111 protein-coding genes, 1 tRNA gene, 1 other RNA gene and 1 pseudogene (2 of these 114 running past the window's edge) are annotated in these 113,087 nt (G+C 63.1%); 83 read left to right on the top strand and 31 right to left on the bottom strand.

Going from position 1 to position 113,087, the window contains the following annotated elements:
* On the top strand, positions 1-1,256 hold the 3' portion of the coding sequence (locus EV686_RS06870; RefSeq protein ID WP_132474806.1) for an aspartate carbamoyltransferase. 34 nt of this gene lie to the left of the window's left edge; 1,256 of the gene's 1,290 nt are visible here — the last part of the coding sequence; its start codon lies off the left edge, out of view; its stop codon occupies positions 1,254-1,256.
* A 129-nt stretch (positions 1,257-1,385) separates the two neighbouring features.
* On the opposite strand, the gene EV686_RS06865 is transcribed toward EV686_RS06870, so the two are convergent.
* From EV686_RS06865 to EV686_RS06855, 3 genes are all read right to left on the bottom strand, one after another.
* Complete coding sequence (locus EV686_RS06865) at positions 1,386-2,093, bottom strand: IclR family transcriptional regulator (protein WP_132474804.1); 708 nt, start codon at positions 2,091-2,093, stop codon at positions 1,386-1,388.
* A 167-nt stretch (positions 2,094-2,260) separates the two neighbouring features.
* Positions 2,261-3,154 carry an NAD(P)-dependent oxidoreductase gene (locus EV686_RS06860; protein ID WP_132474802.1) on the bottom strand — a complete coding sequence of 298 codons (894 nt, stop codon included), beginning with the start codon at positions 3,152-3,154 and terminating at the stop codon, positions 2,261-2,263.
* 37 nt (positions 3,155-3,191) lie between these two features.
* The gene (locus EV686_RS06855; protein ID WP_132474800.1) at positions 3,192-4,661 is read right to left on the bottom strand and encodes an aldehyde dehydrogenase; all 1,470 of its coding nucleotides are present in this window, start codon (positions 4,659-4,661) and stop codon (positions 3,192-3,194) included.
* A gap of 266 nt (positions 4,662-4,927) precedes the next feature.
* On the opposite strand from EV686_RS06855, the gene EV686_RS06850 reads away from it, so the two are divergent.
* Complete coding sequence (locus EV686_RS06850; RefSeq protein ID WP_132474798.1) at positions 4,928-5,893, top strand: Bug family tripartite tricarboxylate transporter substrate binding protein; 966 nt, start codon at positions 4,928-4,930, stop codon at positions 5,891-5,893.
* A 101-nt stretch (positions 5,894-5,994) separates the two neighbouring features.
* Here EV686_RS06850 and EV686_RS06845 read toward each other — a convergent pair whose 3' ends face one another.
* The 9 genes from EV686_RS06845 to EV686_RS06805 all read right to left on the bottom strand — a co-directional run bounded on the left by EV686_RS06845 (position 5,995) and on the right by EV686_RS06805 (position 13,822).
* Positions 5,995-6,825 (bottom strand): N-acyl homoserine lactonase family protein, encoded by an 831-nt coding sequence (locus tag EV686_RS06845; protein WP_132474796.1) that lies wholly within the window; start codon positions 6,823-6,825, stop codon positions 5,995-5,997.
* A gap of 1 nt (position 6,826) precedes the next feature.
* A complete protein-coding gene (locus EV686_RS06840; RefSeq protein ID WP_132474794.1) occupies positions 6,827-7,540 on the bottom strand; it encodes an ABC transporter ATP-binding protein in 714 nt (237 codons plus the stop codon).
* Positions 7,527-8,312, bottom strand: coding sequence for an ABC transporter ATP-binding protein (locus EV686_RS06835; protein WP_132474792.1), 786 nt, complete (start codon positions 8,310-8,312; stop codon positions 7,527-7,529). The genes EV686_RS06840 and EV686_RS06835 overlap by 14 nt, the downstream gene beginning before the upstream one ends.
* A 6-nt stretch (positions 8,313-8,318) precedes the next feature.
* Complete coding sequence (locus EV686_RS06830; RefSeq protein WP_132474790.1) at positions 8,319-9,287, bottom strand: branched-chain amino acid ABC transporter permease; 969 nt, start codon at positions 9,285-9,287, stop codon at positions 8,319-8,321.
* A 1-nt stretch (position 9,288) separates the two neighbouring features.
* Entirely contained in the window at positions 9,289-10,158 is an 870-nt protein-coding gene (locus EV686_RS06825; RefSeq protein ID WP_132474788.1) for a branched-chain amino acid ABC transporter permease, read from the bottom strand.
* 15 nt (positions 10,159-10,173) lie between these two features.
* Positions 10,174-11,349, bottom strand: coding sequence for an ABC transporter substrate-binding protein (locus EV686_RS06820; protein WP_132474786.1), 1,176 nt, complete (start codon positions 11,347-11,349; stop codon positions 10,174-10,176).
* A 71-nt stretch (positions 11,350-11,420) separates the two neighbouring features.
* Entirely contained in the window at positions 11,421-12,284 is an 864-nt protein-coding gene (locus EV686_RS06815) for an alpha/beta fold hydrolase (RefSeq protein ID WP_132474784.1), read from the bottom strand.
* Positions 12,281-12,688 carry a hypothetical protein gene (locus tag EV686_RS06810; RefSeq protein ID WP_132474782.1) on the bottom strand — a complete coding sequence of 136 codons (408 nt, stop codon included), beginning with the start codon at positions 12,686-12,688 and terminating at the stop codon, positions 12,281-12,283. The genes EV686_RS06815 and EV686_RS06810 overlap by 4 nt, the downstream gene beginning before the upstream one ends.
* A gap of 234 nt (positions 12,689-12,922) precedes the next feature.
* The gene (locus tag EV686_RS06805; protein ID WP_132474780.1) at positions 12,923-13,822 is read right to left on the bottom strand and encodes a recombination-associated protein RdgC; all 900 of its coding nucleotides are present in this window, start codon (positions 13,820-13,822) and stop codon (positions 12,923-12,925) included.
* Between the two features lie 210 nt (positions 13,823-14,032).
* Between EV686_RS06805 and EV686_RS06800 the strand changes: the two genes are divergently transcribed.
* The 13 genes from EV686_RS06800 to recX all read left to right on the top strand — a co-directional run bounded on the left by EV686_RS06800 (position 14,033) and on the right by recX (position 28,331).
* Complete coding sequence (locus tag EV686_RS06800) at positions 14,033-14,905, top strand: helix-turn-helix transcriptional regulator (protein WP_132474778.1); 873 nt, start codon at positions 14,033-14,035, stop codon at positions 14,903-14,905.
* 166 nt (positions 14,906-15,071) lie between these two features.
* Positions 15,072-16,256 carry an ABC transporter substrate-binding protein gene (locus EV686_RS06795; protein WP_243650771.1) on the top strand — a complete coding sequence of 395 codons (1,185 nt, stop codon included), beginning with the start codon at positions 15,072-15,074 and terminating at the stop codon, positions 16,254-16,256.
* A 36-nt stretch (positions 16,257-16,292) separates the two neighbouring features.
* On the top strand, positions 16,293-17,186 hold the full coding sequence (locus EV686_RS06790; RefSeq protein WP_243650770.1) for a branched-chain amino acid ABC transporter permease: 894 nt from the start codon (positions 16,293-16,295) through the stop codon (positions 17,184-17,186).
* Positions 17,179-18,168 carry a branched-chain amino acid ABC transporter permease gene (locus tag EV686_RS06785; RefSeq protein WP_243650769.1) on the top strand — a complete coding sequence of 330 codons (990 nt, stop codon included), beginning with the start codon at positions 17,179-17,181 and terminating at the stop codon, positions 18,166-18,168. Before EV686_RS06790 ends, EV686_RS06785 begins: the two co-directional genes overlap by 8 nt.
* Complete coding sequence (locus EV686_RS06780; protein ID WP_132474776.1) at positions 18,155-18,916, top strand: ABC transporter ATP-binding protein; 762 nt, start codon at positions 18,155-18,157, stop codon at positions 18,914-18,916. The genes EV686_RS06785 and EV686_RS06780 overlap by 14 nt, the downstream gene beginning before the upstream one ends.
* Positions 18,903-19,610, top strand: a complete 708-nt coding sequence (locus tag EV686_RS06775; protein WP_132474774.1) for an ABC transporter ATP-binding protein — start codon at positions 18,903-18,905, stop codon at positions 19,608-19,610. The genes EV686_RS06780 and EV686_RS06775 overlap by 14 nt, the downstream gene beginning before the upstream one ends.
* A gap of 71 nt (positions 19,611-19,681) precedes the next feature.
* Complete coding sequence (locus EV686_RS06770; protein WP_243650768.1) at positions 19,682-22,651, top strand: xanthine dehydrogenase family protein molybdopterin-binding subunit; 2,970 nt, start codon at positions 19,682-19,684, stop codon at positions 22,649-22,651.
* Between the two features lie 91 nt (positions 22,652-22,742).
* The gene (locus EV686_RS06765) at positions 22,743-23,579 is read left to right on the top strand and encodes an FAD binding domain-containing protein (protein WP_132474770.1); all 837 of its coding nucleotides are present in this window, start codon (positions 22,743-22,745) and stop codon (positions 23,577-23,579) included.
* A complete protein-coding gene (locus tag EV686_RS06760; RefSeq protein WP_132474768.1) occupies positions 23,576-24,160 on the top strand; it encodes a (2Fe-2S)-binding protein in 585 nt (194 codons plus the stop codon). Before EV686_RS06765 ends, EV686_RS06760 begins: the two co-directional genes overlap by 4 nt.
* 7 nt (positions 24,161-24,167) lie before the next feature.
* Positions 24,168-25,718: an AMP-binding protein gene (locus EV686_RS06755; RefSeq protein WP_132474766.1), complete on the top strand. Its 1,551-nt coding sequence runs from the start codon at positions 24,168-24,170 to the stop codon at positions 25,716-25,718.
* 21 nt (positions 25,719-25,739) lie between these two features.
* The gene (locus EV686_RS06750; protein ID WP_377748078.1) at positions 25,740-26,549 is read left to right on the top strand and encodes an enoyl-CoA hydratase/isomerase family protein; all 810 of its coding nucleotides are present in this window, start codon (positions 25,740-25,742) and stop codon (positions 26,547-26,549) included.
* A 143-nt stretch (positions 26,550-26,692) separates the two neighbouring features.
* Positions 26,693-27,772: a recombinase RecA gene (gene recA / locus EV686_RS06745; protein ID WP_132474764.1), complete on the top strand. Its 1,080-nt coding sequence runs from the start codon at positions 26,693-26,695 to the stop codon at positions 27,770-27,772.
* A 4-nt stretch (positions 27,773-27,776) separates the two neighbouring features.
* The gene (gene recX, locus EV686_RS06740; protein ID WP_132474762.1) at positions 27,777-28,331 is read left to right on the top strand and encodes a recombination regulator RecX; all 555 of its coding nucleotides are present in this window, start codon (positions 27,777-27,779) and stop codon (positions 28,329-28,331) included.
* Between the two features lie 44 nt (positions 28,332-28,375).
* On the opposite strand, the gene EV686_RS06735 is transcribed toward recX, so the two are convergent.
* Complete coding sequence (locus tag EV686_RS06735; RefSeq protein ID WP_132474760.1) at positions 28,376-29,308, bottom strand: LysR family transcriptional regulator; 933 nt, start codon at positions 29,306-29,308, stop codon at positions 28,376-28,378.
* A gap of 169 nt (positions 29,309-29,477) precedes the next feature.
* Here EV686_RS06735 and metE point away from each other — a divergent pair, with 169 nt between their 5' ends.
* The 23 genes from metE (at position 29,478) to EV686_RS06625 (ending at position 51,643) form a co-directional block, all read left to right on the top strand.
* A complete protein-coding gene (gene metE / locus EV686_RS06730; protein ID WP_132474758.1) occupies positions 29,478-31,784 on the top strand; it encodes a 5-methyltetrahydropteroyltriglutamate--homocysteine S-methyltransferase in 2,307 nt (768 codons plus the stop codon).
* Positions 31,785-31,952: 168 nt separating this feature from the next.
* Positions 31,953-32,525, top strand: coding sequence for a DUF2889 domain-containing protein (locus EV686_RS06725; RefSeq protein ID WP_132474756.1), 573 nt, complete (start codon positions 31,953-31,955; stop codon positions 32,523-32,525).
* Between the two features lie 29 nt (positions 32,526-32,554).
* Positions 32,555-33,715 (top strand): ADP-forming succinate--CoA ligase subunit beta, encoded by a 1,161-nt coding sequence (gene sucC / locus EV686_RS06720; protein ID WP_132474754.1) that lies wholly within the window; start codon positions 32,555-32,557, stop codon positions 33,713-33,715.
* Positions 33,716-33,736: 21 nt separating this feature from the next.
* On the top strand, positions 33,737-34,630 hold the full coding sequence (gene sucD, locus EV686_RS06715; protein ID WP_132474752.1) for a succinate--CoA ligase subunit alpha: 894 nt from the start codon (positions 33,737-33,739) through the stop codon (positions 34,628-34,630).
* Positions 34,631-34,888: 258 nt separating this feature from the next.
* Positions 34,889-35,587, top strand: a complete 699-nt coding sequence (locus EV686_RS06710; RefSeq protein WP_132474750.1) for a TerC family protein — start codon at positions 34,889-34,891, stop codon at positions 35,585-35,587.
* A 3-nt stretch (positions 35,588-35,590) separates the two neighbouring features.
* A complete protein-coding gene (locus tag EV686_RS18950) occupies positions 35,591-35,716 on the top strand; it encodes a hypothetical protein (protein WP_279389454.1) in 126 nt (41 codons plus the stop codon).
* A 3-nt stretch (positions 35,717-35,719) separates the two neighbouring features.
* On the top strand, positions 35,720-36,682 hold the full coding sequence (gene hemC / locus EV686_RS06705; protein ID WP_132474748.1) for a hydroxymethylbilane synthase: 963 nt from the start codon (positions 35,720-35,722) through the stop codon (positions 36,680-36,682).
* A gap of 22 nt (positions 36,683-36,704) precedes the next feature.
* Positions 36,705-37,496, top strand: coding sequence for a uroporphyrinogen-III synthase (locus EV686_RS06700; RefSeq protein WP_165972523.1), 792 nt, complete (start codon positions 36,705-36,707; stop codon positions 37,494-37,496).
* A gap of 27 nt (positions 37,497-37,523) precedes the next feature.
* Complete coding sequence (locus tag EV686_RS06695; RefSeq protein WP_132474744.1) at positions 37,524-38,984, top strand: uroporphyrinogen-III C-methyltransferase; 1,461 nt, start codon at positions 37,524-37,526, stop codon at positions 38,982-38,984.
* 2 nt (positions 38,985-38,986) lie between these two features.
* Positions 38,987-40,465, top strand: coding sequence for a heme biosynthesis HemY N-terminal domain-containing protein (locus tag EV686_RS06690; protein WP_132474742.1), 1,479 nt, complete (start codon positions 38,987-38,989; stop codon positions 40,463-40,465).
* Between the two features lie 31 nt (positions 40,466-40,496).
* Positions 40,497-41,030 carry an inorganic diphosphatase gene (gene ppa, locus EV686_RS06685; RefSeq protein ID WP_132474740.1) on the top strand — a complete coding sequence of 178 codons (534 nt, stop codon included), beginning with the start codon at positions 40,497-40,499 and terminating at the stop codon, positions 41,028-41,030.
* A 1-nt stretch (position 41,031) separates the two neighbouring features.
* Positions 41,032-41,733 carry a fumarylacetoacetate hydrolase family protein gene (locus tag EV686_RS06680; protein ID WP_132474738.1) on the top strand — a complete coding sequence of 234 codons (702 nt, stop codon included), beginning with the start codon at positions 41,032-41,034 and terminating at the stop codon, positions 41,731-41,733.
* A 22-nt stretch (positions 41,734-41,755) separates the two neighbouring features.
* Positions 41,756-42,070, top strand: a complete 315-nt coding sequence (locus EV686_RS06675; RefSeq protein WP_132474736.1) for a putative signal transducing protein — start codon at positions 41,756-41,758, stop codon at positions 42,068-42,070.
* Positions 42,071-42,274: 204 nt separating this feature from the next.
* Positions 42,275-42,541, top strand: a complete 267-nt coding sequence (locus EV686_RS06670; RefSeq protein WP_132474734.1) for a hypothetical protein — start codon at positions 42,275-42,277, stop codon at positions 42,539-42,541.
* Entirely contained in the window at positions 42,538-43,854 is a 1,317-nt protein-coding gene (locus tag EV686_RS06665; RefSeq protein WP_132474732.1) for a Tad domain-containing protein, read from the top strand. Before EV686_RS06670 ends, EV686_RS06665 begins: the two co-directional genes overlap by 4 nt.
* Positions 43,851-44,606: a hypothetical protein gene (locus EV686_RS06660; protein WP_132474730.1), complete on the top strand. Its 756-nt coding sequence runs from the start codon at positions 43,851-43,853 to the stop codon at positions 44,604-44,606. Before EV686_RS06665 ends, EV686_RS06660 begins: the two co-directional genes overlap by 4 nt.
* Positions 44,603-45,346 (top strand): hypothetical protein, encoded by a 744-nt coding sequence (locus tag EV686_RS06655; RefSeq protein ID WP_132474728.1) that lies wholly within the window; start codon positions 44,603-44,605, stop codon positions 45,344-45,346. Before EV686_RS06660 ends, EV686_RS06655 begins: the two co-directional genes overlap by 4 nt.
* A 1-nt stretch (position 45,347) precedes the next feature.
* Complete coding sequence (gene cpaB, locus EV686_RS06650; RefSeq protein ID WP_243650767.1) at positions 45,348-46,322, top strand: Flp pilus assembly protein CpaB; 975 nt, start codon at positions 45,348-45,350, stop codon at positions 46,320-46,322.
* Positions 46,315-47,751: a type II and III secretion system protein family protein gene (locus EV686_RS06645; RefSeq protein ID WP_132474726.1), complete on the top strand. Its 1,437-nt coding sequence runs from the start codon at positions 46,315-46,317 to the stop codon at positions 47,749-47,751. The genes cpaB and EV686_RS06645 overlap by 8 nt, the downstream gene beginning before the upstream one ends.
* Positions 47,738-49,552, top strand: coding sequence for a TadA family conjugal transfer-associated ATPase (locus EV686_RS06640; protein ID WP_132474724.1), 1,815 nt, complete (start codon positions 47,738-47,740; stop codon positions 49,550-49,552). Before EV686_RS06645 ends, EV686_RS06640 begins: the two co-directional genes overlap by 14 nt.
* Entirely contained in the window at positions 49,546-50,391 is an 846-nt protein-coding gene (locus EV686_RS06635) for a type II secretion system F family protein (protein WP_132474722.1), read from the top strand. The genes EV686_RS06640 and EV686_RS06635 overlap by 7 nt, the downstream gene beginning before the upstream one ends.
* A gap of 8 nt (positions 50,392-50,399) precedes the next feature.
* A complete protein-coding gene (locus tag EV686_RS06630; RefSeq protein ID WP_165972522.1) occupies positions 50,400-51,281 on the top strand; it encodes a type II secretion system F family protein in 882 nt (293 codons plus the stop codon).
* Positions 51,281-51,643 (top strand): DUF192 domain-containing protein, encoded by a 363-nt coding sequence (locus EV686_RS06625; RefSeq protein WP_132474718.1) that lies wholly within the window; start codon positions 51,281-51,283, stop codon positions 51,641-51,643. Before EV686_RS06630 ends, EV686_RS06625 begins: the two co-directional genes overlap by 1 nt.
* Here EV686_RS06625 and EV686_RS06620 read toward each other — a convergent pair.
* Entirely contained in the window at positions 51,594-52,379 is a 786-nt protein-coding gene (locus tag EV686_RS06620; protein ID WP_132474716.1) for a BPSS1780 family membrane protein, read from the bottom strand. The two genes, EV686_RS06625 and EV686_RS06620, sit on opposite strands and share 50 nt — an antisense overlap.
* Positions 52,380-52,457: 78 nt before the next feature.
* Positions 52,458-53,426, bottom strand: coding sequence for a homoserine kinase (locus tag EV686_RS06615; RefSeq protein WP_132474714.1), 969 nt, complete (start codon positions 53,424-53,426; stop codon positions 52,458-52,460).
* Positions 53,427-53,824: 398 nt separating this feature from the next.
* On the opposite strand from EV686_RS06615, the gene EV686_RS06610 reads away from it, so the two are divergent.
* Positions 53,825-54,865 (top strand): tetratricopeptide repeat protein, encoded by a 1,041-nt coding sequence (locus EV686_RS06610; protein WP_132474712.1) that lies wholly within the window; start codon positions 53,825-53,827, stop codon positions 54,863-54,865.
* Positions 54,866-54,912: 47 nt separating this feature from the next.
* Positions 54,913-55,277: a transfer-messenger RNA gene (gene ssrA, locus EV686_RS06605) on the top strand.
* A gap of 512 nt (positions 55,278-55,789) precedes the next feature.
* Here the strand turns inward: ssrA and EV686_RS06595 are convergent.
* Both EV686_RS06595 and EV686_RS06590 read right to left on the bottom strand, forming a co-directional pair.
* Positions 55,790-56,176 carry a pyrimidine dimer DNA glycosylase/endonuclease V gene (locus EV686_RS06595; RefSeq protein ID WP_132474710.1) on the bottom strand — a complete coding sequence of 129 codons (387 nt, stop codon included), beginning with the start codon at positions 56,174-56,176 and terminating at the stop codon, positions 55,790-55,792.
* 111 nt (positions 56,177-56,287) lie between these two features.
* Positions 56,288-56,947, bottom strand: a complete 660-nt coding sequence (locus tag EV686_RS06590; protein ID WP_132474708.1) for an SOS response-associated peptidase — start codon at positions 56,945-56,947, stop codon at positions 56,288-56,290.
* A gap of 189 nt (positions 56,948-57,136) precedes the next feature.
* On the opposite strand from EV686_RS06590, the gene EV686_RS06585 reads away from it, so the two are divergent.
* From EV686_RS06585 to EV686_RS06560, 6 genes are all read left to right on the top strand, one after another.
* Positions 57,137-57,424: a hypothetical protein gene (locus EV686_RS06585; RefSeq protein WP_132474706.1), complete on the top strand. Its 288-nt coding sequence runs from the start codon at positions 57,137-57,139 to the stop codon at positions 57,422-57,424.
* A 93-nt stretch (positions 57,425-57,517) separates the two neighbouring features.
* The gene (locus tag EV686_RS06580; RefSeq protein ID WP_132474704.1) at positions 57,518-58,426 is read left to right on the top strand and encodes a LysR family transcriptional regulator; all 909 of its coding nucleotides are present in this window, start codon (positions 57,518-57,520) and stop codon (positions 58,424-58,426) included.
* Between the two features lie 209 nt (positions 58,427-58,635).
* The gene (locus EV686_RS06575) at positions 58,636-59,616 is read left to right on the top strand and encodes a Bug family tripartite tricarboxylate transporter substrate binding protein (protein ID WP_165972521.1); all 981 of its coding nucleotides are present in this window, start codon (positions 58,636-58,638) and stop codon (positions 59,614-59,616) included.
* 80 nt (positions 59,617-59,696) lie between these two features.
* Positions 59,697-60,725 carry an amidohydrolase family protein gene (locus EV686_RS06570; protein WP_132474700.1) on the top strand — a complete coding sequence of 343 codons (1,029 nt, stop codon included), beginning with the start codon at positions 59,697-59,699 and terminating at the stop codon, positions 60,723-60,725.
* Positions 60,726-60,739: 14 nt separating this feature from the next.
* On the top strand, positions 60,740-61,447 hold the full coding sequence (locus EV686_RS06565) for an RraA family protein (RefSeq protein WP_132474698.1): 708 nt from the start codon (positions 60,740-60,742) through the stop codon (positions 61,445-61,447).
* A gap of 105 nt (positions 61,448-61,552) precedes the next feature.
* On the top strand, positions 61,553-61,873 hold the full coding sequence (locus tag EV686_RS06560) for a hypothetical protein (RefSeq protein WP_132474696.1): 321 nt from the start codon (positions 61,553-61,555) through the stop codon (positions 61,871-61,873).
* A gap of 79 nt (positions 61,874-61,952) precedes the next feature.
* Here EV686_RS06560 and EV686_RS06555 read toward each other — a convergent pair whose 3' ends face one another.
* The gene (locus EV686_RS06555) at positions 61,953-62,837 is read right to left on the bottom strand and encodes an EamA family transporter (RefSeq protein ID WP_132474694.1); all 885 of its coding nucleotides are present in this window, start codon (positions 62,835-62,837) and stop codon (positions 61,953-61,955) included.
* 234 nt (positions 62,838-63,071) lie between these two features.
* On the opposite strand from EV686_RS06555, the gene EV686_RS06550 reads away from it, so the two are divergent.
* From EV686_RS06550 to EV686_RS06525, 6 genes are all read left to right on the top strand, one after another.
* Positions 63,072-63,614, top strand: coding sequence for a Chromate resistance protein ChrB (locus EV686_RS06550; protein ID WP_132474692.1), 543 nt, complete (start codon positions 63,072-63,074; stop codon positions 63,612-63,614).
* Positions 63,598-64,821, top strand: a complete 1,224-nt coding sequence (locus tag EV686_RS06545; RefSeq protein WP_377748297.1) for an MFS transporter — start codon at positions 63,598-63,600, stop codon at positions 64,819-64,821. Before EV686_RS06550 ends, EV686_RS06545 begins: the two co-directional genes overlap by 17 nt.
* A 71-nt stretch (positions 64,822-64,892) precedes the next feature.
* Positions 64,893-65,813, top strand: coding sequence for a DNA/RNA non-specific endonuclease (locus tag EV686_RS06540; protein ID WP_132474690.1), 921 nt, complete (start codon positions 64,893-64,895; stop codon positions 65,811-65,813).
* Positions 65,814-65,907: 94 nt separating this feature from the next.
* On the top strand, positions 65,908-66,345 hold the full coding sequence (locus EV686_RS06535) for a GFA family protein (RefSeq protein ID WP_132474688.1): 438 nt from the start codon (positions 65,908-65,910) through the stop codon (positions 66,343-66,345).
* A 177-nt stretch (positions 66,346-66,522) separates the two neighbouring features.
* The gene (gene rfbB, locus EV686_RS06530; RefSeq protein ID WP_132474686.1) at positions 66,523-67,569 is read left to right on the top strand and encodes a dTDP-glucose 4,6-dehydratase; all 1,047 of its coding nucleotides are present in this window, start codon (positions 66,523-66,525) and stop codon (positions 67,567-67,569) included.
* A gap of 30 nt (positions 67,570-67,599) precedes the next feature.
* Entirely contained in the window at positions 67,600-68,061 is a 462-nt protein-coding gene (locus EV686_RS06525) for a hypothetical protein (protein ID WP_132474684.1), read from the top strand.
* 30 nt (positions 68,062-68,091) lie between these two features.
* Here the strand turns inward: EV686_RS06525 and lexA are convergent, their stop codons facing one another.
* On the bottom strand, positions 68,092-68,733 hold the full coding sequence (lexA, locus tag EV686_RS06520; protein WP_132474682.1) for a transcriptional repressor LexA: 642 nt from the start codon (positions 68,731-68,733) through the stop codon (positions 68,092-68,094).
* Positions 68,734-68,913: 180 nt separating this feature from the next.
* On the opposite strand from lexA, the gene dusA reads away from it, so the two are divergent.
* Positions 68,914-69,903: a tRNA dihydrouridine(20/20a) synthase DusA gene (gene dusA / locus EV686_RS06515; RefSeq protein WP_377748299.1), complete on the top strand. Its 990-nt coding sequence runs from the start codon at positions 68,914-68,916 to the stop codon at positions 69,901-69,903.
* A 1-nt stretch (position 69,904) separates the two neighbouring features.
* Here the strand turns inward: dusA and EV686_RS06510 are convergent, their stop codons facing one another.
* On the bottom strand, positions 69,905-70,366 hold the full coding sequence (locus EV686_RS06510; RefSeq protein WP_132474678.1) for a CBS domain-containing protein: 462 nt from the start codon (positions 70,364-70,366) through the stop codon (positions 69,905-69,907).
* 62 nt (positions 70,367-70,428) lie between these two features.
* Positions 70,429-71,793: a YihY family inner membrane protein gene (locus EV686_RS06505; RefSeq protein ID WP_424451208.1), complete on the bottom strand. Its 1,365-nt coding sequence runs from the start codon at positions 71,791-71,793 to the stop codon at positions 70,429-70,431.
* Positions 71,794-71,907: 114 nt separating this feature from the next.
* Between EV686_RS06505 and EV686_RS06500 the strand changes: the two genes are divergently transcribed.
* From EV686_RS06500 to EV686_RS06435, 14 genes are all read left to right on the top strand, one after another.
* On the top strand, positions 71,908-72,342 hold the full coding sequence (locus tag EV686_RS06500; RefSeq protein ID WP_132474676.1) for a DUF2069 domain-containing protein: 435 nt from the start codon (positions 71,908-71,910) through the stop codon (positions 72,340-72,342).
* Positions 72,339-73,892 (top strand): protein adenylyltransferase SelO, encoded by a 1,554-nt coding sequence (locus tag EV686_RS06495; protein ID WP_132474674.1) that lies wholly within the window; start codon positions 72,339-72,341, stop codon positions 73,890-73,892. Before EV686_RS06500 ends, EV686_RS06495 begins: the two co-directional genes overlap by 4 nt.
* Positions 73,893-74,189: 297 nt before the next feature.
* Complete coding sequence (gene aroC, locus EV686_RS06490) at positions 74,190-75,251, top strand: chorismate synthase (protein WP_132474672.1); 1,062 nt, start codon at positions 74,190-74,192, stop codon at positions 75,249-75,251.
* A gap of 150 nt (positions 75,252-75,401) precedes the next feature.
* On the top strand, positions 75,402-76,196 hold the full coding sequence (locus EV686_RS06485; RefSeq protein ID WP_132474670.1) for a M48 family metallopeptidase: 795 nt from the start codon (positions 75,402-75,404) through the stop codon (positions 76,194-76,196).
* A gap of 176 nt (positions 76,197-76,372) precedes the next feature.
* Positions 76,373-77,776 (top strand): 3-isopropylmalate dehydratase large subunit, encoded by a 1,404-nt coding sequence (gene leuC, locus EV686_RS06480; protein ID WP_132474668.1) that lies wholly within the window; start codon positions 76,373-76,375, stop codon positions 77,774-77,776.
* A gap of 11 nt (positions 77,777-77,787) precedes the next feature.
* Positions 77,788-78,438 carry a 3-isopropylmalate dehydratase small subunit gene (leuD, locus tag EV686_RS06475; RefSeq protein WP_132474666.1) on the top strand — a complete coding sequence of 217 codons (651 nt, stop codon included), beginning with the start codon at positions 77,788-77,790 and terminating at the stop codon, positions 78,436-78,438.
* Between the two features lie 115 nt (positions 78,439-78,553).
* The gene (gene leuB, locus EV686_RS06470; protein ID WP_132474664.1) at positions 78,554-79,630 is read left to right on the top strand and encodes a 3-isopropylmalate dehydrogenase; all 1,077 of its coding nucleotides are present in this window, start codon (positions 78,554-78,556) and stop codon (positions 79,628-79,630) included.
* A 34-nt stretch (positions 79,631-79,664) separates the two neighbouring features.
* On the top strand, positions 79,665-80,795 hold the full coding sequence (asd, locus tag EV686_RS06465) for an aspartate-semialdehyde dehydrogenase (protein ID WP_132474662.1): 1,131 nt from the start codon (positions 79,665-79,667) through the stop codon (positions 80,793-80,795).
* 27 nt (positions 80,796-80,822) lie between these two features.
* Positions 80,823-82,490 carry a type IV pilus assembly protein FimV gene (locus tag EV686_RS06460; protein WP_132474660.1) on the top strand — a complete coding sequence of 556 codons (1,668 nt, stop codon included), beginning with the start codon at positions 80,823-80,825 and terminating at the stop codon, positions 82,488-82,490.
* Between the two features lie 129 nt (positions 82,491-82,619).
* Positions 82,620-83,447 carry a tRNA pseudouridine(38-40) synthase TruA gene (gene truA / locus EV686_RS06455; protein WP_132474932.1) on the top strand — a complete coding sequence of 276 codons (828 nt, stop codon included), beginning with the start codon at positions 82,620-82,622 and terminating at the stop codon, positions 83,445-83,447.
* Positions 83,444-84,094 (top strand): phosphoribosylanthranilate isomerase, encoded by a 651-nt coding sequence (locus EV686_RS06450; protein ID WP_132474658.1) that lies wholly within the window; start codon positions 83,444-83,446, stop codon positions 84,092-84,094. Before truA ends, EV686_RS06450 begins: the two co-directional genes overlap by 4 nt.
* 82 nt (positions 84,095-84,176) lie before the next feature.
* The gene (locus tag EV686_RS06445; protein ID WP_132474656.1) at positions 84,177-85,070 is read left to right on the top strand and encodes a LysR family transcriptional regulator; all 894 of its coding nucleotides are present in this window, start codon (positions 84,177-84,179) and stop codon (positions 85,068-85,070) included.
* A gap of 118 nt (positions 85,071-85,188) precedes the next feature.
* Positions 85,189-86,058, top strand: a complete 870-nt coding sequence (gene tehB, locus EV686_RS06440) for an SAM-dependent methyltransferase TehB (protein WP_132474654.1) — start codon at positions 85,189-85,191, stop codon at positions 86,056-86,058.
* Positions 86,059-86,129: 71 nt separating this feature from the next.
* Positions 86,130-86,261: an entericidin A/B family lipoprotein gene (locus EV686_RS06435; RefSeq protein ID WP_132474652.1), complete on the top strand. Its 132-nt coding sequence runs from the start codon at positions 86,130-86,132 to the stop codon at positions 86,259-86,261.
* A gap of 118 nt (positions 86,262-86,379) precedes the next feature.
* Here EV686_RS06435 and EV686_RS06430 read toward each other — a convergent pair.
* Together EV686_RS06430 and EV686_RS06425 are read right to left on the bottom strand one after the other, a co-directional pair.
* Positions 86,380-86,456 (bottom strand) — tRNA-Val (locus EV686_RS06430).
* Positions 86,457-86,586: 130 nt separating this feature from the next.
* On the bottom strand, positions 86,587-87,222 hold the full coding sequence (locus EV686_RS06425; RefSeq protein WP_377748300.1) for an arylesterase: 636 nt from the start codon (positions 87,220-87,222) through the stop codon (positions 86,587-86,589).
* Between EV686_RS06425 and EV686_RS06420 the strand changes: the two genes are divergently transcribed.
* A complete protein-coding gene (locus EV686_RS06420; RefSeq protein ID WP_132474650.1) occupies positions 87,215-87,889 on the top strand; it encodes an ABC transporter ATP-binding protein in 675 nt (224 codons plus the stop codon). The genes EV686_RS06425 and EV686_RS06420 overlap by 8 nt on opposite strands.
* On the opposite strand, the gene EV686_RS06415 is transcribed toward EV686_RS06420, so the two are convergent.
* On the bottom strand, positions 87,877-89,379 hold the full coding sequence (locus EV686_RS06415) for an MFS transporter (protein WP_279389453.1): 1,503 nt from the start codon (positions 89,377-89,379) through the stop codon (positions 87,877-87,879). The two genes, EV686_RS06420 and EV686_RS06415, sit on opposite strands and share 13 nt — an antisense overlap.
* Positions 89,380-89,451: 72 nt before the next feature.
* Here EV686_RS06415 and EV686_RS06410 point away from each other — a divergent pair, with 72 nt between their 5' ends.
* The 4 genes from EV686_RS06410 (at position 89,452) to EV686_RS06395 (ending at position 93,822) form a co-directional block, all read left to right on the top strand.
* Entirely contained in the window at positions 89,452-90,168 is a 717-nt protein-coding gene (locus tag EV686_RS06410; RefSeq protein WP_132474648.1) for a winged helix-turn-helix domain-containing protein, read from the top strand.
* Positions 90,165-91,544: an ATP-binding protein gene (locus tag EV686_RS06405; protein WP_132474646.1), complete on the top strand. Its 1,380-nt coding sequence runs from the start codon at positions 90,165-90,167 to the stop codon at positions 91,542-91,544. The genes EV686_RS06410 and EV686_RS06405 overlap by 4 nt, the downstream gene beginning before the upstream one ends.
* A gap of 298 nt (positions 91,545-91,842) precedes the next feature.
* Entirely contained in the window at positions 91,843-92,292 is a 450-nt protein-coding gene (locus EV686_RS06400; RefSeq protein ID WP_132474645.1) for a tripartite tricarboxylate transporter TctB family protein, read from the top strand.
* 12 nt (positions 92,293-92,304) lie between these two features.
* A complete protein-coding gene (locus EV686_RS06395) occupies positions 92,305-93,822 on the top strand; it encodes a tripartite tricarboxylate transporter permease (RefSeq protein ID WP_132474643.1) in 1,518 nt (505 codons plus the stop codon).
* A gap of 233 nt (positions 93,823-94,055) precedes the next feature.
* Here EV686_RS06395 and EV686_RS06390 read toward each other — a convergent pair whose 3' ends face one another.
* Genes EV686_RS06390 through xth form a run of 4 tightly spaced genes read right to left on the bottom strand, consistent with a single transcriptional unit; the run spans position 94,056 to position 98,065 of the window.
* Entirely contained in the window at positions 94,056-96,350 is a 2,295-nt protein-coding gene (locus tag EV686_RS06390) for a RelA/SpoT family protein (RefSeq protein WP_132474641.1), read from the bottom strand.
* 18 nt (positions 96,351-96,368) lie between these two features.
* The gene (rpoZ, locus tag EV686_RS06385; protein WP_132474640.1) at positions 96,369-96,572 is read right to left on the bottom strand and encodes a DNA-directed RNA polymerase subunit omega; all 204 of its coding nucleotides are present in this window, start codon (positions 96,570-96,572) and stop codon (positions 96,369-96,371) included.
* Positions 96,573-96,601: 29 nt separating this feature from the next.
* The gene (gene gmk / locus EV686_RS06380; protein WP_132474638.1) at positions 96,602-97,240 is read right to left on the bottom strand and encodes a guanylate kinase; all 639 of its coding nucleotides are present in this window, start codon (positions 97,238-97,240) and stop codon (positions 96,602-96,604) included.
* 57 nt (positions 97,241-97,297) lie between these two features.
* Positions 97,298-98,065, bottom strand: coding sequence for an exodeoxyribonuclease III (xth, locus tag EV686_RS06375; protein WP_132474637.1), 768 nt, complete (start codon positions 98,063-98,065; stop codon positions 97,298-97,300).
* Between the two features lie 275 nt (positions 98,066-98,340).
* Here xth and EV686_RS06370 point away from each other — a divergent pair, with 275 nt between their 5' ends.
* From EV686_RS06370 to EV686_RS06325, 10 genes are all read left to right on the top strand, one after another.
* Complete coding sequence (locus tag EV686_RS06370) at positions 98,341-99,102, top strand: class I SAM-dependent methyltransferase (protein WP_243650766.1); 762 nt, start codon at positions 98,341-98,343, stop codon at positions 99,100-99,102.
* Between the two features lie 192 nt (positions 99,103-99,294).
* The gene (locus EV686_RS06365) at positions 99,295-100,254 is read left to right on the top strand and encodes an ABC transporter substrate-binding protein (RefSeq protein WP_132474635.1); all 960 of its coding nucleotides are present in this window, start codon (positions 99,295-99,297) and stop codon (positions 100,252-100,254) included.
* Between the two features lie 146 nt (positions 100,255-100,400).
* Positions 100,401-101,297 (top strand): ABC transporter permease, encoded by an 897-nt coding sequence (locus EV686_RS06360; protein ID WP_132474633.1) that lies wholly within the window; start codon positions 100,401-100,403, stop codon positions 101,295-101,297.
* A gap of 1 nt (position 101,298) precedes the next feature.
* Entirely contained in the window at positions 101,299-102,093 is a 795-nt protein-coding gene (locus EV686_RS06355; protein ID WP_132474631.1) for an ABC transporter ATP-binding protein, read from the top strand.
* Positions 102,094-102,307: 214 nt separating this feature from the next.
* Positions 102,308-103,534 (top strand): efflux RND transporter periplasmic adaptor subunit, encoded by a 1,227-nt coding sequence (locus tag EV686_RS06350; RefSeq protein ID WP_132474630.1) that lies wholly within the window; start codon positions 102,308-102,310, stop codon positions 103,532-103,534.
* A gap of 75 nt (positions 103,535-103,609) precedes the next feature.
* Positions 103,610-106,798 (top strand): efflux RND transporter permease subunit, encoded by a 3,189-nt coding sequence (locus tag EV686_RS06345; RefSeq protein WP_132474628.1) that lies wholly within the window; start codon positions 103,610-103,612, stop codon positions 106,796-106,798.
* Positions 106,795-108,273 carry an efflux transporter outer membrane subunit gene (locus EV686_RS06340; RefSeq protein WP_132474626.1) on the top strand — a complete coding sequence of 493 codons (1,479 nt, stop codon included), beginning with the start codon at positions 106,795-106,797 and terminating at the stop codon, positions 108,271-108,273. Before EV686_RS06345 ends, EV686_RS06340 begins: the two co-directional genes overlap by 4 nt.
* Positions 108,270-109,043 (top strand): pyridoxine 5'-phosphate synthase, encoded by a 774-nt coding sequence (gene pdxJ / locus EV686_RS06335; RefSeq protein WP_377748084.1) that lies wholly within the window; start codon positions 108,270-108,272, stop codon positions 109,041-109,043. Before EV686_RS06340 ends, pdxJ begins: the two co-directional genes overlap by 4 nt.
* Before the next feature lie 102 nt (positions 109,044-109,145).
* Entirely contained in the window at positions 109,146-109,727 is a 582-nt protein-coding gene (locus EV686_RS06330) for a nitroreductase family protein (RefSeq protein WP_132474625.1), read from the top strand.
* A 30-nt stretch (positions 109,728-109,757) separates the two neighbouring features.
* Entirely contained in the window at positions 109,758-110,210 is a 453-nt protein-coding gene (locus tag EV686_RS06325; RefSeq protein ID WP_132474623.1) for a flagellar protein FlhE, read from the top strand.
* 43 nt (positions 110,211-110,253) lie between these two features.
* Here the strand turns inward: EV686_RS06325 and cueR are convergent.
* Positions 110,254-110,631: pseudogene (gene cueR / locus EV686_RS06320) on the bottom strand (Cu(I)-responsive transcriptional regulator); the annotation flags it as partial.
* A 133-nt stretch (positions 110,632-110,764) separates the two neighbouring features.
* Between cueR and EV686_RS06315 the strand changes: the two are divergent.
* The gene (locus EV686_RS06315; RefSeq protein ID WP_132474619.1) at positions 110,765-110,965 is read left to right on the top strand and encodes a heavy-metal-associated domain-containing protein; all 201 of its coding nucleotides are present in this window, start codon (positions 110,765-110,767) and stop codon (positions 110,963-110,965) included.
* A gap of 42 nt (positions 110,966-111,007) precedes the next feature.
* On the opposite strand, the gene EV686_RS06310 is transcribed toward EV686_RS06315, so the two are convergent.
* Both EV686_RS06310 and EV686_RS06305 read right to left on the bottom strand, forming a co-directional pair.
* Positions 111,008-111,601, bottom strand: a complete 594-nt coding sequence (locus tag EV686_RS06310; protein ID WP_132474618.1) for an SCO family protein — start codon at positions 111,599-111,601, stop codon at positions 111,008-111,010.
* A gap of 17 nt (positions 111,602-111,618) precedes the next feature.
* Positions 111,619-113,087 carry the 3' portion of a M3 family metallopeptidase gene (locus EV686_RS06305; protein ID WP_132474616.1) on the bottom strand. The gene runs 592 nt beyond the window's last position, so the window shows 1,469 of its 2,061 coding nt (coding positions 593-2,061); its start codon lies beyond the right edge, outside the window; it ends in the stop codon at positions 111,619-111,621.

Below are 113,087 nucleotides of genomic sequence, written 5' to 3'. Positions count from 1 at the left end.
CCATGCGTCGCCTGAATCTGACCCGCGATGTGTTTTCCATGCGCATCGGTGTCAAGCGCAGGGCGCTGGATACCTGGCTGCTGCCGGAAAGCTCGCAGGAATACCGCGCGATGCCCGAAGTGGTGTCGCGCTTCGTCACGGAAATCGTGGAAAACGACGCGCTGCTGCAAAAATATGCGCAAAGCGCACAAAGCGGCCCCTTGCGCGATCGTATCGCTTATGACGGCAAGCATCAGCTGATTTCCGTCGATCAGTTCACGCGCGAATCCGCCGAAGAGTTCTTCCGCATCGCCGACCTGATGCAGCCCATCGCCCGCCGCCAGAAGGTATCGCGCGTGCTTGAGGGCGCAGTCCTGGGCAATCTGTTCTTCGAGGCCAGCACGCGCACACGCGTCAGCTTCGGCGCGGCTTTCTGCCGCCTGGGCGGCTCGGTGTGCGATACCACCGGTTTTACTTTTTCCTCCATGGCCAAAGGCGAATCCATCTATGACACCAGCCGTGTCATGAGCGGCTACGTCGACGCCATGGTCATCCGCCACCCTGAGCAGGGCTCTGTCGCGGAATTCGCGCGGGCGACGAATATTCCCGTCGTCAATGGCGGCGATGGCGCGGGCGAGCACCCCAGCCAGGCGCTATTGGATCTGTATACCATCCTGACCGAGTTCTCGCGCCTGGGCAAACTGCTGGACGGCGCGCACATCGCCATGGTGGGCGATCTGAAGTACGGGCGCACGGTGCATTCGCTCATCAAGCTGCTGGCGCTGTACAAAGGCCTGAAGTTTTCGCTGATTTCGCCCAAGGGCCTGGAAATGCCGGATTACATTCTGGACCAGATCAGCAAGCATGGACATGTCGTTGAGCCGTCCAACGAGCTGAAAGACATGGCGGGGGCGGACGTGATCTACACGACCAGGGTGCAGAAAGAGCGTTTCGCCGCTGAAGAGCTGGAGGGCTACAGTCCGCAATTCCAGGTCAGCAAGGCCGTAGTGGACCAGTTCTGCGGACCCGATGTCATCATCATGCACCCGCTGCCGCGCGATAGCCGCGAGGGCGCGCACGACCTCAGCGTGGACCTGAACGATGATCCGCGCCTGGCCATTTTCCGCCAGACGGACAACGGCATTCCCGTGCGCATGGCGATCTTCGCCGTGCTGCTGGGCGTGGAAGGGTTGGTGCAGCATTCGCTGCGCGACGTAACCTGGAGCCCGCCGTCGCACATCGGTCCGGACGATACGGTATTCCACGGACTGGACTGAAGGCGGGCCAGGGCGCGGTCCTCGCGCCCATGGCGTTTGCAGGCACGCCGGGCAACCCGGCGCGTTTTGCTTTCTGTTTTTTCAAGGGTTGCGCAGGACTGCGGCTGAGGGGAAATCCTGCGGTGCGCTTCAGCGGGCGGGCCAGCGTCCGCCCAGCAGTTCGGTGGCGTGCTGCGCCGCATCGAGAATCATTTTGGACTGGAGTTCGATGCTCTCGTCGGTGAAGCGTTCCTTGGGGCCCGACAGCGAGATGGCGCCGAGGCATTCATTGTCGGTGCCGAAGACCGCCACCGCGACTGCGGCGCAGTTGGGATCGCGCTCGCCCAGGGAGATTGCCAGCACGTTGGCCCTGGTGGGGACGGCGCCCGTGCCGTGGAAGGAAGTGATCAGCCTGCCGGCGGCGCCGCGGTTGATCGGCAGCAGGTCTCCCGCATTGATGTGGTCCAGCGTGGAGTGGTGCGAGTCTATGCGCAGCAGGCAGATGCGGTGATCCTGGTCGTGGTAGGCATGGAAGGATGCGCTCTCGGTGCCTTGCTCGACCAGTTCCGCCAGTATCGGCTTGAGGACGGAGGAAACGCGGTAGGTGGCTTCGTATGCGCGTCCCAGTTCGTGCGCATACGAGCCCAGCGCATAGCGGCCGTCTTCGCGCCGTATGACCAGCGCGGAGCGCTCTAGCGATGCCAGCAGGCGCAGCAGCGTGCTTTTGTAGTAACCCGTGGCGCGGGCGAGGTCCGCCAGCGTTATGGGAGAGGATTGCCGGGCGACGGTCCGCAGAATGGAGATGGCTCTGTCGACTGCGGCAACGCCGCCACTACTGCTGTCTTGTTCCTGGGTCATGTTCGGCTGTGCTTGAATACGGGTGCTGCCGATTATGCCATACCGGCTGCCGGAGCTGCAGGCGGATGGGGCCTGCACATGAGGGCCGGAGAGCGAAACAGCCCCCTAAGGCCGGATGGCGTTTCCGGTTTTCGGGGGCTGTTCGCGGGTGTTGTGCGCTGGCGCGATCAGGCTTTGGCTTTTTCGAACACGAGGCTGATCGCGGGCGCGTACTTGTCGCCGTGGCCGTCGGCGATGGCGGCTTCGAAGCAGGCGACGAGGTTCTTGGCGCCAGTGGCGTCCACGCCCACCGACTCGGCCAGGGCCACTGCGTATTCCAGGTCCTTCTTCGCATAGGACACAGGGAAGGCTCGCTCGGGGAATACCTGCGGGGCGATGGCTTTCATGCCGTGGTTGCGCAGGGCGAAGCTGTCGGCCGAACCCGTGGACAGGGCCGAGAACAGGCGCTCGGGATCCACGCCGGCGCGCGCGCCGATGGCCCTGGCCTCGGACAGCGCCAGCACGGTTTCGTAGAGCACCATGTTGTTGAGGATCTTCACGACCTGGCCCGCGCCGACGTCGCCGGCATGGATGATGTCGGCTGCGAAGCATGCGATGAGCGGCTGGATGCGCGGGAACAGGGCATCGGAGGCGCCGGCTGGCACGGCCAGGGTGCCGGCTTCGGCGGCCGAGCGGGTGCGCATGACGGGCGCATCGGCGAATTCGATGCCGCGCTCGGCAAGCTTGGCCGCCAGCTCGCGCGTCAGGGGAGCGGGCGATGTGCTCAGGTCGACGATGACCTGGCCCGCGCGGCACAGCGCCAGCAAGCCGTTGGCGCCGTCGCCTTCCACCACGCTCTGGACGACCTTGCCCGAGGGCAGGGACATGAAGATGATGTCGGCGCGTTGCGCGATCTCGGCGATATCGGCCTTTTGCACGCCGTGGGCGGCCAGGCGCTCCAGCGGGGCGTCGTCGCGGTCCGCGGCGAGGACGAGGCTGCCGGTCTTCGTCGCCAGGTGGCGGCACATGGGTTCGCCCATGACGCCGACGCCAATGAAACCGATGGTCTTGAATTCAGACATATGAAATCCTGTGATTGAGATGATCGAATGCCGGGCCTCAGGGCATGTTGCGCGGGTCCATGCTCCAGTAGATGCCTTTGCTTTGCTGATACAGGCGCATGCCGGTCACGCCTTTCTCGCGGCCCATGCCGCTTTCCTTGAAGCCGCCGAACGGAGTGGAGATCGACAACTGCTTGTAGGTGTTGATCCAGACCAGGCCTGTCTGCAGGGCGCGCGCCACTCGCCATGCGCGCTGGTAGGAACTGGTCCAGATGCCGGACGCAAGGCCGTAGGAACTGTCGTTGGCCTGTGCGATGAGATCGGTTTCGTCTTCGAACGGCAGCACGCACAGTACCGGGCCGAATATTTCTTCGCGCGCGCAAGTGGCGCGGTTGTCGAGGCCGGCGATGATGGTCGGCAGGAAGAATGCGCCATCGGCCAGCCCGGCGGCTTCGGGCCGCTTGCCGCCCAGCAGGATCTTGCCGCCTTCGGCTGCGGCGCTGGCCACGTATTTTTCGACGCGGTCGCGCTGGGTGAAGCTGGCCATGGGGCCCATTTCCGATGCGGGATCGTCGGGCAGGCCGACCTTGATGCGGCCGGCCCGCTCGACCAGCAGCGAAACCAGGCGGTCGTATGCGCTGCGCTGGACGAACAGGCGCGAGCCGGCGACGCAGGACTGGCCGCTGCCTTCGAAGATGCCGCCCATGATGTTCTCGACGGCGGCCTCCAGGTTGGCGTCGTCGAAGACGATATGCGGCGATTTTCCGCCCAGCTCCAGGGCCGCGGGGATCAGGCGTTGCGCGGCGGTCACGCCAATGGCCCGGCCGGTGGCTGTGCCGCCGGTGAAGGACACCATGTTGACGCCGGGATGCTCGACCAGCCATTTGCCCGTGGTGGCACCAAGGCCCGTGAGCACGTTCAGGATGCCGGGAGGCAGGCCCGCCTCCAGCGCGATTTCGCCCAGGAGCAATGCGGGAGAGGGGGTGACTTCCGAAGGTTTCAGGATGACAGCGTTGCCGGCCGCCAGCGCGGGAGCGAGCTTTTGCGCTTCCATCGTCAGGGGCGAGTTCCAGGGCGTGATGGCTGCTACTACGCCGTAGGGCTCGTAGGCCGTCATGGACAGGTAGTTGCCTCGGGAAGGCGTGATTTCGGCGCCCAGCGTTTCGCAGACTCCGGCGTAGTAGCGGAAGGTTGCCGCGGCGCTGGCGGCCTGGGCCTTGCATTCCGCCCACACCTTGCCGTTTTCCGTCATTTGCAGGCGGGCCAGGTCATCGGCGCGTTCGATGATGCCAGCGGCGATTCTGTGCAGGATTTGCGCCCTGGCATGCGGAAGCATGTCGCGCCATGCCGGATCCGCGGCGGCGGCGGCCGAGGATTGCACGGCGGCGTCGACGTGTTCTTGGCTGGCCGAAGACAGGCGATAGTTGACCTTGCCCGTGGCGGGGTTGACGGACTCGAAGGAGTCCTGGGAATTGGTGATCCACTTTCCGTTGATCAGAAAGCCCCTGGGGGTGTTTTCGGATGACATGTTGCCGAGCTCCTGTGGCATGACGGATTTCTGCTTTGAGATATCTATTACATTGTTCTGTTAGAAGGAACATATGTTCTGTTTTAATTATCGAGCAAGGAAAGTGACCTGTCAAGAATAGGCTGGACTAGGTGAAAACACTGATAATGATTTCATTGACAGCCTATTCCTGAAAAATCTAAATTAATAACAGAACATATGTTCTTTCTAATAGAACATTGTATTTTGGATCTATCACCCAAGTCGGGGACGAACGAGGAAAACACATGAAAGCAAGAAAGATATTCATCACAGGCCTGGTATCGCTGTTTGCGGGCGCGGCGGCTTGTGCGCAGTCGTACCCCGGCAAGCCCATCGAGCTGGTCGTGCCTTATGCGGCAGGCGGCGCCACGGACGTGATTGCGCGCATGGTTGCGGCCGAACTTCCCAATGAATTGGGCCAGCCTGTCGTCGTGGTCAACAAGCCGGGAGCTGGAACGACGTTGGCGGCCTCGGAACTGGCCCGATCCGCTCCGGACGGCTACAAGCTGTATATGACGACCGCCGCCCATACGATCAGCGCAAGCCTGTATCGCAAGCTGAGCTACGATCCCATCGGCGACTTTGCGCCGGTGCATCTGGTCGCGCGCATCCCCATCGTGCTGGTTACCGCTCCCAGCTTCGAAGCCAGGACGCTGGAGGCCTATGTCAAGCAGGCCAAGGAGAACAAGGACGGAATCACGGTCGGATCGCCGGGCAATGGTTCCCCGCAGCATCTGGCGCAGGCGCTGTTCCAGAAACAGACGGGCAGCAACTTCGTGCACGTGCCTTTCCGTGGCGATGCTCCCATGCTCAATGATTTGCTGGCGGGACAGGTGGAATCGGCGTTCGTTACGCTGTCGGCCGCGCTGCCGCATATCCAGGCCGGCAAGCTGAACGCGCTCGCCGTCGCCAATCCGACCCGCATCGAAGCGATCAAGGACGTGCCTACGATGGAAGAGGCTGGCGTGCCAGGCTTCAACGCGGCGACATGGTTCGGCTTTTTCACGCCCGCCGGCGTGGATGCCGCCATTCTGGAAAAATTGCACCAGGCGACGAAGAAGGTCGCTTCGGCTCCCGAATTCGTCTCGCGCATCGAAAGCATGGGCGGCGAAGTCGTCAATCTCGGTCCGGCGGACTTCCGCGAGTATGTGAAGGCCGAGGCTGCGCAGTGGGCCCAGGCTGTGGAAGCCTCCGGCGCCAGTGTGGACTGATCGGGGCGGTTGAGGAAACGATCCGGCGGCAAGGCCTTGGCGGGCCTTGCCGCCATTTTGCGATGGGGGCGCGGTAATCGCCAGGCAGGGAGCAGGGTTTTTCAAAGATCTTCCGGCACCGATGCCATAGGCGGAAGATGCAATTGCGCGATGTCCGGTTCCGAGGCGCTCAGGGGAGGATAGATCGCCAGCACGCGGGGGTCGTGTCCGGGGACGATGTGTTCCGCCGAATCCGCCGCCATCGCCAGCCGGGTGTAGCCCTGCAGCATCTCGGCCACGCTGAATACGATGGGAAAAGGCCGGCCGCGTTCCATGTTTTCGTAATAATGCGAAGCGTCCGAAGCCAGCACCACCATGCCCCGACCGGTCTGCACCTGCACCGATTGCAGGCCTTTTGTATGACCGCCGATCCGCAGCAGCCGGATGCCTGAGGCCAGTTGACTGTCGCCGTCATGGAATACGACCCGATCGTCGTAGACCTTGCGGATCAGTTCGACGACGTCATCCACGGAATAGGCGTGGCGCATGGTCTCGTGGCACATGCAGCGTCCCGTGGCATAGTCCACCTCCGAGTCCTGGATGTGGAACCGGGCGTTCGGCAGCTTGTCCAGGTTGCCCGCATGGTCGTAGTGCAGGTGCGTGAGAATGACGTCGGTGATATCGCCCGGCTGCACGCCCAGGGCCGCCAGGGCCTCGATGGGACAGCGCAGCAGGTCGCGTTGTCGCGCCCGGGCGGTTTTCGCGTTGAAGCCTGTATCCACCAGTATGCGGCGCGTGGATGAGCGCAGCAGCCATACGAAAAAATCCATGGGCATGGGCGCGTCGTGCGGATCTCCTCCCAGGAAGTTGTCGCGTCTCAGCCGGGGCATGCGCGCATAGCGCACGGCATAGATTTCGTAGATTTCCCGTTCGTCTTCTTGCGCGGCATTCATGTCAGATCCCGAGATAGGCTTTCTGGACGAATGGATCGGCCAGGAGTTCGTCGCCGCGCCCGCTGCGCACGACTTCGCCGTGCTCCAGCGCATAGGCATTGTGCGACAGGCGCAGCGCCAGCCGCGCATTCTGCTCCACGAGAATGATGGACATGCGCTTCTCCTGGTTGATGCGCTCGATGGCGTGCGCGATTTCCCCGACCACCTTCGGCGCGATCCCCAGGGACGGCTCGTCCAGCATCAGCAGGCGCGGATTCGCCATCAAGGCCCGGCCGATCGCGACCATCTGCTGCTCTCCGCCGGACAGCGAGCCGGCAAGCTGCCGCCGCCTTTCCCTGACCCGGGGGAAAAGGTCATAGATTTCTTCCAGCGTCTGCTGGCGCACGGTGCGGGACGATACGGCATAGGCGCCGGTCAGCAGGTTATCGAGCACCGTCATGCGTCCGAATAGCCTGCGGCCTTCGGGAGACAGGGCGATCCCTCCGCGTACGCGCACGGCGGAATTGAGCGTGGTGATGTCCTTGCCGTCCAGGCTGATGCTGCCGGTAGCGGCAGGGACGAGGCCCATGACGGCCCGCAGGGTCGTGCTTTTTCCGGCGCCGTTCGACCCGATCAGGGCCACGATTTCGCCCGCATCGACAGAAAAACCGACATTACGGATCGCTTCGAGCGCTCCGTACCGGACGGTGAGGTCCCGGACTTCAAGCATGGGCATAATCGGGTGCTCCCAGATAGGCTTCGATCACGGCGGGGTGCTGGCGGATTTCGTCCGGGGTTCCCTCGGCGATTTTTTCGCCCTGGACCAGCACGACGATGCGCTGGCATAGGCTCATGACGAGCGCCATGTGGTGTTCCACCAGCAACAGGGTGAGGCCATGGTCGTCGCGCAGGCGCAGCAGCAGGCGGGCCAGCTCATTGCATTCTTCGTGGTTCAGGCCGGCGGCGGGTTCGTCCAGCAGCAGCATTGTCGGCTTCGTGGCGAGGGCTACCGCGATGCCGAGTTTTTTCTGCAGGCCATAAGGCAGGCTGCCGGCCTCGTGCCGGGCCCACCGCTCGAGATCGGTTATCTTCAGGATGCGCTCGATCTCGGCCGGCACGTCGCTGGCCGCAAGGTCGCGGTGGTAGCGGCCGGTGACCGGCCCAACCAGGGATTCCCGGATCCGGGGCAGCATGCCGCGGTAGATATTGTCCGCCGTGCTCTCCTTGGGATAGGTCGATGTGGCCTGGAAAGTCCGGGCCAGGCCGGCGATGACGACGCGGCTCGGCGGCAGGCCGGAAATGCGCTGCCCGGCATAATGGACTTCGCCTGCGCTGGGCGGGATCGTGCCTGTGATGACATTGAAGGCCGTCGTCTTGCCGGCGCCGTTGGGGCCGATCAGGCCGACGATTTCGCCGCGCCTGACTTGGAAATCCAGTCCGCGCAGCGCCATCAGCCCGCCGAACTGGCGGCTGAGGCCGGATACTTTCAAAAGAGTTTCGTTATTCATGTGTCGTCACCGTTTCAGGCGGGCGCGCAGCCGCGCGGGCAGGTCGGCGAGGCCGCCGGGCATGAACCGCAGGATCAGGATGAGGACCGCGCCGTAGAAGATATGCTGGGTTTGCACCGCGCCCCGGAACAGCTCGGGCAGGGGAGTCAGGACGATGGCGCCGACGAACGGTCCCCAGCTCGACAGGCGTCCACCGATGACCAGCATGATGATCAGTCCGATCGAAATGCTCGTATTGAAGGACTCCGGCGAGATGTACCCGATGTAGCGGCTTTGCAGGACGCCGGCGATGGCGGCCAGCGAGCAGCCGGCGACGAAGGAGAATATCTGCAGGCGATGCACGCTCAGCCCGGTGGCTTCGGCCAGCGCCGGGTTGACGGCGACCGAGTCGATGGCCTGGCCCAGCGGGCGGGTGAACAGGCGGTACAGTCCCCAGGTGGACAGCAAGGCGGCCACCAGCGCGAGTCCGTAGAATGTTTCGCGGGAGTCGAAGCTGAAGCCGAACAGTGTGATTGCCGGTATGCCGGTAATGCCGTTGGCGCCGCCGGTGATACCGGAAAAATCCAGCAGGACCAGGCGGACCAGTTCGCCGAAGGCGAATGTCACCAGCACGAAGTAGACGCCGCGCAGGCGCAGGATCGCCCATCCCAGGACGAAGGTGACAATGGCGGTGGCCGCCACGCCGATCAGCAGCGAAGGGATGAAGGACAGGCCCAGCATATTGGCGGCCAGCACGGATGCGTAGGCGCCGATGGCCATGAAGGCCGCATGGCCGAGCGACAGCTGGCCCGAGCGGCCGATCAGGGCAAGCCCGTTCACGGCCAGGATGTTCAGGCAGGTCAGGATGGCCAGGTGGAGGACGAATTCGCTGGCGAACCATGGGGCGGCCGACAAGACCGCCACGATTGCCAGGATCGGCAGGAGTTTTCTTCCGTGGCCGGCGGTGTTTGTTTGGATGGAGGATATTGCATTCATATCAAACCTCGCCTTTGCCCAGGATGCCGCGGGGGCGGACGACGAGCATGACGATGACAAGGACGAAGATCAGCATGTCGGCAGTGCTGGTGCTGAAGAACAGGCTGCTGTAGCTTTCCACCAGCCCGAGCGCCAGGCCCGCGACTGCCGCGCCCGGGATGCTGCCCAGGCCGCCCAGTATCACTACGATGAATGCCTTGAGCAGGGGAGCGGCGCCCACGAACGGCGATACCGAGAACAGCGGCGCCATCAGGGAGCCGGCGGCGGCGGCAAGGCCTACCCCGAGGCCGAAGCCCAGGGGATAGTAGATGCGAGAGCGGATCCCCTGGATGGAGGCGATCTCGAAATCCTCGACGACCGCGCGCAGCGCCCTGCCGGGGCGGGAGTGCTTCAGGAAAATGTACAGAAGCACCAGCGCAACCAGGGCGAATGCCACCACGTAGAGCCTGGACGTGGGGATGACGATGTCCCCCAGGCGGGTGACGCCGCGCACGATGGCGGGCATGGAGTGGGGATCGGGACCGAAGAGCATCAGAGCCAGGTTCTGCAGGATCATGGCGATGCCGATCGTCGCAATCATGCCGTTGAGCTCATCGTTGCGGAAGGGCTTGAGAACCAGCCATTCCATGAGCGCGCCGAGCACGACGGCCCCGGCGAAAGTGATGATCAGCGTTGCGAAGAAGGGCAGCGAGGCATTAGCGGTCAGGAAGTAGGCCGCGAACGCACCCAGCATGTAGAACTCGCCATGCGCGAAGTTGACGATGCGCATCACGCCGAACACCAGCGTGAAGCCCACAGCCATCAGCAGGTAAAGCAGGCCGACGACCAGACCGTTCACGGTCGCCTGGGCAATGAGGATACTCCAGTCCACGATGGCTTCTCCGGGTTATTCGCAGCGTTCCACATCGCAGGAGGCGCGGATGACTTCCTTGCCGTCCTTGACTTCGGCCACGTAGAAGGGTGCGTTCAGCTGATGGTTGATGCCGTAGCTTTCCTGGCCCGTCCAGTTCAGCGTGCCCAGTGCGCCCTTGAAATCCTTCAGGGCCGCCATTTCCTTGGCGATGGCTTCGGTGTCGGTCACGCTGCCGGCGCGGCGCATGGCTTCGAACAGCATGTTCGTGCCGTCGTAGAAGGCAGGGCTGAAGCCGTTCATCGCGTGCTTGTAGTTGGCCGCGTAAAGATCTGAGTAGGCCTTGGTGGAGGGCAGTTCGGGATTGATGGGCGTGTGGACGAACATGCCTTCGGCCGATTCCTGGCCGGCGACGTTCACGATTTCCTGCGTGGCAGGGCCGCCGGTACGCACTATCTTGCCGGTGAAACCGATTTCGCGGGCCTGCTTGACGATGAGGCCGGCGGTGGTGGGCGAATTGCCGTCGAGCTCGATGGTATCGATGCCGCGCGCCGACATGCGGGTCAGCAGCGGAACGAAGTCGACGCGGTCGCGCTCGAAGAACTCGGTCGCGGCCAGCTCCGCGCCCGCCTTGCCATAGGCGGCCTTGAGGTCCTCGGCGATCTGCTGTCCGGTCTCGTCATTGGGAAACAGCGCGCCGACTTTCTTCACGCCTTGCGTCTTGACCAGCCAGTCGATCTGGGGTTGCGAGACCTCGGCCGTGGTGACGTTCGGGCGGAAAGTGAAGGGCTTGTCCGCCTGCAGCGCCTTGGCCGTGAAGCCCAGCGTGATGACGATGACCTTGTTCTTTTCCGTGATGGGCTGGATCGCCAGCACGGGGGCGGAGCCGACCGGGCCGATGATGTATTTCACTTTGTCCTCGAAGACCAGGCGGTTGGCCACGGTCACGGCTTCGTTGGCCTGGTACTTGTCGTCGTAGGCGACTACGCTGACCTTGTAGCGTTTTCCGCCGACCTCCAGGCCGCCGTCCTTGTTGACCTGCAGGGCGGCCAGCTCGGCCGCATTCTTCATGCCCTGGCCCCATGCGGCGCCCGCGCCCGAAAGCGTGACCAGCGCGCCGATCTTCAGGTCGCCGGTTTCCTGCGCCTGGAGCGCCAGGGGCAGGGCGCTTGTTGCACACAGCAATGCCGCGGTCAGTGTCTTCAGTTTCATCTCTTGTCTCCTGTGGGGAAAAGGCGGGCCGCCTGAGGCGGGCCGCGGATTGATGCCGGTTGTCGTTGCCGTTAGCGGTTTGCGGCTGCCGCGCCGTGGATTTCATCCAGGACGGGCAGGAGATACTTGCGGAACTGTTCGGGGTTCTCGCTCATGGGGAAGTGGCCGAGTTCCCGCATGATGGTGACTTTTGCGCCGGGGATGGCATGGGCGGTGCGCAGCGTGTCTTCGGGCGAGCAGGAAAAGTCATACTCGCCCGTCAACAGGTAAAGAGGGAGCTTTGCCGTATCGATCCGGGCCAGCTTGCCCCGGAGGTCGGCATCTTCGCGATAGAAATACAGGTCGCCCTTGAAGATGCCGGGCCCGCCCTGCATGTATTGCCACAGGGTTTCATGGCGGAACCGGGAAGGGGACTGGGGCGCGATCAGGCCCGAAACCAGCGCCGCGCAGACTTCGCCGCCATGGATGTCGCTGCGGTGCAGCCAGTCGGTGTCGTACCACGGTTGCTGGTAGTCGGCGCTTTCCACCCCGATGAGGGCGCTGAAGCGATCCGCGTGGGAATTGGCCAGTTCGAGCACGATGCGCCCGCCGATGGAGCAGCCGATGAGCGCGGGCCTGTCCAGGTCCAGCGCGCGGCAGAACGCCAGGATCGTGTCCGTGTAGCGCCTGGTGGTCAGGCGGTATTCCGTACCTTGCCAGCCTTCGGGCGGGTACGATTTGCCGTGCCAGGGCATGTCGAAGGCGATGACGCGGTAGCGGCTCGTGATCTCCGGATCGTTCAGCATATGCCTGTACTGCCGGTTGTCCGCGCCTGCGGTATGAAGGCAGACGAGTGGAATGCCTGAACCGGCTTCTTCGAAGTAGATCCGGCAGGGAGACCCGTCGATGTCGACGCTCAGGTAGCGTCCGACCATGGCTTCGAGTGCGGCGCTCATGCGTGTTCACTCCCTTCGGTGCGTGGGCTGGCAAGCAAATCCTTGACGAATTGCAGGTGAGCCATGAAGGGATGGAGATTTCCTTCGATGCGCATCCTGCCGTGGCGGGCCAGTGCGAATATGTCGTGCCAGCCGGCTGCCGGAATCGCTTCCCAGAAACGCAGCCAGGCATCGGCGTCGGCGGTGACGGAGAAATCCCATGCGGCCAGCGGCCGCAGGGAGGCAAGATTGTCGATGGATGCGACGGCGCCGTTCTCGATCTTCAGTAACAGCCGGCGGCCTCCAATGCCCACCATTGCAGTGAAGCGGGCGGCTCGAGGTTGCCGGAAATGCCCGGCCGCATGGATGAATCTGGCGGCGGATTCTTCGTCGCTGGATACGGCGGGATCAATGTTCCTGGACAAATGCTGTCTCCATATCGTTCTGTACAAAAGAATATATATTCTTCTTATAAGAACATTCTATCCAGCAGGATGAACCCAGTCAATAATGGAATGTCATGAAAAAATTAGAGAAAACCCGTGGTTGCGCGGAAAATCCGGGCCCATCCCAAGGGGGCTTTTTGTCCAGGGCGGCCCGGCGAAAAAAGGGCGGCAGATGCCGCCCCGATGCTGCAGATAGCGGATTCGCCGCTTGAGTCAGCCGGCGGCTTTTTCCCCGCCCAGCGTATCGACCATCGCGTCCAGCAGGAGCGCCAGTTCGCGCGTCATCAGCATCATGTCGGAATCGAATTGCTCCGCCTCGTCGGCGGATGCCGTGCGGCCTTCGTTCAGGATGTCCAGCGGCGCCACGCGCTTGATGTCCAGGTTGTCGGTCAGGACGAACGAGATCTTGTCGTTCCAGGTCATGGCCAGGCGCGTGCACTGCTTGCCTGCCTGGATGTGGCGACGCACTTCTTCGGCCTCCAGCGTCTGGCGCACGTAGCGTACGGCGGCCCGGCTTTCCGACGTGGAGCGCAGTTCGGCGTCCTGGTCGATGGTGAAGTTGGGGGGAGCCTCGTCGCTGGCCAGCCAGTCCGTCATGGCGGACGCGGGAGACTGCTCGACGTGCAGGGGCAGGACGGGAAAGGGCTCCAGCACCTTGGCCAGCATGCCCAGCACTTCGTCGCACTTGGCGGAAGCGGCCGCGTCTATCACCAGCCAGCGGTTGCGGGCGTCGAGCCAGACGCGGGTATCGTGGTAAAGGGCGAAGGCCTTGGGCAGCAGTTCGTCGGTGACCTGCTCCTTGATTTCCTTCATCTGCTTGCGGCCGGGCTTGTAGCCCTGCTGCTCTTCGATATCCCTGGCGCGAGCGCGCGCGACCTGGTTGATGACGGTGGAGGGCAGCAGTTTTTTCTGCACGCGAAGGGCGATCAGGAACTGGCCGTCCTGGGCGTGGACCAATCCGCCGCCTTCACGCGGCTCCACCCAGCCCATCGTGACGGTTTCCTGCTGCGAGCCTGGGTGGAACGGTTGTTTTTCGAGGGCGGACTGCAGCACTTCGGCGGTGCAGTTCCATTGGGGGGCAAGGCGGTAAAGCTTGAGATTCTTGAACCACATGAGAGATTTAGTCGCTTGAAATAATGAGTGGGCGAGGGCTGATTGTAAGCGTGATTGCGCGAGCCTGCCGCAACTCCGCCGCCAGTCGCCCGCAGGGTCCTGTCGCCGGGCGGCTGACTTGACATGACGAGCATTGCCGATGGATTATGTAAGTCGCTTGTTTGCGGCGGGCGGCGGTCGACCGTTCGCTGGAACCCAAAGGGGACATCAGTGTCTACCGCGATCAAAATACTCAACGGAGCGTTCGGTCGGGTCGCCCTTCTGGACATGAATCGTCCGCTGGTGACTCACGCTCACCACCATTGCCATGTGCTGATCAAGGCATGGGGTGGAAATACGTACTTCCACGCGCGCGGGCGCCTCAATCCGCTGACCGAGGATACGGCGGTGCTCATCAACGCGTGGGAGCCGCATTCTTATGCGCATCCTTGCGCGGATGCGCCTCAGTCCGTCATCCTGGCGCTCTACATCGAGCCGGCCTGGCTTGCCCAGCTCCAGGGATGCCTTAACGCGTCGGCGCATCCGCAGTTCTTCCTCCGCCCCTGTGTCGAGATTTCTCCGCGCACGAGGCAACTGGCCGACCGCCTGGTGCAGACCATGCTGCATACCGACGAAGTGTCCGAATCCTGGCTGGCCGACGCACTGTTCGACCTGCTGCTGACGGTCATCGAGCCGTTCTCGCGCTGGACGGACATGCGTGGAGCTTCCGTTCCGCTGTTGCCGGAAAGCTCGGATCGCCGCATCCGCAAAGCGGTGACCCTGATGCAGAGCGAGCTGGATTCCGACATCGATTCGGTGGCCAGCCGCTGCGGCCTGTCGCGGGCGCATTTCTATTCCCTGTTTCGCGATGAAGTGGGCTTGACGCCCAACGTCTATGCCAATGTGCTGAGGATGGAGTCCGCCATCCGGCATCTCACCAAATCCTCCGACGCCTTGTGCGATGTGTCCTACCAACTGGGTTTTTCGGCGCCGGGGCATTTCACCCGATTCTTCCGCCAGCACCTGGGCATCGCGCCCAGCGACTTCCGGCGCACCGTGCGCAACGTAGGCCTGCAGGAGTCTGCTTCCTCCAGCCATTCGTGATTGTGATGGCTTTCAGGATACCGATAAAAAATCAGACAAAAAGGTAAGTCTCCGGCGAACGGCCGTTGATACCATGCTTTCCTCAGGGATCGGAAATAAAGATCCCGTGCGGAGCGGCACTGTTTGCCGTGTGCGCCGCATATCAAATAAATCAACGGAGACAGTCATGGTGAACGCACGCCTGATCAAACTATGTTTTGCCCTGAGCGCAGGGCTGCTGACCCAGATGCCTGTGCAGGCGCAATCGCAGAATCCGATTCGCATCGGTGTGGTAACGCCGCTGTCAGGCACCTATGCGCCCATCGGCGCGCAGGTGAAGATGGGCCTGGATCTCGCGCAAAAGGAAATCAACGCGGCTGGCGGCATACTGGGCCGCCAGGTGGAACTGCTCTACGAGGACGAAGAGGCCAATCCCCAGGTGGCCGTGCAGAAGGCCGAGAAACTGTTCCAGCAGAACAAGGTCGACTTCCTCACTGGCACGGTGAATTCCGGCTCCACGCTTGCCGTGGGCCAGCTGGCGGAGCGTAACGACAAGCTGATCGCCACCACGGTATCGTTCTCGGATGCCATTACCGAGGACAAGTGTTCGCCCAACGTCTTCCGCGTCAATGCCAAGGCCGGACAGCAGTCGGTGGCGCTGGCGGAGTGGCTGGCGTCGGCTCACCCCAAGAGCCGGCTGTTCCTGATCGGGCCCGATTACGAGATGGGCCGCAGCACAGTGGCTGCATTCAAGAATGCTGCGTCGCAGCGTGACGTGCAAGTGGTCGGCGAGCTGTTCGCTCCTCTGGACAGCAAGGACTATTCCAGCTATTTCGGTCAGATGCGCGCGGCACGCCCCGACGTGCTGTATACGTCGACGGCGGGCAACGACACGGTCCGCCTGATCACCCAGATGGCCGAGTACGGATTGAACCGCAACATGGTCATGATCGGCGTGGCCGGAGCCGTTACCGAGCAGAACATCAAGGCGATCGGCAAGCATGCCGAGGGCTTCGTCACCGGCGTCGGCTATTCGACCGAGATCGACACTCCGCGCAACAAGGACTTCGTCAAGGACTTCGTCGCGGCCAACAATATCCAGCCGGATCTCTACGGCGCGGATTCCTACGGCGTACTGTATTTCTACAAGGCCGCGGCCGAGAAGGCCAACAGCGTGGAAACTGGCGCGGTGCGCGACGCCATGCGCGACCTGGAATGGGATACGCCGCAAGGACGCAAGCTGATGCGCGGCCAGGACCACCAGGCGGTGCAGGACATGTATGCCGTCCACATCAAGGGCGGGGTCTTCACCATCATGTCCAAGGTGGATGCCCAGAGCGCGATCGGCCCCAGCAAGTGCTCGCGCTGGTAAGCAGACCTTCATCCTCCCGATGTTTCGGAGACCCGCATGAGTGAACTCATGGATACACTCCAGTTCGTCTATGCGCCCCAGATCGTCAACGGCCTGTCCCTGGGCATGGCCGTGATCCTGATGGCGCTTGGACTGACCATCATCTTCGGCCTGCTCGACGTCATCAACATGGCGCATGGCGAGTTCTATGCGCTGGGCGCCTACCTGGGCCTGACGCTGCTGGCCATGGGGATGAACTTCTGGATCGTGCTGGCGGTGGTGCCCCTGATCATGCTGCCGGTCGGCTACCTGACCGAGCGCCTGCTGATCCAGCGCGTCTACCACAACAAGGACAGGCACATCCTGACCTTGCTGCTGACGTTCGGCCTGGCGATCATCATGGAAGATGTCTTCAAGATCATCTACGGCCCGAACGCATTGCGGCCGGAGGTGCCCATTTCGGGGGCCGCCGAACTGTTCGGCATGATGTTCCCGGCCTATCGTGTATTCCTGATGGCGCTGGGCGTGGTGATCGTGGCATGCATCTGGTGGGTGGTGTACCGCACGCGCTGGGGGGCCGTGGTGCGGGCGGCCGCGTACGACCGCGACATGGCGGCGTCGATGGGCGTGCCCGTGCTGCGGGTCTATGCGCTGACCTTCGCCTTCGGCGTGGCGCTGGCCGGCCTGGCGGGGGTCCTGCTCTCTCCGGTCTACTCGGTGTTCCCCACCATGGGCAAGGATTTCATCCTGATGGCTTTCACCGTCGTGATCGTCGGCGGACTGGGCAGCATCAAGGGGGCGATCATCGCCGGCCTGTTGCTGACGCAGGTGCAGGCTTTGTCCAGCCTGCACATCTCGCCGGTGTGGTCCGATCCGCTCGCGTTCGGCATCATGGTGCTGGTGCTTATGTTCCGTCCGCAAGGGCTGTTTGGGAAGCTGGGCCATGGCTGATCACATTGTTGCGCGAGGCGCCGGCGAGCGGCGCATGAACTGGGCTCTTGTTTTCGGCCTGCTGGCCACCGCCTGCGCGGTGGGCGGGTGGCTGAGCGGTGAGAGCTTCTATCTGCGGCTGGCCACCGAGGCCCTCATCTTCGGCTGCCTGGCCATGGCGGTGGATCTGCTGCTGGGCATCGCCGGCCTGCTGTCGCTGGGCCAGGCCCTGTTCTTCGGCTTCGGCGCCTATCTGTCGTCGCTGCTGCTGCGCGACGCGGGCATGGGGTTCTGGACCGTGCTGGCCATCGCCCTGGCGGGAGGCGCGCTGGCGGGCCTGGTCGGCGGCCTGATTGCGATCCGGTCGCGGGGCGTGTACTTCGCGCTCATTACCTTCGGCATGGCGCAGATCGTTGCCAAGGTGGTGTACAACTCGGCGCCGCTCGGGGCTTCCGACGGCTTCATCGGGGTGCCCGTGCCGCGCGTGCCGCTGGGCTTCTTCGAAGTGTCGGCCGACCAGCCGTTCGCGTTCTTCATGGTCGTTCTTGCGCTGGTGCTGGCGGTCTATGTGCTGCTGGCCTACCTGCTGGATACGCCGTTCGGACGCAATATGCAGGCATTGCGCGACAATCCCCAGCGCCTGTCCTTCCTGGGGTTCGATCCGTTCCGCTACAAGCTTGCGGTATTCATCATCGCAGCCGCGGTGTCTTCTTTCGCCGGCGCGCTGTATCCCATGCTGCGCGGCTTCGCGTCGCCGGAACTCATCTATTTCCAGACTTCCGGCAATGCCGTCATAACGGTGGTGCTGGGCGGCGTCGGCACTCTGATCGGCGCGCTGTACGGCAGCGTCATCCTGTTCGGACTTAAGTCTGTGCTCGGGTCCTATACCGAGCACCATCTCATCATCGTGGGCGTGCTGTTCATCCTGGCCGTGGTGTTCTTCCCGGCCGGGCTGATGGGAGCGCTCAGGAAGAAGGGCGGGAAGCGATATGGAAAGCACTGATACCATTCTTCAGGTACAGGGCCTGTCGGTCAGCTTCGGCGCCCTGCGCGCCGTGGACAGCGTCGACATGGCCGTGCGCCGTAGCGGGGTGACATCCCTGATCGGCCCCAACGGCGCGGGCAAGAGCACGCTGTTCAACCTGATCAGCGGCGCCATCCGGCCATCGGCGGGCAAGGTCCTCTTCAATGGCGTCAACGTCACCGGCTGGTCCCCCCACAAATTGCTGCGGGCGGGCATGGCGCGTTCGTTCCAGATCACCAATCTGTTCTTCGACATGAGCGTGCGGGAGAACCTGCGGCTGGCGTCGCAGATTCTGGAGCCCGCCGGCAAGGCATGGTGGCCGCTGTCGCGCTCGCACCGCGCGGCCGAGCGGGTGGAAGAGCAACTGGAGCGCTTCAGCCTGCAGGGCCGGGCCGATGCCTTGGCTGGCGAGCTGTCGCACGGCGAGCAGCGCCGTCTGGAAATCGCGGTGGCGCTGGCCAGCGGGCCGCAACTGCTGATGCTGGACGAGCCCACGCAGGGCATGTCTCACGGCGATACCCAGGAAGCGGCGCAACTGATCAAAACACTGTCCAGCGAAGTTGGCATTCTGCTGGTCGAACACGATGTGAACCTTGTCATGGACGTGTCCGACCATATCGTCGTGCTGTCGCAGGGCAAGAAGCTGGCGGAAGGCCGTCCCGCGGATGTGCGCGCAAATCCGCAGGTGCAGGCCGCGTATTTTGGAGGTGCCCATGCTGCGGCTTGACGATGTGCATGTGTATTACGGCCTGGGCCATGTCCTGCAGGGCGTCAGCATGGAGGTACGGCCGGGCGAGGTGGTCGGGCTGTTCGGGCGCAATGGCGTGGGCAAGACTACGACCATCAAGACCATCGCCGGCTGGGTCGCGCCCCGGCAGGGAAGCATCGAACTGGATGGCGCCGCCATCGGCGGGCTGACGCCGGACCAGGTCAGCCGGCATGGCGTGGCGCTGGTGCCCGAGGACCGGCGCATCTTCCCGGCGCTGTCGACGGAAGAAAACCTGGAGATGGGCTGGTCGCTGTGCCGGGGCATGACCAAGGCGCAGCGCAAGGCCAAGCTGGAAGAAGTCTATGAGCGCTTTCCGCGCCTTGCGCAGCGCAGGCGCCAGCCGGGCACCACTTTGTCGGGAGGAGAGCAGCAGATGCTGGCGATCGCCCGCGTGCTGCTCAGCGATCCGGATCTGCTGCTGATCGACGAGCCCACCGAAGGCCTGGCGCCGATCATCGTCGACGATCTTTTCCGGTTGATGGGCGAGATCAAGCAGCGCGGGCAATCCATCCTGCTGGTGGAGCAGAACGTACCGCGCGCGCTGAAGCTGTGCGACCGCTTCTATGCCATGGAGCGGGGCCAGGTGGTGCTGGAAGGCCGCGCCGGCGATGCCGGCGACGAAGAGCGTTTGATGGAGGCTATCACGATGTGACCGGCCGTCCGGGCCGCCGGATGACGGCGTGCGGAATGGAGCGATGGCCGGGAGCTCAGGAGTCAGGTTGTATGAGCGCAGAGGAAGAAGTCGCGGTATCCACGTATGTGGGCCGCCGCGTGGCGCGTATCGAGGACGACGCGCTGCTGCGCGGTCGGGGCCAGTATGGCGATGATGCCGGCGTCAAGCCGGGCACGCTGTACGCGGCGGTAGTGCGCTCGGCGTACGCTCACGCCCGCCTGCTGGGAGTGGACGCGAGCCGGGCACTGGAGATTCCGGGTGTGCGGGCGGTGCTGACCGGAGAGGATGTGGCGGCCTGGAGCCGTCCGTTCGTGGTGGGCGTCAAGCAGCCGATGCGGCACTATTGCCTGGCGGTGGATCGCGTGCGCTACGTGGGCGAGCCCGTGGCGGTGGTGGTGGCCGAAGACCGTTATCTGGCCGAGGACGGCGCCGACCGCGTGACGGTGAATTACGATCCGCTGCCGGCGGCAGTGGAAATCGATGCGGCCTTGGCCGAGGATGCGCCGGTGCTGCACGAAGAAGTCGGCAGCAACGTGGTCAGCGAGCGCCTGTACTGCTACGGTGATCCCGATACGGCCTTCGCCCAGGCCGACCATCGCATCGGGATCGAGGCGGAGTACCCGCGCAATTCATGCACCCCTATCGAGACGGCGGTAGTGGTAGCGCAGTATCTGTCGGCCACTGAAGGCTACGATGCGCAGTCCAATTTCATGGGGCCGTATTCGCTGCACACTGTGATGGCGCTGGCGCTGCAGGTATCCGGCCCGCAGTTGCGCCATCGGTGCTTCCGGGATTCGGGCGGCAGCTTCGGCGTCAAGCAGGCGGTGTTTCCCTACGTGGTGCTGATGTGCCTGGCTTCGCGCAAGGCTGGCGGCGCGCCCGTCAAGTGGGTTGAGGACAGGCTGGAGCATCTGCTGGCCGCCACCTCGGCCACGGGCCGCCAGACGAAGCTGGCCGCCGCTGTGAGCGCGGACGGCCGCATTCTCGCGCTGGACTACGATCAGGTGGATGATTGCGGGGGATATCTGCGGGCTCCCGAGCCCGCGTCGTTCTATCGCATGCACGGCTGTCTGACAGGGCCGTATGATGTGCAGAACCTGCGGGTGCGCAACCGCATTGCGCTCACCAACAAGATGCCGACCGGCCTGGTGCGCGGTTTCGGCGGTCCGCAGGTCTACTTCGCGCTGGAACGCCTGGTGCAGCGCATTGCGAACACATTGGGGCTGGACCCCCTGGACGTGTACCGGCGCAATCTCGTCGGCCGGAACGCCTTTCCCTATCGCGCGGCCGCGGGAGCGTTGCTGGATTCGGGCGATTATCACGGCACACTGGCGCATGCGCTGGCCCGTGGCGGCTTGGATGAATTGCGCGCGCGGCGCGAGGCGGCGCGCGCGCAGGGGCGCTTGTACGGCATCGGTTTTGCAGCCATCGTCGAGCCGTCGATCTCCAATATGGGATACATCAGCGTGGTGCTCACGCACGAGCAGCGCGAGCGCGCGGGTCCCAAGAACGGCGCCATCGCCTCGGCCACCGTGTCCATCGATCCGCTGGGCGGGGTGACGGTTGTGGTGGCCAGCGCTCCGGCGGGCCAGGGCCACCGCACCGTTTGCGCGCAGGTGGCGGCAGATGTGTTTGGACTGACGCCGCAGCAGGTCACCGTCAATGTGGATTTCGATACGCAGAAGGATGCATGGTCGGTGGCCGCGGGCAACTATTCCAGCCGTTTTTCCGGAGCGGTGGCCGGAGTGGTGCACCTGGCGGCCACGCGGCTGCGCGACAAGGTGGCGCGCATCGCGGCCGCACAGTGGAAGTGCTGTCCCGAGGACATCGTATTTGCCGGCGGGCAGGTAAGAGCCGGCGCAGATGGCCCGTCGCAGCCGTTCGGCAGGCTGGCCGCCGGCCCGCATTGGGCGCCGGGGCTGCTGCCGCCGGACGAAGAGCCGGGACTGCGGGAGACGGCCTTCTGGACGCCGCCGCAGCTGGAGGCGCCCGATGCGGGAGACCGCGTAAACACTTCGGCCGCCTATGGCTTTGTCTTCGACATCTGCGCCGTGGAAGTGGATCCGGATACGGGCGGGGTGCGCATCGATCGATACGCGACGACGCACGATGCCGGTCGGCTGCTGAATCCCATGCTGGCCGACGGCCAGATCCGGGGCGCGTTTGCGCAAGGCCTGGGCGCTGCGCTGATGGAAGGGTTCCAGTACGGCTCCGACGGCAGCTTTCTGTCGGGCACATTTGCCGACTACCTGGTGCCGACGGCATGCGAGGTGCCTGACCCGGTGATCTCGCACCAGGAGACATTGTCTCCGTTCACGCCGCTCGGAGCCAAGGGGCTTGGCGAAGGCAACAACATGAGCACGCCGGTGTGCGTGGCCAATGCGGTGGCCGATGCGCTGGGAGTGAAGGATGTGAGCCTGCCGCTGACGCCGTCGCGAGTCATGGCGCTGCTGGCTCCGGAGGATCCTCCTCCGTCCAGGCCTGTGGCGTCGACGGGGCCTTCCGTCCCGGGCAAGGCGGGCAAAAACCTGAGCGCATCGGGCGAAGTCAAGCTGGTCGCGCCGCCCGAGGCCGTCTTTGCCGTGCTGCTGGATCCGGAGGCGTTGGCGCGCGTGATTCCAGGCTGCCACAAGCTGCAGGAGATCGGCCCGCATCGCTACCGGGCGGATGTGACGGTGGGGGTGGGCATGGTCAAGGCGCGCTACAGCGCGGAGGTGACGCTGTCGGAACTGGATCCGCCCAACAGTCTGCGGCTGTCCGGCAAAGGGCTGTCCAGCATGGGAGCGGCCAGCGGCAGCGGCATGGTGAAACTGGATGCCGAGGACGGAGGTACGAGGCTGCGGTATGACTACGAAGCCGAAGTGTCGGGCAAGGTGGCCGCGGTGGGCGGGCGCATGCTGGAGGGTGCGGCGCGCATCGTGCTGGCTCAGCTGTTTGAGCAATTGGGCAGGCAGGCCGGCGGCGAGCCTGCGGACGGTTCGTGGTGGCGCAGGCTGCTGGCGCGGCTGGGGCTGAAGTGATGAGAAGAGCGATGAACACGATTGCGGGAACGGTCATGAGGCGTGGAAAGCAGGCCATGGCTGGGGTGCAGGCGTGCGGGGAGGAGGGCCGATGAAACCGCACCGATTTGAGTACGTGCGCGCGCGCAGCGGCGATCAGGCCGTGGCGCTTCTGGCCGAACTGGGACCCGAGGCGCGTATTCTGGCCGGCGGCCAGTCGCTGATGGCCGTCATGAACATGCGTCTTGCGCAGCCCAGCGCGCTGATCGACATCACGCGCGCGGAAGATCTGGCGTACATGCGGATCGAGGATGGCCATCTGGTGATAGGAGCGGCGGTCACGCAGGCTCAAGTGCAGGAGCGGCCGACGCTGGAAAGCGAAGTGCCGCTGCTCGCGCAGGTGTTTCCGCATATTTCGCATTTCCAGATCCGCAACCGGGGCACGGTGTGCGGATCGCTGGCGCATGCCGATCCGAGCGCGGAGCTGCCGCTGGCGCTGGCGGCGCTGGGAGGCAGCGTGGTGCTGCGCAGCCGCCGCCGGCGGCGCGTGCTCCCGGCGGCGGAGTTCTTCCAGGGCATGCTGATGACGGCGCGCCAGCCCGACGAACTGGTGGAGGCTGTCCGCTATCCGCTGGCCCGTCCCGGCGAGCGTTTCGCCTTCCGGGAATTTGCGCAGCGCCATGGGGATTTTGCGATGGCCTCGGTGGCCGTTGCGGTCTCGCCCGACAACTGGACGGTTGCCGTGGGCGGCGTGGCCGATCGGCCGGTGGCGTTGCGGCTGAAGCCTATGCCGGAAGAGACGTTGGCCAAGGCGATCAACGATTTCGCCTGGGACTTGCAGGCGCAGGACGATCACCATGCGAGCGCGGCATACCGGCGCCATCTGGTGCGCAGGCTGGCGGCGCAGGCACTGGAAGAGGCGGGCGTGAATGAAAGGGAGCGGACATGAAGGTGTTCTCGTTGTTCAGGCGCCGTACCGGGCAGGATGGAGGTAGATCGGGGCCTGTGCGTATAGGCGCTGCCGAGCAGTCCCTGGTGCGGGTCACGCTCAACGGCCAGGTGCGCGAGGCGCACTGCGAGCCGCGTATGCTGCTGTCGGATTTCCTGCGCCATGCGCTGGGCGCGACAGGCACGCACGTGGGCTGCGAGCATGGCGTGTGTGGCGCTTGCACTGTGCAGGTCGATGGGGTGGCGATGCGCTCCTGCCTGATGCTGGCGGTGCAGGCCGATGGCCGGAGCGTGGACACAGTGGAAGGATTGGCCCAGGGCGAGTCGTTGAGCGATCTCCAGGCGGCCTTCCATCGCCACCATTCGCTTCAGTGCGGCTTTTGCACGGCCGGCATCCTGATGTCCTGTGACGATTACTTGCGGCGCTATCCGCAGCCGGACGAGCAGGCGCTGCGCGAAATGCTGTCGGGGCATCTGTGCCGGTGCACGGGATATTCGCCCATCGTGGCGGCGGTGCTGGAGGTTGCGGCCGCGCGAGCGGCAGCGGATGGGGACAACAAGGCTGGGCGAAACGAGGAGTAGAACGGACATGCTGGATCTTGGTAGGACGTTTTTACAGAGTGTGGAGCGCAGTCCCGATGCTCTGGCGTTGGTCGATGGCGCGCGCCGTCTGGACTACGCCGGATGGCATGGCTGGATCGCCCAGGTGGCGCACGGCTTGCGCGGATTAGGCGCAGGCCGGGGCGAGCGCGTATTGGCCGTGCTGCAGAATCGCTCGGAAATGGCCACGGTGCACTGGGCATGCCAGTTTCTTGGCGCGGTGATGGTGCCGCTGAACTGGAGGGCCAAGCCGGAGGAGGTCGGCTATGTGCTGGGCGATGCGCAGCCTGTGGTGGCGCTGTTCGAAGAGGTCAGCGCCGATGCGGTGCGCCGGGCTCCGGGCATCGGAGCGGTGAGTCGCATCGCGGTGGGCTGCGCGGCGCAGGGCGATGAGCTGGCCTTCGAGGAGCTGGGCGCGGGCGGCGATGTTCCGGCGCTGCGGCCGGAGGCCGGAGCCGAGGATCATTCGCTGCTGCTGTATACCTCGGGCACGACGGGCAATCCCAAGGGCGTGCCGCGCCGCCATCGGCACGAGCGCGCGGCCGCGCTGGGCCACGTGGCGCAGAACCTGTATCGGCAAGGCGAGCGCACGCTGGGAGTAATGCCGCTGTATCACACGATGGGCGTGCGTTCGCTGCTGTCGATGGCGATAGTCGACGGGCTGTTCGTGTGCATGCCGCGCTTCGATGCGCGCCAGGCGCTGCAGGTGATCGAAGCCGAGGACATCAGCTGCCTGTATCTTGTGCCGACCCTATATCACGACATGCTCGCCGCTCTCGAGCGGGAGGCGACGGATCTCTCAACGGTGTGCAAGCTGGGCTTTGCCGGCGCGCCGATGCCTCAGGCGCTGCTGCAGCGGCTGCAGCAGGTCTTCCAGCCGGACCTGTTCGTCAATCACTACGGCTCGTCGGAGGTGTACACCGTATCGATCGAGCAGAACGCGGCGGCGCGTCCTGGCAGCGCGGGCCGCGCGGGGGTGAACACGCGGCTGCGAGTGATCAGGCTCGACGCCGCCGGCCCCGAGGACGAGGCCGCGCCTGGCGAAGAAGGGCAGATCATCGCGGATCTGTCCGGCGACGAAGCCTTCGAGGGCTACTGGCGCAGGCCCGATGCTGATGCCAAGGCGCTGCGCGACGGCTGGTACCTGACGGGCGACACGGGCTACCGTGATGTGCGCGGCGATCTCTACGTGACGGGCCGGGTCGATGACATGATCATCAGCGGAGGTGAGAACATCTCGCCGGTGGAGATCGAATCCGTGCTGTCGCTGCATGCGGCGGTCGACGAAGTGGCTGTGGTCGGCCTGCCCGACGAGCGCTGGGGCCAGCAGGTGGCCGCCTTCGTGACATGCCGTGCGCCGGTCGACGCCGAAGAACTCGATGCGCATTGCCGCGCATCGGATCTGTTGAATTTCAAGCGGCCGCGCCGGTATGTCTTCGTGCGCGCCATTCCCAAATCGCCAGTGGGCAAGATCCTCAGGAGGAAACTGCTTGCCGGCGAATACGAACTGGCGTCCGGCGCTCCAACCGACAAGCCATGATCTTTGCAAGGAGTTTTTATCGTGACCACTGAACTTCACCATCCGGCCCAGACGCTGCTGGACAAGCTGGATGGCTTTTTCGTCGAAATCGACGCGGCCCGCCAGCGCGCCGACATCGTGCTGACCCGGCCGCCATTCAATATCATTTCCATGCCCCAGCGCGACCAGCTGAGGCTGGTGTTCGAGGCGCTGGACGCCGACGAGCGCGTGCGTGTGATCGTGCTGCGCGCCGAGGGCGAGCACTTTTCCAGCGGCGGAGACATCAAGGGCTTCCTGGAAGCCAGCCCCGAGCATGTCTCGAAGCTGGCCTGGAACATAGCCGCTCCGGCGCGCTGTGCCAAGCCGGTGATCGCGGCTAACCAGGGCTACTGCTTCGGCGTGGGCTTCGAGATTTCGCTGGCCTGCGACTTCCGCATCGCCACGGACACCACGCAATATGCGCTGCCCGAGCAGAAGCTCGGGCAGATTCCCGGCTCCGGCGGCTCGGCGCGGCTGCAGAAAATGGTCGGCATCACGCGTACCAAGGACATCGTAATGCGTTCGCGCCGCATCTCCGGCCAGCAGGCGCTGGACTGGGGCGTGGCGACCATGATGGTGCCCGTGGAGGAACTGGGACGGGCCGTGGATGGCCTGGTGGAGGAACTGGTGCAGTTTTCCCCGCTGGCGCAGCGCACCGCCAAGAAGCTGCTGAACGACACCGAGGATGCGTCGCTGTCGGCCTCCATCGAGCTGGAAGGGCATTGCTATAGCCGGCTGCGTAGTTCCGACGACTTCCGCGAGGGCGTCGAGGCGTTCCACGGCAAGCGCGCTCCGACGTTCAGGGGCAGTTGAGGGCACAGTCCGGACGGCAGGCTTCGGCGGTTCCCGGAGGTGGATGGAAAAATCCATGGGGTACTTGTATCTGTATATATGTACAGTATAATTTGATGCAATAATTTCCGTTTACCATCCGAATTCTTTAACGAAGGACCTCCATGGACGACAAAACCACCAAGGCCGCCGCAGCCGAGCGCGCCAAGGCGCTCAGCGCCGCGCTCTCCCAGATCGAAAAGCAGTTCGGCAAAGGGTCCGTCATGCGCTATGGCGACAACCAGGTCGAACACGACATCCAGGTGGTGTCCACCGGATCGCTGGGGCTGGATATCGCGCTGGGCGTCGGCGGCCTCCCGCGCGGGCGCGTGGTGGAAGTCTACGGCCCCGAATCCTCGGGCAAGACCACGCTGACGCTGCAGGTCATCGCCGAAATGCAGAAGATCGGCGGCACCTGCGCCTTCATCGACGCGGAGCACGCCCTGGACGTCCAATATGCGGCCAAGCTGGGAGTCAATCTCTCCGACCTGCTGATCTCGCAGCCCGACACAGGCGAGCAAGCCCTTGAAATCACCGATGCCTTGGTGCGCTCCGGTTCGGTCGACCTCATCGTCATCGACTCGGTCGCGGCGCTCGTGCCCAAGGCCGAAATCGAAGGCGACATGGGCGATTCGCTGCCCGGCCTGCAGGCCCGCCTCATGAGCCAGGCGCTGCGCAAGCTGACGGCGACGATCAAGCGCACCAACTGCATGGTCATCTTCATCAACCAGATCCGCATGAAGATCGGCGTCATGTTCGGCAACCCAGAAACCACGACGGGCGGCAATGCGCTCAAGTTCTATTCCTCCGTACGCCTGGACATCCGCCGCATCGGTTCCATCAAGAAGGGCGACGAGGTCGTCGGCAACGAAACCCGCGTCAAGGTCGTCAAGAACAAGGTCGCTCCTCCATTCAAGCAGGCCGAGTTCGACATCATGTATGGCGGCGGCATTTCGCGCGAAGGCGAGATCATCGACCTGGGCGTGCAGGCCAATATCGTCGACAAGGCGGGCGCCTGGTTCAGCTACCAGGGCACGCGCATCGGCCAGGGCAAGGACAACGTCCGCGAATACCTGAAAGAGCACTCCGACATGGCCTTCGAGATCGAAAACCGCGTACGCGAGCACTTCGGTGTAACGGCCCGCGCCGCGGGCGTGGTCCGTCAGGCGCCGCAGGCCGACGAAGGCGCGCCGGACGCCGAATAAGCCCATGCGCGGAACCGGCTCCTTCCGCAAGCCGCCATCGGCCGACGACGACTTCGCGCCGGACGATGCCGACTTCCGCGAGCCGGGCAGTGCCGCCGGCAAGCGCCAGGGCCCCAGCCTGAAGGCAAGGGCCGTGGCGTTGCTGTCCCGCCGCGAGCATTCTCGGCAGGAACTGTTCCGCAAACTGGCGCCGCATGCGGAAAGCCAGGAAGCGCTCGAACAGGTGCTGGACGAGCTTGCCCGCGAAAACTGGCAGTCCGACAAACGCTTCGCGCAAAGCCTTGTGCATCGCCAGGCCGCCAGGCAGGGGGCCACCCGCATACTGAGCACCTTGCGCCAGCACGGCCTGGATGCCGAGAGCCTGTCCGAACTTGGCGACAGCCTGCGCGAAACGGAACTCGATCGCGCCAGGGAAGTTTGGCAGAAAAAATTCGGCAAGGCGCCCGGCGATGCCAGGGAGCATGCCCGCCAGATCCGCTTTCTTGCCTCTCGCGGCTTTTCCCCCGAGCTGCTGCGGACCATTCTTCGCGAAGCGGACAGCGATGGGCGGGGCGATTGATCACACGTCCATGCGCAATCTTGGCATGCGCCAAGGCGCAAATATCACGTCGTAGCGCAATCCCCGGCGGCCCGTATGCCCTGCAGCGTGCCGAAGCAGGTTTCCCGGGCCTGCCTGACGAAGGCCTGCAGATAGTCCGACTGCGCGTCCTCGGCGCGCATGGCGGCATACAGCGTGCACCAGACGCCGCCTTCTCCCAGATGGCAGATGTGCAGCCATCCCTGCTCCAGGTATTCCGTCAGCGCCCAGTTGGGCAGCGCCGCCACGCCGCGCTGGCTGGCGACGAGCTGCACCATCATCGGCGTCAGCTCCACCTTGCGCAGTGAGGCAGGCTCGACACCCGCCGGATCCAGGAAGGACGTGAAGATGTCGAGCCGCTGGCGGTCGACCGGATAGGTGATCAGGACGTGCTCGGCCATCTGCTCCGGCGCGATGTGCGTGTATTTTGCCAGGAGATTCGCCGAGGCCACCGCAAGCACCAGCTCATAGCAGAAGAGCGGCATATAGACCACGCCATCGATGTCCTGCGGGTCCGATGTGATGACCACGTCGAGGTCGCCCCTGACCAGCGCGGGCAGGGGAGCGAACGAAAAGGCGGCGGACAGATCCAGCGCGACGTCGGGCCACTGCTGGCGGAATGTATCCAGCGCGGGCATGAGCCACTGGAAACAGGAGTGGCACTCGATGGCCACGTGCAGCCTGCCGGTCTTGCCGGCGGCCAGCCGCGCCAGTTCGCGCTCGGTGGCGCGCACCCTGGGCAACACCTCGTCGGCCAGAGCCAGAATGCGCAGGGCCGCGGTCGTCAGGCGGGCGGGGCGTGTACGGCGGTTGAGCAGCGGCGTCTTCAGCCGGACTTCCAGGTCGCGCAACTGATGGGACAGGGCGGACTGCGTGACGTGCAGGTATTCCGCCGCTTCCTGCAGGCTGCCGTGCTCCCGGATGGCGGTCAGGGTTTCCAGATGGCGTATTTCCAGCATGTCAGCGCTCCCGCTGTGAGGAAACGGTAATCGGAGATATATACATATTGAGTTCAGTAAAAATGAAATTTCTTCATTTAAAGAATGTGCTATTTGATTTTTTTATTCTTGGACTTCCCTTCACAATACTTGGGTAGATTCAATATTACTCATTTTCCGAGATATAAGCATGACTATTATTCATAATCTGGGCTTCCCCCGCATCGGCGTGCAGCGCGAACTCAAGCGGGCGCAGGAGGCCTACTGGAACGGCAAGGCCAGTGCGGAAGAGCTGCTGGCGACGGGCAAGGCGCTGCGGGAGCGCCACTGGGAGGTCCAGGCAAAGGCCGGCGTGGACCTCGTGCCGGTGGGGGACTTCGCCTGGTACGACCAGATCCTGGAGTGGACGACGCTGCTTGGCGCAGTACCAGCGCGCTTCGCCCAGCCTTCGGACCAGCCGGTCAGCCTGGATACCCTGTTCCGCATGGCGCGCGGACGCGCTCCCAGCGGCAAGCCTGCCGCCGCCTGCGAAATGACCAAGTGGTTCGATACCAACTATCACTATATCGTGCCGGAACTGGCGCCGGGCCAGACCTACCGCATCGCCCGTGAGTATCTGTTCGAGCAGGTGCAGGAGGCCCAGGCGCTGGGGCATCGCGTCAAGCCCGTCATCCCGGGCCCGCTGACCTGGCTGTGGCTGGGCAAGGGCGACGCCTTCACGCAAGGCGCGGACGATACCGCAAAGCTGCAACTGCTCGATGCCTTGCTGCCCGTCTATGCCGAAGTGCTCGCCCGCCTGAAGGCGCTGGGCGTCGAATGGGTGCAGGTCGACGAACCGATTCTCGCGCTGGATCTGAAGCCCGAATGGCGCGACGCCTATGCCCGGGCTTATGCCCGCCTGGCCGAAAGCGGAGTTTCCATCCTGCTGGCCACTTACTTCGAAGGCCTGAAAGACAACGCATCCGTGCTCAAGGGCCTGCCCGTCCAGGGCGTGCATATCGATCTGGTCCGCGCGCCCGGACAACTGCAGGATGTCGTGTCCCTGCTGGGACAGGACCAGGTGCTGTCGGCGGGGATCGTCAATGGCCGCAATATCTGGCGCACCGATCTTGATGCGGCGCATGAAGCATTGGCTTCCGTGCGCGCCGCGCTGGGCGAGCGCCTGTGGATCGCTCCTTCCTGCTCGTTGCTGCATGTGCCGGTCGACCTGGCGGCAGAGACCGAGCTCGATGCCGAACTGCGCGGCTGGCTGTCGTTTGCAACGCAAAAGCTCGATGAGCTGCGCTGGCTGGCGAAACTGCTGGACGGCAGGCTGGACTCCGAGGCGGAGCAGGGCCTGGCCGCGCAGCGCGCGGCGCTGCAGGCGCGCCGCACTTCGACGCGCATCCATAATGCAGCAGTGAAGCAGCGCCTGGAGGCCGCGCGCGATGTCTCGCTCGAGCGCCGTCCGTTCGCGCAGCGCATTTCCGTGCAGCAAAAGGCGCTCGGCCTGCCCGCCTATCCTACGACCACCATCGGTTCCTTCCCGCAGACCCTGGAAATCCGGGCCTTGCGCCGCGACTGGAAGGCGGGCGGCATCAGCGACGCCGACTACGAGAAGGGCATCCGCAAGGAGATCGAGGATGTCATCCGCTTCCAGGAGAAGATCGGCCTGGACGTGCTCGTGCACGGCGAGCCGGAACGCAATGACATGGTCGAGTATTTCGGAGAGTTGCTGGGCGGTTTCGCCTTCACGCGCAATGGCTGGGTACAGAGCTATGGCTCGCGCTGCGTCAAGCCGCCCATCATTTTCGGCGATGTGGTCAGGCCCGCGCCCATGACCGTGGCATGGTCCTCCTATGCCCAATCGCTGACGGACAAGCCGGTCAAGGGCATGCTGACGGGCCCCGTCACCATCCTGCAGTGGTCCTTCGTGCGCGATGACCAGCCGAGAGAAGCGACGTGCCGCCAGTTGGCGCTGGCGCTGCGCGACGAGGTCAACGACCTGGAAGCGGCGGGCATTACCGTCATTCAGATCGACGAACCGGCCATCCGCGAGGGCCTGCCTCTGCGCCGCGCCGACTGGAGCGCCTATCTGGCATGGGCCGTGGATTCTTTCCGCCTGTCCACCAGCGGCGTGCAGGACGATACGCAGATCCACACCCATATGTGCTATTCGGAATTCAACGACATCATTGAATCCATCGCCGCCATGGATGCGGACGTGATCACGATAGAGACGTCGCGCTCCAACATGGAGCTGCTGGACGCTTTCGAGGCCTTCCAGTATCCGAACGACATCGGCCCGGGCGTCTACGACATCCACTCCCCGAACGTGCCGGAGGTGGAATGGATGGTCGATCTGATCCGCAAGGCGGCGTCGCGCCTGCCGGGCGAGCGCCTGTGGGTGAATCCGGATTGCGGCCTTAAGACGCGCGCATGGCCCGAGACCGAGGCCGCATTGAAACTGATGGTGGATGCCGCGCGCGTATTGCGCCAGGAGACCGCCGGCGCCTGATGCATGCATCAGGCCTCCGTGAGCGGGCCGGGTCCCGGCAGGGGGAAGGGCCTGCTCACGGAACATAGTCCCCGGCCGGGCTCCCGGCCGGATCGCGGGCGTCCTGCCATTGCGTATCTCCTGCGCTATACTTAGCAGGTTTTTCTGCTCTCAGGCGTTTCATCCCCCATGCCGTTGCCCCTGCCACAGACCGGACGCACACCGCTGCATACGCGAACGATCCGCGCGCAGTCGTACGCGCGCGACGATGGGCAGTGGGATATCGATGTGCAACTGGTGGATGTGAAGGCATATGACTTCACGAGAACCAACGGGACGGAACACAAGGCCGGCGAACCCGTGCACGACATGCTCCTGCGCATCACGTTCAACGACGAATTCATCATTACCGATGCGGTTGCCGCCTACGATGCGGCGCCTTATGGCGCCGATTGCACGGCAATCGCCACGGATTATGGCGCTCTGGTCGGCATGAACCTGCTGCGCGGTTTCAGGCAGGCCGTGAAGGCGCGTTTCGGCCGCACGGCGGGCTGTACGCACATGAGCGAGCTTTCGGGCGTGCTGCCTACGGTCGCAGTCCAGACCATGGCAAAAGAGCGGCGCAGGAAAGTGGTTTCCGCTCCCCAGGAGCGCCCGTTCCAGCTCGAAGGCTGTCATGCGCTTCGGCTGGATGGCCCCGTTGTGCGGGAGTATTATCCCAAATGGTATGCCGGTCCCGGGCAGGCGGCCGAGCACAAGTAATCTTTTTTCCCCATCCATACAGGTAGACAATGAAAATTCACGAATATCAAGGCAAAGAATTGCTGAAGAAGTTCGGCGTTACGGTGCCTCGCGGCATCCCTGCGTTCTCGGTTGACGAGGCCGTTGCCGCAGCGGAAAAGCTGGGCGGCCCGGTCTGGGTCGTCAAGGCGCAGATCCATGCCGGCGGCCGCGGCAAAGGCGGCGGCGTGAAGCTTGCCCGTTCACTGGATGAGGTCCGCAAGTTGTCTTCCGAGATCCTGGGCATGCAGCTGGTCACGCACCAGACCGGCCCCGAAGGCCAGAAAGTCCGCCGCCTGTACATCGAAGATGGCGCCGACATCCAGAAGGAATACTACGTTTCCGTCGTGACCGACCGCGCCACGCAGAAAGTGGCCTTCATCGCCTCCAGCGAAGGCGGCATGGACATCGAGGAAGTCGCGCATTCCTCGCCGGAAAAGATCATCACCGAATACATCGACCCGCTGACCGGCCTTAGCGCCGAGCAGGCCACCAAGATCGCCAATGCCATCGGCATGCCGGCCGATTCCACCGCCCAGGCCGTGGACATCTTCCAGAAGCTGTACCAGTGCTACATGGAAACCGACGCCTCGCTGGTCGAGATCAACCCGCTGAACCGCGACAGCAAGGGCAACGTCATCGCCCTGGACGCCAAGTTCAACTTCGACTCCAACGCGCTGTTCCGTCATCCTGAAATCGTGGAATACCGCGACATGGACGAAGAGGATCCCGCCGAAATCGAAGCCAGCAAGTTCGACCTGGCCTACATCCAGCTGGACGGCAACATCGGCTGCCTGGTGAATGGCGCCGGCCTGGCCATGGCCACCATGGACACCATCAAGCTGTTCGGCGGTGAGCCCGCCAACTTCCTGGACGTAGGCGGTGGCGCCACGGCAGAGAAGGTCACGGAAGCCTTCAAGATCATGCTCAAGAACGACGATGTCAAGGCCATCCTGGTCAACATCTTCGGCGGCATCATGCGTTGCGACGTGATCGCCGAAGGCGTGATTGCGGCATGCAAGGCGGTCAACCTGAACGTACCGCTGGTCGTACGCATGAAGGGCACCAACGAAGAACTCGGCAAGCAGCTGCTGGCCCAGTCCGGCCTGCCCATCATCAGCGCCGATACCATGGCCGAGGCCGCTACCAAGGCTGTTGAAGCTGCCAAGTAATCTTGCCAAGGATATTTTCAAATGTCGATTCTGATCAATAAAGATACCAAAGTCATCACCCAGGGGATCACTGGCAAGACCGGCCAGTTCCATACCCGCATGTGCCGTGAATACGCCAATGGCAAGGAAGCCTTTGTCGCCGGCGTGAACCCCAAGCGCGCAGGCGAGGATTTCGAAGGCGTGCCCATCTACGGTTCGGTCAAGGACGCCAAGGCTGAAACCGGCGCCACGGTTTCCGTGATCTACGTTCCGCCCGCGGGCGCCGCGGCCGCCATCTGGGAAGCCGTCGAGGCCGACCTGGACCTGGCCATCTGCATCACCGAAGGCATCCCCGTGCGCGACATGCTGGAAGTGCGCAACAAAATGAAGGCCAAGGAAGCCGCAGGCGGCAAGAAGACGCTGCTGCTGGGCCCCAACTGCCCCGGCCTGATCACGCCCGACGAAATCAAGATCGGCATCATGCCCGGCCACATCCACCGCAAGGGCCGCATCGGCATCGTCAGCCGCTCCGGCACTCTGACCTACGAAGCCGTGGCGCAAGTCACCGAGCTCGGCCTGGGCCAGTCCAGCGCGGTCGGCATCGGCGGCGACCCCATCAACGGCCTGAAGCACATCGACGTCATGAAGCTGTTCAATGACGATCCCGATACCGACGCCGTCATCATGATCGGCGAAATCGGCGGTCCCGACGAAGTCGAAGCCGCGCGCTGGGTCAAGGACAACATGAAGAAGCCCGTGGTCGGCTTCATCGCCGGCGTTACGGCGCCCCCCGGAAAGCGCATGGGCCACGCCGGCGCGCTGATCTCGGGCGGTGCCGATACGGCCGACGCCAAGCTCGAAGTGATGGAAGCCTGCGGCATTCTCACGACGCGCAATCCTTCCGAAATGGGCAAGCTGCTGAAATCGGTACTGTAATCGCCTGATTTCGTCCTGGAGGGATGAGCGTCTCGTCCCTCCAGGTTGTTTTGCGGCTTGCCGCAAGCACAGACGGTATTTTCTACCACCGGGCCGCCTCGGAAATAAACGCGCTCCCATGCGGAGCGACGGGCCGATGCACGGCGTGAGGGTATTCTTCTACTGCCTGTTTTTGCGACAAGCCGGACTGCAATGTGGCTACGCGGGGGCGTAGCCATTTCCTATAACAAGCCGCTTTAAGCGGCAAGGGAGTCTGACATGCTTGAGTTTTTCCAAAATCTGCACTGGGCAGCCGTATTCCAGATCATTCTCATCGACATCCTGCTGGGGGGCGATAACGCGGTTGTCATCGCGCTGGCCTGCCGGAACCTGGACAAGGCCAATCGCCTCAAGGGCATCCTGTGGGGGACGGCCGGCGCCATCATCCTGCGCGTCATCCTGATCGCTTTCGCGCTGACGCTGCTTTCCATCCCATTCCTCAAGCTGGCCGGCGCCTTGCTGCTGCTGTGGATCGGCATCAAGCTGCTGGTTCCCGAGGACGAGCACCATGAAATCGAGGGTGGAAAATCCATCTGGTCGGCGGTGAAGACTATCATCATTGCCGACTTCGTCATGAGCTTGGACAATGTCATCGCCATCGCCGGGGCCGCGCAGAATACCGCGGAGCATCATCAGCTCGGCTATGTCATTTTCGGCCTGCTGGTCAGCGTGCCCATCATCATCTGGGGCAGCACACTGGTGCTCAAGCTGATCGATCGCTTCCCCTTGGTGGTCACGTTCGGTGCGGGTTTGCTTGGCTGGATCGCAGGCGGTATGCTGGTGACTGATATCTTCATAGTCGACAAGTTCGGTCCGCTGGATCCCAGCGTCAAGATCGCTGCGGAAGTCACCTGCGCAATCTTGGTCATCGCCGTGGGCAAGCTGATCACCAGCCGCCGGACTGCCAAGAAAGGATAGGCAATGGCGCTCTTCAAGTCTTCGAAACGCACCAAGTCGGAATCCGGCCTGTCTCTGCTGCAAGGGCTGGCCATTCTGGCGGTAATCGGTATCGTCCTCAAGGTGGTCATAGACCTCTTCGCAAGGTAGTCAATGAAACAGGAATCCACACCGGGCAAGCTCGTCATAGCAACACGGGCCAGCAGGCTGGCGCTCTGGCAGGCGGAGCGCGTCAAGGCGCGGCTGCAGGCGCTGTATCCGTCATGTGAAGTCTCGCTGCTCGAGATGACCACCCGGGGCGACCAGATACTGGATCGCTCGCTGTCGAAAATCGGCGGCAAGGGGCTGTTCATCAAGGAACTGGAAACCGCGTTGCTGGACGGTTCGGCGGACCTGGCGGTTCATTCATTGAAGGATGTGCCGGTCGATATGGACGATATGTTCCGGCTGTCCGTCATCCTGGATCGCGACGATGTGCGCGATGCCTTCGTTTCGAATGATTACGACTCTCTCGAAGCGCTGCCGCAAGGCGCTGTCGTGGGCACGTCCAGCCTGCGCCGCGAGGCGCAGATCCGGGCCAATTATCCCCATCTGCGGGTGCAGCCGCTGCGTGGCAACCTGGATACCCGGTTGGGAAAGCTGGATCGAGGCGAGTATGCGGCCATCATCCTGGCTGCGGCTGGCCTGCGCCGCCTGGGATTGCCGGATCGCATCCGCAACAGCATCTCCATCGACGTCAGCCTGCCCGCGGCGGGCCAGGGCGCGCTGGGCATCGAGATCCTGGCCTCGCGCCCGGAAATGCATCGGTGGCTGCAGCCGCTGGCATGCCGGCAAGCCAGTGTCTGTTGTGAAGCCGAGCGCGCGGTCTCCCGCGTGCTGGGCGGATCGTGCCAGGTGCCTTTGGCGGCGCATGCAGTGCTCGAGGATGAAACGCTGCGTGTTCGCGGCCTCGTGGCTACGCCTGACGGCGCCAGGATCGTGCGGGCGGAAAAAACCGGCCCAGCATCGGAAGCCGTTGCGCTGGGCGAGTCCGTGGCGCGCGAGCTGATCCGGGACGGGGCGGGCGAGATTCTGGCGGCGCTGCTCCCGGGCGATACCGGACAGGCGTCTGGCTGAGCCGGGCCGGCCAGGGATGAAGATGACGCCATTCGTCTTGCTGACACGCCCTGATGGCAAGAATACCGAGCTGAACACCCGCTTGGAGCAGGCAGGGCTGGATGTGCTGGCCTTGCCAGTGCTGGAGCTCGAGGCAAGCGCGCCTTCGCAGGCGCCGGACCCCGCCGCCTATGACCTGATCGTATTCGTCAGCGGCTTTGCCGTCGGCTGCTATTTCCGCGCGCTGGAAAACATGGGCCTGCGGAGCTGGCCGCGGGGTGTATACGCGGCGGCGGTGGGCGCGGCAAGCGCCAATGCGCTGCTGCGTACAGGCATGGCGCCCGCCGATCGGATCGTGGCGCCGGACGCCGATTCCCGGCAGGATTCCGAAGCCTTGTGGGAAGAGCTGCAGCGCCGGGGGATCCATCCACGCCGCGTGCTGATCGTCTGCGGCGACAGCGGCCGCGCCTGGCTGGCCGAGCGCTTGAAACGGGAGGGCGCCGATGTACAGCGCCACCGCGCTTATATACGCAAGCCGGCGCAATGGCGGCCATGTCAGCTGGCGGCGCTGGCCGGGCTCGTCCGGTCGCAGCGCAGGGCCGTCGTCCTGCTGACCAGCAGCCAGGGCGTGGATGCGTGGCTGTCCTGCATGAAGGAGGCGGATATGATGGCGCTCGTGACGCGTACAGACTTCGTCGTGGTGCATGAGCGCATAGCCCGGCACTTGCGCCAGAGCGTCGCCCATTTGTATCCGGACGCGAAAGCAACAATAATCGTAAGCAAACCGGATGACAAAATCATGTTTCGGTCTATTATGACGCTTGCCTTAGCTTAGGCAGGTTCCAAGGATTACAATTCCGCTATGACAGAAATCAATACCGAACCCCAAGTTTCCGGCATGCAAGAGCAGACCGAGGCATCGCCAGTCAAGAACAAGCCCGGCAAAGGCGCGGGCAGAAGCATTCTGCTGGCCGTATTGCTGCTGGTTATCGTGCTGCTGGGAGCCGCCTTCTGGTATCAGCAGCAACAGTTCCAGCAGGTCATGCAGCAGATGACGCGGCAACTGGAACAGGGCGCGGCAGTGGCGCGTCAGGCCGACGAAAGGGCGCAGCAGGCCCTGGCCGCCATGAAGCGGCAGGAGTCCCGCGTAAGCGAGTTGAAAAATACCGTCGATGCGGCGGACTCGCACCTGCAAAGCCTGGAGCAGGCGCTGCAGATCGCGACCGATAGCGGCTCCGACCTGATGCTGCTCAACGATATAGACAGGCTGCTCGTCATCGCGCAGCAGCAACTGCAGCTGAGCAGCAACGTGGGCAACGCCATCATTGCACTGGAAAGCGCGCAGTCACAGCTGGCCAGGGCGAACCGGCCCTCGTTCGCCTCCGTCCAGCAAGCGCTCAACGGCGACCTGGACCGCCTGCGAGGCGTCGCCAATGTCGATTTCGCCCTGCGGACTTCGCAGCTGGATAACCTGTACGGCCTGATCAGCGACGCTCCCATGTTGGTGGACAGCCCGCAGGCATCAGGCGGCGCCGAAGAGATTGCGCAGGCCGCCCAGCCCAGGAATACGCCGGAAGCCCCCACGGAGTCTGCCGCGCCGGTGGACGAGTCCTGGTGGAAAACGTCGCTGGACGTCGCGCAGCGCTGGTCGATGGAAGCATGGCAATCGGTCAAGCATGACCTGAACTCCCTGATCGAAGTACGCCGTGTGGACGATCACGCGGCCTTGCTGATGTCCCTGGACCAGTCGGAACGCCTACGCGACAGCATGCGCTTGCGCGTAGTGACCGCGCGCCTGGCGTTGCTGATGCGCCAGCCGGACGTCTGGAAATCCGAGCTGGCCATGCTGGAGAAAATGCTGAGCACCCGTTTCGACGGCAACTCGGCACAGGTCCGCCAGGCGATTTCCCTGGTGAATGCGCTGGCGGAGACGCCGGTGGCAGCCGACCTGCCGACACTGGAGAACAGCGTACGCGCCATCGAGGCGCAGCGCGAGGTCGTGGCGACGTCTTCGTCCAACGGAACAACCCCTCCGGTCGCGAATGCGGCCAAGGATGAGGAAGACAAGAAGGATATCGAGTTCCCCAACCTGGTTGGGCATACGCCCGACGAGAATGGCGGCGATCGTCCGGGCGCCGACGAGGCACGGGGCGCAGGCAGCAACGGTGGCTCCGCGGAAACTCCTGCCGGGCAGCCGCAGGCCGCCCCTGCGGCGCAGGGCACGCCGCCCGCGAACAACGCGGGGCAGACCGTTTCCCATCGTGAGGCTTCGGGCATGGTCGTTGCTGATCGGCTGCGCGCATCCGCTTCGGCAAGGAGCTGATCATGCGTACCTGGCTCTGGACCATTCTGCTGCTGGCGCTGGCTGTGGCGCTGGCGCTTCTCCTCAGGACACACGGCGGCAATGTGCTGATCGTGGCGCCGCCATGGCGCGTCGAAATGTCGCTGACGCTGGCTGTGCTGCTGCTGCTGGCGATATTTTTCATCGCCCATGTGACACTGCGCATCATCTACTGGTTCTCCGGAAGTCCCGAGCGTTTCCGCCTCTGGCGCGGCCGCCGCGCCGAAAAGCGCGACGCCGAGCTGCTCGAATCCGGCTGGATCGGCATGATGGAAGGCCGCTACGATCAGGCGCAGAAAGAATTCCAGCGCCTGCTGGATCGCACGAAAGCCTCGCAGCGCAAAGTGCTGGCGGCCTTGGCGCTGGCGCGTGCCGCGCACGACGATGCGGCCTACGAACGGCGCGATGAAGCGCTCGAGCGCGCGCGCCAGGCGGCCAACGATCCGCGGCTGCGCGAGGCGACGGCTATCGCGGCAGCGGAAATGCTGCTCGACGAAGGACGAGCCCAGGAGGCGCTCGGCTTGCTGCAGCCCATCCAGGACGCCACATCCCTGCATGTGAATGCCACGCGCCTGTTGCTGCGCGCGCATCGGCAACTGGGCAATTTCGACCAGGTCTATGAGTTGACCCGCCTGCTGTCGCGCCGAGGCGGCCTGGTGAAGTCGGAAGCCCAGGCATTGATCGAAACCTCGGCTGCGGCACGGCTGCGCGCCGCCGGCGATGACGGCTACAAGGCCGTCTGGAGCGACCTGAAGTCCGAGGAGCGGGTGCTGCCTGGCGTCGCGTTCGAGGCGGCAGCCATCCAGACAGCCAAGGGCAATCACGAAGATGCCGCAAAAATCCTCCAGGCGTCGCTCGATGTATCTCTGGATCCGCAACTGCTGGCTGTCTACGCCCAGTGTCCGCCGGAGCATGTGGCAAAGCGCCTGAACAAGGCGGAAGGCTGGCTGAAATCCAATCCCGAAAACCCCGACCTGCTGGCGGCCCTGGGCAATCTGTGCCTGACCGGGCAGCTGTGGGGGCAGGGCGAGCGCTATCTCCAGCGCAGCATGCGGATCCGCAGCGATGCCAGGGTGCATGCGCTGCTGGGCAGTCTCTACGACAGGCTGGGTCGCTCCGAAGATGCGGCGCGCCACTGGCGGCTGGCATCCGGCGTTGCCGGCGCGCTGCCTGTATTGGCGGCGGACAGTCTGTTGCCGGCGGCCGATACCCGGCAGGATCCCGCCCGCCTCGAAGCAGAAATCGAAGACGAACTGACGGACGAACAAGCTGCTGTCGCTGGCGCCCATACGGCGTTCGTCGAGGGCCTGCCCGAGGAAATGGACACCGCGGCCAAGCCGGTGCCGGTAGAGCAGAGGCCCGAAGACGACAGCGTCGACGATTACTTCGACAGCGCCCCCATTCCCGGCGTCGATGTCGAGCAGACATCCGACAGGCCGTCGTCCGGTTCGCACAAGTACTGATTTTTTCCCAAATCTCAAGGTTGTCATTCAAATGAGTCTCGATAGAGTATCCGCAGGCGAGAAAGCGCCGGAAGAATTCAACGTCATCATCGAAATCCCGATGAATTCGGATCCCGTCAAATACGAAGTCGACAAGGAAAGCGGTGCGGTATTCGTCGATCGCTTCATGCTGGCCGCCATGCATTACCCTTGCAACTACGGCTACATTCCCCAGACGATCGCCGACGATGGCGATCCCCTGGACGTCTTGGTGATCACGCCTTTCCCGGTGCAGGTCGGCTCCGTCATCCGCTGCCGCACCATCGGCGTGCTGGAAATGGACGACGAGGCCGGCGGCGATGCCAAGCTGCTCGCGCTGCCCGCCGACAAGCTTTATCCCCCGTATCGTGGCATCCAGTCCGTGGAAGACCTGCCCGAAGAAGAGATGGCCCGCATTAAGCACTTCTTCGAGCACTACAAGGACCTGGACAAGGGCAAGTGGGTCAAGGTCAAGGGCTGGGCCGACCGCGAGGCGGCGCACAAGGAAATCCGTGAATCCATCGCACGCTACGCAGGGAAGGCCTGATATGTCCGAATTCGTCATCCAACCACATGAACGTCCGGCGCTGGAAGTCGCGGGAAGCAGCGGCCGTTTTCCTGTCCGCCGCATTTATTGCGTAGGCCGCAACTATGCCGAGCACGCCCGCGAAATGGGCGATTCCGGCCGCGAAGCGCCGTTCTTTTTCAGCAAACCCGCCGATGCGCTCCTGACGATCAAGGATGGCGAGACAGGCAATATGGCCTATCCGTCGCAGACGTCGGACCTGCACCATGAGGTCGAGCTGGTCGCGGCGCTGGGTAGCGGCGGGGTCAACCTGACGCCCGCGCAGGCCCAGCAGGCCATCTGGGGCTATGCCGTCGGCCTAGACATGACGCGCCGCGACCTGCAGGGCGCGGCAAAGGCCAAGGGACGCCCCTGGGAGCCCGGCAAGGCATTCGAGCAATCGGCCCCGATTGGACCGCTGCATCCCGCCGCCGCCACCGGCGATCTGCAGAAAGGCGCCATCACGCTGTCCGTCAACGGCCAGGAACGCCAGAAAGGCGACCTGTCCGACATGATCTGGAGCGTGGCCGAGTCCATCGCCCATCTGTCCACTCTGTTCGAGCTGAAAGCGGGCGACCTGATCTTTACGGGTACCCCGGCAGGTGTCGGCGCGGTCGTGGCGGGCGACGAACTGGTCGCTTCCATAGAGGGGCTGGGCGAGCTCAAGGTAAGGATCGCGGCCTGATCATCGATTGCGGCAGGGGTTTATGTTCCGATTGGCTCGCGCCCCTGATCTGATGCTTGCCCAGCATTGGATCAACCTGTTGCAGCAAGCAGGCATCGCTTGTCATTTGACTGGCCAGCATCTGCAAGGCGTCGCGGGCGAAATTCCGGTGGATCAATGCGGTCCCGACTTGTGGCTGGAGCACGAGCGTGATCGGGACCTGGCAATGCGCCTCATAGAGGGGGACGCCGGCGACCAGTCTGGATCGAGATCGCACTGGTGCTGCGACTCCTGCGGAGAGTGGCTGGAGCCGCAGTTCACGGTATGCTGGCGATGCGGCGCGGAGCGCCCCGCCTAGGCCAGTGTTTTTGAATGTTCCCCACCGAATCCCGCTGACACGCGGGTCGGGAGACGGGCAATATCGCAGGTTCAGTCCGGCGATATTGCCCGTTTTTCATGCTCTATGCGTGGACACTTCCGTCCAGCTCGGCTTTTGCGAATTGTTGTGGCGTGTGGGCTGAGCCAAACTTCCGCTATCGCTTGATGTTGTTCAGGGGGAAGCATGAAACGCAGGCAATGGAACAGGCAGTCCGGGCAGGGCATGACCGAGTATGTGATTGTCGTGGCGCTGGTGGCAGTGGCGGCCATAGCCGTCTATCAGTCCTTCGGACAGGTCATACGCGGCCAGACAGCCGCCATGGCGAAGGAACTGGCCGGAGAAGATGGTTCCGAGTATTCGCGCATGGCCCAGGGGGCCGCGGAAAGCGCCGCCGCCCAGGCGGCGGCGAAGTCTCTTAAATCCTTCACCGGCAATGCAGAGGGGCAATGATGTGCCTCTCGCGTCCGATGGCGCGCCAGCAAGGCCAGGCGCTGGTGCTGGTCCTTATCCTGATGGGCGTACTCGCGCTGGCCTTCCTGCGGTATTTCCAGGCCGGGCAGATGGTCGCCGCCAAGAGCAGGCAGTTGCATGCGCTGGATGCCGCCAGCTACAGCGCCGCGCTGGTGCAAGCCAAGGTCATGAACCTCCTGTCTTATCTCAACCGGGCGCAGGCGGGACACCAGGTGGCGATGGCGCACCTGACTGCGCTGGGCGCCTGGGCCATGTTCGGCCAGACCCAGGCTGGGCAACTGCTGCAGGGAAACCCACCGGTCCATCTGATCGGCATGCAGTTCGGCATCAAGTACGGCCAGGCCTATGCCTCCAGCAGGGCCCTGGCGGGCCAGGGCCGCATGCTGTACGACGCATTGATGCAGGCCCACCAGGCGCATGATCGCAAGGTGCGCCAGGTGCTCCAGGCCTTGCAGACGCAGCTCGTCGTGGCTCTGCCGGCTGCGCGCATGCAGGCTCTGAGACAGGTGCTGGAACGTAATTACGGAGTCGCTGCTCTTCCCGAAGGCACGCGCCTGGAAATCAGGAATGACGGATGGCCGGGATATCTTGCAAGGCAGTCCGGCACGCGATTGCTGCCTTTCCTGGACGAGCTGGCAGGCCTGTATGCCTTTCTGTCGCCGCGCAACGAAACCCGGAAGAATCCCTGGCCGGTCAGCAGCCGTTGCCCGTGGCGCAGGCATGAGCTTAGGCGCAGGGGAGATACCCGGCTGGATGCGTCCGGTCACTGGCAGTCCCAGGATACCTTGTCCTTCCACGCCTTGCGCTCCAATCGCTGGATCGGCTGCTATTTTCGCGAGTATCCGATGGCATGGGCCTGGATACCGGAATCGGGCGGAGCGGCGGACGGCATCGAGCATGTAGAGGATCCGCCGGAAGACTTTTCCGAGCAGGATTTCTGGCGCTGGGTACAGGAGAGAACCGACTGGAACATTTTTTCCGGCAGCAACAATCCACTGGCGAACTCGCGCGCCGTTGCCGCGCGCACTGTCTGGTCGGGCATGGGGCTGGGCTTCCATTACGACGTCAGTGCCGCGCATCGCCGGCGGGAGCTGACGTTCGATACCTATCTGGGCATGCCGGGGCGGGGCGGACAGATCGTTCATGCCGCCAGCGCGGCAAGGACTTTCTTTTCCCTGCCTCCCGCCGCTCGTTCGCTCGATACGGCGCAGGCGCTGCCGCACCATCATTTGTTCCATCCTTATTGGCAGGCGGCATTGGCTTCGCCTTCAGATGGTGGAGGGATGCCATGATGAGGGCGGGCCAATGCGGGCAAGCACTGGCGGAGGGGCTGGTCGCCATGCTAGCCCTGATCGTCATGGCGGGCGCCGTCGCCTGGCTGTATCGATGGCAGGATATCGCTTTGCAGGCGACTCATGCCAGCCGGGCCCTGGCATTCGAGCACGTGCGTAATCCACAGGCGAGCCAGATGTCGGAGGCGGCCGAACGTGTTTTCCATGGCGGGCAGCATTGGAACGACAGGCGGGGCAAGGCCTTGCTGCCTCGCGGGTCGGTGCGCTGGGGTATTTCCGTCGATGATTCGATGGCGGGTGCGAAGATCCGGTCCAGCGGCCTGCCTCCTCTTGCGGACTCGGCGTGGCGCGAGCTGGGGTTCGAGGAGGATGTCATTGCGACCGCATCCATCGTCGTCGTGGAGGATGGCGACGTCATGCGAATGGCTGACGTGTCACTGCAGAAAAAAGCGCCGGGAGCCGGCGGTTCCGTCCATCTGCAGGGAATGCGGCTGGCGCGGCAGACATCCATTCTGTCCGGCGCGGCCGGCCATGCGGAAAGCCACGGGCAGGCGCAGCAGCGTATCGCCGGTTCCTTGGTCTTGTGGCGTTCGGAGGCGGATGCCTCCATGGCGCTGGGCAGGCGGACGGAAACGCTCATGCGTCCGGTGGATGCTCCCTGGAAGCGGCCCTTGCCCGATTTCGACTGGCTGTCGCCGTGGGCGGGACGCCTGCCGGCCTATATTCAGAAACCGTATGGGAATCTGCCATGAAAAAGCGTATTGCATGCAGTGGTGCAACCCTCAGCGAGACAGCAGCGCGTCTGCTGTTTGCCGCCTGCGTATTGTCTGCCGTTGCTCCGCCGGCCAATGCGCTGGCAAGCGCACGCCTGCTCGATGGCGGGTTCGGGCGTATGGAAAAGACGGAAGGCTTCCGCTGGTCAGCTACCGAGACACAGCGGATCTCTCACATGCGCCTGCACACCCGGCGCTTCCTGTCCGATCGAGCGCTGCCGGATAGCGCAAGGCGGCTCAGCCAGAGCGGCACATTTACCAGGATGCTGCTGGCGCCGGCCATGATCCAGCTTTCGGGCATCGACGCCAACTGGCATTGGGTGGCTCACCTGGAAACGGCTGAAAGCGGAACCGCAGGCTATGTTTCCGCGCTCGAGATCTCGCCCTCCGCGATACCCCGGAAGGTGGACAGGCGGGATGCTTCCGGATTCTCGCTGACGGATGCGAATGCTCTGCTCGACCATGTTTCCTGGCCGGGAGGCATTGGCATTGCCCAGCAAGTCCTGCATGTCGGCGCGAGTCATGCGCACATGCTTGCCTACCTGCAGCGCAGACTGCGCGGGGAAGGTTGGGGCACTGATGCCTTGCTCTCATCGGCTGCGGATGGCTATTCGTCCTGGCAGAGACATGGGGAAAGGCTGGTCCTGTTGCCCGATGCACTGGGTGAAGGCAGCCTGCTCTATCACAGCCGCTTGGCGGTTGCATCGGAGGGAGAGTGAGATGCGCCGCATCCGTATCTCCATGCCGGGGCCCACGCTCGCCGTCCTGCTGCTATCCATTGCCGCGGGCCTGGCCGCGATCTGGGGCGCCCAGGGCTACCTGAAAGGCAAAGTCATGCAGATCGAGCGGCAGCACCAGCAGCCGCAGGTGGAGCGCATTGTCGCGGCTTATGACCTGTCTGCGGGCACCAGGCTGGAAACGGATTTGCTGGCTGTGCGCAAGTTTCCAGCGGATTTCGTGCCCTCGGGGAGCATGGCGCCGGTCCAGGTCAATGAGCTGGCGGGCAAGATATTGCTTTCCGACCTGCGCGCCGGAGACATGCTGGTACGGGCGCATGCGCGATCGGCCGGGACCGGGACATTCTCGCAGCAGCTTTCCATGGGCAGGCGGGCGCTGACCATGCCGGTGGATGCGATCAATTCGGCATCCGGCTTGCTATCGCCGGGAGACATGATCGATCTGTATGTGTCGTTCGATCATCAGCGCAGGCGCATTACCGCCCCCCTGCTGCAAGGAGTACGGGTACTTGCCACAGGCACGGAAACGGGCCAGGCATCGGTCAGTGCCATGGCCGCGGGCTACGCCACTATCACGCTGGATACTACGCCCGAAGATGCGGTCAAGCTGGTGGCCGCAAGGCAGTCCGGCACGATTACGGCGATGCTGAGATCTCCGCTGGATGACGGCGCCAGCCAGAAAGCCATGCGCGGCGATCTTGCCAGCCTGCTGGGCCTGGGCGCCGCGCCTGTCGTAAAGAAGAAAGAGCGGGCGGAGGTCATCTACGGAAATCGCACTGCCAGGCCTGTGCAGTCGTTGCAGGCCGCCCCCGCGGCGGCGGCTCCCGCGCAGGGCGTATTCGATCTGCCGGTCCCTGCCGTTCTGGCAAGCAGGCTTGCGGCCTTGCCTGAGATGGGAGCGCTGCCTTACATGGCGGCAGCAGGCGAAGACATGGCAGAGGAGGCGCCGGATGAATAACCATGCAAGGCACATCGCTGGAGCTGCCCTTCTGCTGCTCAACTGGCTTTGCGCAGGCATCATTTCAGCCTCGGCAGGCGAAACGATAGAGATGGAGGTTGGCGAGGTGAAGGTTCTGTCGTCGCCTGGCGTGGCGAGAGTGGCGGTCGGCGATGGACATGTGCTCAATGCAGTCGCCACGGACGAGAAGGAAGTCATTGTTTTCGCCAGGAACGAAGGCGCCACCTCGCTGCACGTATGGTCTGAGGATGGCAGGCGCAGGAAATATCATGTGGACGTCGCCGCGACAGGGGCAAGACAACTGCAGGAGGAGCTGCGCGAGGCGCTTTCCACCATACCCGGCGTCAGTGTCCGGCAGGTGGGAGACCGCCTGGTGGTGGAAGGAGACTCCCTGGGAGACGCCGATCGGACCAGGGTCGCGTCCCTGGCCGAGCGCTATCCGCAGTTACTGGATTTCACCAGCCATGTGGGATGGGAAGATATGGTGCTGCTGGATGTCCAGGTGGTCGAAATACCGCGCAGCCGGCTGCAGGACCTGGGCGTGCGCTGGAACCCTGCGACAGAGGGCGGCCTGAATGCCGGCCTGGCATGGGAAGCGCATGGACATCCCTTGCCGGATCGACCCGGACTGGCGCCGGTTCCGGCGGTCTTTCCGGCAAGTGCGTCGGCGGCCTATTTCGGAGTCAATGCCTTGCTGTCCTCGCGCATCCAGGCCATGGCGCAGACAGGCGAGGCAGTCATGCTTGCGCAGCCGCAATTGTTGGCGCGCAGTGGCGCCACAGCGGAGTTCCTGGCCGGCGGCGAAGTGCCTTACTCCTCGACGGATAGCAATGGCAATGCCAGCACAGAGTTCAAGTCCTATGGAGTCTCGCTGCGAATTACGCCGCAGGTGGAGCGCAATTCGGCCATCCGGTCGCGCATCGAAGTCGAAGTCAGCTCGATAGACCCGTCCTTGTCGGTGCCGAACGGGCCATCCCTGAAGACGCGACGGGCCGTTACCGAGTTCAACGTGAAGTCCGGGCAAACGCTGGTGATCGCAGGCTTCATTTCGCGGGAGGATTCTCGCAATGTCGACAAGGTGCCCGCCCTGGGAGACGTGCCGTTCCTGGGAGGGCTGTTTCGCGCCACGCGCAAGCAGCGCCAGGAAACGGAGCTCGCAGTGTTCGTCACTCCCGTCGTGGTGTCTCCGGGCCATCCCGACATGGCAAGGCGGGTCGCCAATGCGCAAGGGATACTGGATGAAGCCTTTCCCGATCCACCGCGCCTGAACACGTCGATCGATACTTTGGCTGTTCCAGCCGCAGCGAGCCAGGCGGGATGGTGGGCGGGGGCCGGAGGACAGTGGACGGACAATGCGGGCCAGGCCGTGCTGGCGGGCAATCGAAGGAACCTGGTGGATTACGAGGAGGACGCCTATGTTGCGCCTTGAGCTCTGCTTCGAGGACGGTCGCGTCGAGCCCGGCGAGGTGAGGCTGCCTTGCGAGGTCGGGCGCGCAGCCGCTTGCCAGTTGCGTCTGAGCGGATGGCGCGTCGCGCGCCGACATATGGAATTTACCTTGAGGGAAAGCGGTGTATTCCTGGAGGATTACGGTTCTCTTTCGGGGACGCTCCTCAACGGCAAGCGGGTGTTTCGCCATGGCCCTCTACAGGTGGGGGACGAGATCGTGGTTGGAAATTGCCTGTTGCGGATCAAGGAAATACATATCCCTGGCCAGCGGGATGCGGCTGTATCCGCGCCGATGGAAATGAGAGAGGCTTCGTATCGCGAGCCAGGCAGGAATTCCCCTGAAGTGGGCTCCGGAACTTCCGATGTCGATAAGGCGGCTCGGGTTTCTCCGGGCAACGATACCGGCAAGGACATGCCCTCCATGTCGCCACAGGCGCATGCCGAACCTGCCGTCGCGGTACCGGGAGCCTTCGCCAAGGCGTCGGCGCCCGGCGATTTCTCCGGACATGGCAAGCGCTTGCATGCCGCGCTGCTGCATGCGCTCGACTTGCGGCGGCACGATATCGCCGACATGGATGATTCTGCCTTGCGCGTCGAGGCCATACGGCTGCTGAAGGATCTGATGGCGGTCGATCGCCAACTGCCTGAGGACATGGACAGGCAGGCCTTGTGTCGCCATATCGTGGATGAGGCTGTGGGGCTGGGGCCGCTGGAGCATCTGCTGGCGGATCCTGCGATCAGTGAAATCATGGTGAACCGCTATGACGAGATCTATGTCGAGAGCAGGGGCCGCCTTCATCGCCATGCCGCGGTTTTCAGCAGCGAATCGGCCGTGCTGGGGGTGATCGATCGGATCGTGGCTCCCATAGGGAGGCGCGTGGATGAAAGCTCTCCCATGGTCGATGCCAGGCTGAAGGACGGTTCGCGCGTCAATGCGGTGATTCCTCCCGTGGCCCTGCGGGGCGCGAGCCTGACCATACGCAAGTTCTTTGCCCATCGCCTGGCCATGCGGGACCTGATGCGGATGGGATCACTGGATGAAGCCATGTCCCGCTTCCTGCTGGGTTGCGTGCGCTTGCGCAAGAACATACTGGTTTCCGGAGGAACCGGATCCGGCAAGACGACGCTGCTCAACGTGCTCTCCGACGGCATTCCGGAAGCCGAGCGCATCGTCACCATCGAGGATGCGGCGGAACTGCGATTGAGCCATGCGCACCTGGTCAGCCTGGAGGCCAGGCCTGCCAATCTTGAAGGGAGGGGGCGGATCAGCATACGCGACCTGGTGCGCAACGCGTTGCGCATGCGCCCGGACCGTATCGTCGTCGGCGAGTGCAGAGGGGCGGAAGCCTTCGATATGCTGGCCGCCATGAACACAGGCCATGAGGGCTCGTTGACCACGCTGCATGCCAACAGCCCCAGGGATGCCTTGAGCCGGCTGGAGACCATGATATTGATGGCGGGCATGGATCTGCCGCTGGTGGCGGTGCGCGAGCATATCGCCTCGAGCGTCGACATCATCGTGCAGCAGGCGCGCATGAAAGACGGCAGCCGGCGGCTGGTATCGATCAGCGAGGTGACCGGCATGGAAAGCGGCTGCATCCAGCTGCAGGAACTGTTCCGGCTGGAGCCGGCCCCGGAACCTGGCTTCCGGGGATGTGGTGTCGTTCCCGATTGGCTGGCGGATGGGATCGGCGATATTCCGGGGATGGGCAGCGCGGCTTTTTCCGGATTCAGCCCATTGCCGGTCGAGCATCCGGCGGCATCGGGAGAGCACGCATGTTGATCATGACCGTAATCCTTTCCGGCACTCTTGCCGCGGTGGCATGCTGGTATCTTGGCCTGTCCGGCATGCGCATTTATCGGTATTGCCGGCATGTGTTCCAGGAACGCATGCGAGACCAGATGCAGCAGTTTTTCCTGTTCCTCGATCCGGGAACCTTGTGGGGGGCGACCTTGCTGCTGTCGGCGGCCTGCACGCTGCTGGTCCACCTGCTCCTGCAGTTCTGGCTGCTGTCGTCGGGGACGCTGGCGGCGTGCTTGCTGCTGCCGCGCTTTCTGCTGTCCCGCTGGCGCCGCAGGCGTCTGGAGCGCTTCGATGCCCAATTGCCGGATTTTCTGCTTGCCCTCGGCGGAGCGCTGCGCGCAGGCGCGGGCGTGCAGGCAGCCCTGCGCCAGCTGGTGGCGGACATGCCTGCACCGTTGGGGCAGGAGTTTGCATTGCTTTTGCGCGAGCAGCGCATGGGCGTCGGTTTTGAGACGGCGCTCGACAGCCTGAATCGCAGGACGGGGACCGAGGGTGCGGCGCTCATGGTGTCCGCGCTGCAGGTGGCGGGCAGCAGCGGCGGCAATCTGGCCGGAACCCTGGAGGGCATTGCGCAGACTTTGCGCGACAGGCAGCACATGGCCGGACGCATTCGCGCCCTGACGGCCCAGGGGCGCTTGCAGGCCTGGATCATGGCATGTCTTCCCGTCGGCCTGATACTGGTCCTTTCCTGGTTGCAGCCTCAGGCCATGCAGCCCTTGTGGGACACGACGCAGGGATGGGTCGTTGTGGGACTGATCCTGGCGCTCGAGACTGCAGGCATCGTGATGGTGCGCCGTATCGTCGACATCGACATCTGAGGGGAGAAATGACGTTCTGGCTGATCTGTCTCGCTGCGGGCATATCGATCACTGCCGGCATGCTGTTCCTGCTGCGTCCCGTGACTGTCTGCGACAGACTGGAGCAGGATCTGCGGGATGCCGGCACGGAAGAGGCGCTGCTGCGCTGGTGCCGCCCCTGGGTGAGGGCCCTGACACCTATGTGCCGGCGTCTGATGTCCAGGCAACTGCACTGGCGCCTGTCGCGACGGCTGGAGATGGCGGGCTGGCAGGACCGGTATGATCCTGAGGAGTTTCTGGCCATGCAGTGCCTGGCCGGCATGCTGGGCGCAGGTGCGACCGTGGCGACCATGTCCGCAAGCTTGCCTTTATCCCTGGTCTGGCTGCTGGCGCTTCCCGCTGCCGGTGCCGCTGCTTTCCTGCCGTTCAGGCATTTGCAGGTGCTGGCGCAAGGTCGGCAAGCGCGCATGTTGAAAGAGTTTCCTTTCATCCTGGATATCACGACGCTCTGCGTCGAGGCCGGCGCCAATTTCCATGGAGCCCTGGTACAAGTAGCCGCCTATTGCCCGGATGGCGCATTGAAGCAGGAGCTGGCGCGCACGCTTGCACAGATCCGTGCAGGCATGCCCAGGCACCAGGCGCTGGATGACATGGCATCGAGAACGGGATTGCCGGCCGTCAAGCATTGGGTCATTGCGGTGCGCCAAGCGGAACAGATGGGTATGAGTCTTGCTCCTTTGCTGCGCGCACAGGCGGCGCGCCAGCGCTCCGAACGTTTCCTCAGGGCGGAGACCAAGGCCATGCAGGCGCCTGTGAAAATGCTGTTCCCGCTGGTGTCGTGCATCTTCCCGTGCACGTTCCTGGTCATCGCTTTTCCCGTGGCCGTGCAGTTACTAGAGGATTTGCGCTGATGCGATTGCGGCTGCTGTCTTCCTTCCGGCAACGCTTGCTGGGCCTGCATGCCTGCTCCGAGCCGGCGGAGCATGAAGGAGTATGGCTGGTGCCGTGCGCGGCTATCCATACCTTTCTGCTGCCATATGCTGTCGACGTGCTGTTTCTGGATTCAGCGTATCGCGTAATGGGCCGTCGCCATGAGCTGCCGCCGAATCGCATGGCATGGCACTGGGGAGCGGCCTCCGTGGTCGAGCTGCCGGGCGGCTATTGCCGCCGTCATCCGGATCATGCGTTCCGGGTACGCGAGGCAGCCATGGCCATGCGGCCTATCACTGATCGGCGCTATCGTCCTGGCGATAGTTGGCGCCGAAGACGCTGATGTAGGTCGGGTAGAAGCTGCAGTACAGCAGCGTGGCGATCATGATGTTCAGCGGCGTCAGCAGCAGTTGCGCGGTAGCCGGCGACATGCCCGACGACAGCAGGGCGCCCGCAAACATCTGGGCGGCATAGAAGATCGCGCCCCAGCTCAGGCCGTACAGCAGGAACGGCCACTTGTTGCGCCAGCATGCCACCATCGAGAAGAACAGCGCCTGCGAAAGTTTCATGCCATGCCATCCCGTCAGGGCGGGAGCGTGCCAGAACAGGGCGGAAATCACGACGTAGAACAGCAGGAAGGTCAGCAGCGGGCCGCGAATCGCCTGGGCCAATGCGTGCGGGTCCACCTCGCCCTGGGTGTTGACGATCTCGGTCAATTCGGAAACGAAAGGCATGACGGCCAGGAAGCCGGCGGCCAGGCAGCAGACCATGTAGGCCAGGCCGAGCTTGATCAACCGGCTCCTGATATTGGCATTCTTCAGCGGCTCCAGCCACATGGAGAAGTGCATGATCTTGCCGGCGGCAATATTGCGGCAGGCGCACAAGGTAAGGAACGTCAGGATGGGCGTGACGGCGATGAGCGCCATCTGCCCGAACAGCGGGATGAGATAGCTGAGCGTGATCAGCAGGCCCGTGGCCATGCCCCAGAAGAACATGGGCATGGGCTGGCGCTTGAACAGGCGGTAGCCTTCCTGTATCCAGAACCAGCCGGCGCTAATGGGAAGAATGGCTGCTTGCATAGGGCGAAATCGAAAAAACCAGGTGAGAAAGTTGCGGCGCGGAAAGCGGCTGCCCCGGCGAGCCGGGACTGTATGCATTCAGGGCAGCACGGGAGCGGGGCTTGTCCTGCGGGCCGTCAGCACGCGCTCGAAGTGCGTGGGATCGTGCGGCTTCAGCGTCTGCGCCGGGCGCGGGAGGTGATAATCATACAGGCGCGATATCCAGAAGCGCAGGGCGGCGGCCTGCAGGATGCGCGGCCAGACTTCGCGTTCTTCGGACGTGAACGGCCGGACGGCGGCATAGGCGGACAGCCACGCATCGACCAGCTCCGGCTTGAATACGCCGCTGGCGCGCTCGATGCACCAGTCGTTGATGGCCACGGCCACGTCGAACAGCCATGTATCGCAGCCAGCGAAATAGAAATCGATGATCCCGCCGATCCTGGGCATTTCGAAAGTACCGTCGAACAATACGTTGTCGCGGAACAGGTCGCAGTGCGCCGGGCCGCGGGGCAGCGCCTGGTAGGCTTCGGATTGCGCCAGCGCGATCTGCTCGTCCAGCACGCTGGTCAGCAGTTCAGACTGTTCCGGCGCCAGAAAAGGCAGGATCGCCGGCGTCGTCTTCCTCCACCAGTCCAGCCCGCGCAGATTGGGCTGCTGGATAGGGAAGTCGACTGCGGCCATGTGCGCGCGCGCCAGCGTGGCGGCAATCTGCCGGCAGTGCTCGGCGCTGGGAGAGGCCTCGTAGCCGCCTGACAGGCGGGTCACGATGGCGCAGGGCTTGTCCTTGAAGCGCGTCAGCCGCTCGCCCGTCTTTAGCGCCTGGGGGTGAGGCACCGGGACTCCCTTGCTGGCCAGGTGATGCATGAGTTCGATATAGAACGGCAACTGCTCCTGGGTCAGCACCTCGAACAGGGTCAGTACATACGAGCCCTGTGTGGTTTCCAGAAAGAAATTCGTGTTCTCGATGCCTGCGGTAATGCCGCGCAGAGACACGAACTCGCCGATCGAGTAGCGTGTCAGCAGTTCGCGGGCATCGGCCTCGCTGACCGGAGTGAATACAGCCATAGTGAAATGTGTCCGTCGCGGGTGATGTGGATTCGAGGGAGTGCGGTGGATTTTAGTCCACTCGGCGGGATTGTGCGTTGCGGTGCGATACTTGTGAGGTCCGGGGGGAGCCTCCTCGTCACTATACAGGGGCGCCTGCGGCGCCGTATGAGTACTGCCCCGCTAGCCTCGTCGTAAACGACGAGGCTAGCGCTTGGGCGCGTGGCCAAAGCAGGGGATTATGACAAAGTTTCACCTTTGTTCGGCCGGGGACCCGGGTGCCATCATGCTAGATTTATCGCTATGATGATAACAAGATCTAGTATGTGGAAGGCCGCCCGGGAATCCCTGTCGCGCTGAAGCGATGCGGCCTGTTCCGCGACAGACATGGAGGCTTTCGATGATGGAATACGCACGTCATGACTAATCGCACAGAAATCCCGGATGGAGCGGGTTTCGTGTTCGAACGGATTACGCAGGACAGCGGGCGCTTTCGCCTGGCTGGAGACGACGCCGCGGCAGTGGCCTCGGAATTCGACGGCCTGCTGGAGCGCCGCGACGCGGGCAGGCTGAGCGAATCCCGGTTCCTGTCTTCCGTGCAGGACCTTCTGGCCGGCAAGCCATGGTTCGCGCCCGCCGGCGCGCATCTGGCATTCATGTACTTCGAGCAGGGGCGCGCCGACAAGGCGCTGGATGTCGCCCTGCAGGCACTGGACCGGCTCAATGCGCTCGTGCCGCGGGACTTCGATGGAATGATCGGCTGGGAAGGCGAAGAAAACCAGATATTCCTGCGGCTGCAGCATATCGTGGCGTTGTGCCATATACGCCTGCGCAAGCATTGCGATGCGGTGGAAGTCCTGCAGCGGCTGCTGCGCCACTGTCCGGAGGACAGTCTGGGCGTCCGGCTGCTGCTGGGGCCCGAACATCTGCGCTGCGGCAGCGTGGCCGAGGCGCGCGGCTCCCTTCAGCCATACCAGGAACTGCACCCTTCCTATAGCTACGAACTGGGGCTCAGTTTTCTGATGGAGCAGGACTGGGTGCGTGCAGCCACGGCCTTGCGCAAGGGCTTTGCCGCCAATCCCTACGTGGCGGAAATCCTGTGCGGCAACCCGGATCCCCAGGCGCTGGCTGTCTGGCATGCCAATCTCTACGAACAGCCGGAAGCGGCCAAGGATTACCTGGACGCCTATGCCGATCTCTGGCACGACACCGAAAACAGCCAGCGTTTCCTGCATTGGCTGTTCCACCATCCCGCCGTGCTCGAGGAAAGGGCGGGCATCCTGGCCTGCAAGGAAGCATTGCGCTGGGAGAGGGACGGCAAGGCTCGAGCCCAGTGGCTGCAAAAGCTGGAGCAGCGTCTGGAGGCCATAGATGACGGTCTGTCGGAGCGTGTCGTCGTCCAGCACACCGACATGGACGGCCGCCGCGGCTATCCCTGGGAACTGCGTTTGCGGTTCTGATGAAAATACTGTGAATTTAGACAGATGTCTGGTATGATGTGTTTTCTGGGGTCGATCCGGATTCGACGTGGGTCGCGAAGCAGAACAGGGCATGTCGAGCACCAGTAAGCTCGTAAATCCACTGGAACACTACAAACGCCAACGACGAGCGTTTCGCTCTGGCCGCTTAAGCGGTGAGCCGCTGCACTGATTTGTCCTTGGGTCAGGTGGGGTAAAACCCACAGCAGCGTCATCTACAAGGAATCGGGTCTGGCCAGGTCACTGGGCTATGCCTTAAATCAGTGTGAATCGCCAAGGAAGGGCCTGCTGGTTGGCACGCTCCAAGGTTAAAACTCAAAATTAACCGGATAAACATGTAGAACTGTCTGTAGAGGGCTTGCGGACGGGGGTTCAATTCCCCCCGACTCCACCAAAATTCCTTTATTAATCAAGCCACTAGCGATAGTGGCTTGATCTTTTTTGGCTCTACCCCATTATTGAGCTGAGGCTCTTCTCGGCGGCTCTACTCCATTATCAATGGAATGGGTGCCCCTACCTGAAGAGCCAGGGTCCCTGAAGTGAGGGGGCAGCGCATTCACCAAATTCGGCTGGTTATAAGCCAGCATGGGCAACGCTAAGGGTGCAGATGATGTCTTTCCGGGTTTTAAGCCGCTGCGGTGTGTCGTTGTTATTTCTGGCGTTTCTTGCTGGATGCTCGACTGGCGTCGAACGGATGAAGTGCAAGCTGAGCCCCAGCAGTTGCATGTATGAGGGCTCATACGAAGAAGGCGAAGAGGAATTTGCCGAGCAAGAGGCGAAAGACCTCAACAAGGCGCAATCCAGAAAAGTACGCCGCCAATCAAAGTCACTGTGATTGTTATCAAGTGAGCAAAGCAGAATCGAAAAGCAGACTGCGCGTCGAGAGATCGGCGGGTTTGGCGCAGATTATTTGAGGGCTTGGGCGGCTAAAGGGCTGCGTTCTTTGATTCTCTGGCGATTGATGCGCAGCGCCTCTTCGGTTGGTTCCCAGGAGCCCCAGAACGAGTCAGGTATTGACGGGAAGTCTTTGCGCCTGATACCGCCAAACGATGGTTTGTAGCCGCGTCGCTTCATTTCCTCTACCAAGGCTGCATGACGTTCGGCTAGAAAGCCCAAACGAGTGTAGAAAAAGAGCAGGTGGCCCTTTCCTAACGTGTAGTTCGAGGGCTGCGAAAGCGCGCCGCGTGTTGCTGCCTTTTCCGCCAAGGCGAATACCCGGGGCAATTCACGGTACTCGGCAACCAAATGGGGGCCGCTTAGCTCTTCGACTGGGACGCAGTTAATTCGGGTCATGTTCTCGTCTGGCTGGCAAAACTAATTTATACCAGTTGTCTCCTCCACAGCCGCCGCTGCGTTTCGCTTCCCGTTGAGCCGAAAGGTTGCCGGACTTTGAGGCTTGGCCGATCATATCGGCGCCGTCGCATCAGGGCTCTGGTAGTTGCGGTTGCTTATCTTATACGAGACCTTCCACCAGCCGAATTCCGACTCGGGCCGGGGAGTGGACAGCAACAGCAAAGCGTCGTCCACCGACAGGCCAGAATCCACCCAGGCATTCGCATCGTCGGGAGCCAGCGCAATTGGCCTGCGGTCGTGAATGTCCACCATTCCGCCGGCTCCGTCGTCCGTGATGATGGTCATGCCGTGATTGGGATGATCGTCGGAGCCAGGCTCCCAGCCGGTCATTCCGGCCAGCAGTGCAGGACGATCGTCCTTAGGATGAATGAACCACGGCTGTTTGACGCCTTGTTCGCCAGTCCATTCGAACCAACCGTCGACCGGAACGACGATGCGGCGGGACAGTACCGGCTTCCAGAATGGTGACTGGCGCAGGACAGTATCCAGACGGGCATTGATGGCCGGAGATTTCTCGTGCCATCGCGGGCTGTAGCCCCAGAATATCCGGCTGACGGCCGGCTCTCCGGATAGCCGATGCAGGACCATTGGCATGGTTCCAGGAGACACGTTATATTTCGGGCCGCTGCCGGGATCGCCGACATACTGCCCCCAGCCCATCTGGTTTGCGTAAACCGCCCCCGCCTCGCGCTGACTGAATCTGCTGCACATGTCCGCACCTCCCGTCAGTGGTGGTATGAGTACGGTATGCGCTCCGCCGCCATACGTCAATCATCTGGTTCCTGCTCCATCGTGCAGGCAGGAACGATTACCGTCGGCGCATGAGGGGACGAAAAGGGGTGTTAGCATATTCATGAAGATTCCATCGTTGCGTACCATGACAGAATAGAAGGGAAGTCCATGAAACATGCATTTATCGCGATTGCCGTCCTTGCAGTCTCAGGCTGCGCGAGCGTGAATGAATCCTACGCGCCCGATGGACGGAAAGCCTACGAGCTCAATTGCAGCGGCACGACGCGCAACTGGGACAAATGCCTTTCCAAGGCCGAAAGCCTGTGCAAGCCCGCGGGATACGACGTCCTGAGAAAAACCGGGGAGGGGCGTGCGCCCGCCGGCGGAGGGGCTGGCGGCCTCTACGGCTCCCAGACCTATGAGCGGGGGATGCTCATTGCATGCAAGCCTCGATGATGAGGTAGTCCGGTGTGCCGGGCTGCAGTGACGCCCGGCCATCACCAAGTCGTTTTCGGCCAGTTCGTTCCATAATTCCAAAAAGGGTGACGAATGGATTTACGGCAGCTCGAGTGTTTTATCTACGTCGCCGAACTGGGCAGCTTCACGCAGGCCGCCATGGTGCTCGACGTGGGCCAGCCTGCGCTGAGCCGGCAGGTGCGCCGCCTGGAAGTGGAACTCAGGCAGACGCTGTTCTATCGCAATGGCCGTGGCGTCAGCCTCACTGAAGCCGGCAAGCGCCTGCTGGCGCACGGGCGCACGATCCAGATGCAGTTCGAGCATGCCCGCCACGATGTCGAGGATTCGCGTGGAAGCCCCTTGGGACGCGTCACCATAGGCTTTCCTTATGCGGTAGGGCGCGCGCTGACCGCTCCGTTCGTCAAAGCATTTCGGGCCCGCTATCCAAAGGCGAGCCTGTGCATCACCGAAGGCCTGACCATTCATCTTTACGAATGGCTGCTTTCGGGCCGCATCGATATTGCGCTGCTGCATGATCCGGTGCCGTCGCCCAGCCTGGATATTCAGCCCATACGCGAGGATGATTTGCTGTTGCTGGGCTACAGGAAGCCCAGACAGGCAGCGGTCGGGTCTCCGATACCCTTGCGCAAAGTCGCCGAACTGCCTCTCATCATGCCTTGCCGCCCGCACTCATTGCGCATGATGATCGAAACGCGCCTGGCCAATATGGGATTGAAGCCGACGATCGTGCTGGACGTCGATTCGGTAGCTTCCATTGTGAAACTTGTATCGGAAGGCGAAGGCTACGCGATTGCGACGCAGCATGCCATTGCCGCGAGCGATGACCAGGATCATCTGCAGAGCCGTCGTATCATCGCGCCGCGCATGAGCAGCGTCCTGGCAATGGCTACTTCCGCCGAGCGCCCGTTGACGACTCTGGTCCAGCGGACCTGCGAACTGTTTCATGAAGTCCTGCCGGTTTCCGCCGGGAAAGACAACTGATCCGACCGCGCCCGCAAGCTGTGTTTCCGATGGCGTTCGCACGCCAAAAAGACGAGTCCTGCAGCTATGCTTTTCAGGAATATCAGCTAGGCAGAATGTCTCTTCCAATGCTTTCTTGCTGCGACTAGTATGAATCCGTCGTCTTCAGCGACATCATGCTGCAAGCCTGCCTTGTCACTACCCATAAGAAAGTGAAGGAGACATTTCAAATGAAGACAAATTTCAATCGCATGCTGGGGGTGGCCGTCATAGGGACCGTCGCCTCCCTGGGTATTGCCGCTCCAGCCAGTGCGGCATTTCCTGAAAAACCCATCACGTTGGTCGTTCCCTTTCCTCCGGGGGGAGCGGTTGATACCTTGGGACGCATTTTTGCCGAGAGCATCAATTCCCAGACGGGGCAGCCCGTCGTCGTCGAGAATCGCGCCGGCGCCAATGGCAATATCGGCACCGAGGCGGTCGTCAGGGCTGCGCCGGACGGTTACACCCTGCTGATCGGCGCCAATGGCCTGACGACCAATCCTTCGGTCTATCCCAAGCGTTCGTTCAACGAAGTCAGCGATCTGGATCCGGTGGCCTATGTAGGTTATGCACCCCTGATTCTCGTAGTGGCGCATGACTCGCCCTTCAAGACCTTCGACGATATGATCAAGGCCGCCAAGGCCAAACCGAATGCAGTATCCTTTGCCACATCCGGAAGCGGAAGCGCTCCTCATCTGGCTTCGGAACTGCTCAAGCTCAAGACTGGAACCGAGATGCTGCATGTGCCGTACAAAGGCGGCGCTCCGGCCAAGCTCGACCTGGTCACGGGCCGGGTCTCATTCATGTTCTTGAATCCGCTGGAGGCCGTGCCGCAAGTGGAAGCCAAGAAGCTGCGGGCGCTCATGGTCGACAGCCCTGAGCGTATCCCTCAGTTGCCTGATGTTCCCACGGCAAGCGAACTGGGCTATTCCGATCTCGAGGCTCATGTGTGGTGGGGTTTCGCCGTGCCGAAAGGCACGCCTGCGGAAACCATCGAGGCGCTCAACCGCTATATCAACAAGGCGTTGCAGGACAAGAAGGTCCAGGAAAAGCTCGAGCAGATGGCGATTACCATCGGCGGCGGCTCCGTGGCTGATTTCAACAAGTACTTTCACGAGCAGGTGCAGAAGTGGGCAGATGTCGTGAAGAAGGTCGGCCTTGCCATCGATTGATGCGCCACGTAGCCTAGACCTGGATAAAGGGCCGGTCTTCGGACCGGCATTCGATCATCGTTTCGGAAATATGGACAGGCATGATTATCGATTGTCACGGACACTATACGACGGCTCCCAGGGCGCTGGGAGAGTTTCGCGCCTGGCAGCAGGAGATGCTGAAGGATCCTGAAGGCGCAGGGAAGGATCCGGGCGTTGTTGTCAGTGACGACGAGATCCGCGAGTCGCTGGAGGGAAATCAGCTGCGCATTCAGCAGGAGCGCGGAGTCGATCTGACGCTTTTTTCGCCGCGCGCAGGCGGCATGGCCCATCATGTCGGGGACGCCTCTACCAGCGAGGCCTGGACCCGCCATTGCAACGATCTCATCCATCGTGCGGTCGAGCTGTATCCAGACAGGCTCGCCGGCGTATGCCAGTTGCCCCAGTCTCCCGGCGTGAGTCCGGCAAACTGCATACCGGAACTGGTGCGCTGCGTGGAAGAGATGGGCTTTGTCGGATGCAACATCAATCCCGATCCCACGGATGGATACTGGACCGATCCGCCCTTGACGCACCGTCATTGGTATCCGCTGTTCGAAAAAATGGTCGAGCTGGACGTGCCTGCGATGGTGCATACCAGCTGCTCCTGCAATCCCAACTTCCATTTCACCGGCGCCCACTATCTGAACGGCGACACGACAGCTTTCATGCAGTTTATCGAGTCCGATCTGTTTCGCGACTTCCCATCGCTCAAGTTCATTATTCCGCACGGAGGCGGAGCGGTGCCTTATCACTGGGGACGCTATCGGGGACTGGCCCAGAACATGGGGCGGCCACCCCTGGAAACGCTGATGCGGAATGTGTTTTTCGATACCTGCGTGTATCACCAGCCTGGTATCGAGCTGCTTCTCAATGTGGTGCCTCCGGAGAATATTCTGTTCGCTTCCGAGATCATTGGGGCGGTCAAGGGCGTGGATCCCCAGACGGGGTTCCACTACGATGACACCAAGCGTTATATCGATGCGGTAGATTGGCTGTCGCCCGATGTGCGGGAGCAAGTGATGGGAGGCAATGCCTTGCGTGTCTTCAGCCGTCTTCGGGCAAGACTGGAGTCCCAGGGCCGCATCTGACCAAGGAGGAACGAATGATCAACAGCCGTTATGAGCGCGTCGATGAATCGACGCTGGCCGCCTGCGCCGATCTGCCCGCATCGATACTGGCGGATGTGTGCGGGCGGCGCGGCGCGCTCGACAGCCGGATCCGGGCCATGCGGCCGGGGCTGCGTTTATGCGGCACGGCATTTACCGTGGACGTGCGGCCGGGCGATAACCTGATGATCCATGCCGCGTTGATGCTGGCCCGGCCCGGAGACGTGCTGGTCGTCGACGGCAAGGGAGACACGACGAGCGCGCTCATGGGCGAGCTGATGTGCGCGCATGCTGTCAAAGCCGGACTTGCCGGAGTCGTGGTGGACGGCGCCATACGCGATGTGGAAACGTTGCGCGAAGGCAGCTTGCCTGTATATGCGTGCGGTTCCAATCCCAACGGTCCGACACGCACCCAGGGCGGCCGCATCGGCTACCCGGTATCCGTCGGCGGTGTCGTTGTAGAGCCTGGCGACTTGGTCGTTGGGGATGACGATGGCGTGGTGGTCGTGTCCAGGCGCGAAGCATCCGCTATGCTCGACGCTGCGCGCCGCAAGGTCGAGGCCGAAGCGCAGCGCATGCGCGACATTGAAAACGGCCAATTGCTTTACGGCTGGCTGGAAGGCGCGCTGCATGCTTCGGGCGCGTTGCCGCAAGGCCAGTCTCTGGATGCCATGATCCAGGCCTTCAGGAAGAGCGGGGCATGATGCCGTCGAGCGTGGATTTTTTCGGCTGACTCATGGTTTTCCTTTAGGGATTTTGATGCGGGATGTCCTTAGAATGGATCCATTCCTTCGAACCCTGGAGCTGCCATGAAGATCAAGAAAACCGAAAAAGTCGATGAAGGAAAAGTCAGCGCTTTGCGCGCAAAGCTCCCCGGGCAGCCGGAAGTCCAGATCGATGAGAAGGGGAAGCTGGCGGTCCAGCTGACTGTGTGGGCCCAGAACGAAGCCGGTGTTTCGGAGCAATATCAGGTGACCCTGACGGACGGGGATGTCGAACGGCTGCTGGCCAGCCTGGCAAGCCCGAAGACCCCGGAGCATACGCAGGTGGTCGGCAACTTCATGCAGCAGAATTTGCGCAGCATTCTCCGCCTGAGCGCCCTTGGATCGGGTGTTGCACTGGCGGATTAGGCTCCCGTCCTTGTCCGGAGGCGGTTGCAACTACACAAGAATCAAGAAGAAGGCGGCCAATCCAGGCCGCCTTCTTTTTCTATTTGCCGTCCCGTGCTGTACGGCCCAGCGCTCCCAGGGTGCTGCCCGCGGCCGCCGACATGATGAGCACGATTGCCAGCCACTGGATTGCAGTAAGGCGTTCATCCAGGATGAAGAATCCCGCGATGGCGGCGATGGCGGGAGCTGTGCTGACGACGATGCTGAAGAGCGGAGCGGCCATTCTTTGCAAGGCCGTCATCTCCAGGGAATAGGGGATGGCGCTCGACAGGGCGGCCACGGCAAGCCCGATCAGAAGGATGTCCGGCGATAAGAGCATGGCGCCGGCGCCGGCAACGCCGAATGGAAGAGTGACGATGGCCGCCACCACCATGCCCCAGGCGACGGCATCGACACCAGGCTCCGATGCCAGCCGTTTGCCGGAAAGAATATAAAGCGCCCAGGAAACCGCCGCGCCGATGGCGCATGCGACGCCGATGGGATCCAGGGCGGAGGCGCCGCCGGTCAAGGGAAGCAGGAGCACGAGTCCGCAGACGGCTGTCGCGAGCCAGACGAAATCCCTTTTCTTCCTGGCGCCAAGAAGCACGACTGCCAGCGGGCCGAGAATCTCGATGGCGACGGCCACTCCGATGGGAATGCGGGCAAAGGCCTGGTAGATGACCAGGTTCATTACTCCCAAGGTCGTTCCGTACAGCAACAGACTTCTATAGATGTCCTGCCGGGGCGTTGCCTTCCATGCGCGTCGAATCAGCACGAGCAGGCATGCGGCAAGGCCGATGCGAAGAAAAGCCATCCCGGCGGGGCCGACCAAGGGAAACAGGGTTTTTGCGAACGCGGCGCCGATATTCTGGCTGACAAGCGAGGAGACAACGGCGAGTGCGCCTATGAGAGGCTGGCTTTTGCTGGCGGGAGAGGCTGCGTTCATCGCGCAATTATACGTATGCGGAAGTGGACATTTTCTGACCATCGAAACGCAATTGCACGGCTGTATTGCGTTTCGATGACATACCCTATGGATACCCCCAGGGTTATGCACAGACAGTGGGGATAACACGGCGATTTGTATCTGCCGGAGCAATGAAGAAAAGCGTGGGCGGGGATGACTGCTTCAGGCTCGTTATGCTATAAATGCAACGGTCGCTACATCTGATTGATTGCAATGGATACACAGGGCTGGTTGTTGCTGACCTACAAGGTCCCTCCGGAACCCAATAGCCGCAGGGTCGCGCTATGGCGGCGCCTGAAGGGGTTGGGCGCGGTGTATCTGCAGAACGGCGTATGCCTGCTGCCGAAGACCAGCGATCATGTCAGATGGCTGAAGATGCTGGAGAACGATATCTCGGGAATGGGCGGAGACTGCGTGCTGCTGGAAACAGTGGCGTTGGATCGCGCACAGGAAGAAAAGGTCGTCGCGCGCTTCAAGGCGGATCGCGATGAGCAGTACGGCGAGTTCATCCGCCGCTGCGCCGACTTCGAGGCCGAGATCGCAAAAGAGATCGCCATCAAGAAGTTCACCTATGCCGAGCTGGAAGAAGAAGAGACCGATCTGCGCAAGCTGCAGGGCTGGCTCGAAAAAATCCGCAAGCTCGATTTCTACGGCGGATCCCTGGCGGAACAGGCTGCTTCGCGCCTGAAGGATTGCGAATTCGTGCTGGACAGCTACGCGCAACAAGTCTTCGATGCCCATGATGAAAACCGCTGAAACACTCACGGCTTCGCCGCCGGAAAAGCGCGCCATCCCCCGCAGTATCTGGGCGCTCGGTTTCGTGTCCATGCTGATGGATATCTCCTCTGAGATGATCCATGCGCTGCTGCCCATCTACATGGTCGCGGTGCTGGGCACTTCCGTGCTGGCGGTGGGGCTCATCGAGGGCATCGCCGAGGCGACGGCGTCCATCGTCAAGGTGTACTCGGGGGCGCTCAGCGACAAGTTGGGGAAACGCAAGCTTCTGGCCATACTGGGCTATGGCCTGGGAGCCTTGAGCAAGCCGGTATTTCCGCTGGCCGGCACGTTGGGCTGGCTGGTGGGAGCCCGCTTCATCGATCGCGTGGGCAAGGGGATCCGCGGCGCGCCCAGGGACGCGCTGGTGGCGGACATCACGCCGCCCGAGCTCCGGGGCGCTGCCTATGGCCTGCGCCAGACGCTGGATACGATAGGCGCCTTCCTGGGGCCTTTGCTGGCGATCGGCCTGATGTGGCTCACCGCCAATCATTTCCAGACCGTGTTCTGGATCGCAGTCCTGCCGGCATTCCTGGCCGTATGGGTGCTGGCGGTCTTCGTGAAGGAGCCGGAGCAGCCGCCAGTCGGGAAACAGCGCAGGGCCTTGCTGAGCAAAGAGGCGCTGAAGCGGCTGGGAGCGAACTACTGGTGGATCGTGGGTGTCGGCGTGGTGTTCACCCTGGCCCGTTTCAGCGAAGCATTCCTGATCCTGCGCGCTTCCGAAGCCGGGCTGGAGCCGATGTGGGCGCCGATGGTGATGGTGGTGATGGGCGTGGCATTCTCCCTGTCCGCCTATCCGGCTGGCGCCTTGTCGGACCGTGTCGGGCGCCTGTCGATGCTGGCTGTGGGCATGCTGCTGCTGGTGGCGGCCGACCTGGTGCTGGCATTCGCGCCTGGCATGGGCGGGCTCGTGCTTGGAGTCGCTCTGTGGGGCTTTCACATGGGGTTTTCGCAAGGGTTGTTCGGCGCCCTGATCGCGGACAGCGCGCCCGCCGAGTTGCGCGGCACGGCATTCGGCTTCTTCCATTTGCTGACGGGCGTGGCGCTGTTGCTGGCAAGTGTTCTCGCAGGCCTGCTGTGGGATATGACGGGTTACCGCGGCACATTCGTATTCGGCGCGGTATTCGCTGCATTGACGTTGATGGGCCTATGGCTCATGCAGCGGCGTAAAATCCTCGGCATTCGATAGACAGCACAGGGTTCCTCTTGCCTGGCGCGTAACGGCAAAGCCGCTCCTGCGCCAGGCATTTCATTTTTCGCATGGCAAGACACAAACAATCGGCTGTACGCAGGAAAACTTCGAAAAGAACCAGGCAGGCCAAGCCCGGGAAAGCGAGCTTCAGGCGTTTCCTGACAGCATTTTGTACCGCTGCGGCGCTGTCTTTCGGCGTTTCCAGCGCCTGGCTCAACCCGCAATGGGAGATCGCGCAGCGGCTGGACGATGCGCTTGTCAGGCTGGGTTGGCAGCATGAGCCGTTCCCGCCGCTGCTGTCGTCCGGCGCGCCCCTGGCGCAGACCAGCTTTGCCGCCTGCAGAGATCTGTTTCCCGCAGGGGCCGCGCCGCTTGTTCCGTCCGGCCCCGCATTGCGGGAACTGTGCTTCGATGCGTTTGCCGTGCTGCATAGCGGGCAGACGCGCACGCCGGTCTTCGTTGCGCAGCGTCTCAATCGGCAAATGCTGGCCGATGCGCGGCAAATACAGAGAACCGACAGGTTCTATGCGGAGGGGCGCCTGCCGCAGTCGGAGCGGGCGATGCTGGACGACTATCGAGGGTCGGGATACTCTCGCGGACACATGGCGCCGGCGGGCGATATGCATACCTCGGAAGCCATGGCGCAAAGCTTTTCGCTGGCCAATATGGCGCCGCAGGACCAGGCGCACAACGCGGGCGCATGGAACAAGATAGAGCAGGACACCCGCAACTACATCATGCGCGCCGCCGGAGACGTCCATGTGTTCACGGGGCCGGTGTATGTGGCGCAGCAGCGCCGCATTGGCTCGGGGGTTGCTGTGCCGGACTATTTCTACAAGCTCGTGTACGACGCGCGGAGCGGGCGCTCGTGGGTGCACTGGCAGGCCAACCGCGCCGACGCCAGGGCCGGACGGCCCATCGATTATGAGGAGTTCGTACGGCGCACGGGGCTGCATCTGCTGCCGGAGGCGAGGCTGGGTTATCCTTGATGCAGGCGGTAAATGCGAATAGAGCCTCGCTCGCCCTTGCCATGGACTGCAGGGCTCGCGTTTGGCTCGAGCGGTTATACACGAGGAGACCATCATGGATAAAGACGCATCAGCCCAACGCTTCCAGGGACGCTGCCTGTGCGGCGCGGTTACGCTGACGATCCGTGCGGAGCAGCCGTCTATGGACGTTTGCCACTGCAATATCTGCCGCCGCTGGGGCGGCGGCCCGCTGATGAGCATAGAGCAGCACGATGCCCCGGATATCCGGGGCTCGGAGCATGTCGGCATTTATGCCTCGTCGGACTGGGCGGAGCGCGGGTTTTGCAAGCAGTGCGGCACCCATCTGTTCTATCGCCTGAAGCAGGGCAGCTTCCACGCAATTCCCGTAGGGCTGTTCGATGAAGGCGACTCCTGGAAATTCAAGCAGCAGATATTCATCGATCAGAAGCCGCGGAATTACCAGTTCGCCGACCAGACTACCGTCATGACGGGACAGGAAGTTTTCGATCAATGGAGCGCCAGTCAGGGATGATCCTGTGTCCGCGACCGGAATATCAATGGACATGACCACGGGTCAAAGCGCAAGCCTCGTCGTTCACGACGAGGTCAAGCGAGGCGGTGGTCATATGGCGCCGCAGGCGCCCCCGTATTGTGGCGAGGAAGCTCCCGACTTCAGGCGGGAGTGACTCACATCAGGAATGGAGAGGGCATGATTCTCGTGACCGGCGGCGCCGGATTCATCGGCGCCAATTTCGTGCGCGACTGGCTGGCGCAGGAGGACGAGCCTGTCGTCAACCTGGACAAGCTGGCCTATGCGGGCAGCCTGGCGTCGCTGGAAGGCTTGCTGCACGACCCCAGGCATGTGTTCGTCAAGGGGGATGTGGCGGATTCGGCGCTGCTCGCGCGCTTGCTGGAGTCGCACAGGCCTCGGGCAGTCGTGCACTTTGCCGCGCAGAGCCACGTGGACCGCTCCATCCTGCACCCCGAGGATTTCATCCAGACGAATGTGGTGGGCACGTTCCGCCTGCTGGAGGCCGTGCGCGCGTATTGGCTGGCGCAGGATGCGGGTGCGCGCGAGCATTTCCGCTTCCTGCAGATATCCACCGACGAGGTCTATGGCTCGCTGCCGCCGGAAGCAGCGCCCGTGGACGAGTCCGGGGCCTATGCGCCGCGCAATCCCTATTCGGCCAGCAAGGCGGCGGGGGACCACCTCGTGCGCTCGTATCACTGCACTTACGGCCTGCCGGTATTGACCACGAATTGCTCCAACAACTATGGGCCTTTCCAGTTCCCGGAAAAACTGATTCCCAGGATTCTGCTGCAGGCGCTGGAAGGCAAGCCTCTGCCCATCTATGGCGACGGACTGCAGGTGAGGGACTGGATCCACGTATCGGACCACTGCAGGGCCGTCCGCGCGGTGCTGGAGAAGGGTCTTCCGGGCAGGGCCTACAATATCGGCGGCAATTGCGAGCGCACCAATCTGTCAGTCGTCCACGAAGTCTGCCGCCTGCTCGACAGGCTGAGTCCCAGGGGCGACGGCGCACCCTACGCAAGGCAGATCACGCACGTCGAGGACAGAATGGGACATGACCGGCGCTATGCGCTGGATGCGGGCAGGCTGCGCGAGGAATTGGGCTGGCAGCCGCTGGAATCCTTCGAAGCGGGCCTGGAGAAAACGGTGCGATGGTATCTGGCGCATCCTGGTTGGGTGGCGGAGTTGCTTGGTAAATCAGCAGCAACAAATGTAATAAACTGACGCATTGGCCGCAACGATCCGGGTTGCGGCATGATCACCATGCAAAGCTGGAGTGTTGTGCGTTACCTGTCCTTGATGCCGTGTCTGCTGTTTGCCGTAACGGTGTCCGCCGCAAGTGCCGAAGAAATCCTTTCCTGCGAGATTGCGGGCGATACGGGCGCTTACTTCCGGCTGACGGAAAACCAGGGACAAGTGTCATACGTATTCGGCAAGGAGGGCGACGCCAGTCCCTCGACGGCAGTCAGCATGCCGATCGGCAAGGTCGTGTACCGGTCCTGGGACAATTACGGGCAGTATCTCAGCTATCTCGTCGTGCTGCACAAGGATGATCACGTCTATAGCGTGTACGCGTCATATGACAATTGGAGCGGCGTGGATGCGACCGGGGTGACGGTCGAGCACAAGGAAGTCTTCCTGGCGGATCACAGATGCCGCCACATGACGGTGAAAGGCGACCTTGTCGCCTATGTCAGGAAGAAAATGCCGAAATAGCCGGCGTAGGCCGGCCGTACCGTGGCAGGGTCAGAGCGGGGTGGAGCGGATCAGGCCTACGGCGATGCCTTCCAGGGAAAAGTCGTCGTCGGGCTGCACGACGATGGGCTGGAAGTCGGGGTTTTCGGGCAGCAGCTCGATATGCCGCGCTGAACGGGAAAAGCGCTTGACCGTGACCTCGTCGCCGATGCGGGCGATGACGATCTGGCCGTTGCGGGCTTCCGGGCTGCGTTTGACGGCGAGCAGGTCGCCATCGAGGATGCCCGCGTCGCGCATGCTGTAGCCCTTGACCCGGAGAAGGTAGTCGGGCTGCTGGGTGAACAGGGACGGCTCGACGGCGATTTCGCGCTCGACGTGTTCCGCAGCAAGAATGGGGTTTCCGGCCGCGACCCGGCCTACGAGAGGCAGGGTCCAGATGGAGGAGGGTTCTTCCCGGGCCGGCGAGTGCGCGGGTGCGTCTTCGGCCAGGCGTATGCCGCGCGATGCTCCCGCCGTCAGGATGATGGCGCCCTTGCGCGCCAGCGCCTTCAGGTGGTCTTCGGCGGCGTTTGCCGAACGGAAACCCAGGTTTTGCGCGATTTCGGCGCGGGTCGGCGGGAAGCCGGTGCGCAGTATGGTGCCGCGTATGAGGTCCAGAACCTGTTGCTGCCGCTGGGTGAGCTTGATTGCCATGGCTGGATAGACTGTATATTTGTACAGCAGATATTGTGTGCCACTGCGCCAAAAAGATCAAGCCATTGTGCGCAATGATTTCCGTATCCGGCGGAGAAATGGCGCCGATGGGCGATAAGGCAATAAAATCCGGGCCTGAATCTGTGTTTTCCGGGAAGTCTTTGAATGTCCAGCCAGCCGCTGCAGCCCGCTTCATGGCGGGTATGCGTCGCTCCGATGATCGACGTGACCGATCGTCATTGCCGCTATTTCCATCGCCTGCTGCATCCCAGGGCCAGGCTTTATACCGAGATGCTGTCCACGGGCGCGGTCCTGCACGGCAATGCGGCAAGGCATCTGGCGTTCGACGAGGCCGAGCACCCGGTTGCCTTGCAGCTGGGCGGCAGCGAGCCCGGGGATCTGGTGCGCGCGGCCAGGATCGGGGCCGAGGCCGGCTACGATGAAATCAACCTCAATTGCGGGTGCCCGTCGGACAGGGTCCAGCGCGGCGCGTTCGGCGCCTGCCTGATGGCAAGCCCGTCGCTGGTTGCGGACTGCGTGCGGGCGATGCAGGACGCCGTAAGCGTCCCGGTCACGGTCAAGCATCGGCTGGGGCTGGACTACGAGGATTCCTACGCGTTCGTCCGCGACTTTGTCGGCACGCTGCACGAGGCAGGCTGCAGGGTTTTCATCGTGCACGCCAGGAACGCGGTGCTGAAAGGCTTGTCGCCCAAGGACAACCGGGAGATCCCGCCGCTGCGCTACGACCGCGCGGCGCAATTGAAGCGGGATTTTCCCGACAGCGTTTTCGTGCTGAACGGCGGCATTGCAACGGTGGAGCAATCGCGCTGTTACCTGGAGACGTTCGATGGCGTGATGCTGGGAAGGGCGGCATGGCATGATCCCGCCGTCCTGACCCGGTTGTGGCTGGCGCTGGAGCCTGATGCCCGGGAGATCGACGGGGATGCCGTCGTGACGGCCATGGCGGCCTATGCGGCGCGGCGGGTGGCGGAGGGAACGCCGATGCGCCTGGTGCTGCGCTCGATGCTGGACTGGTCCCTGGGACGCCCGGGGGCGCGGCGCTGGCGCCAGCGCCTGTCGGATGCGCAATCGCTGGCGGCGAACGATCCCGGACTGCTGCTTGCGGCCTGGGAAGAGCTCAAGGCGGCTTCCCGGGCGCAAGAGCAGTAGCTCAGTTGCTTGACGCTTCTTCGTCGCCCACCGGCCAGTCGCGGATATAGGCCTTGAGCATGTTGTTCTCGAACTCCTGGGCGGACACGACGGCCTGGGCCACGTCATAGAACGAGATCACGCCGAGCAGCATGGGGCCTTCCATGACGGGGACATAGCGCGCGTGCTTTTCCAGCATCAGGCGACGCAGCTTGTCGGCATCGGTGTCCGGCGACACGATGACCGGAGCGCTGTCCATGATGCTGCTGATCGTGGCGCTTCCGACGGCACAGTCGTTCGCGCTGAGGTGCTTGATGATTTCGCGGAAGGAGAGCATGCCGGTAAGCCGCCCATGGTCCATGATGACGAGCGAGCCGATATCGTACTGGTTCATGGTCTGGATAGCTTCGGCGACAGGCGTATCCGGTGTCGCCGTATACAGCGTATCTCCCTTGACTTGCAGGATTTCACTGACTTTCAGCATGATGATTCCCCATTTGTTGTTTTATATGGCGCTTTGATTTCTGACACGGTGCTTAACGCTTGTTATTTTGCATCAATTGCGCGGGATCGGACAGGCCTATCGGCTTTATATGTATCCACTTGTGAGAGGAGGCCGGCCGTGGCGGGGCCCGTAAACCATTCCGCCAGCGTGTATTCGGGCTCTCCATGCGGCGACAGCTCGTGCGCCAGCAGTTCGTTCAGCGGCACCGCGGGCAGCATGCCGCGCGCTCGGCGGCTGTCCAGCAGCAGTGTGTCGATGATGGGAGTGACGCCGATTTGAGCGGGGTCGCAGGACAGGAACCAGCGGTCGTCGTTCTTTTCTGGCGAATCCATGACGTAGCCAAGCCGCTTCAGGGTATCGAGGATGCCGCCAAGCACATTGGTGTCGCACTGCAGTTCGTCGGCCAGGGACTGCAGGCCCCGGCCAGGCTGTTGCCGCTGCTGCGCCTGCCACAGCAGCGAAAGCACGGCGATGGCATCGAGAAAGCCGTCTCCGGGCCTTGCCGCCGAAAGCCAGTGGCGCTGGCGCAGGGATGGCAGGGTGGCGGTAATGGTTGCGCCGGCAAGCACGGCCAGCCACGACAGGTAGATCCACATCAGGAAGATGGGTAGCGTGGCGAAGGCGCCGTAAATGACGGTATAGGAAGGAAAGCGGGTCAGGTAATAGGCGAATCCCGCCTTCATGATCTCCAGCACGATAGATGTGAACATGCCGCCGACCAGGGCGTCGCGCCATTTCACATGGCGGTTGGGCACCGACACGAACAGCGCCGCCAGGGCGAGCCCCGCCACGACGACAGGGACGAAGGACAGCGCAAAGCTGACGATGGCTGGCAGATCGCCGATGCGCCCCAGCGATTCCCGCGCCAGGAGCGCGGTAGCCCACAGGCTGGCTCCCACGAGAAGCGGGCCGAGCGACAGGATGGCCCAATAGACGAGCATGCGCTGGCGCAGCGGCCGCTGCTGGCGCACCTGCCATATATTGTTGAAGGCCTGATCGATCGTCATGATCAGCGAGATCGACGTCACGAACAGAAACAGGCTGCCGATTGCGGTCAGGCGGGATGCCTGCGCGGCGAACAGGTTTAGGTACCGCATGACGTTCTCGGAAACGGCGGGCGGCATCAGTCCGTCGGCCAGGAAGGCCTCCAGCGCGCTCCTGAATTCGCTGAACAGGGGAAAGGCGGTAAAGAGCGACAGAACGACCGCAAGCATCGGTACCGTGGCCAGCACTGTGGTGAAGGTCAGGCTGGAAGCCACCTGGGTCAGTTTTTTCTCGGCGGCGCGTGCGCCGAGGTAGCGCAGCATGCCGGACAGGTTGCCGGTATCTATCCTGGCGAGTTTTTTCTTTTCGGCTGCGGGCTGTGTCCCGTCTTCGGGGCGAAGGTCGGTCGTGTCTTCCGTCATGGCAGGTGATTCGACTCCGGTTGATGCAATTTGTAGCGCGCCGGGCCCGGGTCGCATGATGAATGGCAATGCGGCGGCGTGCACGGCTGCTCCTGTTCGAGTGATAATACCAGTATGAACTCCGAACCTGTCCTGAATCCACTCCTGTACCGTATCGCGTCGGCGAGCCTGGTGTTGTTGATCGTCTGGTGTCTTGCCTGGGAAATGGCAGTGGCGCCGTTGCGGCCCGGCGGGTCCTATCTTGCGCTCAAGGTGCTGCCGCTGATGCTGCCGCTGGGCGGCGTGCTGAAGGGACGCGTCTACACCATGCAGTGGGCCTGCATGCTGATCCTGCTGTACCTCATGGAAGGCGTCGTGCGCGCCTATTCGGACCCCAATCCGACGTCCGCCCTGATGGCCTGGGGGGAGATCGTGCTGTCCTTCACGTTCTACGTATGCGCGCTGTGCTATCTGCGTCCTGCCAAGCTGGCGGCGAAGGCGCGCAAGAAAGAGCAGGAACGGAAAGAACGGGAACGGCGGCGGGCCGAGGCCCTGGAGCAGGGCTCATGAACAGCCAGGCCCTGCGGGAAGGCGCTTTGGCGCCGCAGGCGGATGGATGCGGCGGGCGTCCGGCCTTTGCATTGAAGGGCTCGATCCTGCAATTGCAGGCGGAAAACAGCTATGCCGGCCTGCCTCCCGAGTTCTACACTCGGCAGCAGGCGCGCCCCCTGAACGATCCGCGCCTGCTGCATGCCAACGCCGAAGTGGCGGCCATGATAGGCCTGTCGGAGCAGGCTTTGCGGCAGCCGGACTTCCTGGAGGTCTGCTCCGGGCAGCGCCCCCTGAACGGCGGCAAGACGCTGGCCGCGGTCTACAGCGGCCATCAGTTCGGCATCTGGGCGGGGCAGCTGGGTGACGGCAGGGCTCATCTGCTCGGCGAAGTGCCAGCCCGGGACGGCGGAATGCTGGAGCTCCAGCTCAAGGGGGCGGGCAGGACGCCTTATTCGCGCATGGGAGACGGCAGGGCGGTATTGCGCTCCTCGGTGCGCGAATACCTGGCCAGCGAAGCCATGGCCGGGCTGGGTATTGCAACGACACGGGCGCTGGCCCTGGTGGTTTCCGATGATCCCGTCTACCGGGAAACCGTGGAAACGGCCGCCATCGTCACGCGTGTATCGCCTACCTTCGTCCGCTTCGGGACGTTCGAACACTGGTCGGGGCAGCCGGAGCCGCTGCAGGCCCTGTTCGATTATGTCGTGGACAGGTTCTATCCGGAATGCCGGGGTGCGCCGTCCGGCGATGTCCCGGGGCAGGAAGGCGTTGTGCTGCGTTTCCTGGACGAGGTCGTCCGCCGCACGGCCGTCATGGTGGCGGACTGGCAGACGGCGGGGTTTTGCCATGGCGTCATGAATACCGACAATATGTCGATCCTGGGGCTGACGATCGATTATGGGCCTTACGGCTTCATGGATGCCTTCCATGCCGGGCATGTGTGCAATCACAGCGATACCCAGGGACGCTATGCCTGGAACCGGCAGCCCAGCGTCGCGCTGTGGAATCTGTACCGGCTGGCGGGCGGCCTGATTGCGCTGGGCGCGAAGCCCGATGCGCTGAAGGACCGGCTGCAGCGGTTCGAGCCCCTGTTCCTGCAGGCCTATCGCGACAATATGCGCAGGAAATTCGGTCTGCTGCGGTGGGAGGAGGGCGACGCGCAACTGCTGGACGACTGGTGGAGCCTGCTGCACAACGGCAGGATGGATTTTACGCTCTCCTTCCGCAGGCTGGCCGAGGCGCCGGAGCGCCCGGACGAATGGCTGGAGCTGTCGCCCGAGCCGGAGGAGGCGCGGCAGTGGCTGGCGCAGTATCGGGAGCGCCTGGCCCGCGAAGCCAGGCCCGCGCAGGAACGCATCGAGGCCATGCGGCGCGCCAATCCACTGTATGTGCTGCGCAACCACCTGGCCGAGCAGGCGATACGGGTCGCGCAGCAGGGCGACGCGTCGGAAATCGAAACCCTGATGCGCTTGCTGCGCGATCCTTATACGGAAGTGCCGGGCCGCGAATCGTATGCGGCGCTGCCGCCGGACTGGGCGGCGGATTTGTCGGTCAGTTGCTCCTCCTGACCACGCGCCCAAGCGCAAGCCTCGTCGTTCACGACGAGCTCAAGCGAGGCAGTGTTCATACGGCGCCGCAGGCGCCCCCGTATTGTGGCGAGGAAGCTCCCGACTTCAGTCGGGAGCGACTCATGGAAGGCGGCGCGCAACGCAGGCTGATGGCGTTTTCGCGATCGCCTTCCCGAAGCGCTATGGACGGGCGCTGTCGTCTATAATCGTTTCCTGATTTTTCCTTGTGTTCATATGGTTCCGCGCTGCGGCGGAATCACTTTTCGGCGCGGCTTGCCGCCGCCTGGGTCGATCTTCATGTCAGGTAACAGCTTGGGTCAGTTCTTTCGCGTCACCAACTTCGGCGAATCCCACGGCCCCGCCATCGGCGCCGTGGTCGACGGCTGTCCGCCGGGACTGGCCCTGACGCGGGAAGACATCCAGAAAGAGCTGGATCGCCGCCGCCCCGGCACGTCGCGCCACGTGACGCAGCGCCAGGAAACGGACCAGGTGGAGATACTGTCCGGCATCTACGAAGGCGTGACCACGGGCACGCCCATCGGGCTGCTTATCCGCAACATGGATGCGCGCAGCAAGGACTACGGCAACATCCTGGACACTTTCCGTCCGGGGCATGCCGACTATACCTATTGGCGCAAGTTCGGCGTGCGCGATCCGCGCGGCGGCGGGCGTTCATCCGCGCGCCTGACCGCGCCCACCGTCGCCGCAGGCGCCATCGCCAAGGCCTGGCTGCAGCAGCACGCCGGCGTGCGCATCCGCGGCTACATGAGCCAGCTCGGCCCAACCGCCATCCCGTTCAAGAGCTGGGACGAGGTTGGCGAAAACCCGTTCTATGCGCCCAACGCCGAAATCGTCCCCGAGCTGGAAGCCTATATGGACAGCCTGCGCAAGGACGGCGACTCCATCGGCGCCCGCATCGAAGTCGTGGCGGAGTCCGTGCCCGCCGGCTGGGGCGAGCCCATCTATGACCGCCTGGATGCCGATATCGCGCATGCAATGATGGGGCTCAATGCCGTCAAGGGCGTATCCATCGGCGCCGGCTTCGATTGCGTGACGCAGCGCGGTTCCGAGCATGGCGACGAGCTGACGCCGGAAGGTTTTCTCAGCAATCACGCCGGGGGCGTGCTGGGCGGCATCTCCTCGGGGCAGGACATTACCGTTTCGCTGGCCATCAAGCCGACGTCCAGCATCCGCATCGAGCGCCGTTCCATCAATCGCGCGGGAGAGCCCGTGCAGGTGCAGACGCTGGGCCGCCATGATCCGTGCGTCGGCATCCGCGCCACGCCGATCGCCGAGGCGTTGCTGGCCATTGTGCTGATGGACCACGCCTTGCGTCATCGGGCGCAGACGGGCAACTGACCACGCGCCCAGGCGCAAGCCTCGCCGTTCGCGACGAGGCCAAGCGAGGCCGTGTTCATACGGCGCCGCGGCCCAGGAAGGTATTTTTGATGAAGGAGATGCATCGTGCAGCTTTCAGTCAAACGGTGTTGCGGTGCCGGAATCCGCGTAATGGTGTTGGCGGCCGCCGTGCTGGCTTCGGGCTGCTCCGTTGTGCAGACGACGGCGGGCGGCGATATTGGCATTGACCGCAAGCAATACATGGCCAGCGGCGTTTCCGAGGCCGCCTTGCAGCAAGAGGCCAGCGCCCAGTACGCCCAGATGCTGTCCCAGGCCAAGGCGCAGAAGGCGCTGAATGTCGATGCCGGGCAGACGCAGCGTGTGCGCAACATCGCGCAGCGCCTCATCAGGCAGGTGGGCGTGTTCCGCCCGGATGCGCAGTCCTGGCAATGGGAAATCAATGTACTGCATTCCGACGAGGTCAACGCCTGGTGCATGCCGGGCGGGAAAATGGCCGTCTATACCGGGCTGATCCAGAAGATCAAGCCGACCGATGCCGAGCTGGCGGCCATTATCGGGCACGAAATGGCGCATGCCCTGCGCGAGCATGCGCGCGAACGCGTCTCGCAGCAGATGGCGGCCGGCCTGGGACTGGCGGTGCTGTCGGCGGTTACCGGCAGCGGGGCGGCCATGGACCTGGGCCAGAACCTGAGCGAGGTAATGTTCACGCTGCCCGGCAGCCGCACGCATGAAACCGAAGCGGACCGCATGGGTGTCGAGCTGGCCGCCCGGGCCGGCTACGATCCTCATGCCGCCGTGAGCCTGTGGCGCAAGATGGCGCAGCTGGGAGGCGGCTCGCAGCCTGAAATACTGTCGACGCACCCGTCTTCCGCGACCCGCATCGCCGATCTGGAACAGGCGGCGGCCAGGGTTGAACCCCTGTACCGCCAGGCGGCCAAACCCTGAGGGCAAGGCCCGGCGATTCGCCCTGGCCCGTCCAGATACGCGATCCTCGCCCGGCCGCGGCGGCCGATTGCTTCTCTGTAGGCTGGCAGTGGTAATACTAGGATAACAAGTGGTCTTGTACCCTGTTATTCCGCTGGCATAATACGTGTTTTCCATCCTTGATTGCGAGCATAGTCATGGCCCGAACCTTATACGACAAGCTCTGGGACGCCCATGTGGTGCACCAGGAGTCCGACGGCACCTGTATCTTGTACATCGACCGCCATCTTCTTCACGAAGTGACCAGCCCCCAGGCATTCGAAGGGCTGGCGCTGGCTGGCCGCAAGCCGTGGCGCATTTCCGCCAACCTGGCGGTTGCCGACCACAACGTGCCGACGACGGCCCGCAATGAAGGCATCGAGGACCCCATATCGCGTCTGCAGGTCGATACGCTGGACGACAATTGCGACAAGTACGGCATTACCGAATTCCGCATGAACGACATGCGCCAGGGCATCGTGCACGTCATCGGGCCGGAGCAGGGCGCTACGCTGCCCGGCATGACTGTCGTCTGCGGCGATTCCCACACCAGCACGCACGGCGCCATGGGCGCCCTGGCATTCGGCATCGGCACGTCCGAGGTCGAGCACGTGCTGGCCACGCAGACCCTGCTGATGAAGAAAAGCAAGAGCATGCTGGTCCGCGTGGACGGCGAGCTCCCGGCCGGTTGTACCGCCAAGGACCTGGCGCTGCACATCATCGGCAAGATCGGCACGGCCGGCGGCACGGGCCATGCGATCGAGTTCGCGGGCGCAGCCGTGCGCGGCCTGTCCGTGGAAGGGCGCATGACGCTCTGCAATATGGCGATCGAGGCGGGCGCCCGCTCCGGCATGGTGGCCGTGGACCAGAAGACCATCGATTACTTCAGGGGCCGTCCGTATTCGCCCACGGGCGCGCTGTGGGACCAGGCCGTCGAATACTGGCGCACCCTGCATACGGACGAAGGCGCGACGTTCGATGCGATCGTCGTCATCGACGCCCGCGAGGTCGAGCCCCAGGTCACCTGGGGCACGTCGCCTGAAATGGTGTTGCCGGTCGGCGCGCGCGTGCCGGATCCCGACAAGGAAAAGGACGACGTCCGCCGCAGCGGCATGGAGCGCGCGCTGCAGTACATGGGCCTGAAGCCGAACACGCCCTTGACGGACATCCGCATCGACAAGGTGTTCATCGGCTCCTGCACGAATTCGCGCATCGAGGACTTGCGCGCCGCCGCCGCCGTGGCTCGCGGCAAGCGCGTCGCTTCCAACGTGAAGCAGGCGATGGTGGTGCCGGGCTCTGGCCTGGTCAAGGCGCAGGCCGAAAAAGAAGGGCTGGACCGCATCTTCATCGAGGCGGGCTTCGAATGGCGCGAACCGGGCTGTTCCATGTGCCTGGCCATGAACGCCGACAGGCTCGAGCCCGGCGAGCGCTGCGCCTCCACATCGAACCGCAACTTCGAAGGACGCCAGGGCCAGGGCGGCCGCACGCACCTGGTCAGCCCCGCGATGGCCGCCGCCGCCGCCATTGCCGGCCATTTCGTCGACATCCGCAACTTTCGATAGGACAACGCATCATGGAAGCATTTACTACCCATCACGGCCTGGTGGCTCCGCTTGACCGCGAAAACGTGGACACCGACCTCATCATCCCGAAGCAGTTCCTGAAATCCATCAAGCGCACCGGCTTCGGCCCGAACCTGTTCGACGAGCTGCGCTACCTGGATCACGGCGAGCCGGGCATGGACAACAGCAAACGCCCGCTGAATCCGGATTTCGTGCTGAACCAGCCGCGCTACCAGGGCGCCTCCATCCTGCTGGCGCGCAAGAACTTCGGCTGCGGCTCCAGCCGCGAGCACGCGCCCTGGGCGCTGACGCAGTACGGCTTCCGTGCCGTCATCGCGCCGTCGTTCGCCGATATCTTCTTCAACAACAGCTTCAAGAACGGGCTGCTGCCCATCGTGCTGTCCGAGCTGGAAGTCGCGCGACTGTTCGACGAGGTGAAATCGTTCAACGGCTACAAGCTGCGCATCGATCTGCCTCGCCAGGTGGTGATCACCGAAGAGGGGCGAGAACTCGGCTTCGATATCGAGCCGTTCCGCAAGCATTGCATGGTCAACGGCCTGGACGATATCGGCCTGACGCTGCAGAATGCCGACAAGATCAAGGCGTTCGAAGCCGAGCGCCTGGCGCGCCATCCTTGGCTGGCGGCGCGTCCGCTGGCCTGAACGCCTGCGGGAGACAGGAGCATGCCCTTGCGCCGGCTCCCGCCTTGAAACTATGCGAGGATGTCACGGTTTTGGCCGGGCGTCCTCTTTTCGCTATTTTTAACGGAATATCAGCATGACACACAAAATCGCAGTTCTGCCCGGAGACGGCATCGGCCCCGAAATCGTGGAGCAGGCTTCGCGCGTAATGACGGCGCTGGGGCTGGACCTGGCGCTGGAAACGGCCCAGGTGGGCGGCCGCGCCTATGACCTGCACGGCCATCCCTTGCCGCCGGAGACGCTGGAACTGGCCAAGGCCTCCGACGCCATCCTGTTCGGCGCGGTCGGCGACTGGAAATACGACGCGCTGCCGCGCGAACTGCGTCCGGAGCAGGCGCTGCTGGGCCTGCGCAAGTCGCTGGGACTGTTCGCCAATCTGCGTCCGGCCATTCTGTACCCGCAATTGGCGGATGCTTCCACGCTCAAGCCCGAGATTGTCTCCGGCCTGGACATCCTGATCGTGCGCGAGCTGACCGGCGACATCTATTTCGGCCAGCCGCGCGGCGTGCGCGAAGTGACCGAAGGGCCGTTCAAGGGCGAGCGCCAGGGCTTTGACACCATGCACTACGCCGAAAGCGAAGTGCGCCGCATCGCGCATGTGGCCTTCGAGGCCGCGCAGAAACGCCAGAAGCGGCTTTGCAGCGTGGACAAGGCCAATGTGCTGGAGACCTCGCAGTTCTGGCGCGACATCGTCATCGAGGTGGCGAAGGAGTACCCGGACGTCGAGCTGTCCCATATGTACGTCGACAATGCCGCCATGCAGCTGGTGCGCGCTCCCAAGGCATTCGATGTGATCGTCACCGGCAATATGTTCGGCGATATCCTGTCCGACGCCGCCGCCATGCTGACCGGCTCCATCGGCATGCTGCCCTCGGCCTCGCTGAACGAGCGCAACCAGGGCATGTACGAGCCCAGCCACGGTTCGGCGCCGGACATCGCGGGCCAGAATATCGCCAACCCCTTGGCGACCATCCTGTCGGCCGCAATGCTGCTGCGTTATTCGCTGAACCGCGCCGATGCGGCGGATCGCGTCGAGGCGGCCGTCCAGGCCGTCCTGGAGCAGGGCCTGCGCACACCGGACATTCTTTCGGAAGGCACGACGCAGGTTTCCACGAGCGAAATGGGCGATGCGGTGCTGAAAGCATTAAAATAAATCCTTTATCTCTCTTTTTATAAGTGAAAGCACTATGAGCCAGGCAGTGGGGTTGGTCGGGTGGCGTGGCATGGTGGGCTCTGTCCTCATGCAGCGCATGCGCGATGAAAATGACTTTTCTCTCTTCGAACCCGTGTTCTTTTCCACCAGCAACGCTGGCGGAAAAGCGCCGGCATGGGCCGATGGCGCGGGCCCGCTGCGCGACGCCCACGATATCGATGCCCTGAAAAGCCTCCCCATCATCCTGACGGCGCAAGGCGGCGACTACACCTCCGAGGTGTATCCCAAGCTGCGCGCGGCAGGCTGGGACGGCATCTGGATCGATGCCGCCAGCACGCTGCGCATGAAGGATGACGCCATCATCGTGCTCGATCCGGTCAATCGCCCGGTCATCGACGCCGCGCTGCAACGCGGCGTGCGCAATTTCGTCGGCGGCAACTGCACGGTCAGCTGCATGCTGATGGGCCTGGCGGGCCTGTTCCGCCAGGATCTCATCGAGTGGATGACCAGCATGACGTACCAGGCCGCTTCCGGCGGCGGCGCCCAGCACATGCGCGAACTGCTGACGCAGTTCGGACTGCTGAATGCTTCGGTGCGCAACCTGCTGGACGATCCGGCTTCCGCCATCCTGGAAATCGATCGCGGCGTCCTGCAGGCGCAAAAGGATCCCTCGCTGCCGCAGACGCATTTCGGCGTTCCGCTGGCCGGCAACCTGATTCCCTGGATCGACAAGGATCTGGGCAACGGCGTATCGCGCGAAGAGTGGAAGGCAGAGGCCGAGACCAACAAGATCCTCGGCCGTGGCGAATCCTTCGGCAGCACGCCCGTACCCATCGATGGCCTGTGCGTGCGCATCGGCGCCATGCGGTGCCATAGCCAGGCGCTCACGATCAAGCTGCGCCGCGATATTCCGCTGGACGAGATCAGCGACATCATCGCCAAGGGCTCGGCATGGGCCAAGGTCGTTCCCAACGAACGCGATGCCACCATGCGCGACCTGACCCCGGTGGCCGTCACCGGCACGCTGGATATCCCGGTCGGTCGGCTGCGCAAGCTGTCGATGGGGCCCGAATACCTCAGCGCCTTCACTGTGGGCGACCAATTGCTGTGGGGCGCGGCCGAACCGCTGCGCCGCATGCTGCGCATTGCGCTGGGTGAGCTGTAAGTTGTCATTTCAGTTGGGGAACATCACATGATGGCTAGAATCGCCGGTATGGCTGCGGCATCGCGCAGTATTGCTTTGAAGCCGCTCGCGGCGCTCATTTCCGCGGGTTTCCTGCTTTCGGTTCCGGCGCATGCTGTCGATTTCGGGCACTCCCGCCTGCTGTCGGCCTCTGGCCAGCCGTTGCGTGTCGATGTTCCCATCAGAAACCTGAGCGCAGACGATCTGCGCCAGTTGCAGGTCAGTCCAGCCCCGGAAGAGGCCTGGAAACGGACGGGCCTGACGCCGCCGGTTCCGCTGTTGTCCCTGCAGGTCGAGCTATTGCCGGGTACGGATGATTCCACCAGGGTGGCAAGGCTGCAGTCCAGCCAGCCCTTCAACGGACAGATCGCCGACATTCTGATCGATGTGGTGACGGCTGCGGGCAGGCTGCAGCACCAGGTCAGCCTGCTGGCGCAGCCGCACGGTACGCCGCTGCAGCCGCCAGCCGCAGGCGCCTCCGCCCAGTCCGGCGGCGCTTCGGCCTCGCCGGCCGGTGCGACAGTGCCTGGCGCAAGCAGCATCCATGTGCGCAAGGGCGATACGCTGTTTTCCCTGGCGCGCCGACATGCGGTGCCCGGCGTCAGCGTCTGGCAGATGATGGCTGCGCTATACAACGCCAATCCACAGGCCTTCATCAAGGGCAATATGAATCTGGTCAAGGCGGGCGCCACGCTTGCCGTACCGGACGCCTCCGCCTTGACGGCCCTCAGCAACGCCGAGGCGCGCGCCTTGTTCCGCGAACATGATCAGGCGTTTCGCAGCGGCAAGCGCATAGAGGCCTCGTCGGCCGAGGCTTCCGCAGTCGCTGCCGACGACGCTTCGGCAAAATCCGGCACCGTCGGACGCGATGCGCCGGCGGCGACGGAAGCCGCGTCCGGCGAACCACGAGACCAGTTGAAGCTTTCCGCGGCGTCGAATGGCGTCAATGGAGCGGTCGGAGCGGCATCCGGCGCTGCGGGCCGCACGGACGACGACAGGCTGGCCACGCGCCGGAATGTCGAGGAATCCGGCGAACGCATCGCCCAGCTGGAAGACAATGTCCGCAATTTGAACCAGGCATTGCAGGCGCAAGGCCATGCAGCGCAGGATGCCGTCGCCGAGGGCGTGAAAGCCGTCGGCCAGACTCTGTCCGAAGTCGTCGATGCCGTCGCTGGCTCCGGCGAAGCTGAAGGTTCGGCGGCCTCGTCGGGCAACGGCGGCGGCAATGTTGCAGCCGCCGCGGGTACGGCTGCCGGGAATGGCTCTGCTGCGGCCAATGGAGCGGCTTCAGCCGATGGGGCGGCCTCCGGCAATGGCTCGGCGTCCGGCAATGGCGCTTCCGCAGGCAGCGGTACCGCCATCGTCCCGGGTTCGGCGGCGCAGGCACTGGAGCAGGCGCAAACACAAGCGCAGGCGGGGGCCGGCGATGCGCGTGGCGCGAACGGAGCCGAGACGGGCTCATGGTTCGGCAGGCATCTATTGGGCATCCTGACTGGCCTGCTGGCATTGCTGGTGCTGATCGTCGCCTGGCTGCTGCGCCGCGCCAACGCCAAGGCCGATGAGCGCGAGGCGGCGGGGTCGGGCCAGATCACTGAAAGCATGATCCAGGAAAAACTGGAAAACATCGATCTGGATCTCCAGGATTCCGGCAAGCCGGAATCCGACAGGCAGGCATAGGATCATGCCCGCCCTCAAGGCATGGCGCCGGCAAGTGTGATGTCCGGCAACGATCTTCCGGGAGAGGATGGCAGCGTTGCCCGGGAAACGGGCGGCGCGCCTGTTTCCGGGCAAGGCGGGCCGGTGCGCATGGCGCTGTCGCTGAGCTACGACGGCAATGGCTGGCAGGGCTGGCAGACGCAGCCTGGCGGAAACACGTTGCAGGATGCCCTGGAGTCCGCCGCGTCGCAGTTCCTGGCCCATCCCGTATCGACCATTTGCGCGGGACGCACGGATACGGGAGTGCATGCCTTGTCGCAAATCGTGCACCTGGATACTACGGCTCGCCGCAACGAGGAGTCCTGGGTGCGCGGGCTCAATGCCTTGCTGCCGCCGAGGCTTGCCGTGCAATGGGCGGTGCAGGTGCCGCAAAATTTCCATGCGCGCTTCTCGGCTGTTGCGCGCACCTACGTCTATGTGGTCAGGAACAGCCGTGTGCGCTCGCCCTTGCTGCATGGCAGGGTGGGCTGGGTTTATCACGCGCTGGATCTCGAGCGCATGCAGGAGGCCGGGCGGCAACTGCTGGGCGAGCATGATTTCAGCAGCTTTCGCTCTTCCGAGTGCCAGGCGGCCAGTCCTGTGCGTACCATGCAGGCGGTGGAAATCGCCCGCCAAGGCGAATTCCTGCTATTCCGCTTCACGGCGAATGCCTTCCTGCATCACATGATCCGCAACCTGATGGGCGCGTTGCTCTACATCGGCATGGGAAGGCAGCCAGTCGACTGGATTGCGCATTTGCTGGCGCAGAAAGACCGCCGCTTTTCCGCGCCGACATTCGCCGCGGAAGGGCTTTACCTGGCGCATGTGGATTATGGCGACAGCGCGGCATTGCCGCAGGTCGACTGGCGCGATGCCCTGTTTTCCCATACCGGCATCGTTTTCCCGGAGCGCGTTTCCACGCAGGAGATCGAATCGTGAGTACGCAACGGATACGCGTAAAAATCTGCGGTCTGACGCGCGAGGAGGACGTGCGTGTCGCCGTCGTGGCCGGCGCGGATGCCATCGGCATGGTGTTCTACGAGGGCAGCAAGCGCTGCGTCTCCCTGGAGCAGGCCCGGCGGCTGCGCGACTGCGTTCCCGCCTTTGTCGATGTCGTGGCGTTGTTCGTCAATGCCCAGGCATCGTTCGTGCGGGAGGTGATCGATGTCGTCAAGCCGGATCTGCTGCAGTTCCATGGGGATGAATCTCCCGAAGAATGCCGCGCGTTTTCCCGCCGCTATCTGCGGGCGTTCCGCGTCGGCGCTCCGGGGCTGGATACCCCGGACGCAGTGGTGAAGGAAACTTCGCGCTATGCGGACGCGGCCGGCTGGCTGTTCGACAGCTACAGCGCGGGATATGGCGGCAGCGGCCTTGCGCTCGATCCGGCGTTGCTGGCCGGGTTGCCCGGGCAAGCTGTTGCGAAAATCCTGGCCGGCGGGCTGCGTCCGGATACGGTGCAGGCCCATGTGAGCCAATTACCGTTTCGCCCTTATGCGCTCGACGTCAGCAGCGGCGTTGAAGTGTCGCCTGGCATCAAGTCGCCAGAGCGAATACAGGCATTCATGCAGACCGTGGCAAGGGTTTGATCATGCGCCAAAGCGCAATCCTCGGACTGCAGATTGTTTATCTGTAGAATAGGAATATCAGGTCGATTAATAAAGAAAGAATATGAATCTTTCCTCTCGGCAATTGCGCGCTTTCGTTGCGCTGGCTGAAGAGCGCCACTTCACGCGCGCGGCGCAGCGCAGCCATATGACGCAGCCGGCCTTCAGCGCACTGATACGCATGGTGGAAGCCGAGGTCGGACTGCGCTTGTTCGACCGCAGTACGCGCCACGTGTCGTTGACGACGGAAGGGGAGATTTTCCTGTCGGGCGCCTTGCGCCTGCTGGGGGATTTCGAGGCCATGCAAGAAGGAATGAGCGATTACGCATCCCAGCGCCAGGGCAGGGTGTCGCTGGCGGCATTGCCTTCGCTTGCCGCAGGGTGGCTGCCTGGCATCCTGGCTGATTATCACGAAAGGCATCCGGGCGTACGCCTGGAGCTGAGGGACGCCCTGCTGGATCCTTGCCTCGATATGGTGCGCAACGGCCAGGTGGATTTTGCCGTTGCCGCCAGGCGTGCGGACATGTCGGAGCTGACATCGGATTTTCTGTATGCCGATGATTTTTTCATTGTCTGCCGGATGGATCATCCTTTGGCGAAGTGCGAAGGCATGCGCCTGTCGGCTTTGGCAAAATGGCCGCGCATTCAACTGGCGAGAGGCAGCAGCGTACGCCAGGCGCTGGATGGGGCAAACGACAAGCCGACGCTGCTGCTGGAGGTCGAGCATCTGGCAACCGTGGCCGGCCTGGTTCTCGCAGGGCTTGGTATCAGCGTGGTGCCGGGCATGACGCTGTTCCACTTTCGCCATCCGAGCCTGGTGATCAGGCCTTTGGCGGACAAGCGCCTGAGACGCTCGCTGTATCTGGTGCGCAGGAAGGGAAAATCCCTGTCGGTTGCGGCGGCGGCCCTGTACGAGCAATTGCTGGAATCCCGCGAGCAGATCCGGGTTCAGGCCTGATGGCGCCAGGCATGCTTGCGCCGCATCATTGTCATGGCGCGGCCGGGACTTGAATCCTCCCGGGTTTGTCCGTACGCTTGCATGGGCAATCAAGCCGCCAAGTCTTTCGGAGCCTCATGTGGATCATCTTCTTTGCTACAAAACACTGCCCGTCTGGAATGCGCAGACACTGCCGGAAGCCTTCCGCCGCAAGCACAACACCAGCGAAGGCACCTGGGCACGCTTGACGATAAACAAGGGCGGCCTGGATCTGGCGCTGACCGACCAGGACGGCAATGTGCTGGAGACGCATCACTGCAGCGCTTCCCGGCAGCCGCCATGGCTGGCTCCGCAGCAATGGCATCGCATCGCCGATGCGAGTGACGACCTGGAATGCCAGTTGTCGTTCCATTGCGATGCGGCGGATTATTTCTCCAGGAAGCACGGGCTGACGCCCACGCATTCGGAAGTGCTGGAGGCCGTGGCCGGGATGCCGTCGACCCAGGGCAGGGCGCTGGACCTGGGATGCGGCAGGGGTCGCAATTCACTGTATCTGCGCCTGCGCGGATTCACCGTTGATGCCTGGGACCGGAACGAGGACGGACTGGCAGTACTGCGCGGCCTGGCCGAAGCGGAAGGCCTGGACAACATCGACGTGCAGTACAGAGACCTGAATCATGCGCGTATCGATGGCCAATACGACTTCATCCTGTCGACTGTCGTTTTCATGTTCCTCCAGCCGCAGGCGGTGCCGGGGTTGATCGCGCAGATGCAGGCCGCAACCTTGCCCGGGGGATGCAACCTGATCGTGGCCGCCATGAGCACGCAGGATTGCCCATGTCCGGAGGCTTTTCCTTTCACGTTCGCCGAGGGCGAGCTCAGTTCGTATTACCAGGGCTGGGATCTGCTGAAATACAACGAGGATTTCGGTGCGCTGCACAAGACGGACGCACAGGGCAACCGGGTAAGAATGCGATTCGCGACCTTGCTGGCGCGCAAGCCCGAATAGTGAAAGAGAGGCGCAAAAAGCGCTCAAGCTGTCGTAGAATAAAAGAACCGTGATACTTGAAAGGAGCGGCAATGAAAAACAAGATTCTTGCGATGTTTGCCCTGTTGGGCTGCCTGGTCATGGCAGGTTGCGCCAATACCATCGATGGTGCCGGGCAAGATATCAGCAAAGCGGGGGATGCGATCTCCAGATCGACGAAATAGCCGGGTCTGATGAATGCCCATACTCCGAAATGAGGAAGAGCCGAACCCAACAAAAAAAGCCGCAACTCATTGAGTTTGCGGCTTTTTTGGCTGGGCTTGGAAGCCCTTGCATGTATTCTGGTAGGCAGTACTGGATTCGAACCAGCGACCTCTACGATGTCAACGTAGCGCTCTAACCAACTGAGCTAACCGCCTGAAAGAACGTAATAATACATCGATTTTTAAACGTGTGTCAATGGCTTTGCGGCTTTTTTTGCTGCTGATGCAGAAAAAGAAGGGCGTCTTGACGCACGGATCCGGGAGTTTCGCACTGTGTCCGACAAGCTTATTGCAGTCGTTCCAGCGCAGACTGCAATACAGGCCAGACATTGTCGGCGATGAGGGGTTGCGCCGCCTCGTTCGGATGAATGCCGTCGGCCTGGAACAGGCTGCTGTCCGAGGCCATGCCTTCGAGAAGGAAGGGAACCAGGTCGACGCCATGCTCCTGGGCCAGCTCGGGGAACAGTTCGCGGAACTGCCGGGAGTAGCGGGTGCCGTAGTTGGGCGGGATCTGCATGCCGACCAGGATGACCGAGGCGCCGCTTTCCCTGGAAAGGGTTATCATCCGGGCAAGGTTTTCCCGCGTGGCCTGCAGCGACAGGCCGCGCAGCGCATCGTTGGCGCCGAGCTCGATCAGCACGACGGCGGGATCATGCTGCAGGAGGGCGTCGGGCAGGCGCGTCAGGCCGCCGCTGGTCGTATCGCCGCTGATACTGGCGTTTTTTATCTGGACGCCGGGGAACGTATCGCGGATGCGTGGCTCCAATAGCGACACCCAGCCCGATCCGCGTTCAATGCCGTATTCGGCAGACAGGCTGTCGCCGAGCACAAGCATCGTGCCGCCGCGGGTTTCGGCGGCGGCGCCGGCGGCCATGAGAAACGAGGCGAACAGCGTCATTAACCATCGGAACAGCATGAGCATCATCCATTCAGTTGTCGTTGAGCAGTTGTGCAAGCAGGTCGAGGATTCGAGCGGCGTGCTGCAAATACTGGAAAATATCAGTTTTACGGTCGAAGCGGGTGAGGCCGTCGCAATCACCGGAAGTTCCGGATCGGGAAAATCCACGCTGCTGGGGTTGCTGGCCGGACTGGATGTCCCCAGTTCGGGGGCAGTCAGCCTGATGGGGGCCGATCTGTTCCGCCTCAGCGAAGAAGAGCGCGCGGCCATCAGGGCGCGGCACGTGGGGTTCGTGTTCCAGTCGTTCCAGTTGCTGCCCAACCTGACGGCGCTGGAAAACGTTATGTTGCCGCTGGAGCTGGCCGGCAGGCCCGCTGCGGATGCGGCGCGGCAGATGCTGGCGAGGGTGGGTCTGGAAAACCGCCTGGACCATTATCCCCGCACGCTGTCAGGCGGAGAGCAGCAGCGTGTGTCGCTGGCGCGCGCCTTCGTGATGCGGCCTGACATCCTGTTTGCTGACGAACCGACCGGAAGCCTGGATTCCGCCACGGGCGAGCGGGTCATCGAGCTGATGTTCAGCCTGCACGAAGAGCAGGGGAGCACGCTGGTGCTGGTGACGCATGACGCGCAACTGGCCTCCAGGTGTCAGCGCACCCTGGTGCTGGGGGCGGGGAGGCTTCAGGCGGATTGAGCGGCGGGTACTCGGCCTGTTCTGTTGCTCCAGGCGATGAGGGCCGCGGCCAGTCCCAGCAGCAGCGCCGCCGCCAGCATGACGCCAGAAAATGCCTGGTCGAATGCCAGGCGCGCCAGCTCCGCCAGTTGCGCAGCGGCTTCCCGGGGAAGCGTTTCGGCGAGCATCAGGGCTTCGTCCAGGCTGTCGTAGGCCGTCATGGGCACCTGAAGGTGTTCGGGCAACGTCAACGATGCCGTATAGATGGCGCTCATCAAGCTGCCCAGCAGCGTAACGCCCAGCGATCCTCCAAGCTCGTAGGAAACCTCCTCTATCGAGGCCGCCATGCCGGCGCGTTCGGGCGGCGCATTCTGCATGATGGCGCTGGAGGCGGCGGTCATCGCGGCTCCGAGGCCAAAGCCCATCATGGACATGGCTGCTATTTGCAAGGCTGGTCCGGACTGGTAGGCCTGCAGATAGACGACGGCGCCGGCTCCCGTCAGCAGCAGCATCGCCCACATGACGCGCGCGGTGCCGATACGGGTCAGGAAAAGACCCGCCAACGGCCCTGCGATGAATGAGGCGAGCGGCAGAGGCAGAATGAACAGGCCGGCCTGCAGCGGCGTCATTTCCTGCACCAGTTGCAGGCGTTGCGTCAGCACGAGCTCGATGCCGATGAGGGCGACGGCCGCGATGACGGCAGCCAGCACCCCGGAGGAAAAGTGCCGGTTGCGGAACAGGGAGAAATCGATCAGCGGCGTGGCGGCGTATCGCTGCCTGCGCGCGAACAGCGCCAGGAACAGCAGCCCGGCGGCGGCTGCCAGCATGGCAATGCCGACGGAGGGAGAGCGCTTGCTCAACTCCTTGATGGCATAGGTGAGGCCGATCAGCCCCAGCATGATCTGCAGCGAACCGGTCAAGTCCCAGGGCTGCGCCGCTCCGGGCCTGCTGCGCGCGATGAAGCGCAGCGCCAGCGGAATGGTGAGCAGCACGATGGGGACATTGATGAGAAAGACCGAGCCCCACCAGAAATACTCGAGCAGCGCTCCGCCGATGACCGGGCCGATGGCGGCGCCGCCGGAGGCGATCGCGGCCCAGATGCCGATGGCGAAGGCACGCTCGCGTTCGTCGGCGAAGGTGTTGCGGATGATGGACAGCGTGGCGGGCATCATCATCGCGGCGCCGACGGCGAGCAGGCCGCGAGCCACGATCAGGATGGCGGCCGTGGGCGAGTAGGCGGCCAGCAGCGAGGCCGCGCCGAAGACGCACAGGCCCCAGACGAACAATGTGCGCGCTCCAAGCCTGTCGCCCAATGTGCCGGCCCCCGGGAGCAGGCCGGCGACGACCAGGGGGTAGGCATTGATGATCCAGAGTTTTTCGGAAACGGTCGCGGCAAGATCGTGCGTGAGCCGGGGAAGCGCCGTATAGAGCACTGTCATGTCGACGACGATCAGGAACAGCGCAGTGGATACGATGGCCAGCACAAGCCAGCGGTTATCGGTTTGCATCATGGATGTATTGTAATGTCGGCCGATGCCGGAACAGCCTAGAATGAAAGGTTGGCAAACTTGCGGAGGTGCGCGATGTGGCGCTGTCTCATCATCGAGGACGATCCTGTCAATGCCCGTTATCTTGCGGAGGGTCTGCGCGAACTTGGGCATGTGCCGGTCGTTTGCGAAAACGGGCCCGAAGGCCTGACGCGTGCGCTCGAGGACAATTATGACATCCTTATCCTGGACAGGCTGCTGCCCAACGATGTGGATGGGCTCTCCATTCTGAAGACTTTGAGAGGGCTGGGCAAGATGACGCCCGTGCTCGTCCTCAGCGCCCTGACGGGACTGGACGAGCGCGTGCGCGGCCTGAAGGCGGGCGGAGACGACTATCTGACCAAGCCGTTCGCCTTTCCCGAATTGCTGGCGCGGATGGAGGCATTGATCCGGCGTTCGGCATCGGGTCCCGACGTCAATATCCTGCAGGTGGCCGACCTGCGCGTGGATCTGGTGGCCCGCAAGGTGGAGCGCGGAGGCCGCCATATTCCATTGCAGCCGCGCGAATTCCAGCTGCTGGCGTATCTGATGAAAAACACCGATCAGATCGTGACGCGCACCATGATGCTTGCCGCTGTCTGGAATTACCACTTCGATCCGCAGACCAACGTGATCGATGTGCAGATAAGCCGCTTGCGGCAGAAAGTGGACGGCGGCTTCACTCGCTCGCTGATCCACACCATACGCGGATCCGGCTACATGCTGTCCGAGCGCCTGAATGCGCAGGAACGGACGGATGGCGAGCGCGTATGAATTGGCGCAACCTCTGGCACCTGACCAGCGACTCGGTCGCCCTCAGGCTGACCTTGTACGCTGGCATGCTGGCGGTGGTGACCTCGATGCTGCTGCTGTCCATCTTTTACGTTCAGACGGCCTCCGTGCTGGAAGCGCAGTTCTCCAGGCAGGTGACCGCCACGGCGCAGCGTCTGATGGCGCATTTCGAGCAGGGAGGGCGGGATGCCCTGATCAGGGAAATTGCGCTGGAGCTGACGGACCAGGTCAACGCGGAAACGGAAGTCCTGATGCTGATGGACGAGAAGGGCGAGAAGCTCGCCGGGAACGCGCTAGGCTGGCCGTTTCCGGATCCGCTCGGCGATACGGGCGAAATCCACCATGTGGAGCTGAATGGCCATCCTGTGGACGCTTATTCCGTTGCGCGCAGGCTGCCGGACGGCTCCCGCCTGATCGTGGGACAGGACATCAGGGACCTGCATCAGATGACGCAGCGCCTCAATCGCCTGCTATTGCTGGCGGGGGCCTTCGTCCTGCTGGTGACGGCGCTGGGTGCTTTCCTGTTTCGGCGCGCTTTGCAGCAGCGCGTGGAGGTCATACGCAGAACGGCGGCGCAGGTCAGCGACGGCCTGTTGAATGAGCGCGTGCCGGTATCGCGCTCGCAGGACGAGTTCGCCCTGCTGACGCACGATATCAACCACATGCTGGACCGGATAGAGCGCCTGATGACCGGAGTCAGGCATGTGTCGGACTCCGTCGCGCATAATCTGCGGACGCCCGTCGCCCGCATTCTGCTGACGCTGCGGCCCGCGCTGAGGCCGGACAGTACGCAGGCGGAGCTACGCCAGGCGGCGGAATTCGCGGCATCCCAGCTGGAGGAGCTGGGCAAGATAATGGAAAAGCTGCTGCAGATAGCGGAACTCGAATCCGGCATGCGGCGCACCGTGTTTTCCTATGTGGATTTCGGCGCGGTTGTACGCGATGTAGTGGAGCTGTATTCCGCCTTCGCCGAGGACTCCGGCACCAAGGTGGTGCTCGAAGAGCCGGGAGGCATCATCGTCGAAGGCGACAGGGATCTGCTGGCCAGCGCGGTGGCGAACTTGATCGACAATGCCCTGAAGTACGCAGGCGAGACGGCGGTGGTGAATGTGACACTGACCAGCAGGTCGGGGCGGGCGATATTGACCGTGGCGGACAATGGGCCCGGCATTCCGGAGGACAAGCGCGGCAAAATCGGGCAGCGTTTCTACCGTGCGGGACGTACCGGCGAGGGCTATGGCCTGGGACTTGCCAGCGTCGTGGCCATCGTCAGGCTGCATTCCGCCGAGTTCCGGATTCTGCCTTCGGCGAAAGGTGCGGTCATCGAACTGGATTTTCCCCGTTCCTGCCTGAGCTGAGAGGCGGGTGTCGTAGATCCCGGCAGCCATGGGCTGCCGGGGGTCTCCTATGTTGCGGCTGATTTTTCTGCGGATGTGAACCAGCATATTGGTTGCCATCGAGGCATCGGGGCGATTCATTGCCGAGCGGTAATGATCCACTCATCTTTTCCGGAGCCGCTTTTTCTTACCATACTCGATCGGCGTCGGAGTGCGCCGATGCGGAAGGCGTTTGCCTGCCCTTCGGGCAGGCAAACGCCTTGGAAACCATTGATAGGTTTCAAACTCAATATTCGACAACCACTAAGGAGACAACTGCATGCGTAGAGTTGACTACCGAGACTTGATCGGTGGCGGCCTGACCACGCTTGCCGGGGCTGCGGCGATGTACCACTCATTGACTGCATTCAACGTCGGCACGGCCGCCCGGATGGGACCAGGCTATTTCCCCGCCCTTGTAGGCGGCCTGTTGGTGCTGTGCGGGGTCATGATACTGATCCCTGCGCTGCTGCGTGCGGGGCCAAGACCATTCTTCGAATTCAGGCCGCTGTTCTGGATCAGTCTGTCGGTGCTCGCATTCGCGCTGCTGGTGCTTCCGTTTGGTCTGGTGCCCGCGATCATCGTGCAGAGCGTCCTCGCCGGCATGTCGGATTGCAAACTGTCCTGGAGAGGTTCGCTGATTCTCGCCGGGAGTCTCTCCGTCGGAGCGACCCTGGTCTTCAAAACAGGTCTGGGAGTCATTCTTCCGGCCTTTGCCTGGCCCTGGTAGGAGAAGATAAAGATGGAACTGTTTGACAATGTCATGCTGGGGCTGACGACAGCGTTCGCCTGGAACAATCTTCTCTGGTGCATCATCGGCGTATCGCTTGGCACGCTGATCGGCGTGATCCCGGGCGTAGGGACCCTGGCGACAATGTCGCTGCTGTTTCCGATCACCTACGTCCTGGAACCTACTGCCGCGCTGATCATGCTGGCCGGCATCTGGTATGGCAGTACCTACGGTGGATCGACAGCCTCGATCCTGTTGAATCTTCCGGGAACGCCAGCCAACGCCGTGACGTGCCTGGATGGGTTTCCGATGGCCAAACAGGGACGGGCTGGTGTCGCTCTGCTGATGACGACCGTTGCCTCCTTCTACGGGGCCACTGTCGGTATTCTCATGATGATGCTGTTTTCTCCACTCGTCGCTGAGGTCGCGTTCAAATTCGGTCCTGCCGAGTATTTTTCGATAATGGTGCTGGGCCTGGTGGCGGCCTCTGTAGTGTCGTCCGGTTCCGCGATCAAGGGCATCACCATGGTCGTGGGCGGTGTCCTGCTCGGGCTGGTAGGTACTGACGTCAATTCCGGTGTGGCTCGCTTCGATTTCGGATTTCCCGAACTTCAGGACGGCGTGCAGATCGTCGCACTTGCCATGGGTCTGTTTGGCCTTACCGAAATCATCGCCAGCATCAATCATGTGAAGTCGGCCGACCGCAAGATCGACGTATCGATGAAGGCCATGCTGCCAACGCGTGATGAGATAAAGCGTTCCTGGGGACCCATGGCCCGTGGATCGGGTCTGGGATCGTTCTTCGGCGTGCTGCCCGGCGTGGGACCTACCGTGGCCGCCTTCATGGCCTATGCGCTCGAGAAGCGGACCTCGAAGACGCCCGAGCGCTTCGGCCGTGGAGCGATCGAGGGCATCATGGCTCCGGAGTCGGCCAACAACGCGTCGGACCAGGCGTCCTTCATCCCGACGATGACGCTTGGCATTCCCGGCAGTGTGACGATGGCGTTGATCATCGGTGCGTTGATGGTCCACGGTATCCAGCCCGGACCACAAATGCTGACAGAGCACCCCGACATGTTCTGGGGCCTGGTGATGAGTTTCTGGATCGGCAACATCGTCCTGGTGATCCTGAACGTGCCGATGATCGGCCTGTGGGTTCGTGTGCTGACGATTCCATATCACATCCTCTACCCGGCGATCGTGATGTTCATCTGTATCGGCACGTATGCGGTCAACAACAACGTCTTCGATGTCTATGCGGTTCTGGTGTTCGGCATTGCCGGCTACGTACTGCGGGTGCTCGACTTCGAACCCGCTCCACTGCTGCTCGGCTATGTATTGGGCCCGATGCTGGAGGAAAACTTCCGGCGTGCCATGCTGCTCTCGCGAGGCAGCTTCCAGGTCTTCATCGAACGCCCGATCAGCATGTGGGTGCTGCTCCTGACGGCAGTCTTGCTGGTGTGGGGCGTGTGGAGCAGCCTGCGTCAGCGGTCGAGCGCGACTATGCCCCAGGCATTGGAGTCGAATTGATCCACACCAGCGTGATGCTGATCGCTATTTTGATGCTGTCCTCATGGCGTCAACGGCGACTGGCGCAGGACTGCTGAAATGAAAACGAAACCAGCGGCCGGTAAATGCCGGCCGCTGGAACTGCGGTTTTCCAGTTGGTGCTTTTCCCCGCAATGCCGTCTGGCCTCTTGCGGGATTTTTTTTGTCTAGCGCACCAGATGCAGGAAGGATTGATGGCGATGCGGGGAGAAGAGTCAACCCTTGACCCGGACGATTTTCTGTACCTGCGGCACATGCCGGATGGCGCGGATCACCTGCGCCAGGTGCTTGCGGCTGTCCACCTGGACCGTCAGGTGCAGCACGCCGCTGGACATGGCGTCGTCCTGCATCGTCAGGTGGATGATGTTCGAATCGGCGCGGGTGACCTCGGCGGCAAGCCTGCCCAGCACGCCGCGCTCGTTGAGCAGTGTGACATCCAGGCGGGTCGTCAGGTGGCGCGCCGTGTTCTGGTCCCATACGACGGGGATCCAGCGTTCCGGCTCTTTCTGGCGCTGGCGCTGGGCGACCGGGCAGTCGTCCATGTGGACGACCAGCCCATGCCCGAGCCGGATGCCGCCGATGATGGCGTCGCCGGGCAAGGGGCCGCAACAGGGAGCCAGTTGCACCGCCTGGCCTTCGTTGCCGTGGATGACTATGGGCGCGCTGGTAGCGGAAGTCAGCTCGTCGACCTCGGCCGCGGTCGTGGCGAGCAGTGTGTTTTCAGGCGAGAAGCGGCGCGCGACCACGGCTGCCAGGCGCTTGCCCAGGCCGATGTCGGCCAGGATTTCCTCGCGCGATACGGCGCCGGATCCCTTGGCCAGCTTTTCCCATTCGGGATCGTCGGGCGCCGGGTGGGGCAGGTGCAACTGGTCGAATGCCTGGTTCAGCAGGCGCTCGCCGAAGGCGACGGATTCTGCATACTTGACTGTGCGCAGATAGTGGCGGATTTCCGAGCGCGCGCGTCCGGTGCGCACATAGTTAAGCCATTGCGCGCTGGGGCGCGAAGCCGCCGATGTGATGATTTCGACCATGTCACCGCTCTTCAGCTCGGTACGCAGCGGGGCAAATTCGCCGTTGACCTTGGAGGCGACGGCCTTGTTGCCGATGTCGGTGTGAATGGCGTACGCGAAATCGACGGGCGTAGCGCCGCGCGGCAGCGACAGGATTTTCCCCTGGGGCGTGAAGACATAGACCGAGTCGGGGAACAGGTCGACCTTGACGTGCTCCAGGAATTCACCGGAATCGCCCGTCTGGCTTTGAATGTCGAGCAGCGATTGCAGCCACTGGTGCGTGCGCTTTTGCATGTCGCTGAGCGTGGTGCTGGAATCCTTGTAGAGCCAGTGCGATGCGACGCCTTCTTCGGCGACGTGATCCATGTCGTGCGTGCGGAACTGGAATTCGACGGGCGTGCCGTACGGGCCGACCAGCGTGGTATGCAGCGACTGGTAGCCATTGAGCTTGGGGATGGCGATGTAGTCCTTGAACTTGCCGGGAACGGGACGATAGAGTTGATGCAGCGTGCCCAGCGCCAGATAGCATTCAGGCAAGGTATGGACGATGACACGGAAGCCGTAGATGTCGAGCACTTCGGAAAACGTCTTTTTCTGTTCGACCATCTTGGTGTAGATGCCGTAGAGCGATTTTTCGCGGGCGCTGAGCTCGGCTTCGATGCCGGCGGCCGGCAGCGCCGAGCGCACGGTCTCGGCGATCTTGCTCAGTACTTCGCGGCGGTTGCCGCGCGCGGCGAGCAGCGCCTTGTGGAGTACGGCGTAGCGATTGGGGTAGATGGCCGCGAAGCAGAGATCCTGCAGTTCGCGGAACAGCGCATTCAGGCCCAGGCGATGCGCGATGGGCGTGTAGATTTCCATGGTTTCGCTGGCGATGCGGCGGCGCTTTTCTGCGCCGACCGCGCCGAGCGTGCGCATATTGTGCAGGCGGTCCGCCAGCTTGATGAGAATGACGCGCACATCGCGCGACATGGCCAGCAGCATTTTGCGGAAGCTTTCCGCCTGCTGTTGCGCCTTGGTGGCGAACTCCAGGCGCTCCAGCTTGGAGACGCCGTCGACGATCTCGGCGACATCGGTGCTGAAGCGTTCCGCCAGTTCCTGCTTGGTGACATCCTGGTCTTCGATGACGTCGTGCAGGAGCGCGGCCATCAGCGAATCGACGTCCAGCTTCCAGCCGGCACAGATTTCAGCGACCGCGATGGGATGAGAAATGTACGGCTGGCCGCTGGCGCGAAATTGTCCGAGGTGCGCCTGATCGGCAAATCGGTAGGCTTCCTTGACGCGCTCTACATCCTTGGGGTCGAGGTACTGGCTGATGATGCCGGTCAGCGTGGCGAGGGACGCGATGGCGGAGGCTGGATGCTGCGAGCCGGCTTCTCCCGGCTGGGCCTGGGAGGCTCCGGGAGAGGCGTTTTTTGCGGATTTGCGTCGGCGCAGGCGCGAGCCTTTCTTCAGGACGGCCAGAAGGCCGGAAGATGCTCCGCGTAATGTAGTGAATGCCATGCACCGACCCCGCTTTGATCAGGTGGGAACTTTACGCAGCATTTCCTGGCCGGTGGCGCCGGCTGCGATTTCGCGCAGCGCCGTGACTGTGGGCTTGTTGCGCGACTCGATACGCGGCTCGTGGCCTTGCGCCAATTCACGGGCGCGGTAGGCGGCGGTCAGCGCCAGGTTGAAGCGATTTGGGATTTTTTCCAGACAATCTTCGACGGTGATGCGTGCCATATTGATATTCCTGTGGATGTGTATGTAATTCAAACGGGGGCCGAGCGAACGCCCAGTTGCGAAAACAGTTCGGCGTGCCTGGCGGCCTGCTTCCCGTAACGCAGGCGCGTGGCGGAAACAATCTGGGAAAGCTCTTGGAGTGCTACGCTAAATTCTTGATTAATAATAACATATTGAAACTCTGGCGCGTGCGACATTTCACTGCCGGCGGCCAGCAGACGGCGGGAAATGACGTGTTCCGCATCCTGGCCCCGGTTTCTCAGGCGGGCCTCCAGCGCTTCGATGGAAGGCGGCAGGATGAAGATGCCCACGGCCTCGGGAAAATGGCGGCGCACCTGCTGCGCGCCCTGCCAGTCGATTTCCAGGATGACGTCCTTGCCCTGGGCGAGGGACTCATCGATGCGATCGCGCGGCGTTCCATAGAAATTGCCATGGACTTCAGCCCACTCGAGCAGGGCGTTGTCGTTGCGCAGTGCGTTGAATGCGTCGACGCTGACGAAGCGGTAATGGCGATTGTTCTCTTCGCCGGGGCGAGGCGGGCGCGTGGTGCAGGAAATCGACAACACGAACTGTGCGGGATCCTGGGCGATCAGTGCATTGACCAGGCTGGACTTGCCGGCCCCGCTGGGGGCCGCGACCATGAAAATGGAACCGGACGATTCAGACATTCGGAGATTTGCGAAGGCAAAGATGACAAGGATAGCAAATTGTAAGGGAGCATGGGCTCAGACGGCCAGGGTGGCGATGACCGGCGTATGGTCCGAGGGCTGCTCGTTGCCGCGCGGCGCTTTGTCGATTTCGCAGGCGACGCAGGCCTGGGCCAGCGGGGCGGACAGCAGGATGTGGTCGATGCGCAGGCCCGCGTTGCGGCGAAAGGCGAATCGGCGGTAATCCCACCAGGAGAAGCTTTTCTCGGGCTGGGGGAACAGGCGGAAGGCGTCGCTCAGTCCGAGGGACAGCAGTGCCTGGAAGGCTTGGCGCTCGGGTGGCGAGACCAGCACATCGCCTTCCCACTTGGCAGGGTCGTGCACGTCCTCGTCGGCGGGAGCAATGTTGTAGTCGCCCAGGATCGCCAGCCTGGGATAGCGCTTCAGCTCTTCCTGCAGCCAGCGGTTCAGCGCCTCGTACCACTGCAGCTTGTATATATATTTGTCGCTTTCCAGCGACTGGCCATTGGGGCAATAGGCGCAGACGACCCTGATGTCGCCCAGCGTGGCGGCGATGACGCGCTGTTGCGGATCCTCGAAGCCGGGAATGTTCTTCTGGATATCGGTTCCCGGGGCCGGGGTGACGATAGCCACGCCGTTATAGGTCTTCTGGCCGGCCCAATGCGCCGTGTAGCCGATTTCCTGGAAAGCGTCGATGGGAAAGAATTCATCGCTGAGCTTCAGTTCCTGCAGACACAATGCATCGACGGGATTGGCGCGCAGCCAGTCGAGCACCTGCGGCAGGCGTACTTTCAGCGAATTGATGTTCCAGGTGGCAAGCTTCATTTGATTTAAATTCTATTTATATCAGTTGGTTGGGTTGGATCATTCAACTGATTTATAAGGATTGGCGAGTGCCTGGCTCCCCAGCTGCGGCGCATTGGGGATGCGGCCCTCATGTTGCGTGGATGCCACTATAGCATCCGCGCGTCCCGGCGTGACGGGGCGCGGCCGGGCATATCCGGCTTGGGGCATAATGCGACATTGATCAATACGCAATGAACGCGCGTGATGTCGACGCCGTCCGCATCGTGCGCGCCAGTATCCGGAGCCCTCAGATTTTGGACAAACTTGAATTCGAACCGCCGACGCTTTCGGAAAGCGGCGGCATACGCTATTTGCATTTCGGCACGGAATGGATCCAGGGCGCCATGCGTTCTTCCAGGCCGTCCGAGCTGGTGCTGGACTATACCCAGCAAATGATGGCGTGGCTGTTGTTTCTGGAGCCGAAGCGCTCCGATACACTGGGGATTCTCGGGCTTGGGGCTGGGTCGCTGTTGCGCTTTTCCCTGCGCCACATGCCTTGCTCTGCGGAGACGGTAGAGTGGAATCCGCAGGTGACGGCCGCCTGCCGGGCTTGGTTCCGCCTGCCGGGATCCGATCGCTCGACCATCACGCATGCGGATGCGGGTGAATGGGTGCTGGACGCGGACAATCACGGACGCTTCATTGCGCTGATGGTAGACCTCTACGACGCCTCGGCCCAGGGGCCGGTGCGCGATTCCGAGGATTTCTACCAGGGCTGCTACCACGCACTGGCCGATGCAGGCGTGATGACGGTCAATCTGTTCGGCTACCATGATAGCTATGCTCGCAATCTGGCCAACATAAAGGCGGCTTTCCAGGGAAGGGTGCTGGAACTGCCGGAGGACGAGGCGGGCAATCGCATCGTCCTGGGGTTGAAAGGGCCGTTGCTGAGAATCCCGGTCGCGCAATTCATCGACAGGGCGGAGCAGGTGGAAAGGAAATACGGCCTGCCTGCGGTGCGCTGGGCGCGCGCCTTGCTGCAGGGGCGCGGCGGCGCGCGCAGCGCGACTTTTTGACCACAGGCCCAAGCGCAAGCCTCTTTGCCGGAAAACGCACGGAGCATGCAATAATTCCGCGACGGGCGGTACGCCGCCTGGCAGGGATATCCCCTGAAGAACTTTGCGCGCAGGCACGATAGACTTGACCGGATGACCCCGGCTGGCGCTGCGCCCGTCTCATATGCATCCACTTGAGGAAGGAGTTTTTGCATGAAGTCCGTCAAATTGGCATTGGGCGTTGCAGCCCTGGCAGGCGTTGTGGCGCATACCGCCGTGCAGGCGCAGTCCGTCGCCGTCACATCCATCGTCGAGCATCCCGCTCTCGATTCGGTCAGGGACGGCGTGAAGAAAGCGCTCGAGGACGCCGGCTACACCGAAGCCAAGGGCCTCAAATGGCAGTTCCAGACGGCGCAGGGCAATACCGCCATCGCGGCGCAGATCGCCCGCAAGTTCGTGGGAGACAAGCCGGACGCCATCGTCGCCATCGCTACGCCTTCGGCTCAGGCGGTCGTTGCCGCCACCAAGACGATTCCCGTGGTCTATTCCGCCGTAACCGACCCCGTGGCCGCGCAACTGGTTCCGTCGCTGGAGCCTTCGGGCACCAATGTGACCGGGGTATCCGATGCGCTGGCGCTGGAGAGGCAGGTCGAGCTGATCCGCTCCGTCGTGCCCGACGCCAAGCGGGTGGGCATGGTGTACAACCCCGGCGAAGCCAACTCTGTCGTCGTGGTGGAAAGGCTGCGCGAGCTTCTGCCCAAGTCTGGCATGACACTGGTCGAGGCGACGGCGGCGCGTACGGTCGATGTCGGCGCCGCAGCCCGCAGCCTGGTCGGCAAGGTCGATGTCATCTATACCAATACCGACAATAACGTCGTGTCCGCATATGAAGCCCTGGTCAAGGTCGGCAACGACGCCGACGTGCCCCTGGTTGCGTCGGATACCGACAGCGTCAAGCGCGGCGCCATCGCCGCGCTGGGCATCGATTACTACGATATCGGCCTGCAGACGGGCAAGCAGGTCGTGCGCATCCTGAAGGGCGAAGCGCCTGGCGCGATTGCTTCGCAGACCAGCGACAATCTGCAACTGTTCGTCAATCCGGGGGCTGCGAAACAGCAGGGCGTCACTCTGTCGGAAGATTTCATCAAGTCCGCCAGCCAGGTTGTAGAATAATCGGCTTTGCCGCAGCCAGGCCGTCCGGAGCATCGCGCCCACCAGAGACGAAACCGGGCAGGCGGCATCCGCCTATCATCAAAAATGAAACCTCCGCGCGGGCGGACGCCGAACCGGTTGTCCGCCCGCCTGACTGACTTCGCATTATGTCGATCTACTCACTTTGGGGCGCCCTCGAAATCGGGCTTATCTTCGGCCTGGTCGCACTGGGCGTGCTCATTTCGTTCCGCATACTGCGCTTTCCCGACCTGACCGTGGATGGCAGCTTCCCGCTGGGCGGGGCCGTGGCCGCCACGCTGATCAGCATGGGCAGCGATCCCTTCCTGGCGACGCTGGTCGCCACCTGTGCGGGAGCGCTTGCGGGCATGGTGACGGGCTGGCTGAACGTCAAGCTGAAGATCATGGACCTGCTCGCCAGCATCCTGATGATGATCGCGCTGTATTCCATCAATCTGCGCATCATGGGCAGGCCCAATGTGCCGCTGATCACAGAGTCCACGGTATTCACCGTGCTGCAGCCCGAGGCGGTGCCTGATTATGTGGCGCGGCCGCTGATCCTTCTCGCCCTGGTCATCGTCGTCAAGCTGCTGCTCGACTGGTATTTCGCCACGAGGAACGGCCTCTCCATGCGGGCGACGGGCTCCAATCCCAGGATGGCGCGCGCGCAGGGCGTGGCGACAGGCAGCATGATCCTGGTCGGCATGGCGCTGTCGAATGCCTTGTGCGCTATGGCGGGAGCGCTGTTCGCCCAGTCCCAGGGCGGCTCCGATATTTCAATGGGGATCGGGACCATCGTGATCGGCCTGGCCGCAGTCATCGTCGGCGAAAGCATCATGCCGTCGCGCAGATTGGTCGTCGTTACGCTGGCGGTCATCGTGGGCGCGGTGCTCTATCGCTTCTTCATTGCCCTGGCGCTGAATGCCGATTTCATCGGCCTGAAGGCGCAGGACCTGAACCTGGTGACTGCCGTCCTGGTCACCGTTGCGCTGGTGATCCCCCTGATGCGCCAGCGCATGCGTAGTAACAATAAGAAGAGGGCCTGACATGCTGCGCGTCGACAATATCCACATTACTTTCAATGCGGGCACGCCGATCGAGACCAGGGCCCTGCGCGGCCTGTCGCTGCATATCCCCGAAGGCCAGTTCGTTGCGGTCATCGGTTCCAATGGCGCTGGTAAATCCACGCTGTTAAATGCTGTTTCGGGCGATATCGGCATCGACAGCGGCGCCATCCATATCGATGGCACGGATGTTACGCGCCAGTCCGTATGGGCCCGGGCGGGCTCCGTGGCGCGGGTGTTCCAGGATCCCATGGCGGGCACTTGCGAGGACCTGACCATCGAAGAGAACATGGCGCTGGCCAGCGCCCGCGGCGAGCGCCGGGGATTGGGGGCCGCGGTCAAGTCCTCGATGCGCGAGCTGTTTCGCGAGCGTCTCGCCACGCTTGGCCTGGGCCTGGAAAACCGACTTACGGACAGGATAGGCTTGTTGTCGGGAGGGCAGCGCCAGGCGGTCAGTCTGCTGATGGCCGCGCTGCAGCCGTCTCGGATTCTCCTGCTGGACGAGCACACGGCGGCGCTGGACCCGCGCACCGCGGACTTCGTCCTGCAGTTGACGCGGCGCATCGTAGAGGACAGCGGCCTGACGACCATGATGGTGACGCACAGTATGCGCCAGGCGCTGGATATCGGCGATCGCACCATCATGTTGCACCAGGGGAACATCGTGCTGGATGTTTCCGGCGAAGAGCGCAAGAGCCTCGATGTCCCCGACCTGTTGGCCATGTTCGCCAGGGTGCGCGGCGAGCAACTGGACGACGATAAGCTGCTGCTGGGATAGGAATGGCGGCGCTTGCCTCGCCATTCAGGAAAGCAACAACAGAAGCCTGTTGCGTGATGAAAACTGTTCCTGTCAAAAATGAATCTTTTTTGATTCATTTTTTAGGGGCATCCGTATTTTCCCTTGCTTTTCGCTTTATACTCTCGCTTTGCTCATACCCAAGAATGCACACCATTCGTACGCCTCAGGGTGTATCGTCGCGCGGGAGTCCTCCATGTTTCATCAATATCTGCCGTCCAGGCGGAAAGTTGGCCGTATTATTCTTCCTTTGGCTGCGGTATTCGTCCTGGCGTCATGCTCGGACAAGCCAGCGGACGGAGGCGCTCCCGGCGGCATGAAGGTGCCGGTCAGCGTCATTACCGTGGAGCCTTCGCGCGCCGAGATGTTCGCCGACCTGCCTGGCCGGGTGGAAGCCATCCGTGATGCGCAGATCCGCGCCCGCGTCACGGGCATCGTGACCGGCATCCATTTCGAGCAGGGCAGCGACGTCAAGGAAGGGCAGTTGCTCTTCACCATCGATCCCGCGCCCTACAAGGCTGCCCGCGACCAGGCGGCCGCCATGCTCAAGCAGGCGCAGGCGGATGCGGGCGCCGCGCGCACGCTGTCCAAGCGCTACGAAACCCTGATCAAGGCGAACGCCGTCAGCCGCCAGGACTACGACAACGCCGTCGCCCGGACGGCGCAGGCCGATGCCGCAATCGCTTCCGCGAAAGCGGCGCTGCAGGCGGCGGACATCGACCTGGGCTACACGAAAATCACCTCACCGATCGATGGCCGCATCGGCAAATCGCTGGTGACGGAAGGCGCGCTGGTCAGCGCGTCGTCGGCCACACAGCTTGCCACCGTGCAGCAGCTGGATCGCGTCTATGTCGATTCCATGCGTTCGACGGCGGAGCTCGCGCAATTGCGCAAGGCTATCGCCGACGGCACGCTGAAGCAGGCCGGCGATGGCGCCGCGCAAGCCCAGGCATTGATGGACGGCGGCGAGCTCTACGCGGAACCTGGCAGGCTGCTGTTCTCGGGCGTGTCGGTGGATCCCACGACAGGCCAGGTCGTGCTGCGTTCCGAATTCCCCAACCCGGACAAGATCCTGCTGCCGGGCATGTATGTGCGCGTCAGGCTGCAGCAAGGCATCGATGAAAAAGCGTTGATGGTGCCGCAGCAGGCCCTGCAGCGCACGGCCGACGGACGCAGCAGCCTGATGCTCGTCAAGGACGGCAAGGTTGCGGTTTCTCCCGTGCTCACGGGCCCTTCCATGAATGGCAAGGTGGTCGTCACCAGCGGCCTGCAGGCCGGCGATGCGGTGATCGTCGAGGGCTTCCAGAAGATCAGGCCGGGCGCGCCCGTCCAGCCCATGCCGTGGAAAGCGGACGGCGCGCAACAGCAGCCGAAGCCGGACCAGCCCCAGGGCGGAGAGCAGCCGGCGGGGCAGGCGGGTTGATCCGCGTCATCGAGGTATCGCGGAGCGGCGAAGCGGCCGCTCCAACTCCAGACAATGCTATCCAGGTGAGCACACATGCCACAGTTTTTTATTGAGCGTCCTATCTTTGCGTGGGTTGTGGCGCTGGCCATCGCTCTTGCGGGGTTGATGTCGCTGCCCAGCATGCCGGTGTCCCAGTACCCGGCCGTCGCTCCTCCCGCCATCGAAATCAGCGCGACCTATCCCGGCGCTTCGGCCGAGGATGTCTCGCAATCGGTCGCCAGCATCATCGAGAACGAGCTCAACGGCGCCAAGGGGCTGCTGTACTATGAGTCCGTCAGCGACTCGTACGGCAGCGCCCAGATCACGGCGACTTTTGCGCCCGGCACGGATCCCGACATGGCGCAGGTCGACGTGCAGAACCGCATTTCCAACGTGACTGCGCAACTGCCGGCCGCGGTGATGCAACAGGGCCTGAAGGTGTCCCAGACCAGTACCGGCTTCCTGATGGTGGTCACCTTGTCGTCGAGCGATGGTTCCGTCAGTGCGATGGAACTGGCCGACTACATCACACGCAACATCCAGAACCCGATCTCGCGGGTTCCGGGCGTGGGCAAGTTCCAGCTGTTTGCGGCGCCTCGCGCGATGCGAGTCTGGGTCGATCCTGACAAGCTGGTCGGATACGGCCTGAGCATCACTGACGTCAACAATGCCATCGCCGCGCAGAACCTGGCGGTGTCGGCGGGTATTGTCGGCTCGCCTCCCAATCCGATCGAACTGCGTGTGTCCGCGCCGGTCGTGGTCAACGGCGAGCTGGAATCCGTGGCCGAATTCGAGAAGATCGTCCTGCGCTCCAATACGGACGGTTCCATCGTGCGCATGTCCGACGTGGCTCGCGTCGAGGTCGGCGCTGACAGCTACCAGTTCGGCGCGCGCCTCAATGGGCAGCCCACGGCCGCGTTCGCGCTGTCGCTGTCGCCGACGGCAAATGCGCTGGCGACCGCCGATGCCGTCAAGGCCGAGATGGAGGAACTCTCGAGATTCTTCCCCGGCAATATCGAATACACCATTCCCTACGACACCGCGCCGTATGTGGGCGTCTCCATCGAGCAGGTCGTCCACACGCTGCTCGAAGCCATGGTGCTGGTGTTCCTGGTGATGTTCCTGTTCCTGCAGAATGTCCGCTATACGCTGATTCCGGCGCTGGTGGTGCCGGTCGCCATGCTGGGCGCTTTCGCCGTGATGTATGCGCTGGGCTTTTCCATCAACGTGCTGACCATGTTCGCCATGGTGCTGGCGATCGGGATTCTGGTCGACGACGCCATCGTGGTGGTGGAAAACGTCGAGCGTATCATGGTCGAGGACGGGCTTCCGCCCAGGGAGGCCACCAAGAAGGCCATGCCGCAGATCAGCGGGGCCATCGTGGGCATTACACTGGTCCTGAGCGCCGTGTTCCTGCCGCTGGCCTTCATGAGCGGCTCCGTGGGCGTGATCTACCGGCAGTTCTCCGTCGCCATGGCCGTGTCCATCATGTTCTCAGGCTTCCTGGCGCTGACCTTCACGCCGGCGCTTTGCGCCAGCTTCCTCAAGCCCATTCCCAAGGGACACCACGAAGAAAAGAAAGGCTTCTTCGGCTGGTTCAACAGGGTGTTCGGCCGTTCGACCAACGCCTACGAGGGCTGGGTGACGCGCAGCCTCAAGCGCGGCGGGCGCATGATGTTCATCTACCTGGCCCTGGCCGTGGTCATGGGCTTCCTCTACCTGCGCTTGCCCAGCGCCTTCCTGCCCCAGGAAGACCAGGGCTATGTCATTGCCAATATCGAGCTGCCTTCGGGTTCCACGGCCAATCGCACGATCGATCTGATCGAGCAGGTCGAGGGCTATTTCATGAACCAGCCCGAGGTGGAAAACATCATCGCCGTACAGGGCTTCAGCTTCAACGGCAGCGGGTTGAACGCCGCCATCGCCTTCGTGACCCTGAAGGATTTCGCGGAACGCAAGGGCGCCGAGCATTCGGCCGAAACCGTCGCCAACAAGGCGATCGGCAGCCTGCTGTTCGGCCTGCCCGATTCCATGACCTTTACCATCGTGCCGCCGGCCATTTCCGAACTGGGCAATGCATCGGGCTTCGACGTGCGCCTGCAGGATCGCGCCTCGTCGGGGCATAATGAATTGATGGCCGCGGCGCAGCAATTGCTGGCGCTGGCCGCCGAAAGCCCCGTACTGGCCGACGTGCGCATCACGGGACTGGGCTCCGGTCCTCAGGTGCGACTGACCGTCGACCGTGAAAAGGCGGCCGCGCTGGGCGTCAATTTCGCCGAGGTTGCGCAGTTGATTTCCACATCGGTGGGCTCCAGCTACATCAACAAATATCCCAATATGGGACGTTTGCAGAACGTCTGGGTACAGGCCGAAGGCTCTCATCGCGCCACGCCGGAGTCCATCCTGAAGCTCAATGCCAGGAATGCGGCGGGCGAAATGGTGCCTCTGTCCTCGTTCGTCACCCTGGACATGGAAACGGGTCCGGTGCAGATCGTACGCTACAACAGCTATGAATCGATCCGGATCGGAGGAGGCGCCGCGCCCGGATACTCCTCGGGCGACGCCATGCAGGAAATCGAGAATCTGATGGCCAAGCTTCCCGACGGTTTCGGCTATGAGTGGACCGGGCTGTCCTACCAGGAACGCCAGGCGGGCGCGCAGAATGCCATTCTGCTGACGCTGTCGATGCTGGTGGTGTTCATGGTCCTGGCCGCCCTGTACGAAAGCTGGGCCATTCCGCTGTCTGTCCTCATGGCCGTTCCTCTCGGTATGCTGGGCTCCGTCGGCCTGGTCTCCGCGCTCGGCATGCCGAATGACGTCTACTTCCAGGTGGGGCTGGTGACCGTGATCGGGCTGGCGGCGAAGAACGCCATTCTGATCGTGGAATTCGCCAAGGATATCTACGCGGAGGAGGGCGATCTCCTGAAGGCGACGATCCATGCGGCGCGCCTGCGTTTCAGGCCCATCCTCATGACTTCGTTCGCCTTCATCCTGGGCGTGGTGCCGCTGATGCTGGCCACGGGCGCGGGCGCCGCCAGCCAGAATGCGGTGGGCTTCGGCGTGTTCGGCGGCATGCTGGCGGCGACGCCGCTGGCGGTGCTGTTCGTGCCGACATTCTTCGTCGTGATCCTCAGGCTCTTCAAGACCAAGCCCAAGGTATTCAGCGATCACGGGTTCAGCCATCATGAGGCATCCGAGGGAGCAGTCGCTTCGCAGGCCGGAAAGCAGGGAGACCAGGCATGAGCCAACGTATGTTTGTCCGTTCATCGACAGCCGTCGCCGTCATGCTGGTGATGGCGGGTTGCTCGCTGGCTCCGCGCTATGAGCAGCCGGAAAGCCCCGTACCGGGCGCTTTCCCGTCCTATGGCCAGCAGCAGGAATCCGGGGCGGCCCAGGCCGCGGCGGATCTCGGCTGGCGTGAAATGTTCCGCGATCCCCGCCTGGCGGAACTGATCGGGATCGCGCTGGAAAACAACCGCGACATGCGCATCGCCGTCCAGCGCGTCGAGGAAGCGCGGGCGCAGTACGGCATTGCGCAAAGCGACCGTTTCCCGACGCTCGGCATCGGCGGAACAGGGCAGATCACGCGCTATCCGCCGGACCTGCGCGCCGCCGGCCCCGACTCGCCCAGCGTCAGCCGCGTCTACCAGGCGGGCGCCGCCATGACCTCGTTCGAGATCGATTTCTTCGGGCGTGTCAGGAATCTTTCCGAGGCGGCCTACCAGCAGTACCTGGCTACAGGGGAGGCGCAGCGCACGGTCCAGATCAATCTGATCGCGCAGGTGGCGGAAGCTTATTTCCGCCAGCGCATGGCGGAGCAGTTGTCGGACTTGATCCAGAAAACGCTGCGTGCGCGCCAGGCCACGCACGACCTGGTGCGCGCCCGATTCGACGCGGGCGTTGCATCCGAGCTGGATGTGCACCAGTCGCAAAGCCAGCTGGATACGGCCAGGGCGGATCATGCCTCGACCCTGAGGGCCCGCGAGCAGGCGAGCAATGCCCTGAGCCTGCTGCTGGGTACGACTCCGCCGGCCGACCTGCCCGAGGCGGCCGAATTCGGCAGGGATCAACTGGTGGCGAGCCTGCCCGCGGGCCTGCCGTCGGAACTGCTGCAGCGCAGGCCGGACATCTTGGCGGCGGAGCATGCCTTGCGTGGTGCGAACGCCAATATCGGCGCCGCGCGCGCAGCGTTCTTCCCCAACATTTCCATCACAGGTCTGCTGGGCTTTGCCAGTCCGCAACTGGGCGGACTGATGGGCAGCGGCAACCGTTTCTGGCAGTTCTCGCCGCAGGTGCAGATGCCTATCTTCTCAGGCGGCGTGGCGGGCAACCTCGCGCTGGCCGAGGCTCGCAAGCATATTGCCGTGTCCGAATACGAGAAGTCCATACAGACGGCCTTCCGCGAAGTGGCCGATGCGCTGGCGGGCGAAGCCACCTATGCCCGGCAGGTCGAGGCGCTCAAGTCGCTGGAGAAATCCGCACACGACGCCCTGAAGCTGGCGCAACTGCGCTATGAGACGGGCATCGACAGCTTCCTGCAGGTGCAGACGGCCGAAGTGACGTTCTACGAAGCGCAGCAGGCGCTGCTGCAGACCGGCATGGATGCGCTGCTCAATCGGGTAACGCTGTACAAGGCCCTGGGCGGCGGATGGACGGAAAACACCGTCCTGGCTTCGCAGGGCATGGTCAACGCTCAGGAAAATCAGGAACGGCAATGACGTTTTTTTCGGGTATGGCAGGCGCCGATATCGAGCTTGGCGTCAATATCGATCATGTCGCCACTTTGCGCCAGCAGCGGCTGACGGCCTATCCGGATCCCGTGCGGGCCGCTCTGGTGGCGGAGGACGCGGGCGCCGATCTCATTACGCTGCATTTGCGCGAAGACCGTCGTCATATCCAGGACACGGATGTGGCGCAGATGCGCGCGCAGATCCGCACGCGCATGAATCTGGAGTGCGCCATTACCGCGGAAATGCTGGATCTGGCCTGCAGGACCAAGCCGGACGATGTCTGCCTGGTTCCCGAAAAACGAGAAGAGCTGACGACGGAAGGCGGGCTGGACGTGCTGGGCCATTTCGACCAGGTCGGCGATGCGGTGAAGCAGTTGCAGGACGCCGGCATCCGCGTGTCGCTGTTCATCGATCCCGAAACGGCCCAGATCGAAGCGGCGCATCGCAGCGGCGCCACGGTCATCGAGCTGCATACCGGCGCGTATGCGGATGCCGCTGATGCGGCAGTTCAGGCGGCGGAGCTGCAGCGCGTGCGCGAGGCCGTCGTCGCGGGCCTGTCGCTAGGCCTTCGCGTCAATGCCGGACACGGACTGCACTACGAAAACGTATCCGCGGTCGCGGCCTTGCCGGGAATATCGGAGTTGAATATCGGCCACGCCATCATCGCCCGCGCCGTGTTCGATGGCCTGGACAAGGCCGTGCGCGACATGAAGGCGCTGATGCGCAGCGCCTGTCGGCAATCCGGATCCGGCCTGTAAACTGTCGCCATGATACTGCTTTGCGCTGGCTGGCAAAGCAGCGGTTTCGATACGCGGGTCCTGGGTTCGCCGGATATCGTCATTGTTTCATAAGGGTTTGCCATGTCATCGACCAGTTCTCCCATCGATTTCCTGCTGTCGCGCAGGTCCGTCAAGTTCGTGCAGGCTCCGGCGCCTTCGCAGGAAGAGCTGGAGCAGATCCTCCAGGCGGCCATGTCCGCGCCGGACCACGGCAAGCTGCGGCCGTGGCGCTTCAAGCTGATACAGGGCGAGGCCGTCGGCAAGCTGGCCGATACCGCCTTCCGCGCGCAAGCCGAGGCCGGCTCGCCGGTGCCGGAGCAGAAGCAGCAGTCCGTACGCGGCTGGCTGGCCGAGGTGCCTTTGATGCTGGCAATAGCCTGCAAGCTGGACCACAGCAATACCAAGATCCCGGAAGACGAGCGCCTGCTGGCTACCGGCGCCGCCGTCATGAACATCCTGAATGCAGCGCATGCACTGGGCTATGGTGCTTTCTGGAGCACCGGCCTCGGGACCTATACGGATGCGGTGCCTGAGACGCTGGGCTTCGACAGCCTGGAATACCGCTTCATGGGCTTCCTGGCGATCGGGACGCCCATCGACGAGCAGTTCCCGATGACACGGCCCGACCATCGACAGTTCGTGTCCGAATGGACGGGGGAGTGACGGCGGCACTCAGTGCCTGCCGATAGCGTCATGCCTACTGCGGACTCATTGGAGCCGGGCCTGCGGGCTTTGCTGCGGATGGCAGCCCTCGCGGCCGCCATGCTGCTCCCGCTGCCGGCATTGCCGGCGGAGGCGGATGCGCTATGGAATGCGTCCGGCACCAGCGGCGCGTTGACGGCTCCGGGGCGAGAGGTTTCCCAGCATTTTTCTCCGGAAGCGGATGCGTCCATTCCGGCGGGCGCCAAAGTGACGCGGGTCAATGCAACCCGCCGATATGAATCCAATGCCTGGCTGAAGACGGAGCTGTGCGCGGCATCCACGGGCCAGTGCATCGAAATGCATGGTTCTTCCGTGACGACGGGTGCTTTCCAGGGCCAGCCCGCGGCGCAGGCCTTTTTCCTGCGACATCAGGTGCGGCAGTGGGCGGGCAGCAGCCCGCCCCTGTTCATCCGCAGCAGCGTGACTGTGTGGTACCGGCCGTAGACGGCGCTTTTTCATCAGCGGCCAGCAACAGCGTGCCTTCCATCAGGCGTTCCAGGATAGGACAGTCGGGGCGATGATCGGCGCGGCATCCCTTGACCAGATGGCGCAGGGAATCCGCCATCTGCTGCAGGCCAGCCGCCTTGGCTTCCAGTTCCTGGATGTGCTCCTGGGCCAGCCGCTGGACGTCGGCGCTGGCGCGGTTCTTGTCCCGCCACAGAGCCAGCAGCGACATGGTCTGCTTCAGCGAAAAACCGAGTTCGCGGGAGCGGCGGATGAAGCGCATTTCGTTGATGTCCGTTTCATCGTAGATGCGGTAGCCGGCGCTGCTGCGTTTGCTGTCCCGCAGCAGTCCCGTGCTTTCGTAGTAGCGGATCATTTTCGCGGAAAGTCCGGATGTGCTTGCCGCCTGCCCGATATTCATGCTGTCGCGCCTGTGTCGTGAAACGAAGACAAGTCTAAACCTTACCATGAAGTGAAGGAAGAGCTTGCCCTTGCCATCGTGGCAAGGTTTAGACTTGACGGGTTTCTTAATCATTCATTATCAGGAGAACTCCATGACACTGAAGTTCGAGGTTCAGGACATGACTTGCGGCCATTGCGTGCGCACCATCACCGAAGCCGTCACCGCAGCTGTTCCTGGCGCCGTCGTCAGCGCGGATACCGCTACGCATATCGTCATCGTGGAAACCGATGCGGCATCCGACGTGGTCGAGAAGGTCATTCGCGAAGCGGGCTACACGCCTCAGGCGCGATAAACCCGGCTGCGCGGCGTATAGCCGCGCAAGTCCCGAAGGTGCTCAGCGCGCGGTTTCCGTGATGAGTTGCCTGGCCGTTTCCGTCAGGGTGTCGATGGACTCTCCGTCTGATGCCAGAAAGCGCGCCTTGCCCCTGCTGTCGAAGAAATAGATGCCGCGGCTGTGCGTGACTTCGTAGTTCCGGCCTTCGGGGCCGGAGGGTCTTGCCATCTGGTAGGAAACACGGTAGCGCTTGGCCACGGCGGCGATCTGGCGCTCGGTGCCTGTGAGTCCAACGGCATCGCTGCCGAAAGCTTCAACGTAGGCCTGCAGCATGTCCGGCGTGTCGCGATGCGGATCCACGCTGATGAATACGATGCGGACTTTGTCCGCGTCGTCGCCCAGGCTCTGCCGGACCTGGGCGAGCTGGGCCATCGTAATGGGGCAGATGTCGGGACAACTGGCGTATCCGAAGAACAGCATGACGACTTTGTTCTTGAAGTCGGCTTCGGTAACCGCGGGGTTGCCGGCGCTGCTCAGCGTGAAGCGCAGGTCGGGCAGGAAACCGCCCACCTTGTAGACGGCCGAGGCTTGCGCGGCCCCAAGCCCGCCCAGTTGCAGCATGGCTGTCAGCAGAAGGGCAAGCAGGGATCGCATCGGGCAGTTCCTTTGGTTCAGGCCGCTTCCGCCATGCCGCTATGGCGCAGCAGCGCATCGATGGAGGCGGGGCGTCCGCGGAAGGCTTCGAAGGACTCCTTCGCGGGACGGGAGCCTCCGACCGCCAGGATTTCGTCGCGGAAGCGCGCGCCGGCAGCGCTATCGAGAACGCTGCCGTTGCCGGCCCGGGCCTGTTCCTCGAACAGGGCGAAGGCGTCCGACGACAGGACTTCCGCCCATTTGTAGCTATAGTAGCCCGCGCCGTAGCCGCCTGCGAACAGGTGGGAGAAATTGTGCGGGAAGCGATGCCATTCCGGCGGAAACAGGACGGCGACGTCCTTGCGGGTTTCCTGCAGCACATCCATGACTTCCTGGATGGAAAGGCCTTCGGGCCGGGTATGGATGCGCATGTCGAACAGCGAGAACTCCACCTGGCGCAGCAGCTGCATGCCGCTCTGGAAGTTGCGCGCGGCCAGCATGCGGTCGTAGAGTTCGCGCGGCAGGGGTTCGCCAGTTTCCACGTGGGCGGATAACTGGCCGATCACGGACCATTCCCAGCAGAAGTTTTCCATGAACTGCGAGGGCAGTTCGATGGCGTCCCATTCGACGCTGGCAAATGGTGACGCACCGGGTTCGTCCACCTGGGAAAGCAGCGCATGCAGCGCGTGGCCGCTTTCATGGAAGAGCGTGATGACATCGTCGTGTGTCAGCAGCGCGGGGCGGCCGTCCTGGGGCGGCGTGAAGTTGCAGGTAAGATAGACGATGGGGGTTTCCAGCCGGTTTGCCGTGCGCTTGCGCGAACGTTCACTGTCGACCCAGGCGCCGCCCTGTTTGCCGGGGCGCGCATAGAGGTCCAGGTACAGGATGCCTTGCGTGTCGCCCTGGCCGTCCAGCACGCGCCAGGCGCTGGCGTCCTTGTGCCATACCGGAGCCTGCAATGGTTCGAAACGCACGCCGAACAGCGTGCCGGCGACGTCGAACAGCCCTTGCAGGACGCGCGGCTCGGTGAAGTACTGGCGGACTTCTTCTTCGGAATAGTTGTAGCGCTGCTGGCGCAGGCGCTCCGCCGCGAAGCCGTTGTCCCAGGGCTGCAGGTCTTCCAGTCCGAGATGCTCGCGGGCGAACTCGCGCAGTTCGGCCAGGTCGCGTTCGGCGTAGGGTCGGGCTTTTCTGGCGAGATCGTTGAGGAAATCCTGCACCTGCTTTGCGCTGTCGGCCATGCGGGTTTCGAGGCGCAGCGCGGAAAAATCGCCATAACCCAGCAGCCGCGCCTCTTCGGCGCGCAACGCAAGCAGCTGTTCGATCAGCGAAGAGTTGTCCAGCTCGGGATTGCCTTGCTCGGATGCGATGGTGCCGTAGGCGCGATACAGGGTTTCGCGCAGCTTGCGGTTCTCGGCGTACTGCATGACGGGCAGGTAGCAGGGCATTTTCAGCGTCAGCTTCCAGCCGTCCTTGCCGTCGTCGGCCGCCGCCTTGCGGGCCGCTG

This window comes from Paracandidimonas soli (assembly GCF_004342005.1).
Lineage (GTDB): Bacteria > Pseudomonadota > Gammaproteobacteria > Burkholderiales > Burkholderiaceae_B > Paracandidimonas > Paracandidimonas soli.
This window is presented reverse-complemented; position numbering and strand designations above follow the sequence as displayed.

Coding starts and splice junctions, on each gene's coding strand:
- EV686_RS06865 (WP_132474804.1), bottom strand. CDS start 2,093: ATGACCCAGGAACAAGACAGCAGTAGTGGCGGCGTTGCCGCAGTCGAC.
- EV686_RS06860 (WP_132474802.1), bottom strand. CDS start 3,154: ATGTCTGAATTCAAGACCATCGGTTTCATTGGCGTCGGCGTCATGGGC.
- EV686_RS06855 (WP_132474800.1), bottom strand. CDS start 4,661: ATGTCATCCGAAAACACCCCCAGGGGCTTTCTGATCAACGGAAAGTGG.
- EV686_RS06850 (WP_132474798.1), top strand. CDS start 4,928: ATGAAAGCAAGAAAGATATTCATCACAGGCCTGGTATCGCTGTTTGCG.
- EV686_RS06845 (WP_132474796.1), bottom strand. CDS start 6,825: ATGAATGCCGCGCAAGAAGACGAACGGGAAATCTACGAAATCTATGCC.
- EV686_RS06840 (WP_132474794.1), bottom strand. CDS start 7,540: ATGCCCATGCTTGAAGTCCGGGACCTCACCGTCCGGTACGGAGCGCTC.
- EV686_RS06835 (WP_132474792.1), bottom strand. CDS start 8,312: ATGAATAACGAAACTCTTTTGAAAGTATCCGGCCTCAGCCGCCAGTTC.
- EV686_RS06830 (WP_132474790.1), bottom strand. CDS start 9,287: ATGAATGCAATATCCTCCATCCAAACAAACACCGCCGGCCACGGAAGA.
- EV686_RS06820 (WP_132474786.1), bottom strand. CDS start 11,349: ATGAAACTGAAGACACTGACCGCGGCATTGCTGTGTGCAACAAGCGCC.
- EV686_RS06815 (WP_132474784.1), bottom strand. CDS start 12,284: ATGAGCGCCGCACTCGAAGCCATGGTCGGACGCTACCTGAGCGTCGAC.
- EV686_RS06805 (WP_132474780.1), bottom strand. CDS start 13,822: ATGTGGTTCAAGAATCTCAAGCTTTACCGCCTTGCCCCCCAATGGAAC.
- EV686_RS06795 (WP_243650771.1), top strand. CDS start 15,072: ATGGTGAACGCACGCCTGATCAAACTATGTTTTGCCCTGAGCGCAGGG.
- EV686_RS06790 (WP_243650770.1), top strand. CDS start 16,293: ATGAGTGAACTCATGGATACACTCCAGTTCGTCTATGCGCCCCAGATC.
- EV686_RS06785 (WP_243650769.1), top strand. CDS start 17,179: ATGGCTGATCACATTGTTGCGCGAGGCGCCGGCGAGCGGCGCATGAAC.
- EV686_RS06780 (WP_132474776.1), top strand. CDS start 18,155: ATGGAAAGCACTGATACCATTCTTCAGGTACAGGGCCTGTCGGTCAGC.
- EV686_RS06775 (WP_132474774.1), top strand. CDS start 18,903: ATGCTGCGGCTTGACGATGTGCATGTGTATTACGGCCTGGGCCATGTC.
- EV686_RS06770 (WP_243650768.1), top strand. CDS start 19,682: ATGAGCGCAGAGGAAGAAGTCGCGGTATCCACGTATGTGGGCCGCCGC.
- EV686_RS06765 (WP_132474770.1), top strand. CDS start 22,743: ATGAAACCGCACCGATTTGAGTACGTGCGCGCGCGCAGCGGCGATCAG.
- EV686_RS06760 (WP_132474768.1), top strand. CDS start 23,576: ATGAAGGTGTTCTCGTTGTTCAGGCGCCGTACCGGGCAGGATGGAGGT.
- EV686_RS06755 (WP_132474766.1), top strand. CDS start 24,168: ATGCTGGATCTTGGTAGGACGTTTTTACAGAGTGTGGAGCGCAGTCCC.
- recA (WP_132474764.1), top strand. CDS start 26,693: ATGGACGACAAAACCACCAAGGCCGCCGCAGCCGAGCGCGCCAAGGCG.
- recX (WP_132474762.1), top strand. CDS start 27,777: ATGCGCGGAACCGGCTCCTTCCGCAAGCCGCCATCGGCCGACGACGAC.
- EV686_RS06735 (WP_132474760.1), bottom strand. CDS start 29,308: ATGCTGGAAATACGCCATCTGGAAACCCTGACCGCCATCCGGGAGCAC.
- metE (WP_132474758.1), top strand. CDS start 29,478: ATGACTATTATTCATAATCTGGGCTTCCCCCGCATCGGCGTGCAGCGC.
- EV686_RS06725 (WP_132474756.1), top strand. CDS start 31,953: ATGCCGTTGCCCCTGCCACAGACCGGACGCACACCGCTGCATACGCGA.
- sucC (WP_132474754.1), top strand. CDS start 32,555: ATGAAAATTCACGAATATCAAGGCAAAGAATTGCTGAAGAAGTTCGGC.
- sucD (WP_132474752.1), top strand. CDS start 33,737: ATGTCGATTCTGATCAATAAAGATACCAAAGTCATCACCCAGGGGATC.
- EV686_RS06710 (WP_132474750.1), top strand. CDS start 34,889: ATGCTTGAGTTTTTCCAAAATCTGCACTGGGCAGCCGTATTCCAGATC.
- EV686_RS18950 (WP_279389454.1), top strand. CDS start 35,591: ATGGCGCTCTTCAAGTCTTCGAAACGCACCAAGTCGGAATCCGGCCTG.
- hemC (WP_132474748.1), top strand. CDS start 35,720: ATGAAACAGGAATCCACACCGGGCAAGCTCGTCATAGCAACACGGGCC.
- EV686_RS06700 (WP_165972523.1), top strand. CDS start 36,705: ATGACGCCATTCGTCTTGCTGACACGCCCTGATGGCAAGAATACCGAG.
- EV686_RS06695 (WP_132474744.1), top strand. CDS start 37,524: ATGACAGAAATCAATACCGAACCCCAAGTTTCCGGCATGCAAGAGCAG.
- EV686_RS06690 (WP_132474742.1), top strand. CDS start 38,987: ATGCGTACCTGGCTCTGGACCATTCTGCTGCTGGCGCTGGCTGTGGCG.
- ppa (WP_132474740.1), top strand. CDS start 40,497: ATGAGTCTCGATAGAGTATCCGCAGGCGAGAAAGCGCCGGAAGAATTC.
- EV686_RS06680 (WP_132474738.1), top strand. CDS start 41,032: ATGTCCGAATTCGTCATCCAACCACATGAACGTCCGGCGCTGGAAGTC.
- EV686_RS06675 (WP_132474736.1), top strand. CDS start 41,756: ATGTTCCGATTGGCTCGCGCCCCTGATCTGATGCTTGCCCAGCATTGG.
- EV686_RS06670 (WP_132474734.1), top strand. CDS start 42,275: ATGAAACGCAGGCAATGGAACAGGCAGTCCGGGCAGGGCATGACCGAG.
- EV686_RS06665 (WP_132474732.1), top strand. CDS start 42,538: ATGATGTGCCTCTCGCGTCCGATGGCGCGCCAGCAAGGCCAGGCGCTG.
- EV686_RS06660 (WP_132474730.1), top strand. CDS start 43,851: ATGATGAGGGCGGGCCAATGCGGGCAAGCACTGGCGGAGGGGCTGGTC.
- EV686_RS06655 (WP_132474728.1), top strand. CDS start 44,603: ATGAAAAAGCGTATTGCATGCAGTGGTGCAACCCTCAGCGAGACAGCA.
- cpaB (WP_243650767.1), top strand. CDS start 45,348: ATGCGCCGCATCCGTATCTCCATGCCGGGGCCCACGCTCGCCGTCCTG.
- EV686_RS06645 (WP_132474726.1), top strand. CDS start 46,315: ATGAATAACCATGCAAGGCACATCGCTGGAGCTGCCCTTCTGCTGCTC.
- EV686_RS06640 (WP_132474724.1), top strand. CDS start 47,738: ATGTTGCGCCTTGAGCTCTGCTTCGAGGACGGTCGCGTCGAGCCCGGC.
- EV686_RS06635 (WP_132474722.1), top strand. CDS start 49,546: ATGTTGATCATGACCGTAATCCTTTCCGGCACTCTTGCCGCGGTGGCA.
- EV686_RS06630 (WP_165972522.1), top strand. CDS start 50,400: ATGACGTTCTGGCTGATCTGTCTCGCTGCGGGCATATCGATCACTGCC.
- EV686_RS06625 (WP_132474718.1), top strand. CDS start 51,281: ATGCGATTGCGGCTGCTGTCTTCCTTCCGGCAACGCTTGCTGGGCCTG.
- EV686_RS06620 (WP_132474716.1), bottom strand. CDS start 52,379: ATGCAAGCAGCCATTCTTCCCATTAGCGCCGGCTGGTTCTGGATACAG.
- EV686_RS06615 (WP_132474714.1), bottom strand. CDS start 53,426: ATGGCTGTATTCACTCCGGTCAGCGAGGCCGATGCCCGCGAACTGCTG.
- EV686_RS06610 (WP_132474712.1), top strand. CDS start 53,825: ATGACTAATCGCACAGAAATCCCGGATGGAGCGGGTTTCGTGTTCGAA.
- EV686_RS06595 (WP_132474710.1), bottom strand. CDS start 56,176: ATGACCCGAATTAACTGCGTCCCAGTCGAAGAGCTAAGCGGCCCCCAT.
- EV686_RS06590 (WP_132474708.1), bottom strand. CDS start 56,947: ATGTGCAGCAGATTCAGTCAGCGCGAGGCGGGGGCGGTTTACGCAAAC.
- EV686_RS06585 (WP_132474706.1), top strand. CDS start 57,137: ATGAAACATGCATTTATCGCGATTGCCGTCCTTGCAGTCTCAGGCTGC.
- EV686_RS06580 (WP_132474704.1), top strand. CDS start 57,518: ATGGATTTACGGCAGCTCGAGTGTTTTATCTACGTCGCCGAACTGGGC.
- EV686_RS06575 (WP_165972521.1), top strand. CDS start 58,636: ATGAAGACAAATTTCAATCGCATGCTGGGGGTGGCCGTCATAGGGACC.
- EV686_RS06570 (WP_132474700.1), top strand. CDS start 59,697: ATGATTATCGATTGTCACGGACACTATACGACGGCTCCCAGGGCGCTG.
- EV686_RS06565 (WP_132474698.1), top strand. CDS start 60,740: ATGATCAACAGCCGTTATGAGCGCGTCGATGAATCGACGCTGGCCGCC.
- EV686_RS06560 (WP_132474696.1), top strand. CDS start 61,553: ATGAAGATCAAGAAAACCGAAAAAGTCGATGAAGGAAAAGTCAGCGCT.
- EV686_RS06555 (WP_132474694.1), bottom strand. CDS start 62,837: ATGAACGCAGCCTCTCCCGCCAGCAAAAGCCAGCCTCTCATAGGCGCA.
- EV686_RS06550 (WP_132474692.1), top strand. CDS start 63,072: ATGGATACACAGGGCTGGTTGTTGCTGACCTACAAGGTCCCTCCGGAA.
- EV686_RS06545 (WP_377748297.1), top strand. CDS start 63,598: ATGATGAAAACCGCTGAAACACTCACGGCTTCGCCGCCGGAAAAGCGC.
- EV686_RS06540 (WP_132474690.1), top strand. CDS start 64,893: ATGGCAAGACACAAACAATCGGCTGTACGCAGGAAAACTTCGAAAAGA.
- EV686_RS06535 (WP_132474688.1), top strand. CDS start 65,908: ATGGATAAAGACGCATCAGCCCAACGCTTCCAGGGACGCTGCCTGTGC.
- rfbB (WP_132474686.1), top strand. CDS start 66,523: ATGATTCTCGTGACCGGCGGCGCCGGATTCATCGGCGCCAATTTCGTG.
- EV686_RS06525 (WP_132474684.1), top strand. CDS start 67,600: ATGATCACCATGCAAAGCTGGAGTGTTGTGCGTTACCTGTCCTTGATG.
- lexA (WP_132474682.1), bottom strand. CDS start 68,733: ATGGCAATCAAGCTCACCCAGCGGCAGCAACAGGTTCTGGACCTCATA.
- EV686_RS06510 (WP_132474678.1), bottom strand. CDS start 70,366: ATGCTGAAAGTCAGTGAAATCCTGCAAGTCAAGGGAGATACGCTGTAT.
- EV686_RS06505 (WP_424451208.1), bottom strand. CDS start 71,793: ATGACGGAAGACACGACCGACCTTCGCCCCGAAGACGGGACACAGCCC.
- EV686_RS06500 (WP_132474676.1), top strand. CDS start 71,908: ATGAACTCCGAACCTGTCCTGAATCCACTCCTGTACCGTATCGCGTCG.
- EV686_RS06495 (WP_132474674.1), top strand. CDS start 72,339: ATGAACAGCCAGGCCCTGCGGGAAGGCGCTTTGGCGCCGCAGGCGGAT.
- aroC (WP_132474672.1), top strand. CDS start 74,190: ATGTCAGGTAACAGCTTGGGTCAGTTCTTTCGCGTCACCAACTTCGGC.
- EV686_RS06485 (WP_132474670.1), top strand. CDS start 75,402: ATGGTGTTGGCGGCCGCCGTGCTGGCTTCGGGCTGCTCCGTTGTGCAG.
- leuC (WP_132474668.1), top strand. CDS start 76,373: ATGGCCCGAACCTTATACGACAAGCTCTGGGACGCCCATGTGGTGCAC.
- leuD (WP_132474666.1), top strand. CDS start 77,788: ATGGAAGCATTTACTACCCATCACGGCCTGGTGGCTCCGCTTGACCGC.
- leuB (WP_132474664.1), top strand. CDS start 78,554: ATGACACACAAAATCGCAGTTCTGCCCGGAGACGGCATCGGCCCCGAA.
- asd (WP_132474662.1), top strand. CDS start 79,665: ATGAGCCAGGCAGTGGGGTTGGTCGGGTGGCGTGGCATGGTGGGCTCT.
- EV686_RS06460 (WP_132474660.1), top strand. CDS start 80,823: ATGATGGCTAGAATCGCCGGTATGGCTGCGGCATCGCGCAGTATTGCT.
- truA (WP_132474932.1), top strand. CDS start 82,620: ATGGCGCTGTCGCTGAGCTACGACGGCAATGGCTGGCAGGGCTGGCAG.
- EV686_RS06445 (WP_132474656.1), top strand. CDS start 84,177: ATGAATCTTTCCTCTCGGCAATTGCGCGCTTTCGTTGCGCTGGCTGAA.
- EV686_RS06435 (WP_132474652.1), top strand. CDS start 86,130: ATGAAAAACAAGATTCTTGCGATGTTTGCCCTGTTGGGCTGCCTGGTC.
- EV686_RS06420 (WP_132474650.1), top strand. CDS start 87,215: ATGAGCATCATCCATTCAGTTGTCGTTGAGCAGTTGTGCAAGCAGGTC.
- EV686_RS06425 (WP_377748300.1), bottom strand. CDS start 87,222: ATGCTCATGCTGTTCCGATGGTTAATGACGCTGTTCGCCTCGTTTCTC.
- EV686_RS06415 (WP_279389453.1), bottom strand. CDS start 89,379: ATGATGCAAACCGATAACCGCTGGCTTGTGCTGGCCATCGTATCCACT.
- EV686_RS06410 (WP_132474648.1), top strand. CDS start 89,452: ATGTGGCGCTGTCTCATCATCGAGGACGATCCTGTCAATGCCCGTTAT.
- EV686_RS06405 (WP_132474646.1), top strand. CDS start 90,165: ATGAATTGGCGCAACCTCTGGCACCTGACCAGCGACTCGGTCGCCCTC.
- EV686_RS06400 (WP_132474645.1), top strand. CDS start 91,843: ATGCGTAGAGTTGACTACCGAGACTTGATCGGTGGCGGCCTGACCACG.
- EV686_RS06395 (WP_132474643.1), top strand. CDS start 92,305: ATGGAACTGTTTGACAATGTCATGCTGGGGCTGACGACAGCGTTCGCC.
- EV686_RS06390 (WP_132474641.1), bottom strand. CDS start 96,350: ATGGCATTCACTACATTACGCGGAGCATCTTCCGGCCTTCTGGCCGTC.
- rpoZ (WP_132474640.1), bottom strand. CDS start 96,572: ATGGCACGCATCACCGTCGAAGATTGTCTGGAAAAAATCCCAAATCGC.
- gmk (WP_132474638.1), bottom strand. CDS start 97,240: ATGTCTGAATCGTCCGGTTCCATTTTCATGGTCGCGGCCCCCAGCGGG.
- xth (WP_132474637.1), bottom strand. CDS start 98,065: ATGAAGCTTGCCACCTGGAACATCAATTCGCTGAAAGTACGCCTGCCG.
- EV686_RS06365 (WP_132474635.1), top strand. CDS start 99,295: ATGAAGTCCGTCAAATTGGCATTGGGCGTTGCAGCCCTGGCAGGCGTT.
- EV686_RS06360 (WP_132474633.1), top strand. CDS start 100,401: ATGTCGATCTACTCACTTTGGGGCGCCCTCGAAATCGGGCTTATCTTC.
- EV686_RS06355 (WP_132474631.1), top strand. CDS start 101,299: ATGCTGCGCGTCGACAATATCCACATTACTTTCAATGCGGGCACGCCG.
- EV686_RS06350 (WP_132474630.1), top strand. CDS start 102,308: ATGTTTCATCAATATCTGCCGTCCAGGCGGAAAGTTGGCCGTATTATT.
- EV686_RS06345 (WP_132474628.1), top strand. CDS start 103,610: ATGCCACAGTTTTTTATTGAGCGTCCTATCTTTGCGTGGGTTGTGGCG.
- EV686_RS06340 (WP_132474626.1), top strand. CDS start 106,795: ATGAGCCAACGTATGTTTGTCCGTTCATCGACAGCCGTCGCCGTCATG.
- pdxJ (WP_377748084.1), top strand. CDS start 108,270: ATGACGTTTTTTTCGGGTATGGCAGGCGCCGATATCGAGCTTGGCGTC.
- EV686_RS06330 (WP_132474625.1), top strand. CDS start 109,146: ATGTCATCGACCAGTTCTCCCATCGATTTCCTGCTGTCGCGCAGGTCC.
- EV686_RS06325 (WP_132474623.1), top strand. CDS start 109,758: ATGCCTACTGCGGACTCATTGGAGCCGGGCCTGCGGGCTTTGCTGCGG.
- EV686_RS06315 (WP_132474619.1), top strand. CDS start 110,765: ATGACACTGAAGTTCGAGGTTCAGGACATGACTTGCGGCCATTGCGTG.
- EV686_RS06310 (WP_132474618.1), bottom strand. CDS start 111,601: ATGCGATCCCTGCTTGCCCTTCTGCTGACAGCCATGCTGCAACTGGGC.